This is a genomic window from Aquibacillus albus (assembly GCF_016908325.1).
GTDB lineage: Bacteria > Bacillota > Bacilli > Bacillales > Amphibacillaceae > Aquibacillus_A > Aquibacillus_A albus.
This window is the reverse complement of record NZ_JAFBDR010000002.1, coordinates 57,672-173,014: the sequence shown is the minus strand read 5'-3', so window position 1 is coordinate 173,014 and position 115,343 is coordinate 57,672. Positions and strand designations below refer to the sequence as shown.

The following is a 115,343-nucleotide window of genomic DNA, read 5'->3' as shown; positions in this document are numbered from 1 at the left end:
TGGTTAGTAGATCCACTAGATGGAACAAAGGAATTCATTAAGAAAAATGGAGAATTTACGGTTAATATTGCTTTAATAGAAAGAAAGTATCCTTCCGTTGGTATTATCTATGCACCGGCATTAGATGTATTTTATTTTGGCCGTGTAGGTGATGGTGCATATAAGCTGGAAAATGCTTCTAAGGCAGCGTTCGAAAGTGAAGAAGAATTGATTCGAAAGAGTGTGCGATTACCTGAGAAAGAGGATCGCCAAGTTACGCGTGCTGTTGCCAGCAGATCTCATATGTCAGAGGAAACCGAAGCCTTTATGAAAGAATTGGAAGCAAAACATGGGAAAGTAGAAGTTGTCTCATCCGGAAGCTCTCTTAAGTTTTGCTTAGTGGCGGAAGGAAAGGTAGACTATTACCCAAGGTATGCACCAACGATGGAGTGGGACACTGGAGCAGGCCAAGCAATTGTTGAAGCAGCAGGTGGAAAAGTTACCCGATATGAAGATGGTAAAAGGTTTTATTATAATAGAAAAGAATTGCTGAATGGATGGTTTTTGGTTGAGCGAAACTAGTAAAAGTAAAAGGGGTCTGACCCCCTCTGTGGACATTTGTCTTCGCTGGGAGGACATGTTAAATGCCACATGATACTAAAGAGACACCATGTCATAGTGGCAAATCTCACCCAACAGTCGATGGTTTTCAACTTGAAAAAGGAGAACTGGTAGCTGGATGGTTATTTTCCAAAACTAGCCTGAAACTGGAAGCGTAAGCTGATATCCCACGGTTCGTGTGGTATTCAGCTTATTTTTTATTTTAAAACCTGGCGCAATTGAACAACAAATTGTTTCATTTTTATCACGAAATTGTAATGATTAAATAAAATTAACTATTTTAAAAACAATTTAAAAACATATAAATGAATGGGTTTCAAAGTTCAATAAAAACTTGGTTTGCCTCGAGATTCTTTGGTTGGAAGCGAGGAAGAATGCTGCGAACGTCGGACTTAGCGAATGTAGCATTCTTATCAATTGTCCCTGTAAGGAAGCCTTTCCCTAGGGGTATGAACGGAACGAACCCGATTCCAAGATCTTCATGTGATATTGAGAAGCTACTCTGTTCAAGCTTTTTGAACTATCTAAACCCATCTATGAGATTATTTAATTAGCTATTTATAACTAGAGGAATGAAAATCAAATAATCTAATAATATTGATATAAATATATCATGAAAAAAATTTCAAAAATCACCCTAATTTGAAGGAATATTCGATATACTATAGAAACCAATATATAATTGCTAATCCGTTCGTTGGGTGTAGATTACATAGAACTATAATGAAATCTATTCATTATTATGTAAACCCCCGTAGTCCACACATATTAACATTCCATTCAACTAATAAAGAAATACGACATCAGATGAAAATGATGAATGAATAGCTTGGAAATAATTGTAAGCGATTACAAAATAGTTTTTAGGGTGTTGAGACGATGTTATCTAAAATAAACAAATGCAAGGAATACTTCTATCGAGTTACGTTAAAGAAGAGGATTATCCTTCTTTTCTTGTTAGCATCACTAATTCCGTTTATTTTTATTGGCTTCATATCTTATCACACAATAAATTCGATAGTGAACAATCAAATTCAAAGAGGAATTCAAAGCAACCTTAAGCAAGATGCGCTTACTCTAGAAAATACATTTGATAACTTAAACCATTTATCACAGCAATTATCCTTTGAAGGTATAGTGGGGAAGAAGTTGAATACTCTCTTAAATTCGCATGATCTTTATGAACGTGTAGAAATTACAAGTGAACTTAAGAGTGAATTGAATGTAATTGCGTTTACCAATCCATCAGTTGGCTTAATTATGTACTATTTTGAAAATGAAAACTTAATCGAATTTGAGAACTTACCTGTTCGTGAAGAATTTTCTTTAGGAGAGTTACCCGAGCTGGCGAAATATTATGGGCTTACCTATTATGGTCCTCATATTAGTAATTATCATTATAACAATCAGCATGTCATCTCAGCCTTGAGGAAAGTAAACTTTCCTAGCAGGGAAGATGTTTATGTTTATGTAGAAAGTGCTTTTAGATTAACAGATGTATTTGATGAAGGTGGGAGCGGTTATGATGTATTTTACTTGTTTTTAAATGAAGCAGGAAAAATCAACTATAGTCAACTTGATAATATATTCCCGCAAGATACAGTAATTACGAATAAAATGAAACAAAAATCATTTGGTAAAGATGAGGGATATTTTTGGTTCAAACATACCAGTAATCAAGGATGGTCTATTGTTGCTGTCATATCAGAGGCTGATTATAATAAAGAAATCAACGAGTGGTTCATTCAAGTCATTACCTTTTTCTTAATATTTTTAGTTGTTAGTTTATTTCTTGCATGGTTACTCTGGAAAATGGTTTACCGACCTTTAAAAGAATTTAATAACGAAATTGGATTATTAGCCAGCAATGAAGTTCAATCCGTTCATTCTAAAAGTAGTGTTCCTGAATTTAACTTTTTACTTGAAAATTTCAGGGAAATGAAGCAACAGATTTGGGAATTGTTTAATGAAATAGAACTAAAAGAAAAGCGAAAAGCCGATCTAGAGGTCGAAAAGTTATTATATCAAATTAATCCGCATTTTCTGATGAATACATTAAACACAGTACAATGGATGGCTATGATGAATGGGCAAGATGAAATAGATCGCTTAGTGAAATCTTTGAATAAATTGCTACATTATAACCTTGGAAAAAGAGGTCAATTTTCTACAGTTGGTGATGAGTTAGATGCCATTAAGCAATATTTAACATTACAGCAGATTCGTTATGACTTTAATTTTAATGTACAGGTTGATGTTAAAGACGAAGTGATGAACTTTCCAGTACCTAGGTTTATTCTTCAACCGCTTGTTGAGAATTCACTATATCATGGTGTTAACGATGATGGCTGTATTCAGGTGAATGTTGACTTAAAGGATAAGTTAGTTATCACTGTTAAGGACAATGGATCAGGTATGACAGAAGAAACAATAACCAATATATTAAATGACACAGAATCAACGGCACAAAAAAAGATGGGGATGGGTATTGGGTTAAACTATGTCAGGAGAATGATGGTAGTACATTATGATGGCAGGACTGATTTTAAGATTGATAGTAAGTTAGGGGAAGGTACCTGTATTACTTTAACTTTTCCGATAAGTGAGGGGGAATCTGAAAGATGAAAGTTTTAATTGTTGAGGATGATAAATTAGTAAGAAAGGGACTGATTTCAGCTATGCCTTGGCAAGATTATGATATGGAAGTTGTCGGAGAAGCTAAAAATGGAAAAGATGCATTGGAATTTATAAATTCTAATGATGTTGATTTTGTATTGACAGACTTAACTATGCCCATCATGTCAGGAATTGAGTTAATGAAAATTGTTAAAGATAAATATCCTACTATATATTTTGTTATCCTTACCTTTCATCAAGAATTTGAATATATTCAGCAGGCATTACGCTTAGGAGCAATTGATTTCATTTCAAAAGTAGAGTTAGAGAAAGAACATTTTAATGAGGTACTTGCTCGTATTCATAATCTTATTACCCAGAAAGAAAGGATTTCAAACCATATAAATGAAAAAGTAACCGAATTATTTTCTGAAGATTGTGGATATGCTTTGATGTCAAAAGAAGAAAATGCTGAGATAGATTGGGTGAACCAAATAGTTGGGAATTCTTCTAATTCATTTCAAGAGATTGGAGATTTAGTTTGGTTTGGGTTACTTGAAGATAAAATAGCTAAAAATCTAGCAGGAGCCAAATTAAATAGTGGATGGACAATGATGAAAGTAACCGAAATAAGAGGCCAAAATCGCAATGATGTTTTTCAAAAGTTAAGGAAATATAAAAAGTGTAGTTTCTTCTATGAATACCTTGAGGACCAAAAGGTTATTACAAAATCTCTCCATGACATTTGTTCCATTCGAAACAGTATAAGTAAAGAAACTTTTCTTGAGGTTAAGGAACGCTGGCTTTCATTTGAATGGGTTTCTGAAACTTCAACATTCACAGAAATGAAACAGGAATTAAAAGATTATCGACTATCAATAACAAAACTATTCAGTCTAATCAACGATATTGGAAATGCGTGGAATGAGGTGCATAAACATATTGATAATAAAATGATTGTTAAAGTGCCTGAAACCTTGAATAGTTGGTACGATACGGAACAATGGTTAATTAAAATAGTAGATTCTGCTAATCAGTTTGCTATTAATGTACGATATTCTCAGGAAGTAATCCACTCCATTATGTCAGCTATAAAAATAATCCAAGAGGAAGTGAATCAACCTTTATTTGCAGTGGATGTAGCTAAAAGGGTAAATATGAGTCGAAGTTATTTTAATCAGTGTTTTAAGGATATTACTGGACGATCATTCAATGATTATTTACGTAATTTGCGAATTGAGATTGCAAAAGATTATCTAACTAAAACGAACAAGACTATACTATGGATTGCTGAACAAACAGGCTATAAAGATGAAAAATACTTTAGCCGTGTTTTTCGTCAAAAAACGAGCAAGACTCCAAGTGAATATCGGAAGAGCAAGTGTTAGGTCAATAATGTCCAGTGGTAGGGTGGATATGTGTCTTATTTGTGAACTTTACACTTAATCTAAGTTCATATCACACCCTAAACTTCCTTCTTTACTCTAATTTGCAAGCGCTTACATTGGTGGTAACATATACATTGTAAAACAATTAAATTTATAAGGAGGCGTAAAAAGATGCTGAAGAACAAAGTCATTATTTTATTGTTAGTTTTTGCTTTTGTTACTGTTTTAAGCGCTTGTAATAGTTCAGACAATGCAGAACAAGCAAGCAACAATCAAGAAGATTCTTCAGACACATCAGATTCTTCAACTCCAGATTCAGGAGACTCAGGTGGAGAAGCTGAAGTGGATTATGATCCATTAGGTAAATATGATGAGACAATTACGTTAAGTACAGGAATTTGTGTAGAACCAGGTGCTTCTAAGAGCTTACCTGAGGGAGACACACTGGAGGACAACGAGTATACACGAGCAGTTAAAGAAGACTTAAATATTGAATTAAAGGAATATTGGTCAGTTTCTTGTACAAATAAAGACCAAAAGATAAGTTTATCTATCGCTAGTAACGACCTGCCTGATGCAATGATCGTCAATAGAGTTCAACTAAGAAAACTAGTTGAAGCTGGTCAGATAGCTGATTTATCTGAAGCTGTTAAATATGCATTACCAATGTCTCAGGATGCATGGGCATCCTCAGATGGTAAAGCACTAGCATCAGCAACTTTTGATGGAAAGTTGATGGCTATTCCGAGCTCTAACCACTCTGATGGTAGTATTAAAAATCTATGGATCAGAAAAGATTGGTTAGATAACCTTGGCTTGGAGGTACCTCAAACATTAGAAGATTTAGAGACAGTTGCCAAAGCATTTATTGAACAGGACCCAGATGGAAATGGACAAGACGACACGCTTGGAATTATGGGTATGGATGTCAATGACATACTATATTCAACTTTCCTTGAAGGTGCTGATCAAGGGTTAGGAAGCATATTCTATGCTAAAGATGCTTACCCTGGTTATTGGGTTGAAGGGCCAGATGGTCAAGCTACCTATGGTTCTGTTCTACCAGAAACGAAAGAAGCTCTCTCTTTTTTAAGAGATTGGTATGATGAAGGATTAATTGATACCCAGTTAGGAATTAGAAAGGATAATAATGAACCAATTATAGCTGGAAAAGCAGGTATATTCTTCCAGTCATTATGGGCTGTTTATGAACCACTATCTAATGCCTGGAAAGGTGATCCGACTGCTAACTGGCAAGCTTATGCTGTACCTCTAAACGGTGAAGGTAAGTGGAATCAAACGGTTAATGCTACATCAAATAACTTTATTGTCGTGAGAAAAGATTATGAACATCCTGAGGCAGCAGTAAAAGCACTTAATTACAGATTAACTTACGGTGATTATTATGAATTTGAACATGGTTTAGATGCAAGTCATATTCCACTTAGAGTAGATACTCAGATGCGCGACCAAATGTATCGAATTGCTGAGTTAATTGAAAGAGTTGCAATCGATGGTGAGCCAAGAGAAATTTTAGATGTACCTTGGGAACCTTCTCTATATGAACAGGATTATGATGATTATCTTGAAGTTAAAAAAGAACCATATGATGAGTATGACTTAGAATATTGGAATACCGATAACATTGTGACACTTCCGAGAATATATGCTCGTGTTGTTGGAACTAGACCGATTCGAGATCCGAATAGAAATGATATATCGAGTCTCGTTTATGAGCAAACTCCGACTATGTCGGAGAGATGGGCAAACTTGATGAAGCTTGAAACAGAAACGTTCCTAAAAATTATTATGGGAGCAGCTCCATTAGATGATTTCGACAAGTTTGTTGAAGATTGGAAAAAACAGGGTGGAGACACAATTACTTCCGAAGTAAGAGATATCGTGAAGTAACTTCACCGAATAATATGAGGCGCATGCTGTTAGTAGCATTGCGCCTCCTATTAAAAATAACAGTAGAAAGGAAGTGAAAGATTATGTCTGTCTCCACTGAAACGAAGGAAATGGTAACGAGTACTAAACCTATGAAAAAGAGAAACAATTCTCCTAAATCCAATAGTTTTGTTAAGCATTATTATCTGATGCTTTTGCCGGGATTCGTTTGGGTTACTATATTTTGCATTGTGCCGATGTTCGGTATTGCTATCGCATTTCAGAATTATAACCCTGCCGAAGGAATATTTGGATCGGAATGGATTGGACTTGGAACATTTGAATATATGTTCGTTCTAAAAGATACATGGAATATCTTCTTTAATACCCTTTTCATTGCTTGTTTAAAAATAGTAGGAAACCTAATTGTTCCTCTTGTTTTTGCTTTAATGCTCAATGAAGCGCGTAATATGATTTTTAAACGGTCGGTTCAAACAATTGTATATTTACCACACTTTTTATCATGGGTTATTTTAGGCGGGATTATCCTTGATATCTTCTCTTATGGAGGGCCAGTTAACCAACTACTTGCTTTATTTGGACTTGATGAACCAATTTTGTTTTTTGCAAAGGCTGAATTATTTCCTTATTTCTTAGCAGGAAGTGATGTTTGGAAAGAGTTTGGATTTAACACAATCATCTATTTAGCAGCTTTAACAGGTATTAATCCTGCATTATATGAGGCTGCGTCTATAGATGGTGCGAATCGATTAAGAATGCTATGGCATATAACTTTACCTGGTATTCGTACAACAGCAGCTTTACTTGCAGTACTTAGCTTGGGGCAAGTTTTAAATGCTGGATTTGACCAAGTTTTTAACTTATACAATCCTTTGGTTTATTCAACAGGAGACATCATTGATACGTGGGTATATAGGGTAGGTTTGTTGGACTTACAGTATGAATTAGGAACTGCGGTAGGTCTTCTGAAATCAGTTGTCGGTTTTATTATGATCGTCATTTCTTATAGCTTGGCGTACAGATATACTAATTATCGTATTTTCTAACGAATGGAGGGATGAATAATGGTCAAAGACACTACGATGGGGTCAAGGATATTTGATATCGTGTTAATTACCTTATTAACAGTGATTACGATTTCTTGCATCCTACCTATTTGGTACACTTTCGCTCTTTCACTGAGCTCTAAGACAGCTGCTGCAGCAGGGCAAGTTTGGTTATGGCCGGTAGATTTTAATATTAATTCCTATATTCAGCTTTTAGATGAGGGTCAATTTTTTAAGTCTTTCTGGATTTCTATACAACGAATTTTTTTAGGAGGACTTTTAAACTTTATCATTGTTGCCATGTTGGCGTACCCTCTGTCCAAGAGTTCGAAAGATTTTAAACACAGAAATATATTGATGTGGATCCTTGTTTTTACCATGCTTTTTAATGGAGGCTTAATTCCTTTATATTTAACGGTAAAATCTTTAGGACTAATTAATAACATTTGGGCACTTGTCCTAGTGGCTGGGGCTCAAGGACTTGTGTTTAACGTTATTTTAACTGTGAATTTTTTCCGGAATTTACCAAAATCTATTGAAGAGTCAGCTCTCATTGATGGGGCAGGTCCTTGGAAGATGTTGATTTACATTTTTATTCCTTTGTCGGTTCCTGTTCTTGCTACAGTGACTTTGTTTTCTATCGTTTTTCATTGGAATGAATTTTTATATGGATTAATTTTTATGACGAGAGAAGAATTTTATCCATTACAGACCTATATTCAACAGATGGTCATTGTACTAAACCCCGATATTATGAATGAAGAGCAATTAAAGATGATGGCTGAATTATCTAATCGTACGCTGAATGCAGCTAAGATTTTTATAGCGATGATTCCAATTTTGTTAATCTACCCGTTTCTTCAACGATACTTCATTCATGGGATTACACTGGGATCCGTTAAAGAGTAGCTAACAAAAGTAAGAAAGGAATGGAGTGAGGTTATATGGCATGGTGGTCAAATAATAATTTAAGGATGATTCAAAATAACCTTCGGGAAAAAGATGCCAATCTCAATGTAGATGCTTTAATAAGTCAGTTAAAGGAACTAAATGCAAATGTGTTGATGATGAATGCGGGGGGCATATTCGCATTCTATCCAACAAAGCTTGAGTATCATTACCGAGCAGCAAACCAGAAAACAGATATGCTTCGAGAAGCTCTGGATAAGGCCCATGCAAACGGTATGAAAGTCATTGTCCGATTTGATTTTAGTAAAGCACATGAAAGTATTTTTGAGAAGAAACCGGAATGGTTCTACAGGACTAAAGAAGGGAAAGAAGTGAATTATCACGGTATCGTTCATTCCTGTATTAGTAGCTATTATCAACAGGAATACTCGTTAAAAATTATTGATGAGGTTCTTACTAACTATGATGTAGACGGAATCTTCTTTAACTGGTTTGGCTACAACACGTTTGATTACAGCGGTAATGATCACGGAATTTGTCACTGTGATAGCTGTAAAACAAAATTCCATGAGATGTTTGGCTTGGATTTACCAGAAAAAGTTGATGAGGATGATCCTGTTTATCAAAAGCACTTAATTTATCGAGAGGTAACTGCCTCTAAGATGTTAGATCGGGTGTACGATTTAGTGAAAAGCAAAAACAGAGACATTGCCATCTCTACTTATAGTGACCATAAAGTCGATATTGTCCGGAATGAATCCAATACGAGCAAGACTAGACCTCATCCAATGTGGTTATATTCTGCATCAGAAAATGTGAAAGCGATAGAAGATTCCTGGGATCAAAAATTAATAAGCAATTGCAGTATTAATGCGGTTGATTTAGTCCATCGTTTCACCGCTGTGTCTAAACATGAAATCAATATTAGGTTAAAAGAAAGCTTGGCGAGTGGATCTGGGTTAGATTTTTGTATTATTGGTGTTTTTGAAGATTATCCGGACCGTGAAAATTTACCGATTGTTGCAGATATTTTTAACTATCATAAGAAAAACGAGCAATATTATGGTAACTTTCAATCGGTAAGCGAAGTTGCTTTAATCAAGCCCAGAAAAACGCTGCAAGCAGACTCTAAGGAATATCTGGGTTTGTTCAAAATGCTGAAGGAAGAGCATGTCTTATTTGATGTTCTGCAACAAAAAACATTTATGGATAATAGGGAATGCTTGAACCGCTATCAAACGTTGATTATTCCTGATATATTGGCATTTTCAAGTGAGGAGCTCGAGGTTCTTAGGGCATACTCCAAGAAAGGAGGCTGTTTGATAAGCACAGGAAGATCGTTTACACAGGATGAAGAAAATCAACAGTTCTTGCAAGAACATTTCGATGCAAAACTGGATGGAATTAAAGTTTTTTCACGTGAAGCTGCCTATTTAAAAACAGAGGACAAGGAAGTATTTAAAAGTTTTATGGAACGGGATTGGGTAGTACTAGATGGGGCTTTTTGTCGTGTGAAATTTGGCTCCAAAGCTTACAAAAATCTACCGCTAGTTAAACCAGCATTGTTTGGCCCGCCAGAGCGGGCTTTTGGACATGAAATGTCACAAGACTCATTCGGGCTAGGTATCGTTTCTAATGATCAACAAAAATCTATCTATCTTCCTTGGCATCCGGGAAAGCTCTATTATAATCTCGGTTTTGATGATAACAAGCGGATTATCATTGATTTATTGGACAATGTAGTAGATTACCAATCTATGTTAAGAACAAATGCGCCCCAAAGTGTGGAAGTATTTTTAAATCAATTGGATGACGATACCTATATCTTACACTTACTCAACCTTTCTGGGTTTAATGGAGTTTCCTATTATGAGCCTATACCGGTCCATGAAGTACAAGTCCATTTACCTCAACTAAACAATTGCAAGCAGTTGATTAATTTAGAGGACAAGGAAGAAGTTTCGTATACCAATGGTGATGACGGAATCAAGATAGAGTTACCTGTATTAAAAGACTTCTCAGCAGTCGTATTGAAAGTGTAAATCAAACCTATTTAAATAGGCATTCGGTTACACTTTTTTAGGAGGTAATAAAAATGAAGTTAGTTTCAACTTTTTCATTCAGTCCAGAGCAGATACAAGAAATGGAAGCAAAAGGAGTACAGGTCAATCAGTTAGATTCTGAACAGGCGTTAATTGACAGCATGGAATATGCAGATGCAGATATTATCATTGCTAATCACCGTACACTCCAAAAGGACTTCCTAGAACAATGTAAGCAAGTGAAATGGGTACAAGTTGCACATATTGGGATTGAACGATTACCGATGGATTACTTGCAGGAACGGGGAATTATAGTCATTAACGCTCGTGGTGGGATGGGCGTTCCAATTTCAGAGGATATTTTATGTAAAATGCTAATGCTTTCTAGAAAGAGTGCTACAGTGATGAAAAATCAGTTTGATTGTTCTTGGTCGAAAGTAGGAGGCTTTATTAACTTAAGCGGCAAGACTGTTGGAATAATTGGTACAGGAGATGTTGGTACAGAAACCGCTAAGCGCGCTAAAGCATTTGGTATGAAAACAATTGGGATAAATACCGATGGAAGACAACTACCAGAATTTGACCGTATTTATAAGCCTGAAGAGATTAATGATGTTATTGCTCGAAGTGATTTTAATGTACTAACGTTGCCCTTAACGGATAAAACAAAAAATCTAATAGATGAGGAACAATTCAAACTAATGAAGCCTCAATCATATTTGATCAATATTTCTAGAGGGGCATTAATTAATGAAGATATCCTATTGGCCTATTTAAAAGATAACAAGATTGCAGGCGCTGCTCTAGATGTATTTGTTGACGAATTTAAATTAGGCTATCTTCCAAAAGAAAGTGCCTTTTGGGGTTTAGACAATATTATTATTACACCTCATTGCGCTGGAAGTGGAGATGGTTTCAAGCAAAGGTTTTCTAAAGTGTTTCTATCAAATTTAGATTGTTTTGTTGAAGGTAAAACAGAACAAATGGTGAACGTTCGGGAATTTGGTAAGGGATATTAATTCGCTCAAATGGTGATTATAGTGAAAATAAAAGATTTTAGGAGGAGTTTTTATGTTTAAAGTAGGGTTCATTGGATTAGGAATTATGGGTAAACCAATGGCCAAAAATGTGTTGAAAGCCGGTTACCCTTTGTACGTACACAATCGGAGTAGAGAAGCTGTAGATGAATTAGCAAATATGGGTGCAGAAGCTTGTGAAAGTCCTAAAGAAATTGCAGAGGCTTCGGATGTCATTATCACGATGCTTCCAGATTCTCCAGATGTAGAAAAGGTGGTACTAGGAGAAGAGGGTGTCATAGAGGGAATCTCCGAGGATAAAATTGTCATCGATATGAGTTCCATTAATCCACTCGTTGCTGTGAAGGTCTCAGAGAAATTAAGTGAACGGGGAGCACATTTATTAGATGCACCAGTTAGTGGCGGTGACGTCGGAGCCATTGAAGGAATTTTAGCAATTATGGTAGGTGGAAATGAAAAGGTTTTCGAAAAGTGTAAATCCTTACTTCATACAATGGGGAAATCAGTTACAAGAGTCGGTGAAGTTGGTGCAGGTAATACAGTGAAGCTAATGAATCAAATCGTCGTTGGTGTCAATATAGCCGCTATGTCAGAAGCCTTTGCTTTTGGGAAAAAAGCAGGTGTAGACCTAAAAGTAGCCTATGAAGCGATTAAAGGTGGATTAGCAGGAAGTCGAGTGCTAGATACTAAAATTGAGAATATCAATAATGAGCAATATTCACCAGGTTTTCGTGTGAAGCTACATGCGAAAGATTTACGCAATGCGATATCCATGGCAGAGTCATCAAATGCAGATATGACCTATGCTTCCCAAATTTTTGATCAATTCAATCAACTTTCTGAACAGGGATTCGCGGATGAAGACCACAGTGCTTTACATCGATTATTCAACAAGTGAGCACATTCGGGCAAGGCTAAAAAATAAATGCTAATAAGGAGGAAGAATATGGGGAAACAGGAAGAAAGAGTAGATTGGTGGAAAGATAGACCTTGGAGACAAATTCAAACGAACCTGCGTGAAATTGACATGGTGGATATTGATGCCGAACAATACGTTGCTGAGTTACAGGAGTTTAAGGCAAATGTAGCAATGATTAATACTTCCGGTATCATTGCTAGTTATCCGACAAAACTGCCGTATCATTTTCAAAGTCAATATTTGCAAGGGGATAGCCTGGAAAAAATCATTAAAGCCTGTCATGATGCCGATATCAAAGTAGTAGCTAGAACAGACTTCTCGAAAGTACGTAGACCTATATACGAGATGCACCCAGAATGGGCTTATATTAGTCCAAAAGGTAAAATAGTTGACTATAATGGCGATGTTCATGTCTGCCTAAATAGTGAATATCAACAACGTTATGCTTTTGAAATTATTAAAGAAACAATCACCACCCTTGACGTGGACGGTATGTTCTTTAATATGGGGGGCTATCAGGTTAGAGACTATAGCGGTGTTCAATATGGTATTTGCCACTGTGACAGTTGTGAGCAAAAATTCGCCGATATGTTTAATGAAGACCTGCCAAAAACAGAAGATCCAAATGATCCTGTCTACAAAAAATACTTACTATTTAAGACAAGAACGTTACAAGATTTCAAGCAAAAACAGTATAAATTTATCCAAAATATACGTCCAGACCTTAGTATTGCCAATAATCTAGAACTTCAAGAGGGCTTTTTCCGGCAAGAGTCCAATACTGCCTTGGACCGTGAACTGCCGCGTTGGCAATATAGTGCTTCGGATAATACGAAATATGTCACTAGTTCCTATCCGAATATGGTATCCAGCAATACAACCGTAGATTTTATCGATTTTCCAACAAGACATGTTGCCGTCTCCCCACACCAACAATCGCTCAGACTTGCACAAGCGCTTGCTAATGGAGGTGCGCTTGATTACTACTTAATTGGTAGACTTGATAACCACCAAGATAAATCTGGCTATGAGCAGGTTAAGAAGGTGTTTCATTATCACGCAGCTAATGAACAAGAATATCTTAATCTAATTTCTAGCGCTAAAATAGGTCTTATAAATGGGTCTGATGGTAATCAAAAAGAATTTCGAGGTTGGTTTAGATTCTTAACGGAAAACCATTTTCCGTTTGATACAATCATGAACGATAATGCTTTAAATTTGTCATGGGATAAATATCAGGTGATGATTGTGCCAGACTACCAGCCAATTAGTGATGAACTAGCTGAGAAGTTAGACGCGTTTGCTTCTGAGGGAGGTACAGTAATTGCAGTTTCTAAAGCCGGTTTCCAAGATGACGAGTATCAAGAGCGTCAGCAACCAGCACTAAAATGTCTTGGTATTCAAGATGTTAATATTATCCGTTCTGACATGCGTTCAGCCTATCTTCATATAGCTAATAACAAACCTTACAAAAGGCTCCCGGTGACTAATTTGTTGTATTTAGATGGAAATTATGTTTTTGCTGAATATGAGAATGAAGTGGAAAAACATTTAAACCTCATTCCACCTCAGATGTTTGGACCACCAGAACGTTGTTATTCTACGAATGATCCGACGGAACATCCAGGCTTTACGGTTCATTCCTATGGTGAAGGTAAAGGTGTGTATATACCTTGGGAACCAGGGCAATTATTCTATCGCCAAGGCTATGCAAATACAATAGATTTTATTGCAGAATTATTAGAACAGTTTGTCGGTATTCAACCAATAGGTGGTAACCTTTCTCCAATGGTAGAAGCAAGTCTATATGAGCAAAAAGATAAAAATGCTCAACTATTGCATTTGGTTAATGGTTCCGGTCATTTCGGTATTAGTTTTTATGAACCAATCACGATGCACGATTTAAAAGCTACAGTTCCATATGAAGGGAAGCCAACATCTGTTAAAAGTTTAGTAACTGGAGAAGATTATGAGTTTACTGCGGATAATGGCCTACTTACTATTAGTGTACCGAAGCTTTCTCTTATGGAGTCTATAAAAATAGTTAACTAGTCTTGAATGATAGCGTTATATATTAAAGGTTGCTATCAACTTGAGTTATTGGGAATTAGTAACAGGCTGTATTCATGCAATGATACGGCCTGTTTTACTATAAGTAATGATTAAATACCGGATGAGTAAAAACAGGAGGTGTATGCATGCTAGTCGAGGAAGCTTTTTTACAATTACAGGAACAATTTCCTGATGTAGAAATGAAGTACGGAAAAACAGATAACTACCTTGGAAACAGTGGCCTTGTTAGGGTTTATCCTAGTTCCGAACAACAAATATCAGCGATTTTAAAATACGCTAATGAAAACGGTAAAACAGTCTCTGTCGAGGGGAACGGAACAAAAAGAGGCTTTGGCGGCTTGACAGAAACGGCTGATATTTTAGTTTCTTTATCTAGATATAAGGGCATCGTGGAACATACTGTCGGTGATATGACAGTCACCGTAAAATCTGGAACTGTCTTTAGAGAATTGCAAGGTTTTTTAGCAAAATACAATCAACAGGTTTCACTGGATCCGTCCTGGCCTGAGGATGCAACTATTGGTGGAGTGATAGCTTCCAATGATAGTGGACCAAAACGGCTTGGATATGGGTCTGCTCGTGACGCGGTTATTGGCTTGAGAGTTGTTTATCCAGATGGGTCAATTATTCGTACAGGTGGAAAAGTTGTAAAAAATGTTGCCGGATATGATACGAACAAATTGTTTATCGGTTCAATGGGCACGATTGGAATTATTACTGAAATTACATTAAAGCTACGTCCTTCTCCTAAAGCAGAAAGTTTAAGTTTACTCTCGTTTCCGGATGCAAATCTAAAGGAGATACATTCGTTTGTTGTAGATTTATTAGATTCGATGATAGAACCTATCTCCCTTGAACTACTGAATCCGAAACTATCTAAGAATTTAACAGGAACAGAACAATATACTTTGGTTGTTGGTTTTGAAGATGTAAAAAGTTCCGTGGATTACCAAATCAATAAACTTAAAGATTTAAAACCACAAAATAGTGAACTTAATATTCTCCAAGATGAAGAGCTCCGGGCTTTTTGGGATCGACTATCTTGTATGATCCCGAATGGAAAACGAGTAAGTAGTAGTAACCAGACTGAAGCTTGTGTAAAAATTGGTGTAAAAAATCTTGATGTGGTTCAAGTGATTCGTGAAAGTGATTTATTACAAGATAGCTTTAACTTAAAAGTGTCTGCTCACGGTGGACTTGGACATGGAATCTGCCAAGTAAATCTATTAGGTGCCCAAGAGGATGTTGCTCTGGCAATTTCAAGATTACGTGAAGTTGTTGAAAGCTATCATGGGTATTTGATAGCTAAGCATTTGTCTTTAGCCCTACGTCATAAAATAGATGTTTGGGGAGATAAACCAACGTATTTCTTCCTATTCGAAGGTATAAAAAAGAAAATTGACCCTAACCGTGTGCTCAATGAAAAGCGGTTTGTGGGAGGGATATAAATGAGCGTGAGACAAAGTGATGTTATGAAAGAAGCCCCATGTACCAATCAAAGCTTGAGTAACTACCTTTGGGATGATGCACCTGATGAGAACAAATGGGCTGACTGTGTTCATTGTGGGATGTGTTTAGAGTCGTGCCCTACCTATGAGCAAACAGGTCAGGAGCAACATTCACCTCGTGGCCGTGTTCATTTGATTAAGTCAGTTGCTGAAGGAAAACTGGAGGTAAACGAGCAGTTCATGGATCCAGTGAACCAATGCCTAGATTGTCGAGCATGTACAACTGCTTGTCCAGCTGACGTAGATGTTGGTGGATTGATTGAAGAAGCAAGAGGTCAAATTCGTCAGGCTATGCCATTAAAGGGCTGGAAAGGAAGACTTAGTAAATTTTTCCTTGAGGATTTATTTCCACATCATAATCGCCTTCATACCTTTGGTGGAGTTTTGAAGTTTTATCAAAAAAGCGGCATGCAGAAGCTTGTTCGTCATACAGGATTGATTAACGTGATGCCAAATCACTTAGTAGAAATGGAATCAATTATGCCTGAGGTTAAAGTACCTGTTCGGCAGAAGTTTAAAGACGAAAAAGTGATAAAAGCAAAAAAAGAAGAGAAGGGTACAGTTGCCTTTTTAACCGGTTGTATTATGGACGTTATGTTTAGTGATATAAATGAGTCTACCATCAACGTGTTAACCCACAATGGAAATAATGTAACCATTCCAGAACAACAAACATGTTGTGGTGCCTTACATGTCCATGCTGGCGACCGGAAAACTGGAAGAAAATTAGCTAAGCAAAACATCGAGGCATTTAAAGATGCTGATAAAGTGATTGTGAACGCAGCTGGCTGTGGTTGTATGATAAAGGATTATCCAGAGCTTTTCCGTGAAGATCCTGAATGGAAAGAGAAGGCAGAGGAGTTTTCGGCTAAAGTAGAGGATGTATCAAAATATCTTCATGACACAGGTTATGAAAAGCCAAGATCGGAAATCAATACACGGTTAACATATCATGATGCTTGTCATTTAGCACATGGTCAAGGGATCAGGGAGGAACCTCGAAATATCTTGCTTGATATACCTGGAGTGGAGATGGTCCACATGCCAAACGCCGACCGTTGTTGTGGAAGTGCAGGGATTTATAATATTACAAACCCTGAAATGGCTGGTGCTGTTTTGGAAAGTAAAATGCAAAATGTACCAGATGACGTTGAAATGATTTCAATGGGAAATCCTGGCTGTATGCTACAAATGGCTATTGGTGCCCGAAAGTATGGAAGAAATCAAAAGGTAGTCCATACGATTCAATTACTAGATTGGGCTTATCAGAAGGATGCTCAATCTGAGCAAGGAAGAGGTGACGACTGACATGCCTAAATTAAAGACGAAAGATAAACATATTAAGAAGCTTGCTGAAATTGTAAAAGGACCAAATTCCATATTATATTTAAAGGAAGATTTACTTGCCTATGACTGCGATGGCTTTACCATTCACAAGCATTTACCAAAGGCAGTGGTTTTCCCTAAGGATACGGAGGAAGTAGCAGCAATCGTTAAATATTGTGATGCGAACAATCTTCCATTTTTAGCCCGAGGTGCGGGAACAGGGCTAAGCGGTGGTGCCATCCCATTAAATGGGGAAGTAATCATAAGTCTTGTACGGATGAAGCGATTGATAAGTGTGGATACAGAGAATCGGCGTGCGGTAGTAGAGCCTGGGTTTGTTAACTTGAAACTGACTAACTCGATATCTGATCGGGGATACTATTATGCACCAGACCCTTCTAGTCAATATTGCTGTACCATTGGAGGGAATGTGGCTGAAAATGCAGGTGGAGCGCACTGTCTTAAATATGGTGTGACGACTAATCACATTCTAGGTTTAGAAGTAGTCCTGCCAAATGGAGAAATTATTGAAATTAGCAGTGATGGTATCCCTGATGCTCCAGGATATGATTTGCTAGGAATATTGACAGGGTCAGAAGGGACGCTTGGTATTGTCACCAAAATAACGGTGCGAATTTTAAAGAACCCTGAAGAGAAGCAAACGGTTTTAGCCTATTTTGATAAAGTTTCAGATGGCAGTCATGCCGTTTCCGATATTATTTCGGCAGGAATTGTTCCAGCAGCACTTGAGATGATGGACAAAATTGCGATTGAAGCTGTAGAGGCTGCAGCATTCCCTGTTGGTCATCCAAAAGATATCGAGGCTCTTTTACTTATTGAAGTAGATGGTGTATCCGCGGGTATCGATGAGCAAATCAACCAGATTCTAGAGGTTTGCAAACGTAGAAATGTACGTGAAGTAAAAGTTGCTCAAGATGAACAGGAAAGAGGAAGATGGTGGGCCAATCGAAAAACTGGATTTGGAGCAATGGGCGCTATTTCTCCAGATTACTTAGTGCAAGATGGAGTAATCCCACGAAGTAAGCTACCGGAAGTGTTGGGAAGAATTAATCAAATTAGCGAAGAATTTGGACTTAGAATAGCCAACATCTTTCATGCTGGCGATGGTAATCTTCATCCCCTTGTATTATTCGATGCAAAAAAGCCAGGTGATACAGACAAGGCATTAAAGGCTGGAAGTGCGTGTTTAAAAGTCTGTGCAGATGTCGGTGGATCAATAACTGGTGAACATGGTGTTGGGATAGAAAAAAAGGAAGAGATGAGATTTATCTTTAGCGATGAAGAGATAATGGCACAGACAAATGTTCGTGAAGTATTTAATCCTAACAATCTATTAAATGCAGGGAAGTTATTTCCCACACCTGGTAGATGTATAGAGATGAAGAGTGATGTGAATGAACCTCTCTCCTCATAGAGTTATATAAATAGATTTCGTAATTTTATAAAAGTTTATTCGTCTATAATGAAATAATCCAATTTTAAAATATATTCGCTTTTTGTCATTTTCTAAAGGAGGAATTAACATGCCCAATTACGTAAAGGTTGGTAATTTACAAATTGCAAAAGAATTGTACGATTTTGTGAATCTACAAGTTATTCCAGATAGTGGAGTTTCTAGTGAGAATTTTTGGTTAGGTTTCGGGAAAATTGTCAAAGACTTAGCACCCGAAAATAAGCAGCTGCTTAATAAACGTGAGGAAATCCAGAAAAAAATAAATGCGTGGCATAGAGAAAACAAAGATGCTAGTTTCGAAAGTTATAAGGAGTTTCTACAACAAATTGGTTATCTTGAGCCGGAGGTAGATGATTTTCAAGTCACTTCCAATAATGTGGATGATGAGATTGCCATCCAAGCTGGCCCGCAGTTAGTTGTTCCAGTAAACAATGGCCGTTATGCCATTAATGCTGCAAATGCTCGCTGGGGAAGTCTTTATGATGCATTATATGGTACGGATGCTATAAGCGAGGAAGATGGAGCAACAATAGGAAATGCTTACAATCCTGTAAGAGGAGAGAAAGTAATTGCCTATGCAAAAGGTTTGCTTGATGAAGTAGTTCCGCTTGGTAGTGGATCTCACCAGGATGCAGTTAGCTATAGCCTTGTTAATGGAGAGCTATCTGTAGCTCTAAATAATGGGCAAAGTACTGGGTTAAAAGATAACGAAAAGTTTGCAGGCTTCTGTGGCGACGTATCTAATCCAACAGCTATTCTTTTGAGGAACAATGATCTGCATCTTGAAATTCAGTTTGACGCTGAACACCCAATTGGTAAATCTGATCCGGCACATGTAAAAGATATTTTAGTTGAATCGGCTATTACAACCATTATGGACTGTGAGGATTCTGTAACAGCAGTTGATGCAGAAGATAAGGTGCTTGTTTACAAGAATTGGTTAGGTTTAATGAAAGGTGATTTATCTGCAACTTTTACAAAAGGGGATAAATCGATTCATCGTACGTTGAATCCTGACCGTGAATATCTTTCTCCTAGTGGTGAATCATTTTCTATTTCCGGTAGATCCATGATGTTTGTGCGTAATGTCGGACATCTAATGACTACAAATGCAATTTTAGATGAAGCTGGTAACGAGATACCTGAAGGAATTATGGATTGTATGATTACAAGTTTAATAGGGAAGCACACATTATTAGGAAATGGTAACTATCAAAATTCTAAACAAGGTTCGATTTATATTGTCAAACCAAAAATGCATGGATCAGAAGAAGTTGCATTTGCTAACGAACTATTCAATCGTGTAGAAGATGTTATCGGTCTTGAGAGAAACACAATTAAAATTGGTGTCATGGATGAAGAACGCCGGACATCCTTAAACTTAAAAAATTGTATTCACGCAGTAAAAGAAAGAATCGTCTTTATCAATACCGGCTTCTTAGATAGAACAGGCGATGAAATGCATACATCCATCGAAGCAGGGCCAATGATTCGTAAAGGGGATATGAAATCATCTGCTTGGCTAAATGGCTATGAGAAATCAAATGTAACAGTAGGGCTAAAAGCTGGATTACAAGGGAAAGCACAAATCGGTAAAGGGATGTGGGCAATGCCAGATTTAATGGCAGCAATGCTCGAGCAAAAAGGCGGCCAGCTGCGTGCTGGAGGTAATACGGCCTGGGTACCTTCTCCAACAGCTGCAACCTTACATGCACTTCATTATCATCAAATTAATGTAAAAGATATTCAGCGAGATATTAAATCACAACAAGTGGATTATAGAGATGACATCCTGCAGATTCCTGTTGCTGAAAATCCAAGCTGGAGTGCTGAAGAGATTCAAGAAGAGCTTAATAATAATGCACAAGGCATTTTAGGTTACGTTGTCAGATGGGTGGAACTAGGAATTGGTTGTTCAAAAGTTCCGGATATTAACGATGTGGCATTAATGGAAGACAGGGCAACGCTCCGTATTTCCAGCCAGCACATGGCAAATTGGTTACATCATGGAATATGTTCAAAAGAACAAGTGATAACCACATTAAAAGAGATGGCTAAAGTGGTTGACGAACAAAATGCAGACGACCCTGCATACGTTCCAATGTCACCGGATTATGACAATTCTGTAGCCTTCCAAGCTGCTTGTGATTTAGTTTTACAAGGCTATGATCAACCGAGTGGTTATACCGAACCTATTTTGCATCGCCGTCGGCTAGAAGTAAAGGCGAAGAGTAGGGTAAACCAGTAATCACTCATTCATAGGTTCTAGGAAGGTTTATTTGATGAACAATAGAAGGGAGTATCAATCATGAAGTTTGTAAGGTTTTCTAAGGAAGATAAAGAATATCAAGGGGTACTAAAACAGGGTGTTATAAAAGAAATTCAAGGTGATATTTTTAGTAATTGGGAATATACAGGTGAAGTGTTTGGGGCAGACGAGGTTAAGCTACTTGCCCCTATTGAGCCCAATCAAATCATTGGGATTGGAGCTAATTTTGTCTCAAAAGTCGATGAGCTTCCTAGTACCTTACCAGAAATTCCAGTCTTTTTCTTTAAACCAACATCATCAGTAATTGGTCCAGAGGAAGAAATTGTGATTCCAGGTGAAAATGAAGAGGTGAAGTTTGAATCCGAATTAGCAGTAATTATTGGTAAAGAAGCTCGGAATATTAAGGAATCAGAAGTACTGGATTACGTATTTGGTTATACAGTAGGAAATGATGTAACGGCTCCACAATATTTTCATGAAGCTGGACATTGGACAATAGGTAAAGCATTTGACACCTTTACCCCACTTGGTCCAGTTATCGAAACGGAGCTTGATCCTAATACAGTTCGTGTGGAAGCTAGGCTTGATGGTATGGAAAAGCAAAACAGTGGCACAGAGTTAATGATTGTACCAATTGCTAAAATGATTTCCTATTTATCTAGTGTTATGACATTAAAGCCTGGCGATGTCATATTAACAGGAAGTCCGGTTGGGGCTGAATTTGTAAAAGCTGGTAGTACGATAGAGTGTAAGATTAAGGGAATTGGAACTTTACAAAATACGTTTGTTAATGCTAAGGACCGAGTGGCCTCTTCATAGTAAATAAATAATAGTAAAGAAAAGGTAGACCAGAAATAATAGGTCTACCTTTCTTCCTTAATCGGTAATCTATCAATAACTATATAGCAGCACTTTCAGACTTAACCTGCTCTTGCTTTTCCTCTATTCTCTTAAATACAAGGTTGCTGCACCACATCATGACATATGCCCACAGACTCATCGACAAAAATGGGATTAATCCTGGTACAAAACGTAGCACGTAATATACGACAGCAGTACCTGCAATTAACATGATTGTATTTAATGGTCGCATAATCATGATAATGAATGCATTTTTCAAGACTTGGAGGATATTTACTTCATAATGCACGTAAACAGGAAATACATACAACAGGGTTAAAGTGTACGTTAAAATTAAAAGCAACAGAGGCAGATATGTAATTTGTTGTATAGTAGAATTGGCAGAATGAAGAACTAGTTGAAAGTCGACATATAAAATATAACCGAAGACACTTAGTATGAGACCAATTACGTTGCTTTTAAAAAACTCCTTTTTATAATTTCGCCAAAAACTTTTAAAGATAGGTACATCTGTGTATCCTTGAATCCACTTTCTAACAACTGCAAAAAGGCTGACGGTAGCAGGTGCAAAGCCAAAGAAAACTAATCCTAACAAGGTAAAGGCCATCCATAATATATTGAGATAGACAAAATTCATAATCCAAACGCATACTCGATAAAATCCCCACATAGGCCCGGTGTTCATAAAAGTCCTCCTTATATTTACATATTATAAAATGCAAGCATTATCTTTGATCCGAACATCTCTCCTAAAATAAAATCCTGTAATTTGCAAAGCGTACACATTTACATCATTAATTTTTCGTTAATTCCACAACCAGCTTCATCGCATTATCTGTATTGTCTGTATTTTTCCTTATAGCTAGTACATTTTGGTTTTCTGTTACTAATACGTTTTCAAAAATACTTTCAGTAGTAATCTTCACACCATACAAATGACTGATCGTATCTTCAGGTGTTTCTCTATATAACAGGTTTTCTTCTGGTATCCCTTTAATAGACGATTCCATTTCGTCTATGGGAAGAAGGATTCCACTATTTACTAGTTTTTCAAAATGTTCTATTTCTGTAATATATAAATCAGAGTCATCGGAAACAAGGGTAATTGCACTTTTCTGTTGCATTGCAACGTCAGTGCTATTCGTTGCCTCGAGTGGAAAATAACTCACATTCACTGCCACTCGCTCCCATGAAGGAACCAAAGACAGAATGTTATCAGAAACAAGACTTGTATCCATCTTAGGGTTGAAAAAATCACCATAAAGCATAACACTTATATTTTTGGGTGGTAGATTTGCCATCGTTTTTTGTGCTTCCAAATTGTTTACAATCGTATTGATAATGCTACTACTAATAAGGACAACAATAATCACAACAATAACATGGACTTTATAATAATAGAAAAAGAGATTAATTTTTTCCCGGAGAGAACGTGGATGCTGTTCGGAATGAGAACGATTATACCGATAGGATTTAACTGTGTTGTAAGCTTGGTTAATTGATTCGATATCTAAGGACTCGTCAGTCGAATTTGAATTGTATCTTTTCACCCACTTCATGTACTGGTTTTCAATCGCTTCATCAGAGGCCTCTTCCGAAACACCCAATATTTTATATGCTTCTTGTAATTCCATCCTGTGCTAACCCTCATTTCTATACACGGAATTATGGTTGCGCTTACATTTTGATAAGTTAGGAATGTAGTTCTCTTTATAGTATCAATAAATTTATGTTACTAAAAGAGAGATATGACCTCTAAAAAGTTAGAGGTTTGACCGATTGTGGGGTCTGACCCCTGTTGTGGACATTTGTCCGCGTGTGGAGGACAGGGACAAGGCCCCCCTGTCCTGATTGAACAATAATTTGGTATCTATTTTGTTATGAAGTTGGTATGATTAATGGAAGTTTACGGTTGAAAAAGTAGCTGGGTTATGCAATGTTGTAAGTGTTTACATAGTTGATTTATTCGCAAACTAATTAATTATAATCAATTCAATTCCTTTTTTTATGGATTTTATGGTCAATAAAGATGGCGTAATTGGCTATGATTAAGTTGAAAAATTCCTTTACTATTATAATTAGTTATTAGATATGAAACAGGATAGAAAGATAGCTAATGCAATAATTATGAAAGGTGGGCCAAGATGCTAAAAGTTGCTGTCGTAGGGGTTAACAAAATCGGTAAGCTCCATTGCCAATATTATCATATGCATCCCGAAACACAATTAGTGGCTGTTTGTGATCTGGTAGAGGAACGAGCCAAACAGATGGCAGAGACATATGGTGTTGTTTGTTATACAGACATAAATAGTATGCTAGAAGCACAAGAAATAGATATTGTGAGTGTAGCTACTGCAGGAGAAGAGAATGGTAGCCACCACTATTTGCCGGTGACAACAGCAATTGAAGCTGGTAAGGATGTTTTAGTCGAAAAGCCAATCTCCAATAAGATTGAAGAAGCACGAGTAATGGTTCAATTTGCTAGAGAGAAGGGTGTTCGGTTCGCTTGCAACTTGAATCACAGATTTGTTCCTCCGGCTAACAAAGGAAAGGAATTAATAGAAAAGGGGGAGCTTGGATCGTTATTGTTCCTCAATATGAAGTTAACGATTCAAAATCCAAAGGACATGACTCCATGGTTTCATATGCGCGCCCTACATCCGCATTCAATCGATGTCATGCGGTATTTCGGTGGCGACATCCGTCGTGTCCAGTCGTTTATGACCAAGGCACCTGGTAGGGACACATGGTCAACTGCTTCTATTAATATGGAATTTACTTCTGGAGCTGTTGGACACTTAACCGGTAGTTACGACATGTCGAGAAAGCATCCAATCGAATACTGTGAGGTTGCTGGAAATAAGGGTCGATTTGAAATCGATAACGTCTATGAAAGATTTACTTTTTACCCACATCAAAAAGACGAGCTACTGTCCGGGCGAAATTCCATTATGACGGGTGTTGGTAGATTCCACGATACTTTTGCTAATCGTTTTGATCAATTTATTCGTGAAGTCAAAGATGGTGTAGCACCCGCAGAAATAAGCGCTTCTGGATCAGATGCTCTTGCTGTACAAGAAGTTATTGAAGCGGCTATTCAATCCCACATGAATAATGGAGCTGTAATTGAAGTACCACAAGTTAGCCACCACATCATCCAATGATATTCTTAACTTCACGATTTACTCTATATAAGCCGACAGAGGAATGCTTTAACAAAACTATCACCAAAAATGAAAAAGTGATAAGATAGTGTCAAGAGTTTGTCAATGATTTAATATCAAAAGAAAGACAGTAGTCTTGTATGGTTTGTTTTACTGTTATTTTAGTAGACATGGGGGATAATTTCCTTGATTTTTAACGGAGGAGGTTATCCCATGACGATTTAAAAGGTTAAAATAAATACCACAAGTCGGCTTTTGTGGAGGATAATTATGAAAGCGCTTTACAGAAAGTTGAACATACGAAACAAAATCTTTCTTACTTTCGCAATGGTTTATATCATTGTTATTACAATTATTGGAATCTTTATTTATGTCAACAATATTAACCAAATGAAAAATCAAGCGCAAGAAATGTCTAAAGTCTTGTCATCACAATTTACCCAAACGATAGATCTTTATATAGATGATATAGAGCGACTTTCATTAGCTATTTTTACTGATTCATATATCCAAAACATGCTTATGAATTATGAAAGTAATCAAAATATTTTAAGTGATTTAGCAATTCGAAATAAGTTGTATCCCAATCTATTTAGTCAAACTTACCCAATAAAAAGTATAGAAGGTATTACAATATATACAAATTCAGGAACTATGTTTCAATATGATAAAAGTGGCGGAATGCGCGTTAGATATGGAGCAGAAGAGAAAAACTGGATAACGGATTTAAATAATAAATCAAAAAGTGATTTTATATTAATTCCTACACATTCCTATGTCAATTTTGATGGTAATGAACATAAGGTAGTCTCATTGGCTAGGCATATATATGAAATTCCACAAAGAAAAAAGATAGGAACGGTAAAAATTGATATCGATATTGCCTTTTTTGATAAATTGCTAGAATTAAAAGGTGTAGAATATCTTAAAGATTATATGAAAATTATTATATTAACAAATGACAGTGTTATATACAGTAACACGAAAGAATTAATTGGAAAAAATATAAATCTTCCGCCTTTGTCGAATTTACATGACGAAAAATCAGAATTTGGCGAATTAAAATGGAACGGTGCTAATTATTTATTAGCTACAGATCAATCAGATTATACCAATTGGACAACACTAACTTTAATTGAAGATGAGTTTATTAAATTTGAAAGAAAACAAATTATTTTATTTATTGTAGTAAGTGGAATCATCACTATCATTATCATTGCTGCTATTTCTTATTTGTTATCCTATAACATTGCTAAACCTTTTTCTAAAATGATGAAAAAAATGAAACGCGTGGAAAAAGGTGATTTAGCTGAAAGAATGGATTTATCAGGTAATACAGAAATGGACGTAATAGCAAGAGTATATAATAGCATGCTTGATAGTATCCATAAATTAATTACTGAAGTATACGAAGCAAGTATTGCAGAAAAAAATGCTAAAATTTCAGCCCTTCAATCGCAAATAAATCCTCATTTTTTATACAACACATTAAATGTAATGAAATCTATTAGTCGAGTAAAAGGTGTTGAGCAAGTCGCGGAGATTTCTGAATCATTAGCTGAATTATTTAAGTATAGTATGCGTAATCTAGATCAGCCAGTAACGCTGCAAGAAGAAATGAAACACATTGAAAACTATATAAGAATTCAAAAGCATCGATTTAGAGACCGTTTTATTCTTACTCAACATATAAATGAAGATGTGAAGAACACACTTATTCCGAAATTATTAATACAACCTATCGTTGAAAATGCAGTGAATCACGGATTTATCAATAAAAAGTCAGGGGGAATAATAGAAATTATTGCCTTTAATGAAAGTAATAGTTTAGTCATTATCGTCGCAGATAATGGCCAAGGAATGGATAATAATAAATTATCAAATGTACTTTCGAAAGTAAATAAATTTGGCGTTCAATCGAAGGAGTCGGGGATAGGTCTTAACAATATTGCACAAAGAATTCGGTTAATGTACGGTGCTGAATATCGAATTGCAATCGAAAGTGAAGTAGGCATTGGAACAACAGTTATATTAAACTTACCGTTAAATATTGAAAAGATGGAGGGGGAAAATTGAACATTTATGTTATTGAAGATGAGTATTGGGCTCTTATGGAATTAAAAACAATTTTTAAAGAGTTTGAAGATAGTCACAAAGTGCATTATTTTGATAACGGTAAAACTGCCTATGATCAAGCATGTCTTGAAAAACCTGATTTAGTTGTAACAGATATTACAATGCCAGAGATGGATGGACTAGTATTAGTAGAAAAGCTAAAGGAAATAGATCAGCATATCGAGTGTATCTTATTAACCGTTCATGATACATTTGATTATGCAAAAAAGGGGATAAAATTAGGAGTTAAAGATTATTTGTTAAAACCAGTGAATAAACTGAGTTTAATCGATACAATCAATAAAGCAATCAAATCGATAGAAGTGCAAAAAACACAAGAAAATGAGCATCAAAATTGGTTAGTTAAACAGTCTATATTTAATCCTTTGGAAAAAAATTCAAAAGTAGATGACTTTTGTGAATGCAGTTTACATCTAGTTTACCTATTATTAGGAAATTGGAAGGCTTCCGTGAGTTGGTCAACTATTAATAATAAGATAGAAAAAGTACAATCTAAATTAGATAAAGATAATCGATTGACGGTTTTTTCTCTAGATTCACAACGAAAAATTATATTATATAAGGAAAATAAATCTATTGAGGCATTTGATTTTAAAACGTTTATACACGAAATATCAAAAGTCCAACATTTACATATTGGCTATGCAATCAAGCCTATCAATCGAAAACTTTGTGATACTTATAATGAATTGCATAAATTAATGGATAAAAATAAGTTATTCGGTCAATCCACCTACTTCGAGTCCCCAACTGAATTGCCCGACAGAAACATTCAACAACTATGGGATTCTATTCGATTAATCGAAAAGTATATTAGAAGTGGCGAAATGTCTCTGCTTGAGTCTGCTGTTTCTAACACAATTAATGAAATTAAAAAGTATCAATTAACACAAAAACAATTAGTGAGATTTTTATGGGATGTTTATTATGCCATTACATTTAAATTAGAAGATGCATCGATTGAGAGCATTCATATGGAAAATATTGATGAAGTGTTTGAACGATTAGATGTTATTGTAACTTATGAAGAATTGGAAAAATGGTTTTGTCCATTGATTTTAGAAATTGCTAATATTTATAAGCCTCGCAATATTGCTCCTAAGCATTTAATTCCAGCAATAAAGAATTGGATAGAACAGTCTTATAGTTCTAATATTACGCTTCAGCAATTTGCTGAACGTCATCATGTAAGTATTAGTTATTTATCTAGAGAGTTTAAAGAACAAACAGGTTACACTTTTTCTGAGTATTTAGCGCGATTTCGTTGTGAGAAGGCAAAAGAATATTTTAATAAAGGATATAACAAGACAGTAGGGGTGGGCGAATTAGTAGGTTATAGTGATCCAAAGCATTTTCGGTCTGTATTTAAAAAAATAATTGGCACAACTCCTAGAGAATATAAAGAAAATCACATGTAGTATGAATTTAAAATTATAGCGAAGAAATAGTAATTATCTTTTACTTAAGATCTATACATGACATGAAGAGTTTTATTTTATTATGGGAAAATTGATCGATTGGAGCCTATAATTAGGCTCTTTTTTTGTTATAAACTGATAGGAATAAAGAGGCGATTTCACGAAACTAGATTGTGAAAACTCCCCCTCTTCATAGTTAAATATTTAGGTTTTTATTGAAATAAGAAACTTTTATACTTAAATTGTATTAAAAAACAAGGGGGTTGCGAAATGAAGTACTTAAGGAAGAACTGGCTGTTTGGTTTAATGGTTTTATTTCTATTTTTACTTGCTGCTTGTAGTAGTGGAGATTCTGGTTCGGAAACTACATCAACGGGTGGAAGTGACAATAGTTCGGATTCTGAAAATGAAAACGAAGAGCGTACGGTTACTATTCAAGTTGGTAACTCAGAGACAGCTCAATTACAGTTTGAGGCATTAGCAGCAGATATTAAAGAAAAATATAATATCACAACTAAATTTGATTGGGTTCCAACCGGAGGAGAAGGGGATAACTTAGTAAAAACGAGATTAGCAGTCGGAGAAATGGCAGACTTATTAGTGTATAACTCTGGTTCGTTGTTTAAAGCACTAAACCCTAGTGAATATTTCGTAGACCTATCGGAAGAACCTTTCATGGAACGTGTTGTAGATACATTTCAAGAAGCTACATCTGATGAGTCAGGAACCTACGGTGTCCCAGTAGGAACTAGTCTCGCGGGCGCTATTATTTATAATAAAGCTGTTTATGAAGAATTAGGATTAAAAGTTCCCCATACATGGGAAGAATTTATAGCTAATAATGAAGTGGTTAAAGAAGCGGGAGAAATAATACCTGTTATAGCACCTTATCAAGACACCTATACTTCACAGATTATCTTTTTAGCTGATTATTATAACGTACATTCTGAAAATCCAGAATTTGCAGAACTATATACTACAAATCAGGCCAAAATTGCAGATACACCAATTGTACGTAGGGGATTTGAAAAAACTGCAGAATTATATGAGAAAGGCTTTTACAATGATGAGGCATCTTCTACACCATACACAAAAGGTGCGGAAATGATAGCAAATGGTGAAGCAGCTCATTTTCCAATGCTAACCTCTATCTTACCATATATTCAAGATAACTTTTCAGATTCAATAGACGATATTGGTGTCTTTGGTGTCCCAGGTGATGATCCTGAAAACCATGGAATTACATTATGGTTGCCGAGTGGACTATATATAAATAAGGATGCTGAAGATATTGAGGCAGCGAAAATATGGGCGGAATATATGGTCTCAGATGAAGGAGTCCAAACCCTTATGTCAGTAGCCGAACCAGTTGGTCCTCCTGTCGTTGAAGGAATAGAATTACCTGAGGATTCTTTTGAAGCAGTAAAAGAGACGATGACATATATTGATTCTGGAAATGTTGCGTCTGCACTAGAGTTCTATTCCCCTTTAAAAGGACCAAACCTTGAACACATTTTGATTGAAGTTGGACTTGGAATGATTTCAGCACAAGAAGGTGCAGAAAAATATGATAAAGATGTGGAGAAACAAGCACAACAATTAGACTTGGAAGGCTGGTAATAGTAAAGATGAATAAGGGCCCTGTTTATTAGGTACATGTAAGCAGGGCTTTAAAATTTCTTTTATATCGAGGTGATCAAATTGAAAGTAAATAAAGTTTATAGTTATTGGCTCTTATTACCAGCTTTTCTTATTTACGCTTTATTATTCTTATACCCTACTGCCGTTTCTTTTTTCTTTAGTTTTACCAGGTGGACATTAGTTGATTGGGAATGGATTGGGCTTGAAAACTTTATCATGTTTTTCGAAGAATCTTCCTTAATGATCGGCTTTAAAAACACCTTAATTTTTGCTGTATTAACAGCGGGTTTAAAAGTAGTTTTAGGACTAATGATTGCTGCCTTTTTAACATCTCAAATTAAAACGAAGAAATTTATTCGTTCCGTCGTATTTTTTCCAGTATTAGTAAGTACTATTGCAGTGGGTATAACTTTTAAAGTGTTAATGCACCCATCAGAAGGGCTTATCAATACAGCACTTTCTTGGATTGGAATAGATGGCCCAAGCTGGTTGGGAAGTCCTAGTTTAGCAATCTATTCAGTAGCTTTGGTTGATGTCTGGAAGGGTGTTGGGATAGCAACGGTTATTTTCATTGCAGGAATGATGTCTATTCCTAAAGATTACTATGAGGCACATCAAATTGATGGTGGCACGAAATTTAATGCATTTTGGCACATCACTCTACCATTATCAAGACCAGCCATTAACGCAGTTATCCTATTGGCCTTAATTGGTGGCCTGAGAACATTTGACTTAGTATGGGCAATGACCGGTGGTGGACCTGGTTTCAGTTCCGACTTAATTGCTTCCATTATCTATAAGCAATATCAAGCAGGTTTTTATGGCCTATCTACTGCTGGGAACGTCATTTTGTTTATATTAGTTGCCTGTGTTGTTTATCCAGTATTTAAATTCTTAACTAGGAGAGAGGTGGATCTATGAGCCAACAACAAGTAGAAATGAAACAACAACATGTTGAAAGTAAACAATTAGAAGCAGGAAAACAAAAACGTAAGAAGAACCTTGTATTAATAATAGTTGAGACAATAGCTGTATTAATATCTATCGTTACTTTTATTATTCCTTTCTACTTTATTATTATAACAGCTATGAAAACAGGTCCTGAAGCAGCAAGATTCACCATTACATGGCCGACTGAAATTAGATTATGGCAAAATATTATAGACGTTTTTCAAGCACGAGATTATATGCTCGTAACAGCTTTTTTTAATAGTACCGTTATTACTACTAGTTCCGTTTTGATTTTAGCTGTTGCATGTTCCATGGGGGCATTTGTATTGCAAAGGCGTCAAAGTAAATTAATTGGTTGGTTAACTTCCTTGTTTTTGGCAGGACTCATGATTCCATCAGCGGTCGTACCAACAATCTGGGTATTAGAGCAATTTGGTTTATTTAAAACAATGCCAGGCATTATTTTAGTCATGGTTGCATTATCCATCCCATTCTGTATTGTTCTTTATACGGGATTTATTGCTACTATACCGAAAGAAATTGATGAAGCAGCGATCATTGACGGTTGTGATGGTTTTCGATTATATTTCCGGATTATTTTTCCGTTATTAAAGCCAATACATTCTACTATAATTATTATAACATCTGTCAATATTTTCAATGACTTTGTTCATCCATTATATTTCTTTCCGGGTGCAGATAATGCAACTGTACAGTTAACTCTATATAATTTCATGAGCCTGTACAACAGTGACTGGAATCTATTATTTGCGAACGTATTACTAATTACTATTCCGCCATTTGTTTTGTTTTTAGTCTTTAGTGAAAAGATTGTTGCAGGTATGACAGCGGGATCAGTAAAAGGATAAGGAGAATTTGTTGTGATAAGCCTATATGATTTACGATTCAGGTGAGGTAGAATCTAGTCAGATATGTCCTAATCGACCAACGTTAGGGCGCAAATAACCATGAACGGAAACTTTTTAACCTTTATGATTTAATTAGGCGCTATCGTTTAGATTTTTGGAACCTTTAATGTAAGCGTTTTACTAATAAAGCCAAGGGAGGAAACAAAATGAAATTAGGAGTTAACTCAGTTCTTTTTAGCGGGTATGATTTAAAAACAGCTATCGAATACATCAAGTTTAGTGGCTATGACGGGATTGAATTGTCATCCATTGTTGGAATGGTAGAACACCTGACTGATACGGCCAGCGATGCCGAGCTTTCTGAAATAAAAAAGATGGTAGATGAAGCTGGGCTAGATCTTTATTGTGTCGAGGCAGCAACAAATATTTTAGTTCCGCAAAATTTAGAGCGAACAAAACGAGTATTTGAACGAGCTGCCAAGCTTGGCATTCCGATGGTAACGACAGGAAGTGCCGGGAAATCAGATGATGAAGAAAGTACGGAGGCTTCCATTCGAGCAATTGAAGAATTGGCTCAGGCAGCTAATGATGTTGGCATTCGATATGCATTAAAGCTACATTACGGACAAAGCATTTACAATACAAAAACGGCACTACGTTTAATGGATGAGGTGAAACATCCAGGGTTAGGCTTAAACTTCGATGCGACACATGTCGGCCGAGTAGGTGATGATCCAGTAGAAGCTATTGGGGCGTTGCATAAATATATCATTCATACACATATCCGCGATACATTTATCGAGCAACTCAAAATTGCTGCACCTGAGTTCCAAACAGCAGGTAGAGGTACAGTGCCTTTAAAAGCGGTTGTTAACAAGATGGTGGAAACCGGTTATGAAGGAGCAACGGTTTTAGAAATTATTGGAGCAAAAGACTATAAGTTGCCTCAGGTTGTTTCGATTGCTGCTGAAAGTCGCGGGTACTTAAGTCGTTTATTTGAAGAAGCGAAGGAAAAAAGGGAGGAATTACAAATATGAAAGTTGCCGTAATTGGTGTAGGTAACATTGGTAAGATTCACTGCCGTTGTTACAATGAAAATCCTGATGTGGAGCTTGTCGCTGCCTGTGACTTAATACCAGAACGTGCACAGGCAATGGCTGATTTGTACGGAATAAAGGCGTATCAAGACATGCATGTCATGTTAGAAAAAGAGGAGATTGACATGATAAGCATTGCCACAGCTGGTGAGGAAAATGGTGGGGATCACTATGAACCAGCAGTAATGGCGATAGAGGCTGGTAAAGATGTGCTAGTCGAGAAGCCGATTTCTAATAATATTGAACACGCCAGAGCAATGGTTCAGCTTGCTGCCAAGAAAGGTGTTCGTCTAGTAAGTAACCTGAACCACCGTTTTGTCCCAGCAGCTTACAAAGGAAAGGAACTAATCGAAAAAGATGAACTAGGAACATTGTTATTTTTAAATATGAAATTAACGATCCAAAATCCACAGGAATCGAGTCCATGGTTCCATCTGCGTGCACTTCACCCGCATTCTGTTGATGTGATGCGCTATTTTGCAGGAGATATTAAGCGTGTGCAGGCTTTTATGACGAAAGCTCCAGGTAGAAATATTTGGTCAACAGCATCGATCAATCTTGAATTTGAATCAGGCGCTGTCGGTCATTTGACTGGAAGCTATGATATGGCTGTTCGCCATCCAATTGAATACTGTGAAGTGGCCGGGAATAAAGGGCGTTTTGTAATTGATAACGTGTATGAAAATTTCACCTTTTACCCGCATGAAAGTGATGAATTATTGGTGCTTCGCAACTCGATTATGACAGGTGTCGGTAGTTTCCAAGAGACATTCAAGAATCGATTAAATCACTTTATTCAGCAAGTAAAAGAAGGGGTTGCACCTGATCAAATGGAAGCGTCTGGTGCTCATGCGCTTGCGGGGCAAGAAGTGATTGAGGCAGCGATTCAATCACACTTACAAAATGGAGCGGTTGTAGAAGTACCGAAACTGGGCGAGGAAGTCAGATTATGATTGGAAAAAAGAAATGGATCATTCCGGATGGCTTCCTGCAACCAATCAGTACGGGCGACCAAATCAGTCATGAAGCAGTCTGTGTCCTCAATGTAGAAGAGGAGGAAGCGGAAATTAAGATGACGTTTTACTTTGAGGATCGAGAGCCAATGACTGAATTTGTTACGACTTGTGGTGCAAAGCGAACCCATCATATTCGGCTTGATAAAATCAAAGATGCGAACGGGGATGAAGTTCCTAGAGGTGTCCCATATGCAATAGAGGTCGATAGTTCTGTTCCAATTGTGATACAGCATAGCCGTTTAGATACTTCTCAAGAAGCACTTGCCTTATTTACAACGATGGCTTATTCAGCTGAGTAAGCCATTGTCTTTATAAAAATAGTAGTTACCGCGTAGAACTTACAAGTTGAGATCAATTTGAAGGGCGGAATGACACAATGAGGTTGAAAAGTAGTCAGTTTATGAGTGTGAACGACTTTCCTTATTGCATTAACCACAAAATTCATACAGACCGGAATCTACCTCCAATCCATGATCATGACTTTGTCGAAATCGTGTATGTTACGGATGGGGAAGCAGAGCACATTTTTGAGGGAGAATTATATCATGTTTCAGCCGGAGATGTCTTCATCATTAATCCCGGGGAAGTTCATACGTATAAATTAGAGCCAGGCAGTAAGTTAGAAATTGTTAATTGTTTGTTTATGCCAACTTTATTTGATGAGGTTTGGTTAAGGGGATTAGGGATTTCAGAGTCGATGGATTACTTTTATGTTCACCCTTTTTTAGATAAAAGTGAGCGGTTTCATCGGTGCTTGAATTTACGAGGGCAGGATGCGGAAGAAATTTTCAGCTTATTCCAAGGAATGTCCAACGAATTTGAGGAGAAAAAGAAAGGTTACTCCACCTTAATTCGGCTTCAATTAGTCCAGCTGTTGGTCCAGTTATCTCGATTGTATCAAAAAGTGAAGGATTCAACTGAACAGGTGAATGTAAAAACCCAAGAAAGAAAAACGCTGATTAAAAGAATTTGTGGATACTTGGAAAGACATTATGATCAGAAGCTGTCCCTTTCTATTCTTTCCGATTTATTTAATATCAGCTCCCGGCATTTAAATCGAATTTTTAAAGAAGAAACCGGGAAAACGGTCATCGAGTTTGTCCATCAAGTACGAATTACACGGGCAAAAAAGTTGCTAACCGAAACAGATGAAAAAATCATTTGTATAGCAATGGATGTTGGTTATGATGACCCTGCTTTTTTCACGCGATTGTTTAGCAGAAAGGTAGGTTGTTCGCCAGGTAAATATCGAGAAAAAATGAACGGAAATGCTGTTGATGATGGTGTCGCCTTTGAAGAGGACCGTTTACTACAGAGCATGTAGAAAGTATTTGCTAAGTGAAAAGGAGCGAAACCTAACCAGCGCCAAGAAAAAGGTACGCCGATGAATTACGAGTCGGAAATGGTAATAAATAGAAAAAGGAGCGGAATATATGAAAAAAACTAACGTCATTGTTTTTGGGATAGACAGTTTGCGCCGTGATTTTATGAGTGGTTATGGATATCATCATCTTACAACTCCTCATATGGATAAAATTGCGAGTGAAGGGGTTTTATTTGAAAATCATTTTAGCCCCAGTATCCCGACAACTCCGGCTTATGCATCGATGTTAACAGGAATGGATTGCTTTGGTACAGATGTCGTTGCGCTAAGGCACGAGGGACCAATGGGGAATCATGTAAAAACACTAGCAGAGGTATTAGGTGAAAATGGCTACAATACTACTTGTGTTGGTTTTTCTAATAACCCATCCTCGAGGGGGTTCCAAAATTATTTGGATTATGAAGCGTGGATGCCAGATGAATCAGGGAGATGTCCAAAGGCGGAAAATTTAAACGATGTTGCTATCCCTGAATTAAAACGCTTGAATGATGAGGACGAACCATTCTTTTTATTCCTTCGTCACATGGATCCACATTCTCCTTACTTACCTCCAAGACCGTTTGAGCGAATTTTTTATGATGGGAATGAAAAGGATCCAAGCAATCATACGATGGAATCCGTTTATAATTTTAAGCCGCATGCCGACTTTTTTAAATCTTGGATTCCTGAAGGCGTTACCGATAAAAATTATGTTGAAGCACAGTATGAAGGTGCTATCGCCTATATGGACGCGTGCATTCAAAATATTTTTGCGACAGTAGAGGATCTAGGCATTGAGGAAGAAACGTTAATTGTGTTGACTTCTGATCATGGTGAGACACTCTATGAACATGACTGTTATTTTGATCACCATGGCATGTATGATAACTGCCTCGTCGTACCATTGATCATGAAATTCCCTGGAAAACTACCAGAAGGAAAACGAATCACAGATACGACGGTTATTCAGGATGTCATGCCGACGATTCTTGAAGTAATGGGTATTCAGACAGATACCAATTATAATGGAAGAAGTCTGCTTCATTTTGTAAATGGCAATGAGTTGCCACAGGTTTCAGAGTTTTATATAACAGAATGTACGTGGATGAGAAAACATGGCTGGCGTACACCTGAGTGGAAGCTCATTCAAGCATTGGAACCGGATTTTCATTTTAAGCCTGAAATAGAATTGTATAATTTGGTTAAAGATCCGGAAGAGAACCATAATGTTGCAGAAAGGGAACCTGAGGTTGTTGCATTGTTACAAAAGAGAATGGAAGACTATATTGCTAGAAGAGAAGCTGAAACGGGTAGAATTAATCCGATGTATACCAATACCAATTACCACGGATTAGGTACTGGGCCGATGAAATCTTCACAGGAAGCATATGATCATTTATACCTCGGTTCCATTACCAATGCAAGAAGATTGCAATCAAAATAATTACTTTGGAAGGGGTCTGTCTAAAGGCAGATCTCCTTATTTATGTGCATGATGACTTTATAATATAGTTTTTCTATTTTTGTACATTACGAAAATTCAGTTATACAGGTAATTAAGCATGCCTTTTTCGTAATGATTGTTTCACCACTGTCTACCCTAATGATACTAGCTGGGGGATTATCCTGTATTTTTCGCTAAGAAATTTCCCAGGATTAATTGTTTTATTTGGACCAAGTCTTCTGGCATTTTTAATCATGTGGTCCTCTTATCTGTCTTTTTCTAACATTTTTCACAACAAAAAAGTAGCATAGTAAAAGGAAGCCCTATTTAATAGGACTTCCTTTTGACTTGCTTTCCACCAGGTATTCTAATCTTTCTTTCGAAGGGTTACGACTCCAGTCTTCCCAAGAAAGGCCAACATTCGATAATATTTTTTCAATTCTTTTTCTGAAGGGTAAGCCTTCCTTTTCAAGCTGGATTTTCATAGGGTCTGGACTTCCTTGTAATATGGAGTCAACCCAATCATGGATATCTTTCTCAAAACTGTCCGCCAATTCCCGATGTGTATCAGCAAGGTTGTGTGTTTCCTCAGGATCACTTTGTAAATCATATAATTCACGAGGTGGACGCGTAAATGGACCGCTATCATAAGTCTTGATAAACTTGAATTTATCTGTACGAATTCCTCTTGCTGCCTGCCACGCACATTCGCTCAAATAAATTTTTGATCGAGTAGCATTTTGTTGGCCATAAATGACAGGCCAAAGACTTTTTCCATCGATATTATCTGGGAGAGATGGTGTTGTGAAATTAGGGCTATTCACTTTTGAGATGGCTTCAAAAATGGTAGGCATTAGATCAACCTGTTGGATTAAACCTTCTACCCGCTTTCCTTCTGGTATGAACCCTGGCCATCTTATCATCATTGGGACTCGAACTGTCGTGTCATAAAGACCACAGTGATCCCAGTAGATATCATGTTCCGTAAGACTTTCTCCGTGATCACCAAATATAACAAGAAGGGTGTCTTCTTTGATTCCTAATACATCTAAGTAGTCATCTATTTCTTTTAATCTATCATCTAAGTATCGTACCTCTGCATCATATAAAGCATTTACATATTCTGCGTCAGTAACAGGTCCAAGCAGATCGAAGTGATGATGTTTAAAGAAAGGATAAGCCAAATGATTATATGCAGGATTCATACTGGTGTTATTTCTGTCGTAGGGGTTATTGTTTTTGTAGTACTTGTCAACGTACTCCTTTGGTGGTAAATAAGGTGTGTGAGGATCCCAGTAATGTAAAAATAAAAAGAAATCTTCCTGTTGATGCTCACGAATCCAGGGCATGGCTAATTCATTTATTGTTTTGCCATCTATCCAGCGCTTTTTAGTTCCGACGCTATTAACGTAATAGCGGAATCCGCGAGCAAACCATTCTTTGAGTTGATACAAATTGTCCACTGCTGCAGTTGTAAAGCCTGACTGCCGAAGCATAGTTGGCAGCCAATCCGTCGATTTTGGTAGGCTAGTTAATTCAGAACCATGGGAAACAATACCCGTTCGCAGCCCTACTTTTCCTGTGAAAATAGCTGTATGAACAGCTTCTGTTGGAATATCTGCTGCAATAGCTTTTTCAAAGAGCACACCTTCAGCTGCAATTTTATCCAAATAAGGACTAGTAGGTTTGTTGTAACCATAACAACCTAACCGATCAGCCCTTAGTGAGTCGAGCGAAATCATAATAACCTTCAACTAAAATCCTCCTTTATCAGCCAACCACAATTAAAATAAGTACTAATTCAATTGTAAAAGACTAACAAAAGAAAATCGACTCCGATTCGGACAAAACAAATGGTCAATCCCGCCATCCAGTGTAAAAGGGGTCTGACCCCTGTTGTGGACATTTGTCCTCGTGTGGAGGACAGTCGAGCTGCAGATGGCGTTTTTTCAATGAAGTCTGGCTTTATCCAATAGAATCAACAGAGGTGGGACGATGGACCTGTCCCTTTGTCCCAAAAGGGGTCTGACCCCCAACTGTTGACTTTTGTCAATGCTGTACAATATTGTGAATATTTGATAAGATTATAGAAGTGTAATAGGGGAGTAGCTTTAGCAGTAATTGTCGTCATTTCAGAGTAATTTTTTACTCTCGGCATTACTGGCGACTAAGACGGTTGTTAGCAAGACCTTTGCCAAATACGGCAGAGGTCTTTTTTTCGTTAGGGGCGAAACAACCTTAAGAAGAACTTAGTTATTGGAGAGGAGAGAGGCAATTGGAATCCATTTGGTTAGAGTATGGATGGACATTATTAGTACTAATTGTTTTAGAAGGTCTATTGTCTGCGGACAACGCACTAGTTCTAGCAGTTATAGCTAAACATTTACCGGAAGACCAGAAGAAACGAGCAATAAATTATGGTATTATCGGAGCATTTGTCTTCAGATTCGGAGCTATTTTTGCCATTTCATTTTTAGCGAATGTATGGCAGGTCCAAGCAATCGGTGCAGCTTACCTTATATACTTAGGTCTTAAACATGTCATCGGAAATTATATTGGTTCAAAAGAAGAGGAAGATGCCGAGGGGAAAATGACTACAGGGAAAGGGTTTTGGCCAACTGTAGCCAAGATTGGTGTGGCAGATCTTGCTTTTGCCATTGATTCAATTCTTGCAGCCGTTGCCCTTGCATTAGCACTACCAGAATCCCCACTTCCAACATTTGGTGGGATGGATGGAGCCCAGTTTGCCGTTATAGTCATTGCAGCATTGGCAGGTCTAATCTTGATTAAATATGCAGCAACCTGGTTTGTCAAACTTCTCCATGTGCGTCCAGGTTTGGAAACAGTTGCATACTTAATCGTAGGTTGGGTTGGCATTAAGCTTGCTGTCATTACACTTTCACACGAACATGTTGGTGTGTTAGATGAACATTTCGCACATAGCTTAGGCTGGACAGTTATTTTCTGGGGCGTATTACTTGCAACTGCAATCGGAGGCTGGTTTCTGTCAGGCAAAAAATCAAATGAACAGAACGAAGAAACCAAAAAATCAAAAGCATCTGCTAACTAAGGCGATAGGGGTCTGACCCCTGTTGTGGACATTTGTCTTTGCTGGGAGGACACTTTCCGGTGTGTGTGACTAGTTAAAATATCAAACATATGGTCAACAGTTTCGTTGCCGGGTGGTTAGAGCCACTCGGTATTTTTTTATAAAATTTGTTGATAGAAAGAGCAAAGTTAAGAAAGGCAACGTGTACTATGGAGAGTGTTTGTTTTTACTCTTTCGTGAACACACTGTTTCATAAATATCTCCCAATGCTTATAATGAAAATAGTACGATTATTTCATAAGGTGAAATCTGCAGTGGGGATATAAAATGAAAACTTATCAAAACAAACAAAAGAAAGAAATTATATATGAGCTATTTATGCTCCTGTTGGCCTCTTTTTCCATCGGTACGATTTGGAAAAGTACTGCATATGATGGGGTCATCGTTTGGGTCACATGGGGGATCTTTTTTGTCGACTTTATTTATCGCCTGATAAAAAGCGATAACAAATGGGGGTTTATAAAAAATAATCCATTCCTTGTGATTGCTGCTATCCCGCTGGACGCTGTCTTTCAGTTTGCTCGTTTTGCACGGATTCTTCATTTGCTTCGTTTAAAAACAATTACCAAATATTATACGATGCCATTTATTAAGTTCCTACAGCGACAGCACCTGGGACTGGTTGTTTCTGTTACAATGCTAGTTATCTTTTTATCTATTATTCCGTTATATATTCTGGAGCCAAATCTTGAAAGCTATTGGGATGCGCTTGTCAGCAGTTTGATGACGATCACATTTTTCGGGCAGTCGGATTTTGAAACTACGACTTTAAAAGGACATATCATTATCGTGTTATTAACTGTTTTCGGAGTGATTCTTCACGGTATTATTATCAGTACATGCATTGACTACCTTTATCAATCCCAACTAGCTAAAATGGTGGTCGCTAAAATGAAACGAACAAAGACAGAGAAGAAAGAAAACATAAAAGAATCAGGAGGAAAATTATAGGGGTCTGACCCCGCCTGTGGACATTTGTCCTTGCTGGGAGGACAGCCGGGAGCTGGTGGGGTTGACTAAAGTTTATCCTCCAGGTTATCAATCTTTGAATCAATGAAAAGAAGTAACAAATGACATCGTTTCCAATTCATACTATAATATAGAATAATAAACAGATAAGGGGGTGATTACGTGAAAAATATAGTGATAGATCTTTGGACTGGAGACCAACTAGATCAAAATGAAAACCCTTCCAACCAACCAAAGTTAGAGACATATATATTAAAAGGGGACAAGAAAAGGCCGGCGGTTCTCATATGCCCAGGTGGCGGATATGGATTTCTCTCGGAGCGGGAGGCAGAACCAATTGCGATTGCTTGGAATGAAGCTGGATATCACGCTTTCATTCTTTACTACACGATAAAACCAGAAATGCATTTGCAGCCTTTATTAGATGCTTCACAGGCGATGTGTATTATTCGTGAAAATGCGGAGAGCTGGCATGTTCATTCGGACCAAATAGCTGTGTGCGGATTTTCTGCAGGAGGGCATCTTGCTGCAAGTTTGGGTGTCCATTGGGATAAAACTTACTTACAAAAGGAAGGTATTGAAATTGGGAAAAATAAACCGAATGCCCTTATTCTAAGCTATCCCGTCATAAGTTCGGGAGACTACCTTCACCAAGGCTCTTATACTAATTTGCTTGGCGAACATGCTAAAACTGAACTGTTGCATGATATGTCACTGGAACACCACGTAAGTTCCAATACCCCGCCTACTTTTCTTTGGCATACGGTAGAGGATGAAAGTGTTCCTGTTGAAAATAGTCTCCTTTTTGCCCAAGGTTTACGAAAAGAAAATGTGCCTTTCGAATTACATATCTACCCTAAAGGAGTTCATGGCTTATCACTAGCAACAGCAGAGACCGCAACAGACGAACGCTTAGCTGACGCCCATGTCGCAACATGGTTAGACCTATGCAAACAATGGTTAGCCGAAGTTTTCCAAAAAGGGGTCTGACCCCCTCTGTGGACATATGTCCGTGTGTGGAGGACAAATACAATAAAAATTAAGAAGGGATGATGAACATGTATGATCATATGGTGTTTTTTAAATTTAACGACAGTTTAACAGCAGAAAAAGAGGAGGAGTTGCTAGGAAAGCTTAAAGCTTTTAAAGGAGTTATTCCTGGGATTGTTGAGTTGACTGCTGGGGTAAACGTGACGGAGGAAAAAGAACGAGGTCAAGGGTATACCCTAGGACTACGAGTGACCTTCGAAGATGAGGAAGCATTAAAGCAATACGGTCCTCACCCAGTTCACCAAGACTTTGTTAAATCCTTAAAAGGGGTTATCGAAGACGTCATTGTTGTAGATTATCCTATATCGTAAAGGGGCTATCTACATCCGAGAGTGGGACAAGGGGACAGGCTCCTTGTCCCATTTTTAACGGAATAAACTTACTAGCTTATATTTTATAATGCTTCACACTATTTCTTTTATTCTTCGCTAGATATAAGGCTTCATCTGCTTGTTTAAGCAACTGCTCTATGGATGCATTGTTTGAATCTTTAATTGAGATTCCAATACTTGTCGTTACTGAAATTTGGTCCACATCATTAATGAACACGTTATTCGAGGCAACCCCTTTACGTATGGCCTCAGCGATTTCGTTTGCTTTGGTTAAACTAACTTTTGGAATGGTTGCTGCGAATTCTTCTCCACCAATTCTACCGAAAATGCCTTTGTGCCTTTGAATAATCTCCTTACATATTGCTGTGAAAGATTGTAATACTTTATCCCCAATATCATGTCCATAACAGTCATTTATCTGTTTAAATTTGTCTATGTCTAACATGAGAACGGCAATTTCATCTGTATTACTTTTTAACATTTTGCTGGAAGTCGTGAGAAAATGCCTTCGATTCAAAATACCAGTTAAATCATCTATTGTTGCTAGCATCTTCAATTCCTTTTCTAATAGTTTTTGTTCAGTAATATTATGTAGAATAATAAGTGCTCCGGTTACCGTATGGTATTCATTTTTTAAAGGTAATGTTTTTAAAACGAAGTAACACATTTCCCCTTCTAGCTCAAGCACCACTTCACGCTCCAATACGTGTTTGAAAGTAAGAGAATCATAGAAAGGAGAATTAGGTGGTAATATAGATTTAATATCACTACCAAATAGGTCATCGTTTTTTTTCAACACATGTGCTTTGAGCAAGTTTTTTGCATAATCGTTTATATCAATTATTCTATATGTTACATCGATGACGATCACCCCGTCCAAAAGATTTTCAATTAATGTATCTCTTGGAATCGGTGAAATAGTAAATAATTTTTGATAGTAAATACTCCAAAAAATGAATATCCCGCATACAACGAATGTTACAGGTGTTAGATCAAATGGTTCAAAAGGATTTAAGTTCAATTGATCCATAACCTGAGATAAGATTGGTACAAGCAAACTGAGCATTAAAAAGAATGGTTGTTTTTTAAATCTTGGTGCAAGACGGAGGAAGGCTTCAAGAAAGAAATATAAAGCTAGTAATAAAAGACCAAAGCTATAAAACATAAACACCATAAAGAAGGATGAGCTTGTTACTTCAATTTGAGATAATCCATTTTTCGTAACAACAAAAGTATCCAGACGAGCCAAGTGGTGAAAATCGTTTGTCCATATCAAAGCAGTCATTAGTATAGGGTAAGCGGCGAGCAAAAGTACATTTTTTTTGTTCATTCTCTTTCTTCCTGTATATTCCCAGGCAAATAATAGCCACATGACTGGTGAAAAGTATATGGCAAGTTGTTTGATATTGTTAAAAACTAGTTTTTCGTGAACGGAAACAATAACAATCTCAAATCCATAACCGATCGACCAGATGGAACCTAATAACATTAACAATCCAAACGGAATGGCTCCGGGAACGGTTCGTTGACGGACACTATACAAAAATAATGCGAACGTTATCACAAACGAAAGAAATAAAGATAACAAATATGGTGAACCCCAAGCCATGTATGCTCCCCCCTTCAACACATATATACAGAACAATCACTAACTATAGTACTAATATACTATATTTTAAGCACTAATAGTTACAAAAACAGGAATTATTTAGCAGGGATTAATAGGTACATTGTCGGAGGGGTCTGACCCCTCATATGGACATTTGTCTTTGTTGGGAGGACAGTTGTGTATTGGTTCCAGTTTTATCACTATATTTTGCCATAGTGCTAGAAGCAATAAGAGAAACCGTGGTTTTGAAAATTAATCTACTAATCTAGTATATTCTTTTGGTTTTTTGTCCATATTAGAACTATCCCCCTTTTACATATAGGCCGCTACTTAGAGTGGATTTTCCAGTTTCGCTCTAAGCAGCGGCCGTTTTCTTTTTTCTTTCCCCGTAAAAAGCATATAAGAGAACTTACCGTTTTCAAGAAATTGATTATATTACAATAGATTAATGCTGAATTCTTTTGAAAAATTGAAATTGTATGGGCGCCGCTCGAATTTCGTCGAAGGAAATAACAATTTTGTTTGTGAATCACCTTCCTTTTCAGAGGGGTAGTAGATTGCCGCCATTTGAAATGGCATTTTATGAAAGCGTTATCTTCATAAAAAAATAACCGTCCCATCATCAATAGATAGGACAGCTACTACTTGTAATACATCAAAGATTGGGTCAATCGCTTTTTATACGGTAACTATTAGTTAGAATACCGGGTGGTTATAGCCACTCGGTATTCTTTATTATAATAGCACTCCATTCACATGTATCCGTGAAATGTAAATGAGCAAATCTGGCTTGTTCTTTAAAATCAAAAATGTATATATTTTCGTTGACATTTCTATGAAAACTGTCATGGATGAAATTATTCAAAAATATCAGGAGTCTTTTTCAACGCGAGAAATAAATTCGAGTAGTTCCCTGCTTTTTTGTTATTAATTTTAAACTTGACAATTAGTAGGGAGGGTTGTATTCTATATTTTAATAACAGAACAAGTGTTCTGTTTATGTTGAGGAGGAATTTGAATGGCAACAATCGTTTCTAGTATTGGTTTAAGAGGGATGGAGGGTTACCCTGTCCAGGTTGAAGTTCAATTAATACCTAGTGTGAGTGGGGTTAGCATTGTCGGTCTGCCAGACGCTTCCGTGAAAGAAGCAAAAGTTCGAGTAATGTCAGCATTATTTGCTAATAATTGTCATATCCCTCAAAAGGTAGTGATAAATTTGTCTCCAGCTGAACAAAGGAAGAATAGTCCTATCTTTGATTTAGCAATAGCAATTGGTGTAATGAGGGCAGCGAATTTTATTCGTTATCCAATTCCGAGTGATGCTGCTTTTCTTGGTTTGCTTTCTTTAGATGGGACAATTAAGCCAGTAGAAGGTATGTTGCCTGCAATATTGGCAGCAAAAAAGGAAGGCTTTAAGATTTTGTATTTACCTTTGATGGAAAACTTTCCTTTAAGGCAAATCCAAGGTTTGGAGCTTCGTTTTGTCCGCTCCCTAAACGAAGTGGTACAGTCCTTATCAGGTCAACTCTCTTATTTATCTTTCAAACAAGACTCTTCTTCTAAAACTTCACAACAAACTGAAACCTCTTATGATAAAGATTTTAAACACATTTTAGGACATGAAAAAGCGAAGAGAGCACTGGAAATCGCTGCTGCTGGGGGACATAATATTTTAATGTCAGGTCCACCAGGGTGTGGGAAAAGTTTGCTAGCTGAAACATTTCCTTCTATCTTCCCTCCCTTAACTCAAGATGCTCAATTTGAAGTCATGAGTATTTATCAACTCGCAGGGATTTCCAATGAAAGTTTTCATTTAGCACCTTTTAGAAACCCTCACCATTCATCCTCAGCTGTTTCATTAATTGGTGGTGGTTCTTACCCTAAGCCTGGAGAAATATCGCTTTCGCATCATGGTGTTTTGTTTCTCGATGAGATGGCAGAGTTTCCAAAACGTACATTAGATATGTTAAGACAGCCAATTGAAACAGGAAAGGTAACGATAAGCCGTGCTGCTTCAACGGTGACGTATCCAGCTCAGTTTTTACTTTTAGGAGCTATGAACCCTTGTCCATGTGGATACTTGGGATCTAGGTATTTTTATTGTACCTGTACGCCTAAACAAATCTCGTCGTACACCAACCGTGTTTCTGGGCCAATACAAGACCGAATGGACGTGATTTTATCTTTAGAGGCTGTCTCAATAGATAAGGAATCAATCAAGTATAATGAGTCATCAGAGCAAATTAGGAAGAGAGTAGAAAATGCTCGGATTAGACAATATGATAGGTACAGTAATGAAAGGTTAAATGCGAATGTTGCCTCTGAATTTCTACTTAAAGGTTCAAATCTAGATTCTAACCAACAGAAAATGGTTCATCAATGGCAAGCAAAATATAATTGGAGTACCAGAGTTCAAATGAAGGTTTTAAGAATAGCTCGAACAATTTCTGACTTGAATGGAGATGAGCAAATAACAAATGAAGCTTTATGGGAAGCGATGACAATGCGACGTTCAATAATTGGTAAAAATAAAACAGTGGTGGCCAAGTGATAGGTTGGTACCCAAGTATTTTACTAAGTTAGAATCCATGTTTTGATTTAAGTTTAATAGAGATAGCAGTTTAAGGGTGTGATAAAATAGTTATACCTAACATTCGGATTAAAAATTGTGTGATTATAATCGAAAAACGCAAGATGGTGATGATGAAATGGAATCAGGCTTTAATGAAGTATTGCAGCAATTAAAGAACTTAGTCATAGTATGGATAAACGCTTTGAGCAAGTGGACAACCGTTTTGACCAGATGGACAAGCGCTTTGAGCAAGTGGATAACCGTTTTGAAAAAGTTGAGAATCGACTTGATAGGATTGAGTCAAGACTAGATAAGGTAGAGAAAAATACAACTTTCCTATATACAGAGGTAGGAAGAAATTCATTGAAAATTAACAGCTTACTTCTGATGGTGAAAATTAATTCTAAAAAGAAACATGTTAATTCTATTTAAAAATTACCCTAGTGCCCTAAAGTACCGCTGATCACACTGGGATGCGGGAATAGGTTGAGACTACTAGAAAATTAATGCTAAAAGAAATCCTAGAAAGATCCTATCTATGAAAATCCAAAGGTAGTTAACTATCCTATATACAGTGGTAATTAACTTCTTTTTTTAGGGATTTTTCAGGTCCACCTTTACAAATAACTGAAAAAAACTCCAACCATTAGGCATGACCTTTTATTAACGGTCGTGCATTTTTCATTTAGAGATGAAAGTATAAAATTATAAATAAGTTATGATAGATAGAATGGTTATTGTTAACAGTACTATGGTGTATCGTCATCTTCCTTTTTCACTGCTATGCCACAATTTACTGGGCAAAGCACGGCGAATACGACAGAAAAGGCAATGGATTATTCTACTGAAAAAAAGGTCGTGCAGGAGGATCAAAAACCGGATGTTGGTGAGATGAATTTTACGATAAGAAAGACCGCGCATGTGGTTGTTTTTGCGGTGCTCGCTCTTTTTATTTATATGATGATTGCTTCATTTAAGTTCGCTTAATTCTTTTCATGGCTTTTTACAACAATCTATGCCTCTTTCGACGAGTGGCACCAGTCAATCGTACCAGGATGAACTTCGTCGATAAACGGTGTAATGATTGACTCAGCCGGGGCAATGGTGATGTTGCTTGTAATTTTTTGTATAAAGAAGAGAATCGGATTCAAAGGGGTCTGACCCTCTAAAAAGACATTTGTCTTCATATGGTGGACACTTGGAGTTAGTTACTATACTAGTCTTCTATAAATATAAAAAAGACGCCCAATAGGACGTCTTTTTGCGCGTATTGCGGCGAGAGACAGCACTCCACATAGTGCATTGCCTAAACGGCGTGTCAATCTCGTCTTATGCAAACCAGCTCATCGCTAGAATAGTATATCACCAATGTCACTGAAAGAAAAGCTGATATTCATGTTTACATCACGTTAATTTTTTCCATTGGATTAAGGTTAAAGGGGTCTGACCCCCTATGTGGACATTTGTCCGCGGTGGGAGGACAATGTGTTTGTATATGCTACCGTTTGGCAGCTTTTTCATATGATGTATTGTACGTTAAAAGAAAAGTATAAGGGTTCCGGTAAAGTAGGGTATAATCATTATGTACTGGAGGTGTATCTGTGAAAGAAGTAATATTGTTGTTGGCTGATGTAGTTAATGAAGTACACGATTTATTAATGGAATTATCAAATTATATGGGTTTACAGCTTACAGATAAAGATTTACATTTTTGGATTATTGGCTTTATCGGTATTATAACTTTCCTATTTGTATACGTCTGCTTTAAGTTATTAGAAAATGTAAGAGGTAAAATCACGATTTTTTCCTTCATCTATACCTTTACGGTGATGGTCGTTTTAGTATTTGCCATTGAAATTCAACAGGCAATCACCAATAGAGGGAATATGGAATTCGCAGATGCAGTAATCGGATTATGGGGATTTATCGTGTTTTTTATGATGTACATCGTTATGGCAATCATGGTTTATTTTATAAAAAAATTCACGAAGAGAAAAAAGTGAGAGGGGTCTGACCCCGCCCGTGGACATTTGTCCGCGGTGGGAGGACAGAGCCTCTTTTTTATGTGTGGGGTTTTCCACACTTTTTACATATTTCGTTAGACTTTTAGTTCTGTCTTTATAGGGAGCCTTATATAACAGTGAATAGACGTATTACAGAACTTGTAATAATGTCTAATACGAAATGTTTGTGGGTGTACAGGCTGTTCATATAGATGTTACAATAGCCTGCAACAAGGTAGGAAGGAGAATGACATTGAACAAAAAATGGTTATTAAGTTTAACCCTTGCCGGCATCGTAACTTTTACAGCTGCATGCGGTAATGAGGGGGAAACAACTGAAGATAATAATGAGGAAGCGGAAACGCAAGAGGAAGAGGTTGCTGCAGAACAAGGTGCTGAAGAAGGTGGCGAGGGAGGTGCCGGTGAAGGTGCTGAACAAGGTGCCGAACAGCCTAAAATGCCGGAGCCTGATTTAGAGGGAATCCCTGATGTAGTTGCAGTCGTAAATGGAGAAGAAATATCAAAAGAAGAGTTCCAAACAGTATACGAAGGGCAATTTCAGCGAGCAGCCATGCAATCACAGATGTCTGGACAAGAGGTTAATCAAGATCAATTAAAACAACAGATTGCAGAAAGTATGATTGGTCAAGAACTACTCATACAGGAAGCAAATAATAGCGGCTTTGAGGCTTCACAAGAAGACATAGATGAAACGCTTAACGGATTAGTAGAACAAAATGGCCTTGAATCGAAGGATGAATTCATGGCTGCTTTGGAAGAGCAAGGCATGGATGAGGCAGAAGTAATGTCTCAGCTTGAAATTCAAGTAAAATTAGATCAGCTTATTGCCAGTGAATCTGGTGACATCGAACCAACGGAAGAAGAACTAGAAGAAGCTTATGAGCAAGTAAAGGCACAGCAAGAGCAAATGGGTGGAGACAGTGAAGTTCCATCTTTTGAAGAAGTGAAGCCAAACCTTAAGCAACAATTAAAGAGTCAAAAAGAAGCGCAAGTAATCCAAACGCTCGTTGAAGAGCTACGTCAAAACGCAGACGTAACTGTTAACTTATAATACGTCAGAAAAACCAGGTCCAATTCCGGATCTGGTTTTTTTGTGTGTAAAGGGTCACTGCCCATGTATAGGGGTCTGACCCCCTCTGTGGACATTTGTCCTTGGTGGGAGGACAGTTGATCACTTTGTTTAGTGGTGGGCTTTTTTTATTTTAGATAATTGATAAGGTTTGTAAATAAGTCTTACAAGAAGGTGTCCGCCTGTGAATATTAATGCTAGTTTTATAGAATCTATTATATTTATTTCAGATTTTAGGGAGGTTACCTCTATTGAAACACTATATTGACGCTGAACCTTATCAATGGCCGTTTGACCATTCTTTTACAGCTGAGGAAACGGCTTTAGTCATTATTGATATGCAAACTGATTTTTGTGGGGAAGGTGGGTTTATTCACTCGATGGGTATTGATGTAAGTGAAATTAGAAAAGTCATTCCCCCTATTAAACACTTGTTAGAAGAAGTGCGAAAGATTCCTGGATTTACAGTTATCCATACAAGAGAAGGGCATCGTCCGGATTTGAGCGATTTACCTGCGAATAAATGGTGGAGAAGTAGACAGTTGAATGCAGGGATAGGAGACCAAGGTCCTTGTGGCCGCTTTTTAGTTAGAGGGGAACTAGGCTGGGATATTATTCCTGAGCTTACACCGATACAAGGTGAGCCGATTATTGATAAACCAGGAAAAGGAGCCTTCTATGGCACCGATCTCGATAAAATTTTACGAACGAAATCGATTAAAAATCTAATTTTTACAGGAATTACAACGGATGTATGTGTTCATACAACGATTCGTGATGCCAATGATCGTGGGTATGAATGCTTGCTGTTAAAGGATTGTACAGGTGCTACAGAATACAAAAACTATCTTTCATCGTTAGAGGTGATGACGATGCAAAGTGGTTTGTTTGGTTGTGTTAGTGATGCTGAATCTGTGATTAGAGCAATAAAAGGGTAGTAGTCCAAACTTTCAATAAAAGACAGTGCGTTTTAAAGGATTCCATCTATCCATGCCCAGTTTCTCAGGCATATTTTGGTTAAATTTTAATGTACACGATCATGAATTATGCTAGGTAGTTCACGGACTTTGGTCCATGCAATTACCTGGCATTTTTGTGCTGGTTTTTATAACTCCTTATATACCACGTCAGAAAAGTTAACGTAGTACAAGACGATTAAATGTTGATGGTGATATCGTAAATACCAAGGAATTAGAAATTTGGTAAGACCGGTCATACCAGATGGAGAAAAACCAGTGCGCACAAGGAGAAACTAGCATGATAAAAGGAAGGGATAACCTTGGTAAAGACAGAGCGAGAGGTAGTTCAATTTCAACAGGTGGATAAAGTTTTCAATAATGAAATCATTGCTTTAAGTGACTTTGATTTATCGATCAGAGAAGGAGAACTAGTATGCTTTCTAGGGCCATCGGGATGTGGAAAATCAACAGCACTAAGAATGGTAGCGGGATTAGGGGAAGCAACAGCGGGTTCTGTTAACGTTTTTGGTAATCATCCAAAAGAAATGATTAAAGAAACAAATGATATTGCTTTTGTTTTCCAAGACGCCAACTTATTGCCATGGAGAACGGTCCTTGATAATGTGCTTCTTCCCCTTGAGTTGAGGGGAGGGGATAAAAAGGAGCACAAAAAGGAAGCGATTCGCGTTCTAGAGATGGTTGGATTAAAAGATTACTTGAAGGCTTATCCTCGCCAACTATCAGGCGGGATGAAGATGAGGGTATCGATCGCTCGTGCTCTAGCAGCTAAACCAAAGCTATTGTTGATGGATGAACCTTTTGCTGCACTCGACGAAATTACTAGACAGACATTACAGATGGAGTTACTAGATATATGGCAAAAGGAAAATATGACCATCCTATTTGTTACCCATAATGTCTATGAGGCTGTATTTCTTTCTACTAGAATCGCGGTAATGTCTGCACGTCCAGGTAGATTAACCTCATTAATTGATATCGATTTACCTTTTCCGCGACAGTTATCTATCAGAACAGATGCTAGGTTCACGGAGTATGTAGATCTAGCGTCTGAAAAACTCGAAAGCGGTAATGAAGGGAGGGAGTTGGTTTAATGTCTATGCCTTCTGTGGAGGTAACCAAAAAACAGAAACTTTTAACAAAAAAAGCTAGTGTGAAGGAAAATAATGTATGGAGTAAGTTTAAGCAAATTTATCTTGGTCCGATTGTTGCCTTCTTTATATTCATTTCCATATGGCAGACGGTACCTGTTCTTTTAGGGTTAAAACACTATATTTTACCGAAGCCTACTGATGTTGTGAATGCGGTAGTGCAAGACTGGGGTCTACTATGGCCAGCCGTTCAAATTACAGTCGTTGAATCGATTATGGGGTTTGTCGTCAGTGCGGTAATCGGAATAATGGTTTCGGTCCTATTGGCTAGTTCAAAAATGTTAGAGAGAAGTATTTATCCATACGCAATTATTTTACAGACAATCCCAGTAGTAGCTGTTGCGCCAATCGTCGTCATTTGGTTTGGTGCAGGGTTTAACTCGATTGTTGTTATCTCATTTTTGATTGGTTTCTTTCCAGTTATTTCAAATACACTGATGGGATTGAATTCAGTAGATAAGAATATGGATGATCTTTTTACACTATATAACGCTTCAAAATGGCAACGAATGTGGAAGTTAAGAATTCCATCTGCATTACCGTATATCATGGCTGGGTTAAAAATCTCTTGTACATTGTCTATCGTTGGTGCAATTGTTGGTGAATACATTGCTGGAATTGGCGGAGGTAAAGGTGGTCTTGGTTATTCAATCACAGTTGCTGCCATTCAAGTAAAGACACCTTACTTATTTGCTTGTGGTATTGCTGCTGCAATGTTAGGAATTGGTTTTTATCTTCTAGTAAGCTTGTTTGCTAAATTTATGCTTAGATCTTGGCACGAGTCAGCTATGAAGGTTGAAAAATAATAAAAAGAGGTGTAAATGAGATGATGAAAAAATTTGGGGGACTTATGAAATTAAATATGTTGCTGATAGGTATGGCTGTTATTTTATTACTAGCGGCCTGTGGTGGCGATGAGACAGGCAGTGCTGCGGAATCCGAGGAGGAAGAAGTGTCGGATAGTGCGAGTGATTCAACGGAAAGCGAAGAAATTCAGGAGCTGGAGTCTGTTAAAATTGTTTTAAATTGGTTTGCAAATGCTGGACATGGTGGAATATATGCAGCAGATGACCAAGGTTACTTTGCGGAAAAAAATCTAGATGTAACGATTGAGCCAGGTGGTCCACAAGTTTCATCGATTCAGATGGTTTCTTCTGGAAGCGCAGAATTTGGCCTTGCCCATGGAGACCAGATAGTAATTGCCAGAAATCAGGGAATTGAATTGGTAGCACTAGCGGCAATTAATCAGCGGAGTCCACAAGCATTTATGTTTCATAAGGGACATGGAATTGATGATTTTGATGAAATTAATGGTCGAAAAGCCTTTATACAACCCGGTATTGCTTATTGGGAGTATTTTAAAAGCAAATATGATTTAAGTGATGTGAATGAAGTGGCATTTACAGGGGACCATACTAACTTCATTCAGGACGTTGACTCAGTCAATCAAGTTTACCTAACGGGAGAACCATTTTTTATGGAGCAACAGGGAGTTGAAACTGAAGTTAAGTTAATCTCTGATTCTGGTTACGATCCATATCAATATGTTCTATATGTAACGAAAGACTATTTAGAAGAAAATGAAGAGACTGTTAGAAATTTCGTTACGGCTTTTAGTGAAGGTTGGGAATATTTCAAAGAAACACCGACTGGAACCTTAGAGTTAATTCATGAACACAATCCAGATCAATCGATGGAATCCTTAAATTATGCAAATGAAACGTTTGAAGAATTCATTTATGGTGGCGATGCAGCAGAACATGGTGTTGGTTATATGACGGAAGAAAGATGGTCCACGCTCATTAACCAGCTGGATGAAGCAGGGGTAATGGAAGTAGAGGTTGAAGCAACAGATATCTTTACGACGGAGTACTTACCTGAGAAGTAACGAAACCATAGTGTGGTAAAATGTAGTAGATAAATTGGAAATTATCGATTGATGAAAGGTAATGAAAAAGTAGTGTCAACACAAGTTGTTGGCACTTCTATCGTTCTTTCGTGTTCGTTTTGCAACAAACGATTAGATAAAGAGAATCTACTCAGTAAAGCGATTATCTAACATAACACCTTTTGAAATAACTAGGAGGATGAAAAGATGAAAAAATTAGTGAAACAAGTACGCTTCGAAGGAAAGTTATGGGACCTGTCCATTGAAAATGGGGCCATTCAGGAGATTGTAGAAACTTCGAGTACCAATAAAGATATTTCTACTTATGATGCAGAGGGACTATTATATTTACCGACACTTGCGGATATGCATTGTCATTTGGATAAGCATTTTCTTGGAGAGCCATGGCGACCGCTCCAACCGTTTATTACACTTCCGAAACAGTTGAAGTTTGAAAAAGAGATGCTGTCAACGATGCAAAGTTCCCTTGAAGAGCGTGCCATGATCTTGTCAGAATTAATGTTAAGCCATGGAACAACAAAAATGCGAACCCACGTCGATGTAGATCCTGAAATTGGATTGAAGCATTTAGAGGCAGTTCTACAGTTACGTGAACAATTAAAAGATGTAATGGAAGTTGAAATCGTTGCATTTCCACAGCAAGGCTTAATCCGATCCAATTCTGTAGGGATTATGAAAGAGGCGCTGCGGAATGGAGCGGATCTTGTAGGAGGAGTCGATCCGGCTGGCCTTGATAGAAAAGTAGAGTCAAGCATAGAGGCAATGTTTGAGCTGAGCTCGGAATTTGATGCAGGTGTTGATTTACATCTCCATGAACCAGGGCACCTAGGAAAATACACGATAGATCTTGTCACAGACTATACAAGACAAACGAAAAAGCAAGGAAGGGTTGCAGTAAGCCACGCCTATTGTCTAGGTATGCTATCCGATGCTGAGTTAAGTGATACGATGACAGCCTTAAGGGAAGAAAACGTATCAATCATCTCAAGTGTTCCTATTGATCGTCCGATGCCTCGAGTAGAAACGCTGCTTGATGCTGGCGTAACGTTCAAGCTTGGTGCGGATAACATCCGTGATGCTTGGTCTCCATATGGTAACGGTGATATGCTGCACCGAGCTTCACGATTAGCAGAGAAAAGTGGATGGGTAACAGATGAGCAATTAATAAAAGCTTATTCGTTCATAACTAATCGCTCCCTGACCCCTAAGGTCGGAGAAACAGCTGATTTCATGCTCGTCGACGCCCAAAACATCCAACATGCGATGGCTTCTATTCCTAAAAGGGAAGCGGTTTTTTCTAAAGGAAAGCTTATTTTTGGGGAAGAAAAAACGTTAAATAGTGAGTACATTTCTCGCTAAAAGTTAAAAGGAAAGAAATATCTGTTGTACAGCAATAGGGCTGTTCCATAAGGGTCTGACTCCCTCATTATACTACAATAATCACTAGATGTTGTAGCTAAGGGGTCTGACCCTTTTCTTTTGGTACAGCCTCATTTTTAGTATGAAAGGCTCTAGACCTATCATCTGAATTTCACTCAATAGAGTTAAACTGATTTGAATACTTTGTTTGCTTTTTTAAAAAGAATATAGACTAGTATAGATAAAAACGAGGTCGCAGCGCTAATCCACACGCTATACAATTCTCCTACAAATAATTGGCTACAATATCCTACACCAAATCCTATTAGACTACTAAATGGGATGAAATTGTCTACTTTTCCTCTGCTAAAAATGATAACAAGTATAGGAGCTATAATAGCTGCGAATATATCACCAAAGAAGAATAGAAACTTTATATTCTTGATATCAAATAAGAGGATGAAAGTTATGGATAGCCCACCTATAAAAAGGGAAAGCGTATGTCCTGTTTTAATTTTTTCTTTTTCACCTACATATGGTTTACGGATTTGATAGACATTTTTAACGATCAATCCAATCAGTGAATGAAGAACAGCTCCGTAAGTGGATGTAATAGCACTAAATGCACATAAGAAAAATATCGTTATAAGTAAAGAGGAGCTATTTAACTTTTGACTCAGCTCTAACCATAAAGAGTAAGTACCATCAAATCCTCCTGTGAATATTACAATCATAAAAAAAGATGAAAAAGCTAAAGGAAAAGCGAACCATATTAGTCCGGCAAGTAAGAATGTAGGTATGACTTTTTTCTTTTTAATCATATAAAGTCGTTGCCAAGTAACAAGATCTGAAATAATCTGTCCAAACCCAATAATCATTCCAGTAAATACATAGAATAGACTTTCATAATTATTAAGTATCAATAGGTAGGGATGGTAAAGTTGAATTCCTAGATATATATTTTCTACGCCCTCTTGAATAAAATAATAGACAGGTATGAAAATGGCTGCCGTAAAAATAAAAAAAACCTGGAAACCTTCCAATCGTTGAATCCAGACAGCCCCGCCTATTCCGGCGTAAACAATACAAAATAAAATGGAAAAAATTAAGCCTATTAATAACGGCATGTCAAAAAATATATTTAATAGAATTCCAGCACCAATACCTTGGCCGATTAAGCAAGATATACTTAAAATGATAAGAATTCCAATCATGAGCCAATAACCAGCGGGATGTAGTTTATAATACAGATAATCTCCAAGCGTTTTTCCACCAGGGTAGTCTTTCCTAGCAATTAACCCTAGCTTGCCAAAGACCATTAAGGCAATTACTCCCATTAGGGCATAACCAATGCCACCGAAGATTCCATACTTTATAATCGCTTCAGGTGAGGAAAAAATAGTATTCCCAGTAATCCACCTGGCTAAAAGTGAAACAATTCCTATGCCTATCCCCATCCGAACTGAACCAATAAGGTAATGATAAAAAGACGAATAGTACAACGTTACCTTTTCCTCTCTCGATAGTCTTTAGGTGAGATTCCTTCTACTTTTCGAAACGTTGTACTGAAATAATGTTGGCTATTAAATCCAACTTTATCTGCTATGATGGATATACTCCAGTTAGTGTTTTCAACTAGTAATTTTTTGGCCATCTTGATCCTAAATTGGATAAGGTATTCAAATAGTGGTTTATTCACTTCTTCGTGAAATCTCCTACTTAAATAAGCTGGATTCATAAAGACTTCAGCGGCTAGGGTATTAAGGTTTAATTTTTCATCGTACCGTTCATGGATAATTGTCAATACATCCTGAATCGTTTTGGTATATTTAGGCATGTTATTGGTTTTATATTTTTTGAGTACATCTTCTAATTCATTTTGAATGATCGGTTTTGTTAAGTAATCAATAACTCCTAGTCGAATGGATTGCTTGGCAAATTGGAACTCTTGATAAGCAGTCACGATGATTATATCGATACCACTATTCATTTTTTTGATTTGTTCTCCAAGTTCTAAACCAGATTTTCCAGGCAGGTTGATGTCGAGGAATGCAAGATTAATTTTAATATCATTGCATATAGTCTTTGCCTTACTTGCATCTGTAGCTTTAAAAAACTTCCATAAAGGAAATAAGGGCTGAATCATGAACTCAAGTTGTTCTAATTCTATTAACTCATCATCAACAAGAAGAACATTCATTTTATAACCTCTTTCATATCAGTTTTGGTTGTTTTGGGCCATTTAACTTGGACAGTCGTACCTTGATTTATAGTAGATTTAATTTCAACCGAAGATGCATCCCCGAAACAAATCGATAATCTTCTATGGATATTTTCAAGACCGTATCCACTATAATCTTGACTGCTTTCATTGTGTTGTTGGATTCCATTATCTGAAACCTCCATAATAATTAGGTCATCAGGTTTCGTGATTTCAATCGTTAAAATTGCAAGATCGTCTGTTACCTCAAAGGCATGCTTAAATGCATTTTCGACAAGGGTTTGTAAAATAAATGGGGGAATAAGGCTTTCTGCAAGATCTTCTTCATAGTCTATTTGTACTGTTAAACGGGCGCCAAACCTTAATTTTTGAATTTCAATATAGTATTCCGTATAACGGATTTCTTCAAAAAGCGTGATTAATGTATCCTTTGTTTTATAATTAAACTTTAGGAAGAGTGAAAATACTTCTAAAGCTCGAATCAATTCATCTTTTCGTTGTAGACGAGCCAAGCTTAAAATAACATTTAATGTATTAAATAAGAAATGGGGTTTTATTTGCTCGTTTAATTGTTGGTATTTGGCTTGTTGAAGTTCTTTCTCAAGTTCCGCTTGTTCTGTTTCTTTTTCTAAAAGGTCAAATCTTCTTTCAAAAATAAATAAAAAAAGTAAAGTAATAGCTCCTATAATAGGAGCTAAAATTAAAAATAGCATAAAAATGGTGAAGCTATGGAAATTAAGCATGAGATCCCATCCATTACTATTATTTTTTAAATATTAACATAATTCGACTTTTTTTGCTATTTTATTTAGTGTTTCACGATACAAGGTGACATGCAACTTGATGTCCATTTTCTATATTACGTAATGGAGGAACTTGTGTTTTACAAGCATCTACAGCTAAAGGACATCTGTTATGGAATCGACATCCTTCTGGCGGGTTAATAGGAGAAGGGACATCTCCTTCTAAAACAATTCTTTCTCGCTTTTCCTCTTTTTTCGTTACTGGGATGGCAGATAATAATGCTTTCGTATAAGGGTGTTGCGGACTTTGGAAAAGTGTCTTTTTATCTGCTATTTCAACAATTTTTCCAAGGTACATGACGATTACTCGGTCTGAAATATGTCGAACTACTCCTAAATCATGTGCGATAAATAGGAATGTTAAATTAAATTGGTTTTGCAGGCTTTTAAGTAAGTTTAAAACTTGTGCCTGAACAGATACATCAAGCGCAGATACTGCTTCATCACAAATAATCAGCTTAGGATCTACAGCAAGAGCTCGAGCTATCCCTATCCGTTGCCGTTGTCCCCCGCTGAATTCATGAGGGTAACGATGAATGGAATCTGCAGGGAGTCCAACGTGTTCCAGTAACTCGTAAATCCGTTCTAGTCGTTTTGCTTTTGGTAACACATTTTGTATAGATAGGGCCTCGTATAAGATACTTTTAATTGTTTGTCGAGGATTAAGAGAGGCAAATGGATCTTGAAAAATAACTTGCAGATCCTTTCGCACTTTTCTCATTTCCTTTTTATTAAGTTTTAAAAGGTTCTGTCCCTGAAAGTAGATTTCTCCATCAGTTGGGTTATCAAGGCGTAAAATTGCCCTGCCTGTTGTTGATTTTCCGCATCCAGATTCCCCGACAATACTAAGCGTTTCCCCTTCATTCATTTGAAAGTCTACTCCATCAACAGCTTTGACATGGTTGATTGTTCTTCCTAAAAGGCCACCTTTGACTGGGAAATGCTGTTTCAAGTTTTTCACATCTAATAAAAGCTCTTTGTCTTGTGCTACTTGTGTTTGAACTGACATGTTATTTAACCCCCGCTTTTGTTATATCTGAATGATCTTCCCATTCCGGAGTGTACATCCAGCAACGAACCTGGCTTCCATCATCGGTATTTCTTAGTTCTGGGATAGCGTCATGACATATACCTTTGGCGTGCGGGCACCGAGGTGCAAAGCGACACCCATTGGGCATATTGTATGGACTAGGTACATTCCCCGGAATTGCTTGTAACGATTCTTGGTCTATATCCATACGAGGCAAGGAATTCATTAATCCAATCGTATATGGATGCTTCGGCTGATCAAATAAATCGTCAGCAGTGGCGTATTCAACAACCTTCCCTGCGTACATGACAGCAACTCGATCACAGGTTTCTGAAACTACTCCCAAGTCGTGTGTAATCATAATCACTCCCATACCTAATTCATTTTGCAATGTTTTCATTAACTCCAGTATTTGTGCTTGAATGGTTACATCGAGAGCCGTTGTCGGTTCATCTGCAATCAGAATTTCTGGATTACAGGACAAAGCCATCGCGATCATGACACGTTGTCTCATACCGCCACTAAGTTCATGCGGTTCCTGCTTTGCACGTTCTTCAGGAGAAGGGATACCGACCAGCTTCAGCATTTCAACTGCTTTTTTCCATGCTTCTTTTCTCCCCATATTTTGGTGAACCCTGAAAACTTCCGCAATTTGTTCCCCAACGGAGAATACAGGATTTAAAGAAGTCATTGGCTCTTGAAATATCATGGAAATCTCATTTCCGCGAATTTTGCGCATGGTTGCTTCACTTTTGGATAAGAGGTTCTCTCCTTTAAAAACAACTTCACCTCCGACAATTTTTCCTGGAGGACTGTCAATTAACCGTAGAATTGACATCGATGTAATACTTTTTCCACAACCAGATTCACCAACAATTCCTAATGTTTCCCCTTTATGAAGCACAAAATCGACACCATCAACCGCCTTACTTATTCCTTCATCTGTAAAAAAATGTGTTTGTAATTGACGAACTTCTAATATTTTATCTTCCTGTTCTAGCATCGTTCACGACCTCCTAATCTAACTCGATTCGTTTATTAAAATAGCGATAAAGTGTATCTACAATAAGATTAACAATGACAAAAATAACCGAGGCAGTAAGAACCGTTCCTTGAATCATAGGTAAATCACGAGCGTAGATGGAGTCAACGATTAACCTGCCCAGCCCATTAATAGCAAAGACAGTTTCAGTAATTACTGCTCCTCCTAATAAAACCCCAAACTGCAAACCAATCACAGTAATAACCGGAATGATAGCATTTTTTAACCCATGCTTATAAATAATGACTCTATTTTTTAATCCTTTCGCACGAGCTGTTCGGATATAATCTTGCCGGATGACATCTAACATGCTAGAACGGGTCATCCTGGCAATGATTGCTGCTCCCATGGCACCGAGAGTAATAGAAGGAAGGACAATGTGCATCCATGAATCCCAGCCGGCTACCGGGAATATTTGTAATTGAACTGAAAAATAAAAGATTAGCATTAATCCTATCCAGAAGCTTGGGAAGGATACACCAATTAATGCAAGTAACATAATCGTTATATCAGCAATTGAATTTGGTTTTGTTGCTGATAAGATTCCTGCAATCATTCCTAAAACAATAGAGAATAGGATGCTTATTAGCGCTAACTCCATTGTAATTGGCAAACGAACCATAATTTCATCAAAGACAGGACGGTTACTTCGTATGGATTCTCCAAAATCACCTTGTACAATGTCTTTTAGGTAACTAAAATATTGTACGAGCAGTGGATCGTTGAGCCCTAAGTCATTTCTGATTGTTTCAATTGTTTCTTCTGTCGCACCCTCTCCCGCAATAAGAACAGCAGGATCACCAGGGACTAGTTTCATAATTAAAAAAACTACAAAAATAACGCCCAGCAGTACTGGTATCGTCTGTAAAAATCTACGAATAATATAAACAAACATATTTTATCCCCCTATTTTTTTAGTCTTGGATCTAGTGCATCTCTGAGTCCGTCACCAAATAAATTGAAACCTAATACAAGTGTTGCAATTGCTAAACCAGGAAATATGGTGAGGTATGGTGCGGAAAACAAGAAATCTCGTCCATTGCTTAGCATCGCTCCCCATTCAGGTAATGGAGGTTGTGCACCAAGTCCTAAAAAAGATAGTGCTGATGTCGTTAGAATGACAGTTGCAAGACGTAATGTCCCTTGTACAATAATGGGAGAAAGAATATTTGGGAGAATATGCTTGAAAATAATAGTGATATCATTTGCTCCCAGTGAACGGACGGCGTCAATGTATTCTAATTTTTTAACAGATAGAGTAGAACCTCTAACAATTCTCGCAAATACAGGTATTGTAAAAATTCCAACTGCGATTGTTACGTTAATTAAGCTGGAACCTAACGCTGCCACAATAGCGAGCGCAAGCAGTATTCCGGGAAAGGCTAGTAAAATATCAATAAATCGCATAATAATTGTATCTATCCATTTTCCATAGTACCCTGCGACAATTCCTAAAATAATTCCAAAAAATGCTCCGAGGAAAAGCGATGCAAACCCAACCCCTAAAGAAAGTTGGGCACCATATAGCAATCGGCTTAAAACATCTCTACCTTTATCATCTGTTCCTAACCAATGTTCCATTGATGGTTGCTGTAACTTGTTTAACAAATCAATCTCGTAAGGATCATGAGGTGCAATGAGAGACGCTGTTAAAGCAAGCAGCATATAGAACAAGACGATTATGCCCCCTACTAAAGCAAGCTTGTTTTTCTGTAACCGCAGGTAGAAGCTTCTCCATTTTTCTTTCTTTACTTTATTCCTTATTGGACTTTGAATCTTTTCGTCTATTACTTCCGTTTTCATGAAGTCCCCCCCTTTTGACTTTATAAAAAATTTATCAGATAGATTGATAATGTCTATACATCTTCTAATACAAGTAAATAAAATTTAAACAAATGTAAAGATTCTGAAAATAAACAAGAGAAATTTTCTTTATAGTTTAACTAGGTTACATATTCGGTTTCGATTTTAAGATTCTATGTAATTTTTATGTACTTATATAAACGGAGCAAAGTAATAGCTGCTAGAGAGAGGAGAATTGGATGATCGATTTACTACTCGTTCATGGTGTGATTATTACGATGGACGAACATAGGCGAATCATTGAAGATGGTGGGATAGCTATTCACAAAGGAAAAATTTTGGATGTAGGGACTACTCAGGAATTGCTATCAAATTATGAAGCTAACGATACTATCGATTGTAAGAACCACTGTTTATTACCAGGTCTGATTGATACACACGGGCATGGCGGACATTCCATGTTTAAAACAGTAGCCATGGACTATCCAGGATCATGGATGCCTGTTATGACGGAAACGTATAAGCATTTTGTAACAGATGACTTTTGGTACTATGAGGGGAAGCTATCTGCACTAGAGCGGTTAAAGTCAGGGGTGACGACAGGCGTGTCTGTTTTAGGGTCAACTCCTCGTTCTGATGATCCCATTTTCGCAATCAATCATGCAAAAGCTTATTCAGAAGTCGGAGTCAGGGAGGTTGTTTGTACTGGTCCGTGTAATCCTCCTTGGCCACAGAAGTTTAGTCGTTGGAAGGGGGATAAACGAATAGAAAAGGAAGTCACATACCAAGAAGCTTTGAACGGTACAGAGGCAGTCATTGAGGCACTTCACCATTCCTATGAGGATCACATCCGGGCTTTTATTACCCCGTTTGTCATTGTTACGTCTATTAATCCTTCGCATCCTACACCACCTGATCAATTGTTTGGATTAACGGACCATGATTTTCTACAAGCAAAGAAGATTCGGGAAATCGCAAAAAAATATAATACTAGAATTCACTCCGATGCTTTTGGTGGGATGGTACACCTTGCGATTCAAGATCGTGACAATGCATTGCTAGGTCCAGATGTACACTTACAACATTGTAGAGGAATTTCATTCGATGAAGCCCGAATTCTTGCCGAGACTGGGACCAATGTCAGTGCTTCTCCAAGCTTCGGACAAATACCTGCCCGAACGCCAATTCCAGAACTAATCGAACTAGGTGCAACAGTTGCAGTATCTACTGACGGAACGGCGCCTGCTACTAGTTTTGATATGTTTCAAGCGATTAGAAAAATGCAAGTGATTAACCAGGCGGCCTTGAGAGACTTCTTTACGTTAAGCCCTGGAAAATTACTAGAGATGATCACCATTGATGCAGCTAAATGTTTAGGGTGGGATGATGAACTTGGCTCGCTGGAAATTGGAAAAAGGGCTGATGTAATAGCTGTTGATATGTATCAACCGCACCTCGTTCCAAATTATATGTATATTCACCGGTTGGTCCATCAGGCCGTTGCTCATGATGTTAATCATGTCATCGTCAATGGAAAGGTACTAATGAGGGATAGAAGCGTAGAAACAGTAGATGAAAATCAAATTCTTGAGGAAGCAAATGAAGAAGCTTTTCGAACAGTGACACAGGCAGGTCTTGAGAAATATATGAACACTTCAGATGCGATGTGGGGAAAGGCTAGGCTGTACGTCGACCCTATTAACGATAACTCAAAAGGAAATGATGAGGAGGAATAAAGTGAAAACAAAGATTAAAGGGAAATTTGTCATTGGGTATGATGGGAATGACCATGTCATTATTGAAAATGGTGAAGTTGTTTATGAAGAAGAAGAAATAGTATATGTTGGTCACCGTTATGAAGGAAATGTTGATTCATGCATCGATGCCGGAAATTCTGTTGTCAGTCCTGGTTTTATCGATTTGAATGCGTTAGGTGATATTGACCATGATATTATTCACATAGATGCAGATAATGCGAAGCAAAAAAACCTCCTTTGGTCTGAAGAATATTATCAAAATGGATATCGGGAGTTTATGACAAAAGAAGAGGAAGAATTTAAGTCTCTTTATGCTTACACGCAATTAATTCTTCATGGTGTTACAACGGCGATGCCTATTACCTCTGTCTTATATAAGCGATGGGCAGAAACCTACGAGGAACTAGAAGCGGCAGCACATCATGCAGGAAAGCTAGGATTGAGAATGTACATGGGACCAAGTTATCAATCTGGCATGAGAGTTGTAAAACCTAATGGTGAAATAAACGTATATTGGAATGAAGAGGAAGGGCGGAAAGGGCTAAGTCGTGCGATAAATTTTGTCAGGAATTTTGATGGAGCTTATAACGGTTTAATCAAAGGAATGTTGGCACCGGAGCGAATTGAAACACAAACCCCGGACAGTTTGGAGCAAACAAAATATTATAGTCAAGAGCTAGGATGTCCTGTGAGACTTCACTCAGCACAAGGCAAGTTTGAGTACCATGAGATTCATCGCCGGTATAACAAAACTCCTATTCGCTTCCTGTATGATCTAGGTTTTCTAGGAGAAAGAACAGCGATTCCGCATGCGCATTGGATATCGGACTACAGTAAAGCAAACATTGGCGAAGGAAATGATCTGGAGCTTTTAAAAGAAACGAATACAACCGTTATCCATTGTCCGCTGATTATCGGCAGGCACTCTTCTGCCTTAGAAACTTTTAAAAAATATAAGGAACAAGGAATCAATGTTGCAATGGGAACAGATACGTTTCCTCCAGACTTTTTTCAAAACATACGATCGGCAACATTGGTGTCCCGTATTTTAGAAGGGAATCCAGAGGGGTCCACCTATGCAGACTTCTTTCGAGCAGCAACTATTGGAGGGGCAGAGTACCTTGGTCGAGAGGATCTTGGAAGATTGGCACCTGGAGCAAAAGCCGATATTATCGTAGTGGATTTAGAAGGTTACCATCTGGGGACAATCGATGATCCAATTCGTACCATGTTTATGTCGGGTTCAGGAAGAGATGTTAAAATGTCTATTATTAATGGAAGAATTGTCATGAAGGACAGAAAGGTACCTCATGTTGATTTGGGGGAAATTCGTGCAAAAGGACAAGCTTATTTTAATAAAATGCGGTTGGGATATAAGGAAAGAGATTATCAGCATCTTACCGATGACCAATTGTTTAACCCTTCCTTTCGTAGGATGAAGAAAAATGAAAAGGCCAAATTGTAAACAAAACTTTAATTATTTTAAGAAAATGTAAAAATAGTTAAAATTCAAGTAAATATAAAAAAACAAACATTATCAGAAATTTCTTATAATTTAATTAAGAAAAAAAGATGCTGAGTTTTGGCCGGAACTAAGTTAGCAATCTTTGATTCTTAAATAGAAATAATAGGGAGGACAATATGAGACAGGTAAAATTTACTTATTTTATGATTGTAGCAACTTTGTTAGCGGTGTTTATTGTTGGCTGCTCAACATCAACGTCAGGTAATGAACCAAGTAGTGAAGAGGGTAATACAGAGGAAACTCAACAAGGTGAAGAAACGTTGATCGTTGCAAGATTATCAGATGCAGAAAATCTAGATCCGCATTTTAGTTCATCGATTAATGCTGCAAGTATCTTTCATGAAAGTATATATGAAGGATTGATCAAAAGGGATAAAGATATGGAGTTTCAACCATTATTAGCAACGGAATGGGATCAGTTAGATAGTGAAACATGGGAGTTTAAACTTCGTGAAGGAGTGGAGTTCCATGATGGTACCCCATTTACTGCTGAAGCTGTTAAAAGAACGTTCGAGCGGGTTTTAGATGAAGAGGTTGCTTCTCCTAAAGCGGGATTGTTTAGTGTAATCAAAGAGATCAAGATAGTGGATGACTATACGGTTCAATTCATTCTTACAGAACCATTTTCGCCATTACTTTCGATTTTAGCTAATCATGAGGGTGGAATCTTAAGTCCAACTGCTATTGATGAATATGGCAGGGATTTGGGCCAACATCCAGTAGGAACCGGACCTTTTAAATTTGAATCATGGAATCCAGGACAAGACATTACGATTACAAGAGATGAAGAATACTGGGGAGAAAAGCCAAAAATCAAAGAAGTCGTTTATAAAGTAGTACCAGAGGATGCGACTCGTATTGCAATGGTTGAAACGGGTGAAGCCCATGTTGCCGAACCGATTCCTGTATCGGAAATAGAACGTATTAAATCATCCGAAGATATGGATTTATATCGAAGCGATGCAATGGGAACGATTTATATTGGATTTAACTTTAAGGAAGAAGTCTTCCAAGATGTTCGTGTAAGGCAAGCGATCAATTATGCTATTAATACGGAAGCGATTCAAGAAGGTGTTTTTAACAACGTAGGTTCAAAGGCACTTTCTGTCATTCCTTCGAAGGTATTTGGTTATCATTCTGGTATTCAGGAGTATGGATACGATATTAATAAAGCGAAAGAACTTTTAAAGGAAGCTGGTTATTCAGATGGGTTTGAGACAACCATTTGGACGATGGATCAAAAGGAGCGTATCAGCTTAGCGGAAGTAGTTCAATCACAGTTAAAGGGAATCGGTATTGATGTAGAGGTAAAGGTACTTGAATATGGTGCCTGGAGTGAAGCTGCAGCTAATGGAGAAACAGGTATGTTTATTAGTAGCTGGAGAAATGCGACAGGTGATGCAGATTATATTCAATATCACTTATTCCATAGTAGTTCACAGGGAAGTACAGGCAACTACTTCTTCTACGAAAATCCAAGAGTGGACGAACTGATTGAGCAAGGCAGACAAGAATATGACGAAGATAAGCGTATTGAAATATATGAAGAAATCCAGGACATTGAGATAGAAGAAGCTGTGTTTGTTCCTGTACATTACTTAGAGAACACGGCAGCCATTGGTAAAAATGTAAAAGGTCTTTATATGAGTCCTTCCAATTATTTAATGATCAATGATGTTTCGATCAAATAAAAAGGGAGAGGGGAGAGGATCCTCTCCCTTTTTACATTTATCAATCGTGGCCTATTTATGGAGTCACACCAAAGTAGAACGTTAAATAGAAAGGGATGGTTTCCTTTATGTCTAATACTTATTGGCTTACAAATGTGCGTTTAGAAACTGGTTACAGTGATCTGACTGAAAGTATTGCAAGGACTGAAACTAGTATATTCCATCTGTTAATAGAAGACGGAAAAATATCAAAGATAGCATCTGGAACAAAACCATTAGATACTAGTCTAGAAACGGTCGATGCTAAAAATTCACTTGCGCTACCAGCTTTTAAAGAGATGCACATTCACATTGATAAAACTTATTTCGGCGGTCCGTGGCAAGCATGCTCTCCATTTAAAAATATTTTTACAAGAATAGAAGAAGAGCAAAAATTGCTTCCTAAATTACTACCAACTGCTAAAGAGAGAGCGGAAAAGATATTACAGTTACTTCTTCGTTTAGGCGTTACACATGTTCGAACGCATTGTAATATTGACCAAGTGGTAGGATTAAAGAATCTAGAGGCTACGCTTGAAGCTACCGAATCTTTTTCTGATAAGATGGCGTTTGAAATTGTAGCTTTTCCCCAACATGGTCTACTTCGAAATGACTCTGTTCAGTTGGTCCGTCAAGCACTGCGAACTGGTGCAAATTTGGTTGGAGGGGTAGATCCAGCTACTGTCGATCTAGATATTGAAAAGTCATTAAACACCATAATGGATCTTGCTGTTGAGCATGATGCAGATATTGATATCCACTTACATGATCCAGGGCATTTAGGAACATTTACGATCAAAAGGTTGGCAGCCATGACTGAGGAAGCGGGATGGAATGGTCGGGTAACGATTAGTCATGCCTTAGGGCTAGCAGGAGTATCTATCCAGGAAGCCGCAGAAATTGCTGAACAACTTAATGAATTAGATATATCTATTGCTACAGTTGCCTCTTCAAGAGCAACAGGCCCTCTTATCCCAATTCCTCTTTTATTAGAAAAAGGGGTCAATGTTTCATTAGGTACTGATACAGTTATGGACCATTGGTCACCGTTTGGCAATGGGGATACGTTAGAAAAATTAACACGGGTAGCAGAGTATTTTCGCTGGCTAGATGAGAAATCTTTGGCTCAATCTTTAGGGCTGATTACAGGAGGAAAAACTCCATTAAATAAAGCAGGAGAAGGTATATGGCCGAAGATAGGCGAGGAAGCAACCATCGTTTTTGTTAATGCTTCTTGCTCTGCAGAAGCAGTAGCACGTAGATCAGAAAGAAAGGCTGTGATGTATAGAGGGAGATTGGTTTCTGGAGGGTTAGATTAATAATAGTAACGTTGTTTGTTGTTAGGCGGTGTTAAAGATTGGGGTTGATTTTTGACTCATCGTGTGAAATCAATGTTTTACACGATTTTTAAGCATCCGGAGTCAATCATCAAATATCAACTCTTATGACAGAGCTATTTGTTAAAAAAAGGTGGCTGATAAGATGGGTAGTAATTATGATTTAATCATTAAGAATGGAAACGTCGTACTTGAAAATAAAGTAGAAACGTTAGATATAGCTATTAAAGATGGGAAAATCGTACAGATAGGTAAACACATGGATGTGAAGGGAGAAGTAATTGATGCTGAAAATTCATTTGTTTTACCAGGAATGATTGACGTCCATGTTCATTTTAGTGAGCCAGGTAGAGAACACTGGGAGGGCTTTGTGACAGGATCTCATGCTTTAGCCAAGGGAGGTTGCACTACCTTCTTTGACATGCCATTAAATGGAATCCCTTCAACCATTAATGTTCCGGCTTTCCATCAAAAAGGCTTTATTGGTGAAGAAAAATCAGTAATAAACTTTGGATTATGGGGAGGACTAGTTCCAGGTAACTTAGAGGAATTGGCAGGATTAGCAGAAAAAGGCGTTATTGGTTTTAAAGCTTTTCTATCTCCTACAGGAACACCAGAATTTGAGAATGTAGATGATTTAACTTTAATGGAAGGTATGAAAAAGATTGCTAAAGCAAATAAAGTATTGGCTCTGCATTCTGAAAGTGGAGATTTAGTTAGTAGGCTTGCAGAAGAAAAAATTAGTCAGGGTAAATTTTCTGCAGACGACTATTCTTCTTCACGTCCTGTCATTGCTGAAGTGGAAGCAGTTTCGCGTGCATTAGTATTTGCTGAAGAAACCGGTTGTTCTATCCATTTTGTTCATATTAGTAGTGCAAAAGCTGTTGATTTAATTACTGAAGCAAAAAGAAAAGGGTTGGACATTAGTGTGGAAACATGCCCGCATTACTTATGGTTCAACCAAAGTTCATTAGTAGACAAGGGAGCGGTTGCCAAGTGTGCACCGCCTTTAAGGGTAGAAGCAGAAAGAAAAAGTCTATGGGAAAAGGTATCTTTAGGAGAAATCGACATGATTTCCTCCGATCATTCTCCCTGTCCAACGGAAGATAAAGAAAAGTTTGCTAATGATTATTTTAAAGCTTGGGGTGGAATCTCAGGTGGCCAGTCCTCATTAGAAGCGTTTTTTGATAAAGCCTATTATGACTACAACCTTTCACTCCCACAAATAGCAAAGTTAACAGCAGAAAATGCTGCTAAACGCTTTGGACTGTTCCCGGATAAAGGGATGATAAGGGAGGGGAGTGATGCAGATTTAGTTATCCTAAATCCCGATATAAACAATCAATGTAAGCAAGAAGATTTGCTATATAAGCATCCGCATAGCCCATATGTTGGTGAAACGTTTAGGTGTAAAGTTACCCATACGATATGTCATGGTAATTTAGTTTATGAACAACTAAAAAATAAAGTTTTTAACAATAGAGGAAAATGGCTGAAAGTAATATCAGGTGTACGTGAAAAAAACGGGGAACGATTTAATGAATACTAGAAGCACCCGTATCATAGGAGCTAATGTGGTGGATTGTTTTTTTTCATTTAATTTGTGTCTTATTCGAAATGGTTTTTTCGCTTGTTTATAAACCACGTCAGAAAACTTAACGGAGTACAAGACGATGATTGTTGATGGTGATATTGTGACTATATGGCATCGGAAATAAATGGATATTTTTCTGGTAAGACCGGTCATACCGGTTTGCTGAAAAATCTAATCACGCAAGGAGAAACGACCATGATTGTTGTAAGTGAAACGGTTCAGAAGTTTTTATTAGATTATATTAGGAAAAAGGGTCTTCAAGCAGGTGATAAACTTCCGTCTGAACGAGATTTAGTTCAATTATTAGAGGTCGGGAGGTCATCGATTCGAGAAGCTCTACAAATTCTTGCGGAGAGAGGCATCATTGAAAAGCGGGCCGGAAAGGGAGCTTATTTAAAAACAACGCTTCATCATAATGAATTGAAGGACATTACAACTTGGCTGCCTTCCATGGATGTTAACCAGTCTTTGGATTTATTAGAATTTAGAAAAGGAATAGAAGTGAAAATTGCCTACTTAGCAGCGAAAAGAAGAGATATTGATTGTATAGACAGATTGGAAAAGTCTATGGATGACTTGCGTATTTGTGTAGCAAACGGAACATCGATAATTGTGCCCGACTTAGATTTTCATGGGACGTTAGCGTTGGCTACCCAAAACGATGTGATTGTCAGCGTCTATAAATCTGTAGTGGATAATTTTAAAAAAGTAAGAATGGAAATGGCTATTAATGATGATATTGAACATGCTTTTTATTATCATAAAGAAATTTTAAAAGCAGTGAAAGAAAAGGATTCGGAAAAAAGCGGTATGTTAATGCAAAGACACCTAGAGGATGTTCAACTTAATTACCGAATCATGTTATCTGAGTTAGGTGGGACTCCATAATTTTTTAGATGCCTACAACTAGACTGCTAAGCCTGTTCTTCTAGTAATATATTTTAGCAGTTCGATTATTTCATAGGGGGGCTTACGATGCTAGACACGTTGATTCATAAGGCTTCCATTCCACACTATAATCACTTAATGGATGTAGGTGTTCAGAATGGGAGCATTACCTATCTATCAAAGGCGGAAGAACGGTTACCTCATGCAAAGCAAATCATGGACGCTGATGGTAGGGTTCTTTTGCCTGGTCTGATTGAGCCGCATATTCATTTGGATAAAGCCTATTTGCTTGATCAAATGAATGAGGACGCAACGACGTTAGATGAAGCAATTCAATTAACAGGTGACTTAAAGAAAGGTTTTACAAAAGACGATATTAAACAACGCTCGATCAAAGTGTTGGAAAAGTGTATTTCATATGGTGTCACTAACATAAGGTGCCATGTTGAGGTTGATCCAATTGTAGGTTTAAAAGGGATGGAGGTTTTATTAGAGCTTAAGCAGCAATATCGTGACCGTATTGATTTACAGCTGGTTACATTTCCCCAAGAAGGGATTTTTCAACAAAAAGGTACAGCTGAACTTTTGGAAGAGTCTTTGATTATGGGGGCAGATGTCGTTGGCGGGATACCATATAATGACCCAAATCCAATTGGACATTTGGATTTGGTATTTGATTTGGCTCATCGATTTGATAAAGCGCTCGATTTTCATGTAGATTTTTCCGATAATCCAAAGCAATTGGCGATCAAAGATATCGTTAGTCGGACATTAACATATGGGTTAGAAGGACGTGTAGCGGTGGGGCATTTGACATCACTTGGCTCCGTACCGCAGGAGGAAGCAAAGCAAATTGCTAAAGATATTGCTAAAGCGGGTATCCATGTAATGACGCTGCCAGCCACCGACTTATTTCTTAATGGTCGGAGTGATAAAGAACGCGTTAGGCGTGGCGTGACACCTGTAAAGCTTCTTTTAGAGGAGGGGGCCAATGTTATCGTTGGAACGAACAACATTCAAAACCCGTTCACTCCCTTTGGTACAGGTGATCCATTAGATGTAGCCTTACTTCTAGCACATGTAGCACAAATGGGAACGCTAAAGGACTCTGAAACACTACTTGATATGACAACCATACACGCTGCAAAAGCATTAGGCATCCAGTCCCACGGAATAGCACTTAACAACCAAGCAGACCTAGTCCTATTTGACACCAAAAACACCCGCAACGTATTACTAGAACGCCCAAAAAGACTAGCAATATGGAAAAAAGGAATACAAGTGAACAAAACAGCATTAGGGGTCTGACCCCCTCTGTGGACAGTTGTCCTCCATACGCGGACACTTGCGTGAAAAAGAGCGCTGGCTTTTTGCCGGCGCTCTTTTTATCGGATGATGCTCTGTCCTTGGGATAGGAATATATTTTTGGGTGGGGTGTAGCTCTGGAGGAAATCCAAAAATATGTTTGTTGGTCTTGATTGGATTTTTGTTTTGTTTGTCATGATGGAAAACTTTCCGGTATTTGGGTAGTCCTTTAATTCAATGGACGTTAATTTTCCTAACGATACCTCTTCCTTCACGACAAACTCGGATAAGTAGGAAATCCCTAATCCTAGTGCCACTGATTTTTTAATGGTTTGGGAGCTTCCGAAGCTCATTATTCTGTTTGGAGATATCCCTAATTGGGAAAACAAGCGATTTGTTACTTTTCGCGTACCTGATCCCTCTTCTCGAATAATCCATGTTTCCTCTTCCAATTGCCTGAAATCTAAATGTCGCTTTTGTGTTAAAGGATGATTATATGGCACAACAAGAACCATTTTATCTTGTGAAAAAGGAGTGATGACTCGGTCCCCTTCTTCAAAGACATCTCCGACAACGAAGCCAACATCCAGCTCATGGTTATCTATTCTTCTGGAAACCCGTTTCGAGTTTAAGATTTTTATATCTGGCAAAATCTTGGGGTACATTTTATGAAACGCAAAGAGAATGTTTGGCAAAAAATATTCACCAAATGTATATGCAGCACCAATAGAAATCGGTCCGGTTGGTGATTGATTCAAGTCCTCTAACAAGTGCTTTACATGGGTGTATTTGTAAAGTATTTCCTTTGCATGCTCATATAAAATTTCTCCTGCTGTCGTAAGACGTACATATTTATTCGTGCGATCAAAAAGCTTTACTTCAAGTTTTTTCTCTAACGATTTAATATTCAAGCTTATTGCTGAAGGTGTCATATGGAGTAAATTTGCTGCCCGCGAAAAGCTTTCCTGCTCAGCTACATTGACGAATACGATTAAATTATTATCCATACCAACCACCTCTCTTATGTTAGATAACCTCACGCGTTAAGTTATTTTTAATATCATCATTAATATGTTTAATTTTACTAATAATACCACCTCATGTAAACTTTTAAATATAAAATAATTCAGAAAACTTTTGATAAAGATTTCCTTGCCAGGAGGTTAGTAATGAATTTAGCTAAATTTCCAAGAAGAAAGTATACAGAAGGGGATACACCACTTGAATATCTAGCACACCTATCTAAGGAATTAGCAGGTCCGGAAATATTTATGAAAAGAGATGATCTGCTTGGACTAACGTTAGGTGGGAATAAAACAAGAAAATTGGAGTTCCTAGTGGCCGATGCATTGGAAAAAAACGCGGATACGTTAATCACATGCGGGGCAATCCAATCCAATCATTGCCGTTTAACGTTATCAGCTGCAATTAAGGAAGGGCTCGATTGTATTCTTGTGTTAGAGGAACGAGTCCCAAACACCTACAATGAAGCGGCAAGCGGGAATAATTTTCTTTACCGGTTACTTGGAGCGGACAAGGTAAGGGTCGTAGCTGGTGGGTCAGACATAGCTGCTGAGATGGAGAAAGAAGCCGAGTTGGTCAGAGCAGATGGTGGATCTCCATATATCATCCCGGGTGGTGGCTCCAATGAAATTGGCGCAACAGGATATGTTGCCTGTGCCCAGGAGATTGAACAGCAGATGTACGAGAAAGGCATCGATATCGATTCTGTCGTTTGTGCAAGTGGAAGCTCGGGAACACATGCTGGTCTTGTCACAGGTTTTCAAGGGAATAACACAAATATTCCTGTTGTTGGTGTTAATGTTAGTAGAAAAAAAGAAGAGCAGGAACAGCTAGTTTACAATTTGGTTCAAAAAACAGCTGATCGTGTTGGGGTTAAGCAAACAATAGCTTCTGAGGCTGTCACGTGTTTTGATGAATATGTCGGTCCGGGGTACTCATTGCCGACAGATGAAATGAAGGAAGCTGTTCAGCTTTTAGCGAAAACAGAAGGGATTTTGCTTGATCCAGTATATTCAGGAAAAGCAATGGCTGGATTAATAGACTTGGTTCGTAAAGGTTATTTTAAAAAGGATCAAAAGCTATTATTCCTTCATACTGGTGGTTCACCGGCATTATATGAATATGCAACGACTGTATTAGGTTAAAAAGGGGTTTGAAAAAAATACATGAAAGGGGTAATTCTTCGATTAATAGGTTACTAGCTTTTCGGCTCACGACCTTTTAACAAGAAGAATTCGCTCTTATCATAAATAAAAAAAATAGGGGGATTTCCAAGTGAAAAAGTTACTATCGATATGTTTTGTGGTCATGTTGGCTTTGGTTTTAGCAGCTTGTGGCTCAGCGAGTGGGACAAGCTCCGGTGATGACGGTGCGGATTCCAGTACAGGTAGTGAAAGCTCTGAATCTAATAGTGAAGATACCGGAAGTGCAGAAGCAGCAAGTGATTATCCGGAGCAGCAAGTGAAATTGGTAATCCCTTATTCTCCGGGTGGGGCAACAGATATTATTTTCCGATTGGTAGGTAAATATGCGGAAGAAGAACTCGGAGCTACACTAGTTCCAGTGAACATGCCGGGTGCAAGTTCTACAACTGGATCAAGAGAGGTTAAAAATGCAGATCCAGATGGTTATACAATCTTAGGTAGTCATGACGTTATTGCTACAGCTTATTATTCTGGTGTTGTTGATTACTCTTTTGAAGCATTCCAACCAGTTTCATTGCTGACTCAAACACCAAACATTGCAACGGTTCATGCTGACACAGGTTGGGAAAATATGGACGACTTCATTAACTATGTAAAAGAAAACCCTGGTGAAGTGAAATGGGGAATGACACCTGGAGGTACTTCTCACTTCTTCGTAGCAGACATGCTTAAAAGTGCAGGACTATCACCAGATGATGTGAAGCTCATTGGTTATGAAGGTACAGGGGCAGCCATTAAAGCAGTTGTTGCAGGCGAAATTGACGGCACCATGACAAACTATACATCTGGTAAAGGTTACTTTGACGAAGGTACATTTGTTTCCATTGGTGTAGCACATGATGAGCGTCTTGCAGAAATGCCAGATTCTCCAACCATGATTGAACAGGGCGTTGAATTTACTAATGCTACAAGCCGTGGTGTTTTTGTACCAAAAGATACTCCGGAAGAGGTTGTAACTGTATTAGAATCAGCGTTTGAAGCAGCTTTAAATGATCCTGAATTACAAGCAGAAGTTGCTAAGCTAGGATCTATAACTAGATACAAGGATCATGAAGAATATGAAACATTCGTAACAGAGCTGCATGATCGTTTAGGTGAGTTAGCAGAAAACATGGAATTACAATAATATAGTCTTTCATTGTAACTAATGGTGGCTACCGTCCATCATTAGTTACTCATTTTTCTACACGTTATGAGGCACTTTGATTTCTTAAGAAGGGAGAGAAAAAAATGGTTCAAGATAGAATTTTTGGTATTAGTGTCTTAATTTTTTGTTTGATCATGTTCATGGAGACATTTAATTTTGCGGAAAAAACACCATGGCAAATTGCGGGTCCAGCAGTTTTTCCAAGGTTTATTATAGCGGTTATAGCGGTTGTTACGCTTGTTCTTCTTATTAAATCATTCCTTCAAAAGAGTGATCGTACTTCGTCTTTTTCCTGGGAAACATTTATCAATAAGTATGGCAAAACTATCATTCTATTTGCATTGTTTGGGGTATATGTTGTCCTTCTTCCGATTCTTTCCTTTATTATTGCGACCTTGTTATTTTTAATTGTTGGACAAGCGGTGTTAATGGGATTAAAGAAACCGAAAACGATTGTGTTAAACCTTTCCATTTCAGTGATTATGACCTTTTCTGTTTACCTAATTTTTACGCATTTATTAAATATTTGGTTGCCTTAACTAATAGTAGGGAGGGAGAAAAAAGTGGATAATTTCTTTTTATTAGCGTTAGGAGAAGTATTAACGATTCAAACGATCTTATTAATTATCATTGGAGTCATTTGTGGAATTATTGCAGGGAGTATTCCTGGCTTTACGGTAACGATGGGAATTGTCTTGGCCTTTCCGTTTACATTTGCGATGGAGCCTATTCAAGGACTTGCTTTAATGGTCGCAATTATGGTTGGTGGCTATACCGGAGGATTAATTTCTGGGATTATGCTAGGGATTCCAGGAACACCGTCTTCCATTACTACGGTATATGACGGGTTCCCGTTAGCGCAAAGAGGGGAGCCGGGTCGAGCGCTTGGTGTCGGAATTCTATCCTCTTTCTTTGGAACGATTTTTAGTATTTTAGTATTAACCTCGTTTGGACCGCTAGTGGCAAAATTCAGCCTTAATTTTGGACCATGGGAAATCGCGACACTGATCATCTTTGCATTAACGCTTGTTGGAAGTTTGTCGGACGGTGCGATGCTCAAAGGGTTAATTGCAGCAGGGATAGGGTTGCTGATTGCGACAACAGGATTAAGTGCTGGTGGTCAAATGCGTTTTAATTTTGGCTATGATTTTTTAAGCAACGGACTTCAAATCTTGCCAGTATTAATTGGTAGCTTTGCTTTTTCTCAGTTGATGGAAAACGTAGAAAAGATCAAACAGAATACGGAGCAAGGGAAAAAATTTAAAGATATTAATACGAATGTAAAAATTCCTTATCGCCAAATTTTGAAGGATATATGGAAACAAAAGTTTAATTTGCTTCGTTCCTCCGCATTAGGAAGTACAATTGGTGCGATTCCGGCTGTCGGCGGGTCTGCTGCTAACTTTGTAAGTTATGACCAAGCAAAAAAATTCTCAAAAAATCCTGAAGCGTTTGGGAAAGGGAACCCAGCTGGGATTGTAGCGGCGGAGTCCTCCAACAACTCAGTAATTGGTGGGGCGTTTATCCCGACATTAACATTAGGGATACCAGGTAACATGACAATGGCGATTATGATTGGGGTTCTCATTTTGCACGGAATCACCCCTGGGCCGTTACTATTTAGAGATCAGCCAATATTAGTTGGCAGTATTTATGCTAGTTTGTTTGTGGCTGCCATCGTGTTAGTTGGGGTTATGTTTTTCTTAATTCGTGTGTTTACAAAAATTGCACAAATTCCGCCGGCTATTTTAGTTCCCATTGTATTAATGCTGGCAGGCGTTGGTTCTTATGCATTAAGTAACAGCATGTTCGATGTTTGGACATTATTTTTATTCGGTGTGATTGGGTATTTATTTTCAAAAGCAGGAGTACCGTTAACTCCGATGATTCTTGGTGTTGTACTTGGTGGTCAATTGGAAGTAAATCTATTTCGGGCACTAGAATTAGAGACGACATGGACAACATTTTTCACTCGTCCCATTTCATTAACGATGATTATTTTAACAGTACTATCGATTATTTTCTCGACTTGGCAAAATTATCGCATGGCTAAAAAAAGAAAAGAATTGGAGCAAAGCGAAGCAGATGAAATGAACGACGATGATTTCGCAAAGCGAGCGTAGTTTTGATTAAGAAAGGGAGTTAAAAAAATGGTAGAATTTGATCCACTTTATAATCCGTATCCAGCGCAACAGCTGACAAAGTATGCGAGAAAAGGGATGGTAGCAACATCCCAGCCATTAGCAGCACAGGCTGGGCTTGAAATTTTGAAAAAAGGTGGCAATGCCATTGATGCAGCGATTGCTACTGCGATTAGTTTAACGGTCTTAGAGCCTACTTCGAATGGAATCGGTGGCGATGCATTTGCCCTTGTGTGGGTAAAAGATAAATTGCATGGACTAAATGCAAGTGGTCCTTCCCCTGAAGGTATCTCGATAGAAGCGGTGAAGGATCAAGGTGTTTCTGACATACCGGACTATGGCTGGTTACCTGTCACTGTTCCGGGTGCCCCAAAGGCATGGGTAGCTTTATCCGAGCGTTTTGGTAAGCTGCCATTTGAAGATTTATTTGAATCAGCGATTAAGTATGTTGAAGAGGGATATGCGGTTTCTCCAATTTTGAGTAAATATTGGAAGCGTTCCTTCGATCAATTTTCTGAGAAATTAAAAGGAGAGGAATTTCAACCTTGGTTCGATACGTTTGCAGCTGCTGGTCGTGCTCCGCAACCTGGAGAAGTTTGGCAATCAAGTGATCACGCAAACACATTGCGATTAATTGCTGAATCAAAGGCGGATGCTTTTTATAAAGGTGAGTTAGCAGATAAAATAGAAGGATTTGCGAAGGAGCATGGAGGTTTCTTGCGTAAAAGTGATCTGGAAAAATTCGAAGTCGAATGGGTTGATCCAATCCGTGTCAATTACCGTGGCTACGATGTATGGGAAATTCCGCCAAACGGACAAGGGATCAATACATTGATGGCATTAAATATGTTGAAAGAGTTTTCGTTTGCAGCAAAGGACGATGTCGATACGGTTCATAAGCAAATCGAAGCCATGAAACTAGCTTTCTCAGATGGATTTGCGTTTGTTTCTGATCCGGAAGATATGGATGTCACTGTTGACACGTTGTTGTCTGAAGCGTATGCAGCGCAACGTCGAAGTGAAATTGGAGATGAAGCGAGCACGCCAAAACCAGGGACGCCGCAAAAAGGTGGTACGGTCTATTTATCGACTGCAGACGAAGAAGGTAACATGGTTTCCTTTATCCAGAGCAATTACAAAGGATTTGGCTCAGGGATTGTTGTCCCGGGCACTGGAATTGCACTTCATAACCGAGGAAAAGATTTTAAACTAGATGAAGATCATGTTAATTGTCTTCGCCCAGGTAAGAAAAGCTACCATACGATTATTCCGGGATTTTTAACGAAGAATGGAAAAGCAGTCGGACCATTTGGCGTCATGGGTGGCTTTATGCAGCCTCAAGGTCATTTGCAGGTTATGATGAATACGATTGATTTCCGTTTGAATCCTCAACAAGCGTTAAGTGCACCAAGATGGTTATGGACGGGTGGCAAGACAATCAAAGTCGAGCCGAATTTCCCAGACCACATTACACAAGCGTTATCAAGAAAGGGCCATCACATCGTAAAGTCCATTGATGAGGTAGACTTCGGTCGGGGTCAGATTATTTGGAGAGATGAACAAACAGGTGTCCTATCAGGTGGAACAGAACCACGGACAGATGGCCAGGTCGCAGGCTGGTAGTTTTGAGATGAGCGGGGACTGGGCAGGGAGGTAACAGCAAGCTTCCAAGTGCTTTTACTTACTCATTGCTCAGTGAGAACGAGGAGATTTTTTTCTACTATCGGCGGATTAGAGGTAGAGTCTCTGAAATAGGTTACAGGCTTCGCTTAATAGGTTAGGGGTGTTTTATTATTTCGGTACAAAAAAATATATTTATCGGTTTTTTTCGATCAGGGATGCTTGGCTATGGAGGAGGACCGTCTTCCATTCCGCTTGTCCATAAAGAAGTTGTCGATAGATTTAAGTGGTTATCGGATGAAGAATTCAGTGATATTCTAGCGATTGGAAATACATTACCTGGACCGATTGCAACAAAAATGGCTGGGTATATTGGCTACCGTGTTGGAGGCGTTACTGGTGCAATCAACGCTGTGTTGGCTACCATTTTACCCACTGTTATCTTAATGATTTTGTTTATTGGTTTTTTGATTAAATACAGGGAATCAGCAATCGTGCAAGGCATTACCCATTCGATTATTCCGGTGGTCACCGTTATGCTCGGATCCCTTGCTTATAAATTTTTCAAACAATCGCACGACAAGCTCGGCAAAAAAGGATTGCTCCTTCTTGGTGGAATTAGCTTTATATGCTTTGTACTATTAAACATTCACCCAGCCATACTAATTGCTGTATTACTAATTTACAGTTTAGTTAAAAAGACAAAAAGAGAACAAAAACCAGAAAAACAAACCGGAGTTAGCTAGGGGTCGGCTAAAGGGGTCTGACCCCCTCTGTGGACATTTGTCCTCCACACGTGGACAGTGCGGGAAAATTAAATTAGTGCTGGGATTCATGGTTATAATTGGTCACGATGTGAAAAATGAACAGAGAAGGAGAAGTCCAATGCTTTATCTTGATTTATTTTTAGCATTTTTAATTCCTGGAATCGTTGGATATGGTGGAGGACCTGCTACGATTCCTTTAATCGAACACGAGGTAGTGGAGCGATATGGGTGGATTACAGTCGATCGATTTGCGGAAATACTAGCCCTTGCGAATACCCTACCAGGACCAATCGCAACAAAAATGGCCGGCTATATTGGATATGAGGTTGGAGGCATGCTAGGAGCTGTGTTAGGAATTGTAGCTACCGTTGTTCCTTCCTTGCTGGCAATGATTTTGTTAATGGGACTATTAATGAAATTCAAGGAATCACCAAAAATTAAGAAAATGACCAGCCTTATTCGCCCGGCCATCGGGATGCTGCTAGCTATCTTGGCGTTTAGCTTTTTTACGAGATCATGGGAAACTGCTGGTATTATTCAAACGGTTGTTTTAATTGCTATCAGTGTATTTTTCTTAGAATATAAAAAGGTTAGTCCTGTCCTTGTGATTATTTGTGTGTTATCATACGGAGCAATGAGTGGTTATGTCGGTGGTTATTTGATGCAATGAGAAGGTGACTCACATTGGTAGCTTCAACCTATTTTAAAAAATATGCGATGTTAATTATTACACTAATCTATTTCACCGGGGTAATGGGAACACGTCCATTGATTCCGCTCCTGTCTAGTGAGCTTGAGGCGAGTACCGTTGAAATAGGTTTGATTGTCGCACTATTTCCGTTGCTGCCATTTTTCTTTGCGATAAAAATTGGGCAGGTGGTCGATCGAATTGGCCATAAGAAACCAATCATTGGCAGTACGATTATCGGTTCGCTGGCGCTGGGCATTCCTCTATTTATACCAACATTAACAGGTATATACATATCCCAAATTGTTGCTGGTATTTGTCAAACGGTTTACGCGGTATCAGCTCAAACATTTGTAAGTAATAGGACGGTAGATTCAAAAAAAGATGATAGTATTATGATATTTAGCATCGGTGTTGCATTGGGAACCTTTGTTGGCCCAATGCTCGGTGGACTTTTTTCTGAGATGTGGCAGTATCCGGTAGCATTTGGACTGTTAGGTGGTATCGCGGTATTATCATCGATTCTCGCGCTGTTTATTGACTCAACACACCATCGATTGAATGAGGATGAAAAGCAAAATAATATATTTAAATCCTTTCATTTATTAAAATTTCGCAATATCCGAATCGCTTTTTTGGTTAGCATTCTCATATTACTCGGAAAAGATATCTACACGGCCTATTTTCCATTATTGGCGTTAGAATTCGGTCTATCCAATTCAATGATAGGGTTGATTGTTTCTATTAATGCGGCTGGTGGAATATTGATTCGTTGGCTGATTCCATATTTGCTAAATAAATTTACGCGAAGCAGTGTCGTAATCGGCTCAATTATCGGATCAGGATTCTTTTTCTTCCTTATCCCGTTCTTCGAGAGTGGTGTGATGCTAGGGATTGTGTCGTTCCTATTAGGGCTTGGTCTAGGTCTCGGGCAACCATTATCGATATCAACCACAGCCTACTCACTACCGAAGGACCGCGTCGGAGAAGGCCTCGGCTTACGACTCACTGCCAACAGGCTCACCCAAATGTCAGCTCCAGTCCTATTTGGTGGCATCGCACAACTCATCAGCCTACCAGGAATCTTCTGGATCGTCGGAATCATCATCCTCATAGGCGGCACCAAAGCCAAAATCCCAAATTTCTAGAAAGGGGTCTTAGAAAGGGGTCTGACCCCCTTCGTGGACAGTTGTCCGCAGTGGGAGGACAGTTATCGGTGGGGGTCAGACCCCTATCGGTGAGTGGATGATAGGAAAGCAAAGAAAGGCTGTCCCAATTACGTAGCTTTTGGGACAGCCCTTTATGGTTGGTGATTTAATTTTTTAAATCATTATATATTTTTGTTAGCAGTACTTGATTTGGGTCTTGGCTAAGCTCCCACATCATAGCGCCACCTAATCCCATCGACTGAATGTAAGAAGTTTTATGTCCAATCGATTCTTTGTCATCATAGCTTATAAAAGTGGAACCATTAAACAAGTAAGGAACTTTTGAATCAGCTATCCAATAACGAACGTACCCATTTTTGTTAAGGTAGTCGGATTCAATCCTACTGTAACTCACCGCCCCACCATTATCAAAAGGTTGGTACATGCCATTATTAGTACTGTTTACTTGATTAAAAACTCTGCCGTAAAATGGAAGTCCCATCACCAATTTTTTAGCTGGAACCCCGCCACTGATATAAGTCTTAACAGCGTCTTGAACGCTCCAGTCCCGATAATATTTACTGTCAAGATCCCGGTATAATGGTGCATTCAATCCAGAGATCTCATCCCATTCGCCGTGAATATCATAGGTCATCAGTTGAATGTAATCAACATAATGATGAAGTAAGTCCAATTCCATATTATTCGCATGGGAATCATTAGCTCCTACTGCGATTGTTAATAGATACTCTTTTCCATCGTTATCACTTTGTTCATCGAGTAATTCCCGTATCTTTTTCAACAATAACGTAAAGTTTTGTTTATCTTCAGGGCGATTAACGTTGTCTGCTTTTCCGCCTCCTACTGGATATTCCCAATCGAGATCAACGCCGTCGAAGCCATACGTAACCAAGAAATCTACGACACTCTCAGCGAAAATTGTTCTAGATTCTTCGGTGAGAGCCACATCCGAGAAATTTTCTGACCATGTCCAACCACCGACAGAAATCAATGTTTTCAAGTGAGGATGTTGTTCTTTTAATTTATTTAATTGATGAAAATTCCCTTTAAAAGCTTGTCTGTCAGAATCACCAGGGAACTCTTTTTCTGTATCGGCCCAAGTATCTCCAACAATTATTTTTCCATCTTCAGAGATATTTGCAAAGGCATAATTAATGTGTGTTAGTTTACTAGCGTCAATATCTTCGACCTGATAGCCGGAATACGTTGACCAGCCGGCATAGTAGCCGATTCGCTTATACTGGTTTTGTACACTGCTAGAAGTCCTTCCGGTAAACTTGTTATAAACCAAATACTCAGAAATATCTTCTTTATATGTCAAAGCCTTCGATGGTAATGTAGAAGCTTTCATGAATGACTTCGCTTCTCCCACTGAGCTAAAACTAGAAACATAAATTAATAAAAAAAGAGTTAGAACTGATAAGCTAACCAACTTTATGATGTAGTGTCTCCCTCTTAGTTGCCGCATCGCACAAAATCCCCCTATTATTCTAGCTACCTACTCTATTGTAATATGAGAACAAACCAACAAACAGTGGTAAATCGTGGGAGGGGTCTGACCCCGCCTGTGGACAAATCGGTCATTTTGTCTTTGGTGGGAGGACAGTTGGGTTGGGAGACTTGGTGTTATGAATCAAGTTTTTTGGTTTGAAAAGAAAATTATGTAAATTTATACGAAGGTTTTTATTACTGAAGGGGTCTGGCTCATACCTGCTAGGGTAAGGGTCAGACCCCTTTTACAGTTACCTTTATGTTATGATTACATGAGGGGGGATAATAGAATGGATACGATTATTTTTGATGTGGATGATACGTTATATGATCAAGCGTTATCTTTTAAAAATACTTTCAAGAAAATGTTTCAGGAATCGTTCTCAGATGAGGAATTGGATCAATTATACTTAGCTAGTCGAAAGCATAGTGATGCGTTGTTCGATAAAAGTGAAGCCGGTGAAATTTCCATTTTGGACATGCAGGTACATCGGATCACCGCTGCATGTGAAGAATTTGGGATACCGATTAATTACCAAAAAGCAGTGGATTTCCAAGAAGCTTATGTAGCTGAACAAAAGAAAATTACTTTATTTGATGAAGTAGAGGAGTTATTAGAAGCACTGTATCAAGAAAACAAGCAGCTCGCTGTCTTGACAAACGGTGAGGAAAAGCACCAATCGATGAAAATACAGCAATTAGGATTAGCAAGATGGATTCCTGAGGAACATATGTTTATTTCGGGTGCCATTGGACATGCGAAACCAAAACAAGAAGCGTTTCACATCATTGAAGAAAAGCTCCAACTAAATAAGAAAAAAACAGTCTATATCGGAGATTCATTCGACAATGATATCGTTGGTGCCAAACAAGTAGGCTGGCATGCAATATGGATGAACCACCGCAACAGAAACATGCCTGAAAGTCCTTTCAAACCAGACAAAATAGTATATAACGCCAAAGAGCTCCTAGATGAATTTCGTGCCATAGGGGTCTGACCCCGCCTGTGGACATTTGTCCGCGTATTGAGGACACTGGGTTACTGGGTTAACAAAAAAAGGGAGATTGGCACAGCCAATCTCCTAATCTATTTTCTATATAATCTGTTATTTTCCAATAAACATTTGTGTCCAATAATTTCCGTCTTCTACATAACCTACGCCAATATGGGTAAAGTTAGCATTTAGGATATTAGCACGGTGACCAGGACTGTTCATCCATGCATTTACAACTTCCTCTGGTGTACGCTGACCTCTCGCAATATTTTCACCTGCTGTACGATAGTCGACACCAAATTGACTTAACATGTCAAATGGAGATCCATATGTCGGGCTGTTATGACTAAAATAACGATTAACTGCCATATCTTTAGATTTTTCACGAGCGACCTTGCTTAATTCAGTATCTACCTTTAATGTTGGTAGTCCCTGTTCAGCTCTTTCTTCATTTGTTAAATCAACTACTTGTTGCTCAAATTGGTTTAGTTCTGTTTGTGCTTGGTCCTTCTTTTGTTCTTGCTCTTCTACTACTTCCTCGTTCGTTGGGTCCTCAATTACTGGTGTTTCTGCTGGTTGTTCAGCATCATTAGTTGGTTCCTGATTGTCATCGGGAATTTCTACCTCAACAGGTTCATTTTTGACAGGATCGTCTTCTTCAATCGGTGCTTCATTTTCAGCAGGATTATCTTTTTGCTTTAATTGTTGAAATCTTTCAATCACGTCATCCCAGCTCAATTGTACCTTATTAACAGAATTGCTTTGATGATCATTTACCTTATCTTCAGATATAAATTGTGATTTCCAATTAATAGAATAATAGACTTTATACACTTTTCCCTGAGATTGAACTTGTTGAAATGAATCACTAGCTGATGAAAAACCGGATCCAAATAACAAGGCTGTTGATAATGCTGTAACGATTCCTAGTTTCTTAAACATAAATTGGTCCACTCCTTTAAGTATGATCGAATTTTAATTAAAAAAAAACGATGAGAGAGGTTGTCTCGTTTTTCTACAAGTGAATTGTAGCATGGGTTTTTTGTAATATTTATGGGAGTAATTACCAATCGATGTTCGATATAAAAAGCAATTCAATGAAATCTTGAAAAATATAGGATAAGAAAAATTCCAAAAAAATATTTTGTGGGAATAAATGGATATGGAGGAATTTATTACGTTAAAATCCCTATTGACACCCTATTAAACTAACAAGTTATATTACATTTTCAAACTAGTCGTAAACAAATTGTTAAATATCTTAAAGGGGTCTGACCCCCAAAAAAGACATTTGTCCTCGTACGGTGGACACTTAAAGTAATAAGATGAGTTGTATTGAAATATAATAAATCTGTAAGTGGTGTTTCATTTTTTAAAAAATTAGACATCGATTATGTGAAAACATTGACTATCAGAAAACATGATCAAAATATGAATGAAAATGAAGATCACCGCTTTTTGTGTTAGTGGTGATAATTTGTCGTACTCCAGTATGAAAAAGTAACGCAAATCAGTATGATAACTACATCGATTAAAAGCTGAAAAATTAATCAAAGTTAAAACGTGGATGGATACTTAGAACTTTGGTTACACTATTTTTTAAAAGAGTAAAAGGGAGGAATGTTTATGAGTAGTACTACAGGAACTATTGTCCAACAATCCCTGGACGCTTTATTGGAAGATGAGGCATTTTTACCAGACTTGCAAGGCCAAACAAGAAAGCAGGCGTTTACGTCGCTAGTTTCTATCCTATCAACTCCAAATCACGTACATAAAGCATTTTTGCGCATTGCTTTAGAAAACGGAAAAGTCGTTCGCATCCCTGCTTTTCGGGTCCAACACAATAACACACTAGGTCCCTATAAAGGTGGGATCCGTTTTCACGAATCAGTAAATGAGGATGAGGTCACTAATCTTGCTTCGCTAATGACGTTGAAGAACGCCTTGCATGAAGTTCCATTTGGTGGTGGTAAAGGTGGCGTTGTCATTAATCCAAGGGAATTTAAAATAAAGGAATTACACTCTATATGTAAAAGGTATGTACGATATTTTAGTGATGTGTTAGGAACGGACAAAGATATTCCGGCACCTGACGTAGGTACGGGCGATCGAGAAATGGACTGGATGATGGCAGAATATAAAAGTATTCATCCCGGTATGCCGTATAGAGGAAGTTTTACAGGAAAAAGTGTAGTAAACGGCGGATCATTAGGACGCAGAGAAGCTACTGGTAAAGGTGTTTATTTTACATTCCGCTATATGTTCCATGATTTTATAAAAGAACAAAAAAAGTGGTTTTCTAATAATGAAAATGTTTTCTCAAAGACAGCGTTAGACCATGCTGAACGGCCACTGACTATTGCTGTACAAGGGTTTGGAAATGTAGGATCAGTTGCTGCGCTCGAAGCCTATAACTGTGACCACCTGCAAAATAAAGTCGTTGCTGTCAGCGACCGAAACGTTACGTTATACAATTCGGACGGATTAGATATACCGGCTCTCGTGAAATACGTTACAGAAAAAAATGGTGATTTACCTACTACAGAAAAGGACCTAGAACAAAATGGGATTAAGGCTGTTATCCATGACCGGGATGATCTTCTAACCCTTGACGTGGATGTATTGTTTTTAGCAGCTTTAGAAGACCAAATTCATAAGGATAATGTTGATGATATAAAGGCTCGGATTCTAGTAGAGGGTGCAAACTCACCTGTAACAAGAGAAGCGGATACCACTTTAAGTGAGAAGGGCGTCATTATTGTTCCAGATATACTTGCCAACGCTGGTGGGGTTATTGTGTCCTATCTTGAATGGCTACAAGGCCGAGAAACACAGTTTTATGACGAAGAACAAGTGTTTAACCTGCTATTTGATAAAATGAAACACACACTCGATACAGTCCTACCACAGTTTTTCGGCGACCCATTCCCATTACGCCAAAACTGCTATATCCACGCCGTCATGAAACTATCCACCATCCTCTACCGCCAAGGGAAACTATATTAGTGGCGGAAGAGTCTACCTCTCTTTTCATAGAGGGGTCTGACCCCGCTTGTGGACATTTTATAGGATTTGTCCGCGGTGGGAGGACATTTTGGTTTGTTTCTGTGACTTCCGTAATCGATAGAACGTTATTACATCCTTGCATCCTGAAACAAAACAGGAAGTGAGGATGTTTTTTATTGCACGTGAAGGAAGTATAAATTTGTGCGCTTCGATGTCTAGCTCCGAGCGCTCGGCGACTAGTGAGACTTCCTTCACCTCCCGTACGATAACAATTCGACATAGCCGAATTTCCTAACTCACTTCGTTCACCGTTTTCCTTTATCTCCTGCGCTTCAGTCCGTTGCTAGACGGGCGCTTTTCGCTTTTCTAATCAGCAGTATTCTTCCCGCAGTCAAGTAATTGCACTGACGCACGGAGCACTGTTTTTCGCTTAGCTCCAAACCACATTGTATTCTTCTCCATGATTTTGATGCCCCCAATTCCTCCGGCTAAACTTTTTACTCCATTTAGTAAGGAAATAGGTATATGTAAAGATTCTCGGCAGAAACTATAATAAAATTTTTACTAAAATTGGAGGGAGATCATGAAACTTTTAGCGATAACTTCATGCCCTAATGGTATAGCACATACATATATGGCAGCAGAAAATCTACAAAAAGCTGCTGACGAATTAGGGATTGAGATGAAGGTAGAGACACAAGGTTCTATTGGAGTTGAAAACGAGTTTACCGATGTTGATATTCAGGAAGCTGATGGCGTGATCATTGCTGCCGATCGAACCGTTGACAAATCCCGCTTTGTTGGAAAGAAATTAATAGCTGTCGGAGTTCAAGAGGGTATCCGTAACCCAAAGGAGCTAATTCAAAAAGTACAAACGGACCAAGTTCCCGTTTATAAAGCTGACACGCAAACGGGCGACACAAATAAACCGCAAAAAGATAACCAAAATCCTGTTTACCGCCATCTGATGAATGGTGTTTCCTATATGATTCCATTTATTGTTGTTGGTGGTTTATTAATTGCTATCGCGTTAACGATTGGTGGCGAACCTGGTCCAGGTGGAATTGCCATCCCTGAAGGTTCTTTTTGGAAAACGATAGAGAGCATTGGGGCGGCATCATTTTCTTTCATGGTTCCAATACTAGCGGGTTTTATTGCCTATAGTATCGCTGATAGACCTGGACTTGCTCCTGGTATGATTGGTGGCTTTATTGCTGTAAATGGTAGCTTTTATAATAGTGAAGCTGGTGCCGGATTTTTAGGTGGAATAATTGCAGGGTTCTTAGCTGGTTATGCAGCCTTATGGATTAAAAAAATAAAGGTGCCAAAAATGGTACAACCAATCATGCCTATTATTATTATCCCGGTTTTTGCTTCATTATTTGTAGGTTTTGTATTTGTACTTCTGATTGGTGCTCCTGTAGCAGGTGTGTTTGAAGGATTAACGAATTGGCTTGCTGGTATGCAGGGAACTAGTTCGATATTATTAGCATTAATATTAGGAGCAATGATTGCCTTTGACATGGGAGGACCCGTCAACAAAGTGGCATTTTTATTTGGTGCAGCGATGATTGGCGAAGGTAACTATGAAATTATGGGACCAGTTGCAGTTGCGATCGGGGTTCCTCCAATTGGTCTAGGATTAGCTACATTTATGTTTAAGAAAAAATTTGAAGGTGCACAGCGAGAGGCTGGTAAAGCATCAATCACAATGGGGTTTTTCGGGATTACGGAAGGTGCCATTCCGTTTGCTGCTCAGGATCCATTGCGCGTGATTCCAAGTATTATGGTTGGGTCGATGGCAGGATCCGTTGTCGCCATGTTGAGCGGTGTTGGTGACAGAGTCGCACATGGAGGTCCGATTGTTGGTCTTTTAGGAGCCGTAGATAATGTTATCATGTTTTTTATCTCGATCATCATCGGTGCAATTGTAACAGCACTTATGATTAGATTATTGAAAAAAGATGTCGAGCCAACTACGGAATCGGTAGATATGGATGGTGATCCATCTGTCGCGAGAGAAAATAATGTATTAGAGGAAGAAACTAACCCATCAACGGAAGAAAAAAGTGACATAAATAATATTACCGACATCACAAGTTTAGACCTGATTGATACTGATTTAACAGGCTCTACACGTGATGATGTGATTGATGAGCTGATTGAAAAGTTAGATAAGGCTGGCGTATTGAATTCCGCAGCTGATTTTAAAGGGGCAATTCTTGAGCGTGAACAAGAGAGTACTACAGGCATTGGCATGAATATTGCAATTCCACATGGCAAATCTGATGCTGTTAAAAAACCAACTGTTGCCTTTGGTATTAAAAAAGAGGGCGTAGACTGGAAAAGTTTAGATGGGACAGATGCTAAATTAATCTTTATGCTAGCTGTACCGAAAAAAAGCGAAGGAGACGCACACCTAAAAATCCTACAAATGCTATCCAGAAAACTAATGGACGACGAATTCAGAGAAAAACTAATCACCGCAAACACAAAAGAAGAAGCCTACCAATTGCTAGAACAGATATAAAAAAGGGGTCTGACCCCCTTTGTGGACATTTTATAGGATTTGTCCGCGATGGGAGGACAATGAACGAGTTACTTGTACCGAGTGGTTGTTGCACTCGGTATTTTATTTTACCAATTGGCTCCCTAGCTCGAATTTTGTCGAAAGGGGTCTGACCCCCTCTACATATGAAAGCGCAATCAAATTAATTGTTTGGATTAATTACTAGTATTAAAATATAGTTGTATTCATTGCTTTATATGGAAACTTAAGGTAATCCTTATCGCTTATTGGGGAATGGTTTTTTAAGTGTTTTCAAACACAAAAAGGGAGGCATATTTAATGAAAGATAAACGTCGGGAAGAGCTGTATCAATTACTTGGTGATTTGCCACCGAAATCACAGTCCATTTCGTCAAAATGTATAGGAGAAGAAGAACATCACAACTATATACTGGAGAAGTGGGTGCTTGATTTAAATGGTGTGGATCCGGTACCTGCTTACTTCGTTCGTCCGTTAAAGGGGCAAGAATCTTTTCCAACTATCTTATTTAATCACTCCCACGGTGGGAAGTATGAACTTGGGAAAGATGAGTTGATTAAAGGAAATACTTACATGCAAAACCCTCCGTATGCAGAGGAACTGACAAATATGGGTTATGCAGTCCTGGCCATTGAGGCATGGGGATTTGGTAGTAGAAGGGGAAAAACGGAGAGTGAACTTTTCAAAGAGATGCTGTGGAATGGGGAAGTATTATGGGGAAAGATGGTCTATGATAGTTTACGAGCCGTTGATTATTTAGTTAGCCGCCCCGACGTTGATGCAAATCGCATTGGTACGATCGGAATGTCGATGGGAAGCACGATGTCTTGGTGGGTAAGCGCATTAGAACCTCGTATAAAAGTGTGTGTAGATATCTGTGGGTTATGTGATTATCATAGTTTAATTGAGCAAAGAGGATTGGATCATCATGGTATTTATTATTATGTCCCAAGCTTACTAAAGCACTTTACTACTTCGGAAATAAATGCACTAATCACACCTCGCGCCCATTTAAGTCTTGCTGGAAATCATGACCTGCTGACTCCAACGAAAGGACTTGATATCATCGATCAATCATTAAAAACACAATATGAAAAAGAAGGCATACCAGAAGCATGGGAGCTAAAAAGGTATAATACCGGGCACTTGGAAACCGAAGAAATGAGATACGAAGCGAAAAAGTTTTTGAGGAAGTGGCTGTGAGAAAGGGACTGCCCTTTTGTGAGGGGTCTGACCCCCTTTATGGACATTTGTCCGTGGTGTGTGGACAAACTGGTTAAATTTAACAAATTATTTCAACAACTATGCGTGATTACCAAAAATTCAAATGTACACTGTGTAGAAAAATGTAAAATTATGTTGTATGATGATTGAGGCAATTCATTTTCTACATGTACTAGGGGAACTAATGTGAATTGCGAAAAATCAACTTAAAGAGTGATCTTTTTTGAAAAAAATTCCATTTTTAAAAGGTACCAAGGTATATTTTATAGCTACATCTGTGACAGGGATAAGTTTGTTTTTTTGGCATGATGTTTTTTCGGCAACGTTTCAACGAATATCAAGTGTTTTCGGTTGGATACTTGTTATTTTATTAATAGTTGCTTGTATACTTTCCAACCGCTTTAGGATTATCCTTCCTCCAGATGGAAAAAACTCTCTCTCTATGGATTCATCCATTTATATAGCTTCTACTTTTATTGTTGGATTAGAAATCACACTATTTCTATTATTTTTTAGTAGTCTCTTTGATGATTGGAAGCAGCGAAGAGCTAATTGGTGGAACCAAAGTTTTAATTTTGCTGCTTTCGTTTTAATGATAAGTGGCGCCTATTATCTGTTTACTTTTACAGGTGGGGAAATCGGCTATATTCACTTGGGTAGTACAGTTTATTACATCATATCTTTAGTCGGTTATTTCTTCATTAATATTTTTTTAATTGGTTTATACCTTTGGATATCTTTGTCCATTAACGTCCGCCCCTTGATAAAAGACGCCTTTATCGAAGCACTTCCTAATTACGTGATCACATTCGGTATAGCATTTATTTTAGCTTTATTGTTAGAGTCAAATCCATTCTTCGGTGTCACCTTATTTACTGTTATGATTATTATGTTTTCTTTAATTTTCAAGAAGTACTTTCGTTTATATGAAAAGGTATCCAGTGATCAGAAATATAGAGAACAAATCCTGAATTCCTTACCCGTTGGAATAATTACTTTAGATGAAAAAACGAACGATATTACACTGAATTCCTCTGCAGTAACCCTATTGAACGTAAGTAAAGAGGAAGTAAAAGAAAACATGACTAATCCTAGTAACCATACAATGGATAATAGGGACTTTTGGAATCTTTTGCAAACAAAAAAGGTATTTCAAAATGTTAAAACTTCTTACAGAACGAAGACAAAAGAAGAGGTTTTATTGGCTTCGCAATCGGAATTGAAAAATCAAATGGACAACATAATAGGTAGAATTTATTTTTTTATTGCCGTTACAGAAAGAGAAGAACTCGAAAAGCGGATGCACCAATCAGAAAAGTTAGCATTACTTGGCGAGTTATCGGCTGGGGCTGCACATGAAATTCGTAATCCACTGACTGTGCTCCAAGGCTTCTTAATGCTTATAAAAGAATCATTTCCCGAATCTGAACAAAATAAATTTCATCTACCATTTATGTTGAAAGAGGTTGACCGCATTAACATGATTGTTGAAGACATGCTTTTACTTTCAAAACCGGGTGAGCTTAAATTAGAAGAGGCTTCTATAAAGGGTGTAATTGAAGAAATGGTTTCTTATTATAAAAAGTCTTCTGATGCAGATAAGATTCAATTTCATTTGGATTTAGATAATACTGCGGTCATGCTAGATACAAAGCAAATAACACAAGTGATGTACAATTTAATTCGAAATAGTAGCGATGCGATGGAAGGGAAAGGTACGATTAGCATTTATTCCAGGGTAAAACACGATACTTATCAATTGTTTATTCAAGATACTGGTTCAGGTATTCCAGAAGATCTGCAGCAAACAATCTTTGATCCATTTCTAACGAATAAAGAGGCAGGCACCGGCTTGGGATTATCAATTGTTCAAAAAATTATAGAAAATCACCAAGGAAAAATCGAATTATTCTCAAGCTCACCCAAAGGAACAACATTTAAAATCACCCTTCCACTAACGAAAGGGGTCTGACCCCTCTTGTGGACATTTGTCCGCGACAGGCGTACACAGGTGGGGAAAGTTGGATTTTATTGAATAAAATGGCTTAATTTTTGTAATGTGTAAGTGTGGTTTTTTATACTTCGGGGTATATGAGTTGGAGCCTCCAAATGTACCCTTATTTCTAATGAGAAAAAGTAACCGCTGAACCAACAACCATGGTTAACGGTTACTCATTTTGAATGTAGTTATCATCCTTTAGTCGCTTACTCATGTGGCAAGTTCATTATTTCCACAGCTTGGAGCACGTTATGAAGTTAGGCTGTTGTTATAACTGCATACATAAACCGTTTCCAACCGCCTCACACATGCTAACAACGAAAACCTAGCTTTGAAAACTTTTCAACTGTTTTAATAAATTTTTTACAACTCTCTAAATACACGATCAAATCCGACTTTCGAGCGTTGTACTAGCTCTTCAGGCGTTGCTGTTGGCTGTTCAGGAGTTAACACCTCTTGGGCAACTGCACCATTATATCCTGTTTGTCTAACACTACGTAAAAAACCAGCTAAATCGATAACCCCTTCGCCGGGATATAATCTATCATTATCCTTCAGTTCATCAACCGGGATATCATGGGCGTCATTGATATGAACATGAACGATTTGATTAACTGTTAACTTTTCTATATCAGCATTCGTTAACCCTGTCGTATACCAATGATAGGAATCTAGCAAAATTCCAACGTTTGGAGCACCAATAGCATCGATTAATTCTAATGTTTCATCTAATGTCCATATAAATGGGTTTTTCCACGCTGTTCGCAAATGCACTGGCCCAACAAACTCTAACCCCAAACGAATTCCATACGCCCCAAGAATTTCAGCACAAATCCGTAGTCGTTTAACTACAACGGACATAAAGCTTGCTGATTTAAAATCAGTGGAAGGGAGAATATAAGTGCAACAACTCGTACAGCCCAATTCTGCAGCAGCTTGGGCAGCGGCGGGTAAATGAGTAATCCCTTGTTGGAACTCTTTATCTGTTTGCCTCCACTCAACTGGAAGATTAGTAGATCCGATTACTATATTTTGTTGTAGCAATAACTTCTTAGATGCTTCCAGTCCATAAGCATCAATTAACCCTTTTGCATCCAAGTCAACAGATTGAAACCCATATGATGCAGCTAAAGATATGAATTCCTTGTCATTCTCTAAATTACCTAAACCAGCTCTAGTCAATCCTCTCAACATCTACAAAACATCCTTTCTAATGAGATAGGGGTCTGACCCCCTTTGTGGACATTTGTCCGCGATAGGCGTACACTCTGTTGGTGTAGCATTAGTGTAACGTTATTTTTGGGAAAATATGTAATTTAGTGTTTTCGTGAATAAATGTTAACGGTTACATATATTTCCTAGATTGACATATTTATATAATAATATCAATTAAAAAACGAATATAGATGATAAAATTAGCGAGTGATGAATGCGTTTACAAAAATCGCATAGCTATTTAATTGGTTACAAAGGACAATTATTGAAGGCACAACAAACAAAGATATCAAATAACACTTGGGAGGGATACACACTAAAATTTACGAGCGCGCAATAAAAATATGTTGAGAAACTACGAAGAAAAATGATAAAAAAGGGTGTTTAACCAATGGAAAAAGTTCGAATTGGCATGGTTGGTACAGGTGGTATTTCACATTTACATGCAAGTCACTTAACGGAAATAGATGATGCAGAAATTGTTTCTGTTGTAGATCCGAACGAAAAAAATAGGGAAACCCTAATATCTAAATTTCAACTAGATGATGTTCGTCAGTTTTCCGATCATAAGGAAATGCTAGAGAAAATGGAAGTAGATGCAGTCGTTTTGTGCTCCCCACATACGCTTCATTTTGAACAAGCGATGGATGTGTTAACTAGTGGGTGTCATGTATTAATTGAGAAGCCAATGGCATGTTCCAAAGAAGAGGCACAGCAATTGATTGAAACTGCGGATCATTTAGGAAAGGTTCTTCAAGTTTCGTATCAACGTCATTTTGATCCTGAATTTATATATATTCGTGAAGCTATTGCGAATGGTGAAATTGGTGAACTAAAGTCTGTGACAGCTTCCCTATATCAAGAATGGAAGCAAATGACAGTTGGGACATGGCGTCAAAATCCTGCTTTGTCTGATGGCGGCATGCTGATGGACTCTGGGAGTCATATTATTGATGTTCTTCTATGGACAACTGGTTTAGCTCCCGTTGACGTTACGACACAAATGGAGCAGCATGACTCTAAAGTAGAAATCGATTCTTTTACATCGATTCGTTTTGAAAAAGGTGTCGTTGCGGGATTAAATATTGTTGGCTATGCTCCTTGCTGGCACGAGACTTATGTATTTTGTGGTGAAAACGGTGGTATTTTTTATAATAATGGAAAAATTACGCTACGAAGATTAGGAGAAGAACCTATTACACCACAATTGCCAGAAAAGACTACCAATCAAGATAAAAGTTTTGTAGATGCTATTTTAGGAAAACACGATGTTTTCGTACCCGGTCAATTTGCAAAAGAAGTTGTCACATTAACAGAAAAAATCTACCAATCAGCAGGATATAAAAGGGGTCTGACCCCCTAAAAAGACATTTGTCCACGAGGTGTGGACACTTATGTAAAAACCCGGTGCCAATACAATGGTAATGGCACCGGGGTTAACGTTGGTAGAACGATTTTTATAAATGGTTCGTCAAGCTGCAACCTACACTTTATTAAATTCATCTGGATCAGCAAACGCGCGTTCACCCGTATCTAGCTTATCAATCTCAGCCATATCCTCATCTGTTAGTTCAAAGTCAAATACATCGGCATTATCAATAATACGGTGTTCTTTAATGGATTTCGGAATTGTAACTACTTCACTTTGAAGGTCCCAGCGAATAATTACTTGTGCTGGCGATTTGCCATATTTTTCTCCAATTTTCGTTAGTGTTGGATCGTCTAAAAGCTCTCCTTGCTTCAGCGGCGACCAAGCCTCTAGCTGAATCCCGTTCTCTTTACAATAAGCTCTTAATTCTTTTTGCGCAAAATTGGGATGAAATTCGACTTGGTTTACCATTGGTTTGATTTCTGCATCCTTCAATAGCTCATCGATATGGTGCTCTTTAAAATTACTTAGTCCAATAGCACGAATTTTCCCATCCTTATATAATTTTTCCATCGCTTTCCATGACTCTTTGAATTTCCCTTGTGCCGGAACTGGCCAGTGAATCAGGTATAAATCAAGGTAATCCAAACCTAATTTATTTAAGCTTGTTTCGAAAGCTGCAAGAGTGGACTCATAGCCTTGATCAGCATTCCAAAGCTTTGACGTAACAAAAAGCTCATCACGAGGAACACCAGATTCTCGGATTCCTTGCCCGACACCTTCCTCATTTTTATAAATGGCAGCGGTATCAATGCTTTTGTAGCCATGCTTTATCGCAGCCTTTACTGACTCAACTGCTTCTTTCCCATCCTGTACTTTAAAAACACCTAATCCTAACCACGGCATCTCTACCCCATTATGTAATGTTGTCGTATCCTGCAAACTCTTAACCAACCTAATTCCTCCCTTAAAATATTGATATCCTAATTTTCTCATATTTCACCCAAAACACAAACAAAAAGTATAAAACGCTTTCAAAAGGGGTCTGACCCCTCAAAAAGACATTTGTCCGCACTGTGAGGACAGTCTTACCTAAGGGTGTTTACTGTTGAAAATTTTGATAAAATATTTAGTGGTTACTTTAGCATGGAGAGATTCATGTTGTTATCTTTCATGAAACAAACGCAAATCAAAAGTAATTATAAAAAAAGAAATTAGTGAAAAAATACGAATAATGTTGTCATTTTTATAAATATATTTTTTTATAAACTTAACTAAAATTTATGATTTATATTGTCTATATAAAGGTAAACTATATTTACAATAACTAAATGCAAGGAGTAATTTAATGATTTTGTGGGCGTTACCTCTAGGCGTGGTTATAGGAATAATGTCTGGTTTCTTTGGAGTTGGAGGTGGATTTCTACTTACTCCTGTCTTATTATTAATTGGCTTCGCGCCGGTAGCAGCTATTACGATGAGCTTGCTTTACACCATTGGTACTTCTGTGTCGGGAGCATGGGCACACTTTAAACTCGGAAATATTTATTGGAAAGCGGTTCTCGCTCTTTCACTCAGTGGAGTAGTAGGAACACAAATCGCTCGTCCAGTTGTTATGTGGCTAGAGAAAAACGGATTTGACGAAACGGTGATACCCTTACTCTATCTTGTTTTACTAGCCTATTTTGCTATTGCCATGTTTACGAATAAAAAAATACAAAAGGAAGCTTCTACTTCACCATCAAGGTGGAAATTTCTTTTTATTGGCTTAGTAGGAGGTTTTACATCAGCAACATTAGGTGTTGGTGGAGGGTTTATTATGGTTCCTCTATTAATAACAATTGCCAAAATCCAACCGAGGTCGGCTGTGGGAACTTCGCTCATAAGCATAACGTTTATTGTTATAGCAGGTTTTCTGTCCTATGCATTTAGCACAACCATTGACCTTCTACTCGCTTCTTACTTAATAATAGGTGCATTAATTGGTACCCAACTAGGGCCAAGATTCACAAAACTCTACTCAAATAAACATATTCAACTTTTTTTAGGAGGACTATATATCGTTACATTTATTAGCGTGTTCCTACAGTTAATGAATTTAGCTATTCCTGGATTAGTTGTATTATTGTTGTATGTTGGAGTGTTAATTGTTCTTTTTGGTATTCAACAGGTAAAACAAGCGCACAAAAAGAAAATAGTAGATGTTAATTCGTGAATTGGCGAGGGATGTGAACGGTATTACAATTTCAAAAAGGGGTCTGACCCCGCTTGTGGACACTTGTCCACGGTGGGAGGACACATATCCGGTGGATGCTGCTAATGATTTGTTTTAAAGAATTGTTTTGCTTAATTCGGTAAAAATATGATCGAGATTAGAATTGCTTCTTAGGTAATCGTCGAAAGGAGGGGAAGTAACCCATGGCAAGAAACAATGATTTAAAACAAAGTGCTAACGACAAACAAGCACAGTTGACAAACGTGGACGAAGATTTAGGCAAAAGACAACGCGCTGATGTTAGAAGGAACTTAGAAAAAAATCAGAAAAAATAGTAACTGAAAAACTGGGCGAAATCCATTGATATGGTTTCGCCCAGTTTTTTCAAAAGGGGTCTGACCCCCAAAAAAGACATTTGTCCACGGTGGGAGGACACTGGAGAAAAAAGTTAGCACTTTTTCCGTAAATTTGTAGGTTGTTGCAGGAAAATAGGGTTTCTTGCAGAATTTTTATATCTATGCATCAACTCGTTTACTCCTCAGTTCGCTTCTTCATTTTCCCTGATGTAAACCATTCACTTTTATCCAATCACTTATTTTATTGAAAGGAGGACTTTTATTGCCAAGAAAAGCACGCATTTGGTATCCAGGTGCAACGTATCATATAACTAGTCGAGGTATTCGCAAGGCACCTTTATTTTATGATGCTGAAGATCGGTTAAAATATCTTGAATTTGTAGAAGAAACAAGGAGTCGAATACCATTTACCCTCCACACGTACTGTTTGATGACGAACCACATTCACCTTCAAATGGAAACACTTCACGATTCTCCAAGCAATATTATGAAATACCTACATTCAAACTATGCCACCTATTTTAATCGGAAATATCAGTTTTCAGGTCACGTATTTGAAGGTCGCTATGGCTCAGAAATCATAAAAAACGCTGAGTACGAATTAGAGATAAATAGATATATCCATCTTAATCCCATTCGTGCTAATATGGTTTCTGATTTAATGGGATACACATGGAGCAGTTATGCCGATTATGTTGGCTCGCGTCCCAAACCATTGGTGAGTACGGAAAGAATTTTATCTTTTTTTCCTGACCCTAAAGTAGAAAATTATATAAAATTCCTAAATACCAAGTATATCGATTTAAAATTCATCAATCAGTATCAAATGATAGTATTTAATGACCAATCTGAGTAAAAGGGGTCTGACCCCTCAAAAAGACATTTGTCCACGATATGAGGACACTTTAACCCGTTGAGTAACCGTCCTGCCGTTGTCTAAAAATGTCCTCGTTAAAGGAGACATGAAGACGAACGGAACAGGATGGTTATTTTTTGGGGAAAACTACTTAGCATTCAGAGCCTCTAAATCCATTCAGCAACCAATCAGCACCAACATCCCAACAATCTTAACTCAGTCAACAGCCGAAATTTTCCCATCCTGCATTTTAATTCATTAATCATTAACAGCCATTTTACCAAGTGGACCATTTTCTTCAATAATATCTTGTAAATCGTAGACGGAGATTGGAAACATCGGGAACCCAAACACATAAGGAGTGATTTCGTACAACTGAAAATAAATAACAAGCGTTTTATCTGCAATGTAAAAGTCTTGGTTCGGTTGAATCGTCGTAAATTCATCAAGAAGTTGAATATTGCGTTCTTTGATTTGTGCTTTGATGATGTTTGAGAGCCGTTGGACGTAATCACTTCCTGGTTTAAATAACTCTTTTAAATCGTATAGCTTTCGGTTTTGCAGGTCGAAAGTTAAAGATTTTATATACGTCATCCCATGAGCAGCATGCTGGTGGTACGTATAATTGTTAAAAGCTAAGCTCAAAACCTGCCGTTGGTTATTTTTTTCCTCATAATATCCAAGAATTTCTTCTACTGTTGTTGGCATTTCCCCAACCTGTTGATTGATCAGCTGCTCGTTCAAATCGACAATTGTCTGATTCATAAATGCTTGAAAGGCTTGATCCTCCAAACCAATGACCTTAGGATAAAAGACTTTTTTATTCCTACCACTTCTAATTTCAACCGTTTCCATACTAACTGGTAACGAAATCGCCATATATCTTCACCCTTTTTAGGCTTTTTCCTATCCTATTCCTTAAAAAGGCAAGATGTGATAAAAGGGGTCTGACCCCGCCCGTGGACAAATGACTGGTTTTGTCTTCACTGGGAGGACATATGGTATGTTTTATAAAAGAAGGACGACATGTCAAAATGTCGTCCTTTCATTAGTTATAATATGCTTCCATCTGATTTTCGTATTGATATCTTACCATCTCATAATCAGTTCCCCAGTCTGATTTTGCTTTCGCCAGCACTTCTTTCTTTACATCTGTATCTAAATTCAAATCTTGTATCCAATTATAGGCTGCAATCTGATTGTCGTATTGATACTGAACCATCTCATAATCATTAGGCCAATCACGTGCTGCTTCATTAAGAATCGTTTCTTTATGTTCTGCATCGATGCTTAAGTTAATTAGACTGTTGTATGCTTGAATCTGATTGTCATATTGATAATCTTGCATTTCATAATCATCTGGCCAATCCCGTTTAGCTTGCGCCTGCACTTCCTCTTCTACTTGAGCTCGGTCCAATTGATCAATCACATTCTGGAACGTCTCCTCATCAGGAGCGGGTTCAGTCTCCTCCGCTTCTGCTTCAGGTTCTTCTTCTACAGGTGGCTCCTGTTCAGGTTGCTCCTCTGGTTCTTCTTCAGCTTGCTCAGCCATTTCTTCTTGTTCTTGATCTTCATTTTCTTCTGTCTGAGTTGTGTCATTTGTTGCTGTTTCTGGTTCTGGCTCATCATTTCCTCCAGACGCCACAACAAAAATGATTATTACTGCAATTAACCAGAACCACCATTTTTTATAAAACGGCTTACGAACTTTTTCCTCAGCCATTATACAACCTCCAAATAAGAAATTTACAATATCCGTATCAATACTTTTCCTATGATTCAATGATTTATGCATAAATTATGTATAAAAGGGGTCTGACCCCGCTCGTGGACCCCGCGCCCGTGGACATTGGATGGTTTTTTATTTGGGTAGGTGGGTTGCGTATGTTTTTCTTAGGTTATTTAAGTTTTGTAGTGTTTCTAATACTGTGTCTTCTCGCATCATGCCAACGCCGACGATTAAGCTTTCTAGAATTGCTGTTGGGGCAACCATCGAGTGGAATTCCCACATTTCTCCTCTGCTTGCGTATAGCACATGTTCAACCTGATTGTTCATATCTGATACTAGTCTGTCTGTGATTAAAATCGTTTTGGTGTTCCTTTTCTTTTTATAATCTAAAATGACTTTTGCCTCTGCTGACATATTAACAAATCCAAACAACAGGATAACATCGGTCGTTTTTATATGAACAAGCTGTTCAAACAACTCGTGACCACTTTTGGCTATCAGTTTGACCTGTAATCCAAACCGTTCCATTCGAAATTGAAATAGTTTACCTAGACTTTCAGATGGTCCAGGTGCATGAACATAAATCGATTCAGCATCATTTAATAATTGGACAGCTTGTCTGATATCCCTCTGTGATAAACGATTTCGTGTTTCTAGCAAATGGTTGATATCTTCATCGATCATCTTCCATACCAGGTCATTTTGATCAACCTTTTTAATGATATCCTTCATCTTATTTGCAGGTGAAATATCCAATGTTTCCTTTAAATGTAGTTTAAAATCTTTGAAATTTTTGAATCCTACAACTTTCCAAAAACGTGATACTGTTGCAATGCTTATTTTCAGCTCGATAGCAATATCCTGTTCTGTAAAGTAGGGAATTTTAGTCGTATTCCGCATAATAAAATCGGCAATTTTTTTCTGATTATAGGACATTTTCGTATTTTTTACATCAAATAATTCCATAGCAACCTCCCTTATCTTCGCTCATTATATAGTAAATCCACGCGAAAATGAAAAATTTTTTTCATTTTTTAAAAAATATTAACTTTATTTACATTATGTATAAAGTAGATTTATATATCCTTAATATTCCTTCCGTAAAATAAGAATTGAAATTACATATTGGGAGGGATTTTAGTGAGTCATTTACGTAGTCAACAATTAAGTCAGTCACAAAAATTAATGGTCTTTATCTTGTCGATGTCGTTATTTGGAATTGCAAACATTATTACAGAAATTACACCAGAGTTTGTACTAGGTCCAGTGGAATTATCCGTTTCCTATTTTGCTTTTGTCCCACTAACGATGGTGTTTTTATTTAGTCCACTTCATGCTGCATTAGGCGCACCATTAGGGGAAATTATTTTTGCTGATTTACTGATGGGTGACTTCGGTGGATTAGGTGAATTAGAAGGATTTATTGAATTTGGTATGGGGATGTACGTAGCGGGATTATTGGTGAAAGACCCTACGAACAAAAAACAGTTGGCTCTGGGTGCTTTAATTGGTGTTGGTATCGACCAAATGCTAAGTACGATTGTCGATGTAGGAAAAGTTTGGTTTGGAATTGAAGAGTTAGAGGCTGTACCAGGTGTCGCCGAGAGTATTCTCGTATTAGAGGGAATCAGCTTTACGACTGAAATGTTGATTTCCGGTGTATTGTTCGGATTAATTCCTACTTTATGGCTCGTTCCTAAGCTTTATGGAAAAATTGAACCGTTGATGGGCTTTGAACCACGTAACCCTGCAACATTTCGGTCATCTGCTGAGGTCATCAACGTAAAATTTATTATTCCAGCAGTATTCCTTGGATTTGTTGCCATGATCGCAGAGTTTATGGCGACACTTGATGTTAATTTTGCGGTATGGGAGCCCGAATTTATCGATCAATTCGGTATGCAGTTTTTATGGGTAGGCGTATCGGCAGCTGCCATTGTATTACTGGTAGCAATCATTGGAATTGTTAAGTTGAAAAATTCTCAAAATCCACAAGACAAATCAAAAGGAGCTTAACTTTTAGAATGAATACTTTGATTTCAGTGAAAGACCTTTCCTTTAAATACCCGGGAGGAACGGAAAATATATTAAATCGGGTCAACGTTGAAATAAACAAAAAGGATTTTACCGCTGTCATTGGGAGTAATGGCAGTGGTAAAACCACATTATGCAAAGCGTTCAATGGATTAATCCCTCACTTTTATGTCGGGGATATCAAAGGGGAAGTTATTGTCGATGGTTTAAATACAAGGGAGCACTCAGTCTCCGAGTTATCGAAAAAAACAGCCTACGTTTATCAAGATTTTGAAAATCAGCTCGTACGGCCGACGGTTTTTGATGAAGTAACCTTTGCACCGCTAAGCTTTGGTATGAAGGATTTCAAAGAAAGAGGGCAGCTTGCCTTAGAAATGTTAGATTTAACATCTATTAAGGACGAGTTTATTTGGCAATTAAGTGGGGGACAGAAACACTTAGTGGCTTTAGCGAGCGTCCTTTCCTTAGACCCTGAAGCGATTATCATTGATGAACCAGTAGCCCAATTGGATCCTGTCAATGCAAAGAAAATATATGAAAAACTAAAGCTTTTAAACGAAGCATACGGAAAAACAATCATTGTGATAGAGCACCATACGGAATTTATTGGCGAATATTGTAAAAAAGTGATCATGATGGATAAAGGCCAAGTCGTTTGGCAAAAGCCTACCAAGGATGCGCTAAATAATGTAGGAGAGTTGATAGAAAAAGATATTTTTCCTCCTCAGGTAACACAAGCCATCCATCGTCTTTATCAAAATAACATTCTACTGCCGATTACTCTATCAGAAGGCATTGATTTTTTAAAAAATCATCCTGTTTCTATTGCGCAACAACCGTATCCGGAAAAAGTAAAAAAGCTACCGACTCCCATTGTTTCATTGGAGGGGGTTACGCATGGGTACAAGACATTAAATCGAGGAATGAATTATGTCTTTACTGACTTAGACCTTTCCTTATATGAAGGAGATCGGGTAGCAATTGTTGGAAGTAATGGCGCTGGAAAATCAACGCTATTAAAGATGATTACAGGGATTATAAAGCCGAAGCACGGAAATGTATTTGTTTGTGGAGAAAACGCAGGAAATACTCCGCCAGAAAAATTATCAGAGAAAGTAACCTATATATACCAAAATCCGGAAGAAATGTTTATAGAAGATAGCATACGTAAAGACATTGAATATTTTTTAAAAGTCAGAGACGTTCCAGATACGGAGCAGTTTTTCAGTAAGTTAGTCGAGCGTTTTCATCTTAAGGAGATTGAAAATAAAGATGGCAGATTATTAAGTGGTGGACAGCAGCGTCGGTCTTCCATGGCAATTGGATTAGGGATGCGGCCGCAAGTTATTTTACTGGATGAACCAACGGCTAGCTTAGACATTTCTAGTCGGAAGGAAATGCTACTCATGTTAGAACAGCTAAAAGATTCCGTGAAAACGGTAGTCGTAGCCACGCATGATATGCAACTCGTAGCGGAATGGGCGAATCGGGTAATTGTCATGGATCAAGGGGAAATTGTAAAAGATGGCAGCAGTCATGACATTTTTAGTGATGTTGCTTTGTTAGAAAAGGCGTCGATTCAAGCACCGCAAATTATCAAGCTTGGTCAGGCGTTAAACTTAAATCCTGTTCCGTTAAGTGTTGATGCGTTTGTTTCATGTCTTGTTGCAGAAAGCGGTGAGGAAAAACTTGAAATCTATTAAAGATTTATTAAGTAAAATTACTGTAGAAAATATAAAAATAGAATTAATGCGGACTGCCTACGGGAATAAAGACACGTTTATGGGGAAACTGGACCCTAGAGTAGCGATTGTTTGGTACTTGATTTTTGCGATTATTCCGTGGCTGTTTTGGAATAACACGATACTTTTAGGATTTTTACTCTATATGGTGGTACTACTGTCCATTTCCAGGGTAAGCCCGCTAATTATTATCTTACTAGCCTTTGGTCTCGTCACTGAAGCAGGCTATATTATCTTTGTGTCGGTAATGTTCGGGGGAGATTTAACGGCAGCAATGGCACTACTAACTTTTACATTGAAGTTAACGATTATTTCACTTGCGAGTATTGCTGTTTTTGCAAGCATGGATCCGGAGAAGTTTAGTGATGCACTGATGAGTTTTCGACTTCCAGGTCAGGTGTGTTTCGGTATCTCATATGGCTATCGTATGTTACCGATTTTAATTGAAGAATACAACAATATTTTTAATTCATTCCGGCTGCGTGGAAAAGTACCAGAAGATAGAGGGGTGATCCATTGGAAAAGAGTTGTCTATTATTGCAAAACGGCTGTGTTCGCTTTTTATCCGATGATGCTAAACACGGCAAAACGTACTCGTACAACCGTTGAGGCGCTTGAGGTCAAAGGATTTACTTATTCATTAAAACATGAAGAAGTTAGAAAATTAAAGCTGTCATATTTGAGGGTTCAACCACGAGATATATACTTTTTTATCTTTACTATTTTTTTAATCATTACTGTTATTTATATCGGTCATTTATATCCAATAGAGAGGGAGATACATCCACTATGAAAATTGATTTCCATACACATGGGAAGTTAACGAAAAAAAGTGAGTTTAGCTTGGAATTTTTTTTAGACATGGTAAAGGAAGCAAATCTGAACGGGCTGCACGCTTTCACATTAACAGAGCATTTTAATACGCTTCATTTTGTCGATATTTATCATACATTAGACGAGCATTATGATTATAACGATGATTACTACGATATCGATGGATTTAAGGTTTTTCCTGGTTTAGAAGTTGATATCAAAGAAACGGGACATATTTTATTGATTGGACATCGAAATGATGTGCTGGAAATAAGTGAACGACTTGCTAGCCATAGAAATGCAGAAAATTTTATTCCCTTTGCTGAGCTTTTGTCGATCGCCCAGCAATATGACATGATTAAAATTGGTGCCCATCCATTTCGTAATTCTACACCGTTACATCATTTAGATCAGTCTTTGTTAAGTCAGTTAGATTTCTTCGATCTGAATGGAAAAGACCTATATAACCAAGGGAGAGAAATTGAAAATAGTGTGAGGCAGTTGGGAGATAATCTTAGACTCCCTGTTGTAGGAGGAAGTGATTCACACTACCCTCTACAACTAGGAAGCATCATCAACAAATTAGACAGAGACTGTAACACCATACAGGAAATACGCACAACCATCCAGAACCAGAACTACCAAACAACCACCTCCCCCTGCCTAGAAACAAAAGTAAAAGCCGCCAAACAAATCAAAAAAATGCTCAAAGAATCACAAGGGGTCTGACCCCGCCCGTGGACAAAGTGGTCCATTTGTCTTCGCTGGGAGGACAGTGGTCGTTGTAATTCTCCTTATAAAAAAATCCCATAGCTCTATTTATAATAAGAGCTATGGGGTCTAATCGTTCAAAATCGGTTCTGGAACGACCGTTTATTTAGGGCTTTATTCTGTTTCATTCTCCATTTGTGGCGGCTCTTCCATCCATCCGTTTTTAATCATAATTTTAATACCGTCTTGCGCGAATGTGTATATATCCTTGGCTATTAAGGATGTTTTTAGGGTTAGATCATTTCTTAATGTGAAAATTGTCCCGAAACTACTACCAACAATTCCGAAGCCATTAAGCAAATATACGCAGAACATCATCAATTTATCAGAAAACGGGGCTATAGTAGAAGTGGTTACACTACTTCCTGAAGTGGCAGAAGGTTGAATATCACTTTCTAATAGGATTTTTTCAAATATATTTATTTGTTTCTTCGTAAGCTCTTTACCTTTCGTAAAATAATCTTTCACGTCTTCCTTTTCAGCGCATTGTGCAAAGCCAATCATTAGCTGCATGCCAACGTTATTTGTTTCAAGTCCATGATGAAAATTACCTACTTCAATATCGTTTAAGGCTCTGTTATCCGTAAATGGATTTAATCCCTTTAAATATTTATCACTTTCAATAAATTCAGTCGACTTAGGCATCGAAACCTTTGGTGGAAGTGTGAGAACTCCTTTTTCCAATAAATATTCGGTAGCTATTCGATACGTTTTTTGCGTCATCGAGGTAAGACTTTCATAAAGTGAGATAATATCATTGCGATATGCCATATTCATATTCAGTGTATACATCCCCATACTCACTTCTTTTAAAATTCGAACGAACATAATGTCAAAACCATTGTCGAATAGTTTTGGAGCATCTAGATTTACATCTTCTTTTTTGAAACCATGTGGAATAACCACTCCATCATTTTCGAAAATTCTTTCTATTTTCTTTAAATAATGATTTAGGTCCTGCCATAATCCACCCAAAATATTTTTTGCTTCTTGATCATCCGCCTTTTCCATGAAATATTCCAACATCCTAATAATCATTGTCTTTTCCTGGTATGTAAGCCAAAGCCCACCCAATTCAGAAGAACTTAAAGGGTTTTTATTACTCACAAATTATCACTCCTTTCTAACTTAATCTTGCTCAAGATGGAAAGGATTATGCAAAAAGGGGTCTGACCCCGTCCGTGGACAAAGTGGTCGATTTGTCTTCGGTGGGAGGACAGTGTCATGCTTTTATCGTTCAAATAATGCACCTTTATGCGTGGTTTTTCTTAAATAGACGAAATGTCCTTCTGCTCCTAAGCGACGCAGCGACCAAAAATAATTCACGAAAATTCGCAATATTTAGGTAAAAAGTCATTTAAATACCGACAAACCTAGTGACTGATTTCGACTTATATTTTATAATGAAGTATAATAGGAAAATAGAACCATTCGGGCGTCCAAGGAAGTGGGGGGATAAATTGCGGGTGCTAATCACTGGCGGCTATGGATTTATAGGATCTTTTGTCGCTGAAAAATTTTATCAAGAAGGTCATGATATTTTTATTTTGGATGATCTATCTTCTGGAAAAAAAGAAAATATTACCTTTCGTCATAAATCGTTCATTACGAATGTGACTAGTTCTAATTGCGAACAAATATTTAAAGGTCACCCCTTTGACATGGTCATTCATTTGGCAGCAAATGTTAACGTTTCAACATCCATGAATAATCCCACCTATGATGCCGATGCAAATATCGTTGGTCTGCTGAATATGCTTCATCTTTCCGGTAAATATGGTGTGAAAAAATTTATTTTTGCATCTTCAGCGGCTGTCTATGGCGACCCCCTAACGATTCCTATTGAAGAAGAGCACGATCTACATCCAATTTCGCCATATGGTATGAGTAAACAGATTGGCGAGTACTACTGTGAGCAATGGTCGAAGCTCTATCAGTTAGATACGCTTTGTCTTCGTTTTTCAAATGTTTTCGGACCCGGACAAGGCAATAGTGGGGAAGCAGGAGTTATCTCCATCTTTTTAAACCGAGTGATGAATAAGCAGAAATTAGTCGTTTTTGGTGATGGAACGCAGACCCGTGACTTTATTTTTGTGAAAGATGTAACGGAAGCAATTTATCGATCGGCCATGAGTGAGCTTACAGGTGTCTATCATGTTTCTACCAACCAGGAAACGACGATCAACGAGGTGATCGATGAAATAAAGGGAATCTTAGACTCAACGGGAGTTGGCAACCTTCCCGCTATCCTTTATAAGGATAAAAATCCTGGCGATATTGAAAATTCAAGCTTAGATAATCGCAAGCTTATGAAAGAGATTGATTGGGCACCAAAATATACGTTTTCACAAGGCATATACGAAACATTCCAATGGTTTTATCAGCAAAAAACAAAATCCAAACAATCCAAATCCACCAAGCAGAAGCCAAATAAATCGAAGCAAGACAACCAATCCGTCCATACCGAAAAATTAATTCCACTTATCGAAAACTTTGTTATTTTTACAATAATCGTTGCTGCCCACTTCACATTAGGTGAATATTTTTCAAATATCGACATGAAGCTGCTGTATGTGTTAATCATTGCCCTGTTCTTTGGAAAAACGCAGGCAGTTGTTTCTTGTGCCCTTGTAATCGTTTTATTTAGCTATGAAAATATGATGGCTGGAAGAGATTTCATCACGTTATTTATTGACAATGAGGTTTTAATGCAATTTGCTGTCTACTTATTTATCGGCTTAATTGTCGGCTATATCATCGACCGCAAAAAGATAGACGCACATGGTGCCAAGCAGGAGCTGGTTGCCGCCGGTCAGAAGTATGACTTTCTTCAGGACTTGTACCAGGAAATTCGGGATCAAAAAGAAGAGTTAGAGACACAAATCGTGGAATCCGAGGATGGGATTGGAAAAATCTACTCGATGGTTCAACAATTAGATAGCTTAGAGCCTGATGATATTTTTGTTGGAGCGACAGCTGTGATTGAGCAGACGATGAAAACGAATGCAGCAGCAATTTATTTAGTTAATAGCAATAGGTATCTAAGGCTTGTATCAAAATCACGAAGAAATGATTTAATTATTCCATCCTCCATTATGGTAAAGGATGAGAGTGTTTTAGCACAAGTAATAAGCTCAAAGGAAAATTTTTTTAACAAAAAATTTGTAGAAAACATGCCGCAGATGATTGCGCCAATCGTGAAACAGGATAAAACGATAGCGGTTGTGTTCATTTATGAAATGAACTTTGAAAACCTTACATTATATTATCAAAATTTATTTCATGTGATCGTAAGTCTGATTTCTAGCTCTTTAATAAAGGCAACAGATTATGTGCAGGCAACAAATCAAGAAAGGTATTATGACGGAACAGTGGTATTGAAGCCAGAATATTTTGCGAAAATACTCGCAAGTAAACAGAAGGCATGGCAACAGTTTAAGATCCCTTATACAAAGCTAAGTATAGAAAAGACGTATCAACTAGAACAACTGAATAAAGTCACACAGTTATTAAGAGAAACGGATTACGTAGGTGTGGAAGCAGATGGAACCCTGTCGATTTTACTAGCGAATACGGATGAAAAGACTGCTCAGCACGTCATTACGCGGCTTCAGTATCAACAGATTTCAGTCGGTGGGACCGCCAATGATTAACGCTCTAATCATTTACGCTGTCGTTAGCACACTAGTCTTTTGGCTAATGAGGAAAAAAATCAATTGGATCGTGCGCTTAGCTTTTATCGTTTGCATCCCCGTATTCGGAATCATTCTTTTGATTTTTTTGTATTTCAATAAAAAAGAAGCAAATTCCTTGCCAGATTGGCTGATTCAAATCAGTGATGATGACGATGAAGAAATTTTGCAAAAGGACCAGCATGCGAGTGTCAGCAATGTGATCCCTTTTAAGGACGCACTAATGTTTAATGATAATCAGCTAAAACGAAAGATGCTATTAAATATGTTAAAAAAAGATTCGTTTCAAAATACTCATTTACTGCGTGCTGCACTTGAAAATGAAGATACGGAAACCTCACATTTTGCTGCTACGGCCATTATGGATACGAAGAGTAAGCTTGGGAATAGCATCCAGGACTTAGAAGTAGAGCTGGACAAGGATCCTATCAATCTAAATAAATTAATAGAAATGAGTCAGCTTCTAAAAAACTATTTGGAAGTCGAATTAGTCGATCATCAAACGATTAGAAAATATAGGTACACCTATAGCGGCGTCTTGGAACGAATCTTAGAATTAAACCCTTATAATGAGGAATGCTTTATTAAGAAGATAGATAATGATTTAGAGCTTGGAGAATACCAGAATGCTAGATATTATTGTGATCTATTTCGACATTATTTCCCAGGAAATGAAGAGAGCTACTTTCAAACGATGAAGCTTTACTACCAACTAAAGGATGATGCCGGGTTTCAGCAAACCGTACATGAATTAAGGAATTCGTCGATAAAACTGTCACAAAAGGGATTAAGCAAATTACGCTTCTGGATACAAGGAGAGGCAAATGAATCGTAAGTTTAGACTAGGAAAAAGTGTGTTTTTTATCCTCTGCTTCGTTTTTATATTTGGATTATTTTTAGAAGTTATTCGCTCAAATTACGCATTAACATTAGGTTACAAGCAATTTCAAGATAGTGCAGCATCTACTGAAAAGGAACAAGCAGTTTCACAATCCTCCTTTACAGAAAAACCGAACTTTTTATTGATTTATGACGAGGAAAGCCAACTCAGCCAATCTGTCACAACAAATGTCGAACAAACTTTAACTTATATGAAAAAAGCGTTTCAAACGGTACCTGTTCAATCTTTAACAGAAGCTTTTGATGCATACAACACAGTAATCGTTAATTTTGAAGCATTGGAAAAATTCGATGATATTACAAAGCTGGATCAATATGTAGCTAATGGCGGGACGGTTTTATTTACCGTCCGCCCGGCAATAGATGATGCTTTTATCTATCTTTATCGAAAACTTGGAATTTATGAGTTTGGTGGCTTTGTTACAACAGCTGGCATTCAAGTGGCGGATAACCTGTGGCCCAATCAACAATCCATGAAAATAGATGGAAGTTTTATTACGAACTCTTCCCTGTTTGTAGGCTTAGAAGAGCGAAGTAATATTTATGCACAGTCTAGTGATGACGTTCCATTACTATGGAATCGTAACTATAAAGAAGGAACATTTATTACGTTCAATGGGACGATGCTTGATAAAAAATCTGCCAGAGGCCTTTTAACGTCAGCGATCAGTCTTGTTGAAGACGACTTTTTATATCCAATTATGAACGTGAAAATGAGTTTCATAGACGGTTTTCCATCTGAAATTCCATCTGGCAGGAATCAAGCAATTTTCGAAGCCTATAAAAAAGATATCGTTGGATTTTATCGGGACATCTGGTGGCCTGCGATTCAAAAAACAGCAATGGATGACGAGCTAAGCTATACGAGTGGGTTTATGCCGGTTAACGATCACAAAGTAAATGCGCCATTTAGTGATGGCCTATTACGCCAGGATTTTGTGAAGTATGTAAGAGAGCTAATGAAAATTGATGGCGAATTAGCGTTAGCAGGCTATAACAACGTCCCCCTGTTTGTTGGGGAAAATTATTGGGAGTCTGTTGATGATATTTATCAAGTGTTGGACAATACAGACCAATTTATGGATCAATCTTTTCCTAATTATTCAATAAAAACGTATTATCCACCAGATTTAAAAATAAGTGAGGAAGGGTTGCAAGCTGTGCAGCAAGTCTATCCATCGATTGAAAATGTAGTCGTTGATTATGCAGAGCAAGCATCTGAGTTTAAACAGGAAAATAATTGGACGTATGTACCGATCACATCCAGTGGGTACAGCTATTCAGAACAAACCGAATGGGTGATAGCAAATGCCATCTATTCCATTGGCGTATATGCACATCAAATTTCACCTTGGGAAGTGCTGACGAGTCAAGCTAGCTGGGAGGAGCTGGCATCCAATTATGAAACGATCACGAAAGATATTCAGGAAAAATATCCTTGGTTACGCTCGATGACCAGTGCAGAGGCCGGTTCTACGATAAAGGAATTTTTAGCTACAGATGTACGCATCGAACAAACAGATAATGGATTAAGTGTAGCCCTTAGTCGTGATGTCGATGAGTTTTATTTCTTTTTACGAACAGACAAGACGGTTCAAACAGCAAAAAGTTACACGGTTGAACTGGTTGATCCGGGTGTTTATCTTATCACAGCTAAGCAAGCGACATTTGAAATTAGATTGGAAGGGTCGTCATGAAAATTTGTGTCATTGTTGAAGGTTCATATCCATATGTAACGGGCGGCGTTTCCAGTTGGGTGCAAATGTTAATCGAAAGCTTGCCACAATTTGAATTTAGCGTATATGCCATCAGTGCTGATCATAAACAGCGTGGTCAATTCAAATATCATATCCCAGAAAATGTCGTTCATATGGAAGAAATTTTTCTCGATTCCTATTTAGATTATCAAATGAAATGGGGAAGGCGATATCGAATTTCCACTAAGGAAAAGGAAGCGATCAAATCAATATTAGTTAGCAAGACACCGGATTGGGATACGGTTTTCGCCTTGTTTATAAGCGGGCGCATCGACCATGTCATTAACTTTTTAACGAGCAAAGACTTTTTCGATATTATTTCCGAACTAGCACTGGAAAAATATCCAAATTTGCCATTTACAGAATTATACTGGTCACTCCGATCGATGGTGTTGCCGTTATTCCTTTGTATCGAGCACCCGATACCCAAGGCAGACCTGTATCACAGCATGTCGACTGGATATGGAGGTGTCGTTGGTGGACTTGCCAGCTACATGTATAAAAAACCGTACATGTTAACCGAGCATGGAATTTATACGAGAGAGCGGGAAGAGGAAATCATTAAAGCTACATGGATTCAGGGACACTTAAAGGATTTATGGATTCGCTATTTTTACAGCATGTCTAATTGTGCCTATCGATACGCTTCTAACGTGATTGCTATGTTTGAAAGAAACCAGGAAATTCAAGTTGAAATAGGTTGTCCGAAAGAAAAAACAACGATCATACCGAATGGTGTTCATGTCGAGGACTATGAAGATTTGCCGATTTTACACCAGGAAGAGGGAATGATTCACATTGGTGCGATTATTCGTGTCGTTCCAATTAAAGATATAAAAACAATGCTGCAGAGCTTTGCGATTGTAAAAGAACAGGTTCCTAACGCCAAATTTTTTGTGATGGGTCCAACAAATGAGGAGCCAGAATATTATGAGGAATGTGTCCGCTTTGTTGAAAGACAAGGATTGGAGGACGTAATTTTTACTGGATCCATTAATATTAAGGAGTACATGAAAAGTATCGATATTCTTGTCTTAACAAGCATTAGTGAAGGGCAACCCTTTGCGATTCTGGAAGGTTTGGCAGCTGGCATTCCGTCGGTAACTACCGATGTTGGTTCATGCAGAGAAATGATTGAAGGTACGAATGATTCATTTGGACCTGCGGGATTCGTCGCTCCAGTCATGAGTTATTCCGTCATTGCAGATGGAATCATTACCCTTTGTCGCGATCAAAAGCTGCGCGAAGAGATGGGGAGAAGCGGATGGAAGCGCGTGAAAGCATTTTACAGCAAAGACGGTTTTATTGAACAATACAAAAATATCTATGAAGCACAGGGGCGCGTACAATGGCAGGAATAGGATTTCAACTGAAAAAACTGTATAGCAAATCGGGATTGTTTCAAAACATTCGCGCCTATAGCTATTCTTCCATTGTCACAGTAGGTCCGATGGCGATATGTATATGCTTAATCTTATTTTCTAAGCTGATCATGGAATCGGTAGGTGCTTCAGTTGAGGAAACAGAGCTTTTTATGGCAGGCACAATGTATGCGTTTATCTTTTCACAGATGATTACGAATGGATTTGCTTACGTGATTTCACGGTTTGTCGCTGATCAAACCTTTTTGAAAAAGGAAGACAACGTGCTTTCATCGATGTACGGCTTAATCAGTATTTGTGTGATGATCGGGGCTATTGCTGGATGTTTGTTTTATTGGAGCTCGCCATTACCCCTGTTGTTTAAGCTGGCAACTTATTCATTTTTTGTCGAATTAATTATTATTTGGATTCAGAGTATGTATGTCTCTGCATTAAAAGACTATATGAAAATAGTGAAAAGCTTTTTGATTGGAATAGCTGTTGCAGTTGGGTTGATTGTTTTTTGCTTATTTACATTAAAGTGGATGACTGCTACAGCACTGTTTCTTTGTTTGGATATCGGTTTTTTTGTCATCATTCTTTTATTTACAAATTATATCCGAGCTTATTTTCACATCGATAATCAGAAATATTTTCTATTCCTGATTTATATAGAAAAATATCCATTGCTATTATTCAGTGGTATGTTTTTCAGTATTGGACTGTATGGACACCATTTCGTCATTTGGCAAAGTGAGTATCAGGAAATGATCGGTGAAACGTTCTATTATGCACCATATTATGATGTGCCTGTCTTTTTTGCTATTTTAACCATTCTTCCAGCAACGGTTTTATTTATGGTGTCCGTGGAAACGACTTTTTATGAAGCGTACAAAAGGTATTACCACCGGATATTACATTCGTTTTCCTTTCGTGATATTTCAACGGCAAAAGATCGGTTATTTAAGGTCGTTTCCTTAGAATTGACATTGGTTGCTGAAGTGCAGCTATTCGTTATCTTTTTTGCCTTTACACTAGGCGTTCAATTACTGCCGACGATTGGGATGACAGCAGACCAAGTTCATATTTTTACAATGTTAACGTTAGGAAATTTATTTTTTAGTCTGATGCAAATCATTCTACTTATATTATTGTATTTTGATTACCAAAAGGGCGCTTTCTTTACATCAAGCTTGTTCGCTATTTCAGTTGTTGTCTTTTCCATTTTAGGAATGAGGTTCGGGTTTTATGGTTTACCCGTCTTTTTAGGTGCATTTGTCGCCTTGTG

94 protein-coding genes and 1 pseudogene (2 of these 95 cut by a window edge) are annotated in these 115,343 nt (G+C 37.9%); 74 read left to right on the top strand and 21 right to left on the bottom strand.

Features of this window, described 5'->3' with window-relative positions:
• The 16 genes from cysQ to JOC48_RS02760 all read left to right on the top strand — a co-directional run.
• Positions 1 to 561, top strand: the 3' portion of a protein-coding gene (cysQ, locus tag JOC48_RS02830; protein WP_338024220.1) for a 3'(2'),5'-bisphosphate nucleotidase CysQ. 246 nt of this gene lie to the left of the window's left edge; the window shows 561 of its 807 coding nt (coding positions 247-807); its start codon lies off the left edge, out of view; the stop codon is at positions 559 to 561.
• Between the two features lie 62 nt (positions 562 to 623).
• Complete coding sequence (locus JOC48_RS21450) at positions 624 to 758, top strand: hypothetical protein (protein ID WP_275580690.1); 135 nt, start codon at positions 624 to 626, stop codon at positions 756 to 758.
• Between the two features lie 721 nt (positions 759 to 1,479).
• Entirely contained in the window at positions 1,480 to 3,225 is a 1,746-nt protein-coding gene (locus JOC48_RS02825) for a sensor histidine kinase (RefSeq protein ID WP_204497530.1), read from the top strand.
• Positions 3,222 to 4,604 (top strand): response regulator transcription factor, encoded by a 1,383-nt coding sequence (locus JOC48_RS02820; RefSeq protein ID WP_204497529.1) that lies wholly within the window; start codon positions 3,222 to 3,224, stop codon positions 4,602 to 4,604. The genes JOC48_RS02825 and JOC48_RS02820 overlap by 4 nt, the downstream gene beginning before the upstream one ends.
• A 171-nt stretch (positions 4,605 to 4,775) precedes the next feature.
• Complete coding sequence (locus JOC48_RS02815; RefSeq protein ID WP_204497528.1) at positions 4,776 to 6,515, top strand: extracellular solute-binding protein; 1,740 nt, start codon at positions 4,776 to 4,778, stop codon at positions 6,513 to 6,515.
• Between the two features lie 131 nt (positions 6,516 to 6,646).
• A complete protein-coding gene (locus JOC48_RS02810; RefSeq protein ID WP_239584150.1) occupies positions 6,647 to 7,561 on the top strand; it encodes an ABC transporter permease in 915 nt (304 codons plus the stop codon).
• 18 nt (positions 7,562 to 7,579) lie between these two features.
• The gene (locus JOC48_RS02805) at positions 7,580 to 8,470 is read left to right on the top strand and encodes a carbohydrate ABC transporter permease (RefSeq protein WP_204497526.1); all 891 of its coding nucleotides are present in this window, start codon (positions 7,580 to 7,582) and stop codon (positions 8,468 to 8,470) included.
• 35 nt (positions 8,471 to 8,505) lie between these two features.
• Positions 8,506 to 10,512 carry an alpha-amylase family protein gene (locus JOC48_RS02800; RefSeq protein WP_204497525.1) on the top strand — a complete coding sequence of 669 codons (2,007 nt, stop codon included), beginning with the start codon at positions 8,506 to 8,508 and terminating at the stop codon, positions 10,510 to 10,512.
• A gap of 53 nt (positions 10,513 to 10,565) precedes the next feature.
• A complete protein-coding gene (locus JOC48_RS02795; RefSeq protein WP_204497524.1) occupies positions 10,566 to 11,531 on the top strand; it encodes an NAD(P)-dependent oxidoreductase in 966 nt (321 codons plus the stop codon).
• A 52-nt stretch (positions 11,532 to 11,583) separates the two neighbouring features.
• Positions 11,584 to 12,447, top strand: coding sequence for a 2-hydroxy-3-oxopropionate reductase (locus JOC48_RS02790; protein ID WP_204497523.1), 864 nt, complete (start codon positions 11,584 to 11,586; stop codon positions 12,445 to 12,447).
• Positions 12,448 to 12,495: 48 nt separating this feature from the next.
• On the top strand, positions 12,496 to 14,520 hold the full coding sequence (locus JOC48_RS02785; RefSeq protein ID WP_204497522.1) for a beta-galactosidase trimerization domain-containing protein: 2,025 nt from the start codon (positions 12,496 to 12,498) through the stop codon (positions 14,518 to 14,520).
• A gap of 146 nt (positions 14,521 to 14,666) precedes the next feature.
• A complete protein-coding gene (locus tag JOC48_RS02780; RefSeq protein ID WP_204497521.1) occupies positions 14,667 to 15,989 on the top strand; it encodes an FAD-binding oxidoreductase in 1,323 nt (440 codons plus the stop codon).
• Positions 15,990 to 17,357, top strand: coding sequence for a (Fe-S)-binding protein (locus JOC48_RS02775; RefSeq protein WP_204497520.1), 1,368 nt, complete (start codon positions 15,990 to 15,992; stop codon positions 17,355 to 17,357).
• A gap of 1 nt (position 17,358) precedes the next feature.
• Positions 17,359 to 18,810: an FAD-binding oxidoreductase gene (locus JOC48_RS02770; RefSeq protein ID WP_204497519.1), complete on the top strand. Its 1,452-nt coding sequence runs from the start codon at positions 17,359 to 17,361 to the stop codon at positions 18,808 to 18,810.
• 109 nt (positions 18,811 to 18,919) lie between these two features.
• Positions 18,920 to 21,097, top strand: coding sequence for a malate synthase G (locus JOC48_RS02765; RefSeq protein WP_204497518.1), 2,178 nt, complete (start codon positions 18,920 to 18,922; stop codon positions 21,095 to 21,097).
• 60 nt (positions 21,098 to 21,157) lie between these two features.
• A complete protein-coding gene (locus JOC48_RS02760; RefSeq protein ID WP_204497517.1) occupies positions 21,158 to 21,937 on the top strand; it encodes a fumarylacetoacetate hydrolase family protein in 780 nt (259 codons plus the stop codon).
• A 79-nt stretch (positions 21,938 to 22,016) separates the two neighbouring features.
• Here JOC48_RS02760 and JOC48_RS02755 read toward each other — a convergent pair whose 3' ends face one another.
• Both JOC48_RS02755 and JOC48_RS02750 read right to left on the bottom strand, forming a co-directional pair.
• Entirely contained in the window at positions 22,017 to 22,664 is a 648-nt protein-coding gene (locus tag JOC48_RS02755; protein WP_204497516.1) for a YesL family protein, read from the bottom strand.
• Positions 22,665 to 22,773: 109 nt separating this feature from the next.
• Positions 22,774 to 23,613: a J domain-containing protein gene (locus tag JOC48_RS02750; protein ID WP_204497515.1), complete on the bottom strand. Its 840-nt coding sequence runs from the start codon at positions 23,611 to 23,613 to the stop codon at positions 22,774 to 22,776.
• A 510-nt stretch (positions 23,614 to 24,123) separates the two neighbouring features.
• Here JOC48_RS02750 and JOC48_RS02745 point away from each other — a divergent pair.
• From JOC48_RS02745 to JOC48_RS02695, 11 genes are all read left to right on the top strand, one after another.
• Entirely contained in the window at positions 24,124 to 25,143 is a 1,020-nt protein-coding gene (locus tag JOC48_RS02745; protein WP_204497514.1) for a Gfo/Idh/MocA family protein, read from the top strand.
• 270 nt (positions 25,144 to 25,413) lie between these two features.
• Positions 25,414 to 27,219, top strand: coding sequence for a cache domain-containing sensor histidine kinase (locus JOC48_RS02740; RefSeq protein WP_204497513.1), 1,806 nt, complete (start codon positions 25,414 to 25,416; stop codon positions 27,217 to 27,219).
• Positions 27,216 to 28,697 carry a response regulator transcription factor gene (locus JOC48_RS02735; protein ID WP_204497512.1) on the top strand — a complete coding sequence of 494 codons (1,482 nt, stop codon included), beginning with the start codon at positions 27,216 to 27,218 and terminating at the stop codon, positions 28,695 to 28,697. The genes JOC48_RS02740 and JOC48_RS02735 overlap by 4 nt, the downstream gene beginning before the upstream one ends.
• A gap of 270 nt (positions 28,698 to 28,967) precedes the next feature.
• Entirely contained in the window at positions 28,968 to 30,317 is a 1,350-nt protein-coding gene (locus tag JOC48_RS02730) for an ABC transporter substrate-binding protein (RefSeq protein ID WP_204497511.1), read from the top strand.
• A gap of 75 nt (positions 30,318 to 30,392) precedes the next feature.
• Positions 30,393 to 31,259, top strand: a complete 867-nt coding sequence (locus JOC48_RS02725) for an ABC transporter permease subunit (protein ID WP_204497658.1) — start codon at positions 30,393 to 30,395, stop codon at positions 31,257 to 31,259.
• Positions 31,256 to 32,158, top strand: a complete 903-nt coding sequence (locus tag JOC48_RS02720) for a carbohydrate ABC transporter permease (RefSeq protein WP_239584148.1) — start codon at positions 31,256 to 31,258, stop codon at positions 32,156 to 32,158. The genes JOC48_RS02725 and JOC48_RS02720 overlap by 4 nt, the downstream gene beginning before the upstream one ends.
• A gap of 206 nt (positions 32,159 to 32,364) precedes the next feature.
• On the top strand, positions 32,365 to 33,195 hold the full coding sequence (locus tag JOC48_RS02715; protein ID WP_204497510.1) for a sugar phosphate isomerase/epimerase family protein: 831 nt from the start codon (positions 32,365 to 32,367) through the stop codon (positions 33,193 to 33,195).
• Positions 33,192 to 34,208, top strand: a complete 1,017-nt coding sequence (locus JOC48_RS02710; protein WP_204497509.1) for a Gfo/Idh/MocA family protein — start codon at positions 33,192 to 33,194, stop codon at positions 34,206 to 34,208. The genes JOC48_RS02715 and JOC48_RS02710 overlap by 4 nt, the downstream gene beginning before the upstream one ends.
• On the top strand, positions 34,205 to 34,570 hold the full coding sequence (locus tag JOC48_RS02705) for a sensory rhodopsin transducer (RefSeq protein ID WP_204497508.1): 366 nt from the start codon (positions 34,205 to 34,207) through the stop codon (positions 34,568 to 34,570). The genes JOC48_RS02710 and JOC48_RS02705 overlap by 4 nt, the downstream gene beginning before the upstream one ends.
• Before the next feature lie 77 nt (positions 34,571 to 34,647).
• Positions 34,648 to 35,595 (top strand): AraC family transcriptional regulator, encoded by a 948-nt coding sequence (locus JOC48_RS02700; RefSeq protein ID WP_204497507.1) that lies wholly within the window; start codon positions 34,648 to 34,650, stop codon positions 35,593 to 35,595.
• 109 nt (positions 35,596 to 35,704) lie between these two features.
• Positions 35,705 to 37,078, top strand: coding sequence for a sulfatase family protein (locus tag JOC48_RS02695; protein WP_204497506.1), 1,374 nt, complete (start codon positions 35,705 to 35,707; stop codon positions 37,076 to 37,078).
• Positions 37,079 to 37,401: 323 nt separating this feature from the next.
• Here the strand turns inward: JOC48_RS02695 and JOC48_RS02690 are convergent, their stop codons facing one another.
• Positions 37,402 to 38,832, bottom strand: a complete 1,431-nt coding sequence (locus tag JOC48_RS02690) for a sulfatase family protein (protein WP_204497505.1) — start codon at positions 38,830 to 38,832, stop codon at positions 37,402 to 37,404.
• A 521-nt stretch (positions 38,833 to 39,353) separates the two neighbouring features.
• Here JOC48_RS02690 and JOC48_RS02685 point away from each other — a divergent pair.
• From JOC48_RS02685 to JOC48_RS02670, 4 genes are all read left to right on the top strand, one after another.
• Positions 39,354 to 40,148 carry a TerC family protein gene (locus JOC48_RS02685; protein WP_204497504.1) on the top strand — a complete coding sequence of 265 codons (795 nt, stop codon included), beginning with the start codon at positions 39,354 to 39,356 and terminating at the stop codon, positions 40,146 to 40,148.
• Between the two features lie 306 nt (positions 40,149 to 40,454).
• Positions 40,455 to 41,138 carry a hypothetical protein gene (locus JOC48_RS02680; protein WP_204497503.1) on the top strand — a complete coding sequence of 228 codons (684 nt, stop codon included), beginning with the start codon at positions 40,455 to 40,457 and terminating at the stop codon, positions 41,136 to 41,138.
• A 180-nt stretch (positions 41,139 to 41,318) separates the two neighbouring features.
• Entirely contained in the window at positions 41,319 to 42,146 is an 828-nt protein-coding gene (locus JOC48_RS02675; protein ID WP_204497502.1) for a prolyl oligopeptidase family serine peptidase, read from the top strand.
• A 68-nt stretch (positions 42,147 to 42,214) separates the two neighbouring features.
• Positions 42,215 to 42,517, top strand: a complete 303-nt coding sequence (locus tag JOC48_RS02670; protein ID WP_239584147.1) for a Dabb family protein — start codon at positions 42,215 to 42,217, stop codon at positions 42,515 to 42,517.
• 76 nt (positions 42,518 to 42,593) lie between these two features.
• On the opposite strand, the gene JOC48_RS02665 is transcribed toward JOC48_RS02670, so the two are convergent.
• Positions 42,594 to 44,147 (bottom strand): histidine kinase N-terminal 7TM domain-containing diguanylate cyclase, encoded by a 1,554-nt coding sequence (locus JOC48_RS02665; RefSeq protein ID WP_204497500.1) that lies wholly within the window; start codon positions 44,145 to 44,147, stop codon positions 42,594 to 42,596.
• A 1,018-nt stretch (positions 44,148 to 45,165) separates the two neighbouring features.
• On the opposite strand from JOC48_RS02665, the gene JOC48_RS02660 reads away from it, so the two are divergent.
• The 3 genes and pseudogenes from JOC48_RS02660 (at position 45,166) to JOC48_RS21190 (ending at position 47,778) form a co-directional block, all read left to right on the top strand.
• A complete protein-coding gene (locus tag JOC48_RS02660) occupies positions 45,166 to 46,698 on the top strand; it encodes a YifB family Mg chelatase-like AAA ATPase (RefSeq protein ID WP_204497499.1) in 1,533 nt (510 codons plus the stop codon).
• A 210-nt stretch (positions 46,699 to 46,908) separates the two neighbouring features.
• On the top strand, positions 46,909 to 47,151 hold the full coding sequence (locus JOC48_RS02655; protein WP_204497498.1) for a hypothetical protein: 243 nt from the start codon (positions 46,909 to 46,911) through the stop codon (positions 47,149 to 47,151).
• Positions 47,152 to 47,502: 351 nt separating this feature from the next.
• Positions 47,503 to 47,778 (top strand): annotated as a pseudogene (locus JOC48_RS21190) (VanZ family protein).
• Here the strand turns inward: JOC48_RS21190 and JOC48_RS21185 are convergent.
• Positions 47,733 to 47,870, bottom strand: coding sequence for a hypothetical protein (locus tag JOC48_RS21185; RefSeq protein ID WP_239584170.1), 138 nt, complete (start codon positions 47,868 to 47,870; stop codon positions 47,733 to 47,735). The pseudogene JOC48_RS21190 and the gene JOC48_RS21185 overlap by 46 nt on opposite strands.
• Before the next feature lie 450 nt (positions 47,871 to 48,320).
• Between JOC48_RS21185 and JOC48_RS02640 the strand changes: the two genes are divergently transcribed.
• The 7 genes from JOC48_RS02640 to JOC48_RS02610 all read left to right on the top strand — a co-directional run bounded on the left by JOC48_RS02640 (position 48,321) and on the right by JOC48_RS02610 (position 55,208).
• Positions 48,321 to 48,722: a hypothetical protein gene (locus tag JOC48_RS02640; RefSeq protein ID WP_204497496.1), complete on the top strand. Its 402-nt coding sequence runs from the start codon at positions 48,321 to 48,323 to the stop codon at positions 48,720 to 48,722.
• A 247-nt stretch (positions 48,723 to 48,969) separates the two neighbouring features.
• Positions 48,970 to 49,794, top strand: coding sequence for a SurA N-terminal domain-containing protein (locus JOC48_RS02635; protein WP_204497495.1), 825 nt, complete (start codon positions 48,970 to 48,972; stop codon positions 49,792 to 49,794).
• Positions 49,795 to 50,063: 269 nt separating this feature from the next.
• Positions 50,064 to 50,750, top strand: a complete 687-nt coding sequence (locus JOC48_RS02630; RefSeq protein ID WP_239584146.1) for a cysteine hydrolase family protein — start codon at positions 50,064 to 50,066, stop codon at positions 50,748 to 50,750.
• Positions 50,751 to 51,091: 341 nt separating this feature from the next.
• Positions 51,092 to 51,883 carry an ABC transporter ATP-binding protein gene (locus JOC48_RS02625; RefSeq protein ID WP_204497494.1) on the top strand — a complete coding sequence of 264 codons (792 nt, stop codon included), beginning with the start codon at positions 51,092 to 51,094 and terminating at the stop codon, positions 51,881 to 51,883.
• Positions 51,883 to 52,746 carry an ABC transporter permease gene (locus JOC48_RS02620; RefSeq protein WP_204497493.1) on the top strand — a complete coding sequence of 288 codons (864 nt, stop codon included), beginning with the start codon at positions 51,883 to 51,885 and terminating at the stop codon, positions 52,744 to 52,746. Before JOC48_RS02625 ends, JOC48_RS02620 begins: the two co-directional genes overlap by 1 nt.
• A 20-nt stretch (positions 52,747 to 52,766) precedes the next feature.
• Positions 52,767 to 53,828 carry an ABC transporter substrate-binding protein gene (locus tag JOC48_RS02615; protein ID WP_239584145.1) on the top strand — a complete coding sequence of 354 codons (1,062 nt, stop codon included), beginning with the start codon at positions 52,767 to 52,769 and terminating at the stop codon, positions 53,826 to 53,828.
• A 207-nt stretch (positions 53,829 to 54,035) separates the two neighbouring features.
• On the top strand, positions 54,036 to 55,208 hold the full coding sequence (locus JOC48_RS02610; RefSeq protein WP_204497492.1) for an amidohydrolase family protein: 1,173 nt from the start codon (positions 54,036 to 54,038) through the stop codon (positions 55,206 to 55,208).
• Positions 55,209 to 55,393: 185 nt separating this feature from the next.
• Here JOC48_RS02610 and JOC48_RS02605 read toward each other — a convergent pair whose 3' ends face one another.
• The 7 genes from JOC48_RS02605 to nikC form a co-directional block, all read right to left on the bottom strand.
• Positions 55,394 to 56,710: a sodium:solute symporter family transporter gene (locus JOC48_RS02605; RefSeq protein WP_204497491.1), complete on the bottom strand. Its 1,317-nt coding sequence runs from the start codon at positions 56,708 to 56,710 to the stop codon at positions 55,394 to 55,396.
• A gap of 2 nt (positions 56,711 to 56,712) precedes the next feature.
• Positions 56,713 to 57,408 (bottom strand): response regulator transcription factor, encoded by a 696-nt coding sequence (locus JOC48_RS02600; protein ID WP_204497490.1) that lies wholly within the window; start codon positions 57,406 to 57,408, stop codon positions 56,713 to 56,715.
• Positions 57,405 to 58,142, bottom strand: coding sequence for a sensor histidine kinase (locus JOC48_RS02595; RefSeq protein WP_239584144.1), 738 nt, complete (start codon positions 58,140 to 58,142; stop codon positions 57,405 to 57,407). Before JOC48_RS02595 ends, JOC48_RS02600 begins: the two co-directional genes overlap by 4 nt.
• Before the next feature lie 103 nt (positions 58,143 to 58,245).
• Complete coding sequence (locus JOC48_RS02590) at positions 58,246 to 59,241, bottom strand: ABC transporter ATP-binding protein (protein ID WP_204497488.1); 996 nt, start codon at positions 59,239 to 59,241, stop codon at positions 58,246 to 58,248.
• Between the two features lies 1 nt (position 59,242).
• Positions 59,243 to 60,265, bottom strand: coding sequence for an ABC transporter ATP-binding protein (locus tag JOC48_RS02585; protein WP_204497487.1), 1,023 nt, complete (start codon positions 60,263 to 60,265; stop codon positions 59,243 to 59,245).
• A 13-nt stretch (positions 60,266 to 60,278) separates the two neighbouring features.
• Positions 60,279 to 61,199 carry a nickel ABC transporter permease gene (nikB, locus tag JOC48_RS02580; RefSeq protein ID WP_204497486.1) on the bottom strand — a complete coding sequence of 307 codons (921 nt, stop codon included), beginning with the start codon at positions 61,197 to 61,199 and terminating at the stop codon, positions 60,279 to 60,281.
• Positions 61,200 to 61,210: 11 nt separating this feature from the next.
• On the bottom strand, positions 61,211 to 62,107 hold the full coding sequence (gene nikC, locus JOC48_RS02575) for a nickel transporter permease (protein WP_204497485.1): 897 nt from the start codon (positions 62,105 to 62,107) through the stop codon (positions 61,211 to 61,213).
• A gap of 239 nt (positions 62,108 to 62,346) precedes the next feature.
• Between nikC and JOC48_RS02570 the strand changes: the two genes are divergently transcribed.
• From JOC48_RS02570 to JOC48_RS02540, 7 genes are all read left to right on the top strand, one after another.
• Positions 62,347 to 63,843: an amidohydrolase family protein gene (locus JOC48_RS02570; RefSeq protein WP_204497484.1), complete on the top strand. Its 1,497-nt coding sequence runs from the start codon at positions 62,347 to 62,349 to the stop codon at positions 63,841 to 63,843.
• A gap of 1 nt (position 63,844) precedes the next feature.
• Positions 63,845 to 65,329 carry a chlorohydrolase family protein gene (locus tag JOC48_RS02565; RefSeq protein WP_204497483.1) on the top strand — a complete coding sequence of 495 codons (1,485 nt, stop codon included), beginning with the start codon at positions 63,845 to 63,847 and terminating at the stop codon, positions 65,327 to 65,329.
• A 176-nt stretch (positions 65,330 to 65,505) separates the two neighbouring features.
• Complete coding sequence (locus JOC48_RS02560; protein WP_204497482.1) at positions 65,506 to 67,080, top strand: glutathione ABC transporter substrate-binding protein; 1,575 nt, start codon at positions 65,506 to 65,508, stop codon at positions 67,078 to 67,080.
• Between the two features lie 107 nt (positions 67,081 to 67,187).
• Positions 67,188 to 68,417 (top strand): amidohydrolase family protein, encoded by a 1,230-nt coding sequence (locus JOC48_RS02555; RefSeq protein ID WP_204497481.1) that lies wholly within the window; start codon positions 67,188 to 67,190, stop codon positions 68,415 to 68,417.
• Positions 68,418 to 68,580: 163 nt separating this feature from the next.
• Positions 68,581 to 69,984, top strand: coding sequence for an allantoinase AllB (gene allB / locus JOC48_RS02550; RefSeq protein ID WP_204497480.1), 1,404 nt, complete (start codon positions 68,581 to 68,583; stop codon positions 69,982 to 69,984).
• 153 nt (positions 69,985 to 70,137) lie between these two features.
• Positions 70,138 to 70,917, top strand: a complete 780-nt coding sequence (locus JOC48_RS02545; RefSeq protein WP_239584142.1) for a FadR/GntR family transcriptional regulator — start codon at positions 70,138 to 70,140, stop codon at positions 70,915 to 70,917.
• Positions 70,918 to 71,004: 87 nt separating this feature from the next.
• A complete protein-coding gene (locus tag JOC48_RS02540; RefSeq protein ID WP_204497479.1) occupies positions 71,005 to 72,225 on the top strand; it encodes an amidohydrolase family protein in 1,221 nt (406 codons plus the stop codon).
• Between the two features lie 77 nt (positions 72,226 to 72,302).
• On the opposite strand, the gene JOC48_RS02535 is transcribed toward JOC48_RS02540, so the two are convergent.
• On the bottom strand, positions 72,303 to 73,229 hold the full coding sequence (locus JOC48_RS02535; protein WP_204497478.1) for a LysR family transcriptional regulator: 927 nt from the start codon (positions 73,227 to 73,229) through the stop codon (positions 72,303 to 72,305).
• Positions 73,230 to 73,391: 162 nt separating this feature from the next.
• Between JOC48_RS02535 and cuyA the strand changes: the two genes are divergently transcribed.
• The 8 genes from cuyA (at position 73,392) to JOC48_RS02495 (ending at position 81,961) form a co-directional block, all read left to right on the top strand.
• On the top strand, positions 73,392 to 74,390 hold the full coding sequence (cuyA, locus tag JOC48_RS02530; RefSeq protein ID WP_204497477.1) for a D-cysteate sulfo-lyase: 999 nt from the start codon (positions 73,392 to 73,394) through the stop codon (positions 74,388 to 74,390).
• 130 nt (positions 74,391 to 74,520) lie between these two features.
• The gene (locus JOC48_RS02525; RefSeq protein ID WP_204497476.1) at positions 74,521 to 75,576 is read left to right on the top strand and encodes a tripartite tricarboxylate transporter substrate-binding protein; all 1,056 of its coding nucleotides are present in this window, start codon (positions 74,521 to 74,523) and stop codon (positions 75,574 to 75,576) included.
• 104 nt (positions 75,577 to 75,680) lie between these two features.
• On the top strand, positions 75,681 to 76,136 hold the full coding sequence (locus tag JOC48_RS02520; RefSeq protein ID WP_204497475.1) for a tripartite tricarboxylate transporter TctB family protein: 456 nt from the start codon (positions 75,681 to 75,683) through the stop codon (positions 76,134 to 76,136).
• Between the two features lie 24 nt (positions 76,137 to 76,160).
• Positions 76,161 to 77,720 carry a tripartite tricarboxylate transporter permease gene (locus tag JOC48_RS02515; RefSeq protein WP_204497474.1) on the top strand — a complete coding sequence of 520 codons (1,560 nt, stop codon included), beginning with the start codon at positions 76,161 to 76,163 and terminating at the stop codon, positions 77,718 to 77,720.
• Between the two features lie 27 nt (positions 77,721 to 77,747).
• The gene (locus JOC48_RS02510; protein WP_204497473.1) at positions 77,748 to 79,361 is read left to right on the top strand and encodes a gamma-glutamyltransferase family protein; all 1,614 of its coding nucleotides are present in this window, start codon (positions 77,748 to 77,750) and stop codon (positions 79,359 to 79,361) included.
• A gap of 167 nt (positions 79,362 to 79,528) precedes the next feature.
• Positions 79,529 to 80,104: a chromate transporter gene (locus JOC48_RS02505; protein ID WP_338024223.1), complete on the top strand. Its 576-nt coding sequence runs from the start codon at positions 79,529 to 79,531 to the stop codon at positions 80,102 to 80,104.
• A 139-nt stretch (positions 80,105 to 80,243) separates the two neighbouring features.
• Positions 80,244 to 80,795, top strand: coding sequence for a chromate transporter (locus tag JOC48_RS02500; RefSeq protein ID WP_204497471.1), 552 nt, complete (start codon positions 80,244 to 80,246; stop codon positions 80,793 to 80,795).
• Positions 80,796 to 80,809: 14 nt separating this feature from the next.
• Complete coding sequence (locus JOC48_RS02495; protein ID WP_204497470.1) at positions 80,810 to 81,961, top strand: MFS transporter; 1,152 nt, start codon at positions 80,810 to 80,812, stop codon at positions 81,959 to 81,961.
• A gap of 166 nt (positions 81,962 to 82,127) precedes the next feature.
• On the opposite strand, the gene JOC48_RS02490 is transcribed toward JOC48_RS02495, so the two are convergent.
• Positions 82,128 to 83,333 (bottom strand): glycoside hydrolase family 18 protein, encoded by a 1,206-nt coding sequence (locus JOC48_RS02490; protein ID WP_239584141.1) that lies wholly within the window; start codon positions 83,331 to 83,333, stop codon positions 82,128 to 82,130.
• A gap of 430 nt (positions 83,334 to 83,763) precedes the next feature.
• Between JOC48_RS02490 and JOC48_RS02485 the strand changes: the two genes are divergently transcribed.
• Positions 83,764 to 84,471, top strand: coding sequence for an HAD family hydrolase (locus tag JOC48_RS02485; RefSeq protein ID WP_204497468.1), 708 nt, complete (start codon positions 83,764 to 83,766; stop codon positions 84,469 to 84,471).
• Positions 84,472 to 84,579: 108 nt separating this feature from the next.
• On the opposite strand, the gene JOC48_RS02480 is transcribed toward JOC48_RS02485, so the two are convergent.
• Positions 84,580 to 85,410 (bottom strand): CAP domain-containing protein, encoded by an 831-nt coding sequence (locus JOC48_RS02480; protein WP_204497467.1) that lies wholly within the window; start codon positions 85,408 to 85,410, stop codon positions 84,580 to 84,582.
• Between the two features lie 684 nt (positions 85,411 to 86,094).
• Between JOC48_RS02480 and JOC48_RS02475 the strand changes: the two genes are divergently transcribed.
• The 4 genes from JOC48_RS02475 (at position 86,095) to JOC48_RS02460 (ending at position 93,218) form a co-directional block, all read left to right on the top strand.
• Positions 86,095 to 87,474, top strand: a complete 1,380-nt coding sequence (locus JOC48_RS02475) for a Glu/Leu/Phe/Val family dehydrogenase (protein WP_204497466.1) — start codon at positions 86,095 to 86,097, stop codon at positions 87,472 to 87,474.
• 583 nt (positions 87,475 to 88,057) lie between these two features.
• Positions 88,058 to 90,004: a PTS fructose transporter subunit IIABC gene (locus JOC48_RS02470; protein ID WP_204497465.1), complete on the top strand. Its 1,947-nt coding sequence runs from the start codon at positions 88,058 to 88,060 to the stop codon at positions 90,002 to 90,004.
• 318 nt (positions 90,005 to 90,322) lie between these two features.
• Entirely contained in the window at positions 90,323 to 91,225 is a 903-nt protein-coding gene (locus JOC48_RS02465; protein ID WP_204497464.1) for a dienelactone hydrolase family protein, read from the top strand.
• 244 nt (positions 91,226 to 91,469) lie between these two features.
• Positions 91,470 to 93,218 carry a two-component system sensor histidine kinase NtrB gene (locus JOC48_RS02460; protein ID WP_204497463.1) on the top strand — a complete coding sequence of 583 codons (1,749 nt, stop codon included), beginning with the start codon at positions 91,470 to 91,472 and terminating at the stop codon, positions 93,216 to 93,218.
• 390 nt (positions 93,219 to 93,608) lie between these two features.
• On the opposite strand, the gene JOC48_RS02455 is transcribed toward JOC48_RS02460, so the two are convergent.
• Positions 93,609 to 94,439 carry a sugar phosphate isomerase/epimerase family protein gene (locus tag JOC48_RS02455; protein ID WP_204497462.1) on the bottom strand — a complete coding sequence of 277 codons (831 nt, stop codon included), beginning with the start codon at positions 94,437 to 94,439 and terminating at the stop codon, positions 93,609 to 93,611.
• Positions 94,440 to 94,851: 412 nt separating this feature from the next.
• On the opposite strand from JOC48_RS02455, the gene JOC48_RS02450 reads away from it, so the two are divergent.
• Positions 94,852 to 95,823, top strand: a complete 972-nt coding sequence (locus JOC48_RS02450; protein WP_204497461.1) for a Gfo/Idh/MocA family protein — start codon at positions 94,852 to 94,854, stop codon at positions 95,821 to 95,823.
• Positions 95,824 to 95,943: 120 nt separating this feature from the next.
• Here the strand turns inward: JOC48_RS02450 and JOC48_RS02445 are convergent, their stop codons facing one another.
• The gene (locus JOC48_RS02445) at positions 95,944 to 96,783 is read right to left on the bottom strand and encodes an aldo/keto reductase (RefSeq protein WP_204497460.1); all 840 of its coding nucleotides are present in this window, start codon (positions 96,781 to 96,783) and stop codon (positions 95,944 to 95,946) included.
• Between the two features lie 394 nt (positions 96,784 to 97,177).
• On the opposite strand from JOC48_RS02445, the gene JOC48_RS02440 reads away from it, so the two are divergent.
• The 3 genes from JOC48_RS02440 to JOC48_RS02435 all read left to right on the top strand — a co-directional run bounded on the left by JOC48_RS02440 (position 97,178) and on the right by JOC48_RS02435 (position 99,256).
• A complete protein-coding gene (locus JOC48_RS02440) occupies positions 97,178 to 98,044 on the top strand; it encodes a sulfite exporter TauE/SafE family protein (protein WP_204497459.1) in 867 nt (288 codons plus the stop codon).
• 203 nt (positions 98,045 to 98,247) lie between these two features.
• The gene (locus JOC48_RS21445) at positions 98,248 to 98,379 is read left to right on the top strand and encodes a hypothetical protein (protein WP_275580689.1); all 132 of its coding nucleotides are present in this window, start codon (positions 98,248 to 98,250) and stop codon (positions 98,377 to 98,379) included.
• Between the two features lie 283 nt (positions 98,380 to 98,662).
• Positions 98,663 to 99,256, top strand: a complete 594-nt coding sequence (locus JOC48_RS02435) for a transposase (protein ID WP_239584140.1) — start codon at positions 98,663 to 98,665, stop codon at positions 99,254 to 99,256.
• A 258-nt stretch (positions 99,257 to 99,514) separates the two neighbouring features.
• On the opposite strand, the gene JOC48_RS02430 is transcribed toward JOC48_RS02435, so the two are convergent.
• The 3 genes from JOC48_RS02430 to JOC48_RS02420 all read right to left on the bottom strand — a co-directional run bounded on the left by JOC48_RS02430 (position 99,515) and on the right by JOC48_RS02420 (position 101,951).
• Positions 99,515 to 100,135 (bottom strand): DUF3298 and DUF4163 domain-containing protein, encoded by a 621-nt coding sequence (locus JOC48_RS02430; protein ID WP_204497458.1) that lies wholly within the window; start codon positions 100,133 to 100,135, stop codon positions 99,515 to 99,517.
• Between the two features lie 169 nt (positions 100,136 to 100,304).
• Positions 100,305 to 100,979 carry a hypothetical protein gene (locus JOC48_RS02425; RefSeq protein ID WP_204497457.1) on the bottom strand — a complete coding sequence of 225 codons (675 nt, stop codon included), beginning with the start codon at positions 100,977 to 100,979 and terminating at the stop codon, positions 100,305 to 100,307.
• A gap of 138 nt (positions 100,980 to 101,117) precedes the next feature.
• The gene (locus JOC48_RS02420; RefSeq protein ID WP_204497456.1) at positions 101,118 to 101,951 is read right to left on the bottom strand and encodes a MurR/RpiR family transcriptional regulator; all 834 of its coding nucleotides are present in this window, start codon (positions 101,949 to 101,951) and stop codon (positions 101,118 to 101,120) included.
• 174 nt (positions 101,952 to 102,125) lie between these two features.
• Between JOC48_RS02420 and JOC48_RS02415 the strand changes: the two genes are divergently transcribed.
• From JOC48_RS02415 to JOC48_RS02400, 4 genes are read left to right on the top strand one after another with little or no spacing between them, the layout of a single operon-like run.
• Positions 102,126 to 103,001: a DUF8171 family membrane protein gene (locus tag JOC48_RS02415; protein WP_204497455.1), complete on the top strand. Its 876-nt coding sequence runs from the start codon at positions 102,126 to 102,128 to the stop codon at positions 102,999 to 103,001.
• A gap of 8 nt (positions 103,002 to 103,009) precedes the next feature.
• On the top strand, positions 103,010 to 104,722 hold the full coding sequence (locus JOC48_RS02410; protein ID WP_204497454.1) for an ABC transporter ATP-binding protein: 1,713 nt from the start codon (positions 103,010 to 103,012) through the stop codon (positions 104,720 to 104,722).
• Entirely contained in the window at positions 104,709 to 105,554 is an 846-nt protein-coding gene (locus tag JOC48_RS02405) for an energy-coupling factor transporter transmembrane component T family protein (RefSeq protein WP_239584139.1), read from the top strand. Before JOC48_RS02410 ends, JOC48_RS02405 begins: the two co-directional genes overlap by 14 nt.
• Positions 105,551 to 106,303, top strand: a complete 753-nt coding sequence (locus tag JOC48_RS02400; RefSeq protein WP_204497453.1) for a PHP-associated domain-containing protein — start codon at positions 105,551 to 105,553, stop codon at positions 106,301 to 106,303. Before JOC48_RS02405 ends, JOC48_RS02400 begins: the two co-directional genes overlap by 4 nt.
• Before the next feature lie 156 nt (positions 106,304 to 106,459).
• Here JOC48_RS02400 and JOC48_RS02395 read toward each other — a convergent pair whose 3' ends face one another.
• Positions 106,460 to 107,452 carry a DUF3231 family protein gene (locus tag JOC48_RS02395; RefSeq protein WP_204497452.1) on the bottom strand — a complete coding sequence of 331 codons (993 nt, stop codon included), beginning with the start codon at positions 107,450 to 107,452 and terminating at the stop codon, positions 106,460 to 106,462.
• A gap of 296 nt (positions 107,453 to 107,748) precedes the next feature.
• On the opposite strand from JOC48_RS02395, the gene JOC48_RS02390 reads away from it, so the two are divergent.
• The 5 genes in view from JOC48_RS02390 to pelG are tightly spaced (each overlapping or abutting the next) and all read left to right on the top strand, a layout consistent with a single transcriptional unit that may run on beyond the window.
• Positions 107,749 to 109,998, top strand: a complete 2,250-nt coding sequence (locus JOC48_RS02390; protein ID WP_204497451.1) for an NAD-dependent epimerase/dehydratase family protein — start codon at positions 107,749 to 107,751, stop codon at positions 109,996 to 109,998.
• Positions 109,991 to 110,872, top strand: a complete 882-nt coding sequence (locus JOC48_RS02385; RefSeq protein ID WP_204497450.1) for a hypothetical protein — start codon at positions 109,991 to 109,993, stop codon at positions 110,870 to 110,872. Before JOC48_RS02390 ends, JOC48_RS02385 begins: the two co-directional genes overlap by 8 nt.
• Positions 110,862 to 112,634 (top strand): DUF2194 domain-containing protein, encoded by a 1,773-nt coding sequence (locus JOC48_RS02380; protein WP_204497449.1) that lies wholly within the window; start codon positions 110,862 to 110,864, stop codon positions 112,632 to 112,634. Before JOC48_RS02385 ends, JOC48_RS02380 begins: the two co-directional genes overlap by 11 nt.
• Positions 112,631 to 114,055 carry a GT4 family glycosyltransferase PelF gene (gene pelF, locus JOC48_RS02375; protein WP_204497448.1) on the top strand — a complete coding sequence of 475 codons (1,425 nt, stop codon included), beginning with the start codon at positions 112,631 to 112,633 and terminating at the stop codon, positions 114,053 to 114,055. The genes JOC48_RS02380 and pelF overlap by 4 nt, the downstream gene beginning before the upstream one ends.
• On the top strand, positions 114,043 to 115,343 hold the 5' portion of the coding sequence (pelG, locus tag JOC48_RS02370) for an exopolysaccharide Pel transporter PelG (protein WP_204497447.1). Its footprint extends 130 nt past the window's final position; only the first 1,301 of its 1,431 coding nucleotides appear in the window; its start codon is at positions 114,043 to 114,045; its stop codon lies off the right edge, out of view. The genes pelF and pelG overlap by 13 nt, the downstream gene beginning before the upstream one ends.

Coding starts and splice junctions, on each gene's coding strand:
- JOC48_RS02480 (WP_204497467.1), bottom strand. CDS start 85,410: ATGTTTAAGAAACTAGGAATCGTTACAGCATTATCAACAGCCTTGTTA.
- JOC48_RS02585 (WP_204497487.1), bottom strand. CDS start 60,265: ATGCTAGAACAGGAAGATAAAATATTAGAAGTTCGTCAATTACAAACA.
- JOC48_RS02780 (WP_204497521.1), top strand. CDS start 14,667: ATGCTAGTCGAGGAAGCTTTTTTACAATTACAGGAACAATTTCCTGAT.
- JOC48_RS21450 (WP_275580690.1), top strand. CDS start 624: ATGCCACATGATACTAAAGAGACACCATGTCATAGTGGCAAATCTCAC.
- JOC48_RS02770 (WP_204497519.1), top strand. CDS start 17,359: ATGCCTAAATTAAAGACGAAAGATAAACATATTAAGAAGCTTGCTGAA.
- JOC48_RS02590 (WP_204497488.1), bottom strand. CDS start 59,241: ATGTCAGTTCAAACACAAGTAGCACAAGACAAAGAGCTTTTATTAGAT.
- JOC48_RS02440 (WP_204497459.1), top strand. CDS start 97,178: ATGATTTTGTGGGCGTTACCTCTAGGCGTGGTTATAGGAATAATGTCT.
- JOC48_RS02745 (WP_204497514.1), top strand. CDS start 24,124: ATGCTAAAAGTTGCTGTCGTAGGGGTTAACAAAATCGGTAAGCTCCAT.
- JOC48_RS02620 (WP_204497493.1), top strand. CDS start 51,883: ATGTCTATGCCTTCTGTGGAGGTAACCAAAAAACAGAAACTTTTAACA.
- JOC48_RS02680 (WP_204497503.1), top strand. CDS start 40,455: ATGAAAACTTATCAAAACAAACAAAAGAAAGAAATTATATATGAGCTA.
- JOC48_RS02705 (WP_204497508.1), top strand. CDS start 34,205: ATGATTGGAAAAAAGAAATGGATCATTCCGGATGGCTTCCTGCAACCA.
- JOC48_RS02400 (WP_204497453.1), top strand. CDS start 105,551: ATGAAAATTGATTTCCATACACATGGGAAGTTAACGAAAAAAAGTGAG.
- JOC48_RS02760 (WP_204497517.1), top strand. CDS start 21,158: ATGAAGTTTGTAAGGTTTTCTAAGGAAGATAAAGAATATCAAGGGGTA.
- JOC48_RS02635 (WP_204497495.1), top strand. CDS start 48,970: ATGACATTGAACAAAAAATGGTTATTAAGTTTAACCCTTGCCGGCATC.
- JOC48_RS02520 (WP_204497475.1), top strand. CDS start 75,681: ATGGTTCAAGATAGAATTTTTGGTATTAGTGTCTTAATTTTTTGTTTG.
- JOC48_RS02730 (WP_204497511.1), top strand. CDS start 28,968: ATGAAGTACTTAAGGAAGAACTGGCTGTTTGGTTTAATGGTTTTATTT.
- JOC48_RS02655 (WP_204497498.1), top strand. CDS start 46,909: ATGGATAAACGCTTTGAGCAAGTGGACAACCGTTTTGACCAGATGGAC.
- JOC48_RS02595 (WP_239584144.1), bottom strand. CDS start 58,142: ATGCTATTTTTAATTTTAGCTCCTATTATAGGAGCTATTACTTTACTT.
- JOC48_RS02815 (WP_204497528.1), top strand. CDS start 4,776: ATGCTGAAGAACAAAGTCATTATTTTATTGTTAGTTTTTGCTTTTGTT.
- JOC48_RS02820 (WP_204497529.1), top strand. CDS start 3,222: ATGAAAGTTTTAATTGTTGAGGATGATAAATTAGTAAGAAAGGGACTG.
- JOC48_RS02555 (WP_204497481.1), top strand. CDS start 67,188: ATGTCTAATACTTATTGGCTTACAAATGTGCGTTTAGAAACTGGTTAC.
- JOC48_RS02425 (WP_204497457.1), bottom strand. CDS start 100,979: ATGGCTGAGGAAAAAGTTCGTAAGCCGTTTTATAAAAAATGGTGGTTC.
- JOC48_RS02775 (WP_204497520.1), top strand. CDS start 15,990: ATGAGCGTGAGACAAAGTGATGTTATGAAAGAAGCCCCATGTACCAAT.
- JOC48_RS02380 (WP_204497449.1), top strand. CDS start 110,862: ATGAATCGTAAGTTTAGACTAGGAAAAAGTGTGTTTTTTATCCTCTGC.
- JOC48_RS02750 (WP_204497515.1), bottom strand. CDS start 23,613: ATGGAATTACAAGAAGCATATAAAATATTGGGTGTTTCGGAAGAGGCC.
- JOC48_RS02695 (WP_204497506.1), top strand. CDS start 35,705: ATGAAAAAAACTAACGTCATTGTTTTTGGGATAGACAGTTTGCGCCGT.
- JOC48_RS02800 (WP_204497525.1), top strand. CDS start 8,506: ATGGCATGGTGGTCAAATAATAATTTAAGGATGATTCAAAATAACCTT.
- JOC48_RS02600 (WP_204497490.1), bottom strand. CDS start 57,408: ATGAATGTTCTTCTTGTTGATGATGAGTTAATAGAATTAGAACAACTT.
- JOC48_RS02615 (WP_239584145.1), top strand. CDS start 52,767: ATGATGAAAAAATTTGGGGGACTTATGAAATTAAATATGTTGCTGATA.
- JOC48_RS02720 (WP_239584148.1), top strand. CDS start 31,256: ATGAGCCAACAACAAGTAGAAATGAAACAACAACATGTTGAAAGTAAA.
- JOC48_RS02490 (WP_239584141.1), bottom strand. CDS start 83,333: ATGAAAGCTTCTACATTACCATCGAAGGCTTTGACATATAAAGAAGAT.
- JOC48_RS02710 (WP_204497509.1), top strand. CDS start 33,192: ATGAAAGTTGCCGTAATTGGTGTAGGTAACATTGGTAAGATTCACTGC.
- JOC48_RS02785 (WP_204497522.1), top strand. CDS start 12,496: ATGGGGAAACAGGAAGAAAGAGTAGATTGGTGGAAAGATAGACCTTGG.
- JOC48_RS02475 (WP_204497466.1), top strand. CDS start 86,095: ATGAGTAGTACTACAGGAACTATTGTCCAACAATCCCTGGACGCTTTA.
- JOC48_RS02610 (WP_204497492.1), top strand. CDS start 54,036: ATGAAAAAATTAGTGAAACAAGTACGCTTCGAAGGAAAGTTATGGGAC.
- JOC48_RS02670 (WP_239584147.1), top strand. CDS start 42,215: ATGTATGATCATATGGTGTTTTTTAAATTTAACGACAGTTTAACAGCA.
- JOC48_RS02825 (WP_204497530.1), top strand. CDS start 1,480: ATGTTATCTAAAATAAACAAATGCAAGGAATACTTCTATCGAGTTACG.
- JOC48_RS02535 (WP_204497478.1), bottom strand. CDS start 73,229: ATGGATAATAATTTAATCGTATTCGTCAATGTAGCTGAGCAGGAAAGC.
- JOC48_RS02450 (WP_204497461.1), top strand. CDS start 94,852: ATGGAAAAAGTTCGAATTGGCATGGTTGGTACAGGTGGTATTTCACAT.
- JOC48_RS02740 (WP_204497513.1), top strand. CDS start 25,414: ATGAAAGCGCTTTACAGAAAGTTGAACATACGAAACAAAATCTTTCTT.
- JOC48_RS02790 (WP_204497523.1), top strand. CDS start 11,584: ATGTTTAAAGTAGGGTTCATTGGATTAGGAATTATGGGTAAACCAATG.
- allB (WP_204497480.1), top strand. CDS start 68,581: ATGGGTAGTAATTATGATTTAATCATTAAGAATGGAAACGTCGTACTT.
- JOC48_RS02485 (WP_204497468.1), top strand. CDS start 83,764: ATGGATACGATTATTTTTGATGTGGATGATACGTTATATGATCAAGCG.
- JOC48_RS02455 (WP_204497462.1), bottom strand. CDS start 94,439: ATGTTGAGAGGATTGACTAGAGCTGGTTTAGGTAATTTAGAGAATGAC.
- JOC48_RS02465 (WP_204497464.1), top strand. CDS start 90,323: ATGAAAGATAAACGTCGGGAAGAGCTGTATCAATTACTTGGTGATTTG.
- JOC48_RS02810 (WP_239584150.1), top strand. CDS start 6,647: ATGAAAAAGAGAAACAATTCTCCTAAATCCAATAGTTTTGTTAAGCAT.
- JOC48_RS21445 (WP_275580689.1), top strand. CDS start 98,248: ATGGCAAGAAACAATGATTTAAAACAAAGTGCTAACGACAAACAAGCA.
- JOC48_RS02765 (WP_204497518.1), top strand. CDS start 18,920: ATGCCCAATTACGTAAAGGTTGGTAATTTACAAATTGCAAAAGAATTG.
- cuyA (WP_204497477.1), top strand. CDS start 73,392: ATGAATTTAGCTAAATTTCCAAGAAGAAAGTATACAGAAGGGGATACA.
- JOC48_RS02430 (WP_204497458.1), bottom strand. CDS start 100,135: ATGGCGATTTCGTTACCAGTTAGTATGGAAACGGTTGAAATTAGAAGT.
- JOC48_RS02470 (WP_204497465.1), top strand. CDS start 88,058: ATGAAACTTTTAGCGATAACTTCATGCCCTAATGGTATAGCACATACA.
- JOC48_RS02545 (WP_239584142.1), top strand. CDS start 70,138: ATGGCATCGGAAATAAATGGATATTTTTCTGGTAAGACCGGTCATACC.
- JOC48_RS02700 (WP_204497507.1), top strand. CDS start 34,648: ATGAGGTTGAAAAGTAGTCAGTTTATGAGTGTGAACGACTTTCCTTAT.
- nikB (WP_204497486.1), bottom strand. CDS start 61,199: ATGTTTGTTTATATTATTCGTAGATTTTTACAGACGATACCAGTACTG.
- nikC (WP_204497485.1), bottom strand. CDS start 62,107: ATGAAAACGGAAGTAATAGACGAAAAGATTCAAAGTCCAATAAGGAAT.
- JOC48_RS02755 (WP_204497516.1), bottom strand. CDS start 22,664: ATGAACACCGGGCCTATGTGGGGATTTTATCGAGTATGCGTTTGGATT.
- JOC48_RS02410 (WP_204497454.1), top strand. CDS start 103,010: ATGAATACTTTGATTTCAGTGAAAGACCTTTCCTTTAAATACCCGGGA.
- JOC48_RS02510 (WP_204497473.1), top strand. CDS start 77,748: ATGGTAGAATTTGATCCACTTTATAATCCGTATCCAGCGCAACAGCTG.
- JOC48_RS02390 (WP_204497451.1), top strand. CDS start 107,749: ATGAAGTATAATAGGAAAATAGAACCATTCGGGCGTCCAAGGAAGTGG.
- pelF (WP_204497448.1), top strand. CDS start 112,631: ATGAAAATTTGTGTCATTGTTGAAGGTTCATATCCATATGTAACGGGC.
- JOC48_RS02805 (WP_204497526.1), top strand. CDS start 7,580: ATGGTCAAAGACACTACGATGGGGTCAAGGATATTTGATATCGTGTTA.
- JOC48_RS02715 (WP_204497510.1), top strand. CDS start 32,365: ATGAAATTAGGAGTTAACTCAGTTCTTTTTAGCGGGTATGATTTAAAA.
- JOC48_RS02420 (WP_204497456.1), bottom strand. CDS start 101,951: ATGGAATTATTTGATGTAAAAAATACGAAAATGTCCTATAATCAGAAA.
- JOC48_RS02385 (WP_204497450.1), top strand. CDS start 109,991: ATGATTAACGCTCTAATCATTTACGCTGTCGTTAGCACACTAGTCTTT.
- JOC48_RS02560 (WP_204497482.1), top strand. CDS start 65,506: ATGAGACAGGTAAAATTTACTTATTTTATGATTGTAGCAACTTTGTTA.
- JOC48_RS02795 (WP_204497524.1), top strand. CDS start 10,566: ATGAAGTTAGTTTCAACTTTTTCATTCAGTCCAGAGCAGATACAAGAA.
- JOC48_RS02570 (WP_204497484.1), top strand. CDS start 62,347: ATGATCGATTTACTACTCGTTCATGGTGTGATTATTACGATGGACGAA.
- JOC48_RS02500 (WP_204497471.1), top strand. CDS start 80,244: ATGCTTTATCTTGATTTATTTTTAGCATTTTTAATTCCTGGAATCGTT.
- JOC48_RS02665 (WP_204497500.1), bottom strand. CDS start 44,147: ATGGCTTGGGGTTCACCATATTTGTTATCTTTATTTCTTTCGTTTGTG.
- JOC48_RS02540 (WP_204497479.1), top strand. CDS start 71,005: ATGCTAGACACGTTGATTCATAAGGCTTCCATTCCACACTATAATCAC.
- JOC48_RS02660 (WP_204497499.1), top strand. CDS start 45,166: ATGGCAACAATCGTTTCTAGTATTGGTTTAAGAGGGATGGAGGGTTAC.